The 110207-nt window shown below is 60.4% G+C and carries 111 protein-coding genes, 3 tRNA genes, 1 other RNA gene, 1 pseudogene and 1 riboswitch (1 of these 117 running past the window's edge); of the genes and pseudogenes, 54 read left to right on the forward strand and 62 right to left on the reverse strand.

Annotated features, from left to right (window positions below; genetic code table 11):
- The 11 genes from ACQ4MM_RS12680 to ACQ4MM_RS12730 all read right to left on the reverse strand — a co-directional run.
- On the reverse strand, positions 1 to 588 hold the 5' end (the start) of the coding sequence (locus ACQ4MM_RS12680) for a sigma-54-dependent transcriptional regulator (RefSeq protein ID WP_431477699.1). Its footprint begins 798 nt before the window's first position; the window shows 588 of its 1386 coding nt (coding positions 1-588); its start codon is at positions 586 to 588; the stop codon falls past the left edge of the window.
- A gap of 9 nt (positions 589 to 597) precedes the next feature.
- On the reverse strand, positions 598 to 1800 hold the full coding sequence (locus ACQ4MM_RS12685; RefSeq protein WP_431477700.1) for an ABC transporter permease: 1203 nt from the start codon (positions 1798 to 1800) through the stop codon (positions 598 to 600).
- Positions 1800 to 3056 (reverse strand): ABC transporter permease, encoded by a 1257-nt coding sequence (locus tag ACQ4MM_RS12690; RefSeq protein WP_431477701.1) that lies wholly within the window; start codon positions 3054 to 3056, stop codon positions 1800 to 1802. The genes ACQ4MM_RS12685 and ACQ4MM_RS12690 overlap by 1 nt, the downstream gene beginning before the upstream one ends.
- 9 nt (positions 3057 to 3065) lie before the next feature.
- Positions 3066 to 3728, reverse strand: coding sequence for an ABC transporter ATP-binding protein (locus tag ACQ4MM_RS12695; protein ID WP_431477702.1), 663 nt, complete (start codon positions 3726 to 3728; stop codon positions 3066 to 3068).
- On the reverse strand, positions 3725 to 4972 hold the full coding sequence (locus tag ACQ4MM_RS12700; RefSeq protein WP_431477703.1) for an efflux RND transporter periplasmic adaptor subunit: 1248 nt from the start codon (positions 4970 to 4972) through the stop codon (positions 3725 to 3727). Before ACQ4MM_RS12700 ends, ACQ4MM_RS12695 begins: the two co-directional genes overlap by 4 nt.
- 149 nt (positions 4973 to 5121) lie before the next feature.
- Positions 5122 to 5349: a cyclic-phosphate processing receiver domain-containing protein gene (locus ACQ4MM_RS12705; RefSeq protein WP_431477807.1), complete on the reverse strand. Its 228-nt coding sequence runs from the start codon at positions 5347 to 5349 to the stop codon at positions 5122 to 5124.
- A 74-nt stretch (positions 5350 to 5423) separates the two neighbouring features.
- The gene (locus tag ACQ4MM_RS12710; RefSeq protein ID WP_431477704.1) at positions 5424 to 5873 is read right to left on the reverse strand and encodes a hypothetical protein; all 450 of its coding nucleotides are present in this window, start codon (positions 5871 to 5873) and stop codon (positions 5424 to 5426) included.
- A 529-nt stretch (positions 5874 to 6402) separates the two neighbouring features.
- Complete coding sequence (locus tag ACQ4MM_RS12715) at positions 6403 to 6828, reverse strand: hypothetical protein (protein WP_431477705.1); 426 nt, start codon at positions 6826 to 6828, stop codon at positions 6403 to 6405.
- A gap of 446 nt (positions 6829 to 7274) precedes the next feature.
- The gene (locus ACQ4MM_RS12720; protein WP_431477706.1) at positions 7275 to 7661 is read right to left on the reverse strand and encodes a hypothetical protein; all 387 of its coding nucleotides are present in this window, start codon (positions 7659 to 7661) and stop codon (positions 7275 to 7277) included.
- 465 nt (positions 7662 to 8126) lie between these two features.
- Positions 8127 to 8579, reverse strand: a complete 453-nt coding sequence (locus ACQ4MM_RS12725; protein WP_431477707.1) for a type II toxin-antitoxin system RatA family toxin — start codon at positions 8577 to 8579, stop codon at positions 8127 to 8129.
- 3 nt (positions 8580 to 8582) lie between these two features.
- Positions 8583 to 9980: an L-cystine transporter gene (locus tag ACQ4MM_RS12730; protein ID WP_431477708.1), complete on the reverse strand. Its 1398-nt coding sequence runs from the start codon at positions 9978 to 9980 to the stop codon at positions 8583 to 8585.
- A gap of 107 nt (positions 9981 to 10087) precedes the next feature.
- On the opposite strand from ACQ4MM_RS12730, the gene ACQ4MM_RS12735 reads away from it, so the two are divergent.
- Positions 10088 to 11719, forward strand: a complete 1632-nt coding sequence (locus ACQ4MM_RS12735; RefSeq protein WP_431477709.1) for a methyl-accepting chemotaxis protein — start codon at positions 10088 to 10090, stop codon at positions 11717 to 11719.
- On the opposite strand, the gene ACQ4MM_RS12740 is transcribed toward ACQ4MM_RS12735, so the two are convergent.
- The 4 genes from ACQ4MM_RS12740 to ACQ4MM_RS12755 all read right to left on the reverse strand — a co-directional run bounded on the left by ACQ4MM_RS12740 (position 11638) and on the right by ACQ4MM_RS12755 (position 14307).
- On the reverse strand, positions 11638 to 11835 hold the full coding sequence (locus tag ACQ4MM_RS12740; RefSeq protein WP_431477710.1) for a DUF2970 domain-containing protein: 198 nt from the start codon (positions 11833 to 11835) through the stop codon (positions 11638 to 11640). The two genes, ACQ4MM_RS12735 and ACQ4MM_RS12740, sit on opposite strands and share 82 nt — an antisense overlap.
- An 82-nt stretch (positions 11836 to 11917) precedes the next feature.
- Complete coding sequence (locus tag ACQ4MM_RS12745) at positions 11918 to 12655, reverse strand: hypothetical protein (RefSeq protein WP_431477711.1); 738 nt, start codon at positions 12653 to 12655, stop codon at positions 11918 to 11920.
- 58 nt (positions 12656 to 12713) lie between these two features.
- Positions 12714 to 13589, reverse strand: coding sequence for a GGDEF domain-containing protein (locus ACQ4MM_RS12750; RefSeq protein ID WP_431477712.1), 876 nt, complete (start codon positions 13587 to 13589; stop codon positions 12714 to 12716).
- Positions 13590 to 13710: 121 nt separating this feature from the next.
- Positions 13711 to 14307, reverse strand: a complete 597-nt coding sequence (locus ACQ4MM_RS12755) for an IMPACT family protein (protein ID WP_431477713.1) — start codon at positions 14305 to 14307, stop codon at positions 13711 to 13713.
- A gap of 95 nt (positions 14308 to 14402) precedes the next feature.
- Here ACQ4MM_RS12755 and ACQ4MM_RS12760 point away from each other — a divergent pair, with 95 nt between their 5' ends.
- Together ACQ4MM_RS12760 and ACQ4MM_RS12765 are read left to right on the forward strand one after the other, a co-directional pair.
- Positions 14403 to 16016, forward strand: coding sequence for a hypothetical protein (locus tag ACQ4MM_RS12760; protein WP_431477714.1), 1614 nt, complete (start codon positions 14403 to 14405; stop codon positions 16014 to 16016).
- Complete coding sequence (locus ACQ4MM_RS12765) at positions 16006 to 17121, forward strand: sterol desaturase family protein (protein ID WP_431477715.1); 1116 nt, start codon at positions 16006 to 16008, stop codon at positions 17119 to 17121. Before ACQ4MM_RS12760 ends, ACQ4MM_RS12765 begins: the two co-directional genes overlap by 11 nt.
- Here the strand turns inward: ACQ4MM_RS12765 and ACQ4MM_RS12770 are convergent.
- Complete coding sequence (locus ACQ4MM_RS12770) at positions 17033 to 18367, reverse strand: APC family permease (protein WP_431477716.1); 1335 nt, start codon at positions 18365 to 18367, stop codon at positions 17033 to 17035. The two genes, ACQ4MM_RS12765 and ACQ4MM_RS12770, sit on opposite strands and share 89 nt — an antisense overlap.
- A complete protein-coding gene (locus ACQ4MM_RS12775; protein WP_431477717.1) occupies positions 18351 to 19415 on the reverse strand; it encodes an aromatic ring-hydroxylating oxygenase subunit alpha in 1065 nt (354 codons plus the stop codon). The genes ACQ4MM_RS12770 and ACQ4MM_RS12775 overlap by 17 nt, the downstream gene beginning before the upstream one ends.
- A 71-nt stretch (positions 19416 to 19486) precedes the next feature.
- Between ACQ4MM_RS12775 and ACQ4MM_RS12780 the strand changes: the two genes are divergently transcribed.
- From ACQ4MM_RS12780 to ACQ4MM_RS12790, 3 genes are read left to right on the forward strand one after another with little or no spacing between them, the layout of a single operon-like run.
- On the forward strand, positions 19487 to 19879 hold the full coding sequence (locus ACQ4MM_RS12780) for a hypothetical protein (RefSeq protein ID WP_431477718.1): 393 nt from the start codon (positions 19487 to 19489) through the stop codon (positions 19877 to 19879).
- 21 nt (positions 19880 to 19900) lie between these two features.
- Positions 19901 to 20359, forward strand: a complete 459-nt coding sequence (locus ACQ4MM_RS12785; RefSeq protein WP_431477719.1) for a MarR family winged helix-turn-helix transcriptional regulator — start codon at positions 19901 to 19903, stop codon at positions 20357 to 20359.
- Positions 20356 to 21810, forward strand: a complete 1455-nt coding sequence (locus tag ACQ4MM_RS12790; protein ID WP_431477720.1) for an MDR family MFS transporter — start codon at positions 20356 to 20358, stop codon at positions 21808 to 21810. The genes ACQ4MM_RS12785 and ACQ4MM_RS12790 overlap by 4 nt, the downstream gene beginning before the upstream one ends.
- On the opposite strand, the gene ACQ4MM_RS12795 is transcribed toward ACQ4MM_RS12790, so the two are convergent.
- Positions 21807 to 22382 (reverse strand): hypothetical protein, encoded by a 576-nt coding sequence (locus ACQ4MM_RS12795; RefSeq protein ID WP_431477721.1) that lies wholly within the window; start codon positions 22380 to 22382, stop codon positions 21807 to 21809. The genes ACQ4MM_RS12790 and ACQ4MM_RS12795 overlap by 4 nt on opposite strands.
- Before the next feature lie 23 nt (positions 22383 to 22405).
- Entirely contained in the window at positions 22406 to 22972 is a 567-nt protein-coding gene (locus ACQ4MM_RS12800; RefSeq protein WP_431477722.1) for a hypothetical protein, read from the reverse strand.
- A gap of 238 nt (positions 22973 to 23210) precedes the next feature.
- Here ACQ4MM_RS12800 and ACQ4MM_RS12805 point away from each other — a divergent pair, with 238 nt between their 5' ends.
- Positions 23211 to 25949, forward strand: a complete 2739-nt coding sequence (locus tag ACQ4MM_RS12805; protein WP_431477723.1) for a TonB-dependent receptor — start codon at positions 23211 to 23213, stop codon at positions 25947 to 25949.
- Here the strand turns inward: ACQ4MM_RS12805 and ACQ4MM_RS12810 are convergent.
- Positions 25946 to 26632 (reverse strand): YjjG family noncanonical pyrimidine nucleotidase, encoded by a 687-nt coding sequence (locus tag ACQ4MM_RS12810; protein WP_431477724.1) that lies wholly within the window; start codon positions 26630 to 26632, stop codon positions 25946 to 25948. The genes ACQ4MM_RS12805 and ACQ4MM_RS12810 overlap by 4 nt on opposite strands.
- A 51-nt stretch (positions 26633 to 26683) precedes the next feature.
- Positions 26684 to 26759: transfer RNA gene (locus tag ACQ4MM_RS12815), tRNA-Lys, on the reverse strand.
- Between the two features lie 83 nt (positions 26760 to 26842).
- On the opposite strand from ACQ4MM_RS12815, the gene ACQ4MM_RS12820 reads away from it, so the two are divergent.
- Both ACQ4MM_RS12820 and ACQ4MM_RS12825 read left to right on the forward strand, forming a co-directional pair.
- Positions 26843 to 27058: a hypothetical protein gene (locus ACQ4MM_RS12820; protein ID WP_431477725.1), complete on the forward strand. Its 216-nt coding sequence runs from the start codon at positions 26843 to 26845 to the stop codon at positions 27056 to 27058.
- 7 nt (positions 27059 to 27065) lie between these two features.
- Positions 27066 to 27713 (forward strand): pentapeptide repeat-containing protein, encoded by a 648-nt coding sequence (locus tag ACQ4MM_RS12825; protein ID WP_431477726.1) that lies wholly within the window; start codon positions 27066 to 27068, stop codon positions 27711 to 27713.
- Positions 27714 to 27718: 5 nt separating this feature from the next.
- Here ACQ4MM_RS12825 and ACQ4MM_RS12830 read toward each other — a convergent pair whose 3' ends face one another.
- The 4 genes from ACQ4MM_RS12830 to ACQ4MM_RS12845 are packed head-to-tail and all read right to left on the reverse strand — an operon-like array spanning position 27719 to position 31165.
- Positions 27719 to 29446, reverse strand: coding sequence for an FUSC family protein (locus ACQ4MM_RS12830; protein ID WP_431477727.1), 1728 nt, complete (start codon positions 29444 to 29446; stop codon positions 27719 to 27721).
- A complete protein-coding gene (mdtN, locus tag ACQ4MM_RS12835; RefSeq protein WP_431477728.1) occupies positions 29443 to 30468 on the reverse strand; it encodes a multidrug transporter subunit MdtN in 1026 nt (341 codons plus the stop codon). The genes ACQ4MM_RS12830 and mdtN overlap by 4 nt, the downstream gene beginning before the upstream one ends.
- 9 nt (positions 30469 to 30477) lie before the next feature.
- Positions 30478 to 30693, reverse strand: a complete 216-nt coding sequence (locus ACQ4MM_RS12840) for a YtcA family lipoprotein (protein ID WP_431477729.1) — start codon at positions 30691 to 30693, stop codon at positions 30478 to 30480.
- Between the two features lie 46 nt (positions 30694 to 30739).
- Complete coding sequence (locus ACQ4MM_RS12845) at positions 30740 to 31165, reverse strand: MarR family winged helix-turn-helix transcriptional regulator (RefSeq protein WP_431477730.1); 426 nt, start codon at positions 31163 to 31165, stop codon at positions 30740 to 30742.
- A gap of 125 nt (positions 31166 to 31290) precedes the next feature.
- Between ACQ4MM_RS12845 and ACQ4MM_RS12850 the strand changes: the two genes are divergently transcribed.
- Positions 31291 to 32436: a glycerophosphodiester phosphodiesterase gene (locus tag ACQ4MM_RS12850; protein ID WP_431477731.1), complete on the forward strand. Its 1146-nt coding sequence runs from the start codon at positions 31291 to 31293 to the stop codon at positions 32434 to 32436.
- 1 nt (position 32437) lies between these two features.
- On the opposite strand, the gene ACQ4MM_RS12855 is transcribed toward ACQ4MM_RS12850, so the two are convergent.
- The 4 genes from ACQ4MM_RS12855 to ACQ4MM_RS12870 all read right to left on the reverse strand — a co-directional run bounded on the left by ACQ4MM_RS12855 (position 32438) and on the right by ACQ4MM_RS12870 (position 40629).
- Positions 32438 to 35425: a TonB-dependent receptor gene (locus ACQ4MM_RS12855; protein WP_431477732.1), complete on the reverse strand. Its 2988-nt coding sequence runs from the start codon at positions 35423 to 35425 to the stop codon at positions 32438 to 32440.
- 121 nt (positions 35426 to 35546) lie between these two features.
- A complete protein-coding gene (locus tag ACQ4MM_RS12860) occupies positions 35547 to 37559 on the reverse strand; it encodes a hypothetical protein (protein WP_431477733.1) in 2013 nt (670 codons plus the stop codon).
- Between the two features lie 10 nt (positions 37560 to 37569).
- Positions 37570 to 39528, reverse strand: a complete 1959-nt coding sequence (locus tag ACQ4MM_RS12865) for a glycoside hydrolase family 97 protein (RefSeq protein ID WP_431477734.1) — start codon at positions 39526 to 39528, stop codon at positions 37570 to 37572.
- A gap of 69 nt (positions 39529 to 39597) precedes the next feature.
- Entirely contained in the window at positions 39598 to 40629 is a 1032-nt protein-coding gene (locus tag ACQ4MM_RS12870) for a LysR family transcriptional regulator (protein WP_431477735.1), read from the reverse strand.
- Between the two features lie 154 nt (positions 40630 to 40783).
- Here ACQ4MM_RS12870 and ACQ4MM_RS12875 point away from each other — a divergent pair, with 154 nt between their 5' ends.
- Both ACQ4MM_RS12875 and ACQ4MM_RS12880 read left to right on the forward strand, forming a co-directional pair.
- Positions 40784 to 42010, forward strand: coding sequence for a GNAT family N-acetyltransferase (locus tag ACQ4MM_RS12875; protein WP_431477736.1), 1227 nt, complete (start codon positions 40784 to 40786; stop codon positions 42008 to 42010).
- A 104-nt stretch (positions 42011 to 42114) separates the two neighbouring features.
- On the forward strand, positions 42115 to 43179 hold the full coding sequence (locus ACQ4MM_RS12880; protein ID WP_431477737.1) for an acyltransferase family protein: 1065 nt from the start codon (positions 42115 to 42117) through the stop codon (positions 43177 to 43179).
- A gap of 100 nt (positions 43180 to 43279) precedes the next feature.
- Here ACQ4MM_RS12880 and ACQ4MM_RS12885 read toward each other — a convergent pair whose 3' ends face one another.
- From ACQ4MM_RS12885 to ACQ4MM_RS12895, 3 genes are read right to left on the reverse strand one after another with little or no spacing between them, the layout of a single operon-like run.
- Positions 43280 to 43579, reverse strand: a complete 300-nt coding sequence (locus ACQ4MM_RS12885; protein ID WP_431477738.1) for a putative quinol monooxygenase — start codon at positions 43577 to 43579, stop codon at positions 43280 to 43282.
- Positions 43580 to 43610: 31 nt separating this feature from the next.
- Entirely contained in the window at positions 43611 to 44420 is an 810-nt protein-coding gene (locus ACQ4MM_RS12890) for a helix-turn-helix domain-containing protein (RefSeq protein ID WP_431477739.1), read from the reverse strand.
- Positions 44421 to 44444: 24 nt separating this feature from the next.
- Positions 44445 to 46394 carry a phosphatase PAP2 family protein gene (locus ACQ4MM_RS12895; RefSeq protein WP_431477740.1) on the reverse strand — a complete coding sequence of 650 codons (1950 nt, stop codon included), beginning with the start codon at positions 46392 to 46394 and terminating at the stop codon, positions 44445 to 44447.
- A 201-nt stretch (positions 46395 to 46595) separates the two neighbouring features.
- Between ACQ4MM_RS12895 and ACQ4MM_RS12900 the strand changes: the two genes are divergently transcribed.
- Positions 46596 to 47540 carry a hypothetical protein gene (locus ACQ4MM_RS12900; RefSeq protein WP_431477741.1) on the forward strand — a complete coding sequence of 315 codons (945 nt, stop codon included), beginning with the start codon at positions 46596 to 46598 and terminating at the stop codon, positions 47538 to 47540.
- Between the two features lie 23 nt (positions 47541 to 47563).
- On the opposite strand, the gene ACQ4MM_RS12905 is transcribed toward ACQ4MM_RS12900, so the two are convergent.
- Positions 47564 to 48457 (reverse strand): LysR substrate-binding domain-containing protein, encoded by an 894-nt coding sequence (locus tag ACQ4MM_RS12905; RefSeq protein ID WP_431477742.1) that lies wholly within the window; start codon positions 48455 to 48457, stop codon positions 47564 to 47566.
- A 116-nt stretch (positions 48458 to 48573) separates the two neighbouring features.
- Here ACQ4MM_RS12905 and ACQ4MM_RS12910 point away from each other — a divergent pair, with 116 nt between their 5' ends.
- On the forward strand, positions 48574 to 48966 hold the full coding sequence (locus ACQ4MM_RS12910) for a RidA family protein (RefSeq protein WP_431477743.1): 393 nt from the start codon (positions 48574 to 48576) through the stop codon (positions 48964 to 48966).
- A 148-nt stretch (positions 48967 to 49114) separates the two neighbouring features.
- Here ACQ4MM_RS12910 and ACQ4MM_RS12915 read toward each other — a convergent pair.
- The 11 genes and pseudogenes from ACQ4MM_RS12915 to ACQ4MM_RS12965 all read right to left on the reverse strand — a co-directional run.
- Positions 49115 to 49444: pseudogene (locus ACQ4MM_RS12915) on the reverse strand (helix-turn-helix domain-containing protein); the annotation flags it as partial.
- Positions 49445 to 49671: 227 nt separating this feature from the next.
- A tRNA-Lys gene (locus ACQ4MM_RS12920) sits at positions 49672 to 49747 on the reverse strand.
- Positions 49748 to 49764: 17 nt separating this feature from the next.
- Positions 49765 to 49840: transfer RNA gene (locus tag ACQ4MM_RS12925), tRNA-Lys, on the reverse strand.
- A gap of 64 nt (positions 49841 to 49904) precedes the next feature.
- The gene (gene ybgF / locus ACQ4MM_RS12930; RefSeq protein ID WP_431477744.1) at positions 49905 to 50657 is read right to left on the reverse strand and encodes a tol-pal system protein YbgF; all 753 of its coding nucleotides are present in this window, start codon (positions 50655 to 50657) and stop codon (positions 49905 to 49907) included.
- Between the two features lie 87 nt (positions 50658 to 50744).
- Complete coding sequence (pal, locus tag ACQ4MM_RS12935; protein WP_431477745.1) at positions 50745 to 51269, reverse strand: peptidoglycan-associated lipoprotein Pal; 525 nt, start codon at positions 51267 to 51269, stop codon at positions 50745 to 50747.
- A 55-nt stretch (positions 51270 to 51324) separates the two neighbouring features.
- Positions 51325 to 52590: a Tol-Pal system beta propeller repeat protein TolB gene (tolB, locus tag ACQ4MM_RS12940; RefSeq protein ID WP_431477746.1), complete on the reverse strand. Its 1266-nt coding sequence runs from the start codon at positions 52588 to 52590 to the stop codon at positions 51325 to 51327.
- Positions 52590 to 53447 carry an energy transducer TonB gene (locus ACQ4MM_RS12945; RefSeq protein WP_431477747.1) on the reverse strand — a complete coding sequence of 286 codons (858 nt, stop codon included), beginning with the start codon at positions 53445 to 53447 and terminating at the stop codon, positions 52590 to 52592. The genes tolB and ACQ4MM_RS12945 overlap by 1 nt, the downstream gene beginning before the upstream one ends.
- A gap of 3 nt (positions 53448 to 53450) precedes the next feature.
- On the reverse strand, positions 53451 to 53891 hold the full coding sequence (locus tag ACQ4MM_RS12950) for a biopolymer transporter ExbD (protein WP_431477748.1): 441 nt from the start codon (positions 53889 to 53891) through the stop codon (positions 53451 to 53453).
- A gap of 15 nt (positions 53892 to 53906) precedes the next feature.
- Complete coding sequence (gene tolQ, locus ACQ4MM_RS12955) at positions 53907 to 54596, reverse strand: protein TolQ (RefSeq protein WP_431477749.1); 690 nt, start codon at positions 54594 to 54596, stop codon at positions 53907 to 53909.
- Positions 54597 to 54614: 18 nt separating this feature from the next.
- The gene (gene ybgC, locus ACQ4MM_RS12960; protein ID WP_057263426.1) at positions 54615 to 55013 is read right to left on the reverse strand and encodes a tol-pal system-associated acyl-CoA thioesterase; all 399 of its coding nucleotides are present in this window, start codon (positions 55011 to 55013) and stop codon (positions 54615 to 54617) included.
- Positions 55014 to 55132: 119 nt separating this feature from the next.
- Entirely contained in the window at positions 55133 to 55876 is a 744-nt protein-coding gene (locus ACQ4MM_RS12965) for an SDR family NAD(P)-dependent oxidoreductase (RefSeq protein ID WP_431477750.1), read from the reverse strand.
- A gap of 231 nt (positions 55877 to 56107) precedes the next feature.
- A riboswitch (ZMP/ZTP riboswitch) is annotated at positions 56108 to 56220 on the forward strand.
- Between the two features lie 81 nt (positions 56221 to 56301).
- Between ACQ4MM_RS12965 and glyA the strand changes: the two genes are divergently transcribed.
- From glyA to ACQ4MM_RS13010, 9 genes are all read left to right on the forward strand, one after another.
- Positions 56302 to 57546 carry a serine hydroxymethyltransferase gene (gene glyA, locus ACQ4MM_RS12970; RefSeq protein WP_431477751.1) on the forward strand — a complete coding sequence of 415 codons (1245 nt, stop codon included), beginning with the start codon at positions 56302 to 56304 and terminating at the stop codon, positions 57544 to 57546.
- Between the two features lie 78 nt (positions 57547 to 57624).
- Entirely contained in the window at positions 57625 to 58098 is a 474-nt protein-coding gene (nrdR, locus tag ACQ4MM_RS12975; protein ID WP_431477752.1) for a transcriptional regulator NrdR, read from the forward strand.
- A gap of 61 nt (positions 58099 to 58159) precedes the next feature.
- Positions 58160 to 58741, forward strand: a complete 582-nt coding sequence (pilV, locus tag ACQ4MM_RS12980) for a type IV pilus modification protein PilV (protein ID WP_431477753.1) — start codon at positions 58160 to 58162, stop codon at positions 58739 to 58741.
- Positions 58738 to 59613 carry a PilW family protein gene (locus ACQ4MM_RS12985; protein ID WP_431477754.1) on the forward strand — a complete coding sequence of 292 codons (876 nt, stop codon included), beginning with the start codon at positions 58738 to 58740 and terminating at the stop codon, positions 59611 to 59613. The genes pilV and ACQ4MM_RS12985 overlap by 4 nt, the downstream gene beginning before the upstream one ends.
- A gap of 11 nt (positions 59614 to 59624) precedes the next feature.
- Positions 59625 to 60185 (forward strand): PilX N-terminal domain-containing pilus assembly protein, encoded by a 561-nt coding sequence (locus tag ACQ4MM_RS12990; RefSeq protein WP_431477755.1) that lies wholly within the window; start codon positions 59625 to 59627, stop codon positions 60183 to 60185.
- Positions 60182 to 60625: a type IV pilin protein gene (locus tag ACQ4MM_RS12995; protein ID WP_431477756.1), complete on the forward strand. Its 444-nt coding sequence runs from the start codon at positions 60182 to 60184 to the stop codon at positions 60623 to 60625. Before ACQ4MM_RS12990 ends, ACQ4MM_RS12995 begins: the two co-directional genes overlap by 4 nt.
- Positions 60553 to 61179: a GspH/FimT family pseudopilin gene (locus tag ACQ4MM_RS13000; protein ID WP_431477757.1), complete on the forward strand. Its 627-nt coding sequence runs from the start codon at positions 60553 to 60555 to the stop codon at positions 61177 to 61179. The genes ACQ4MM_RS12995 and ACQ4MM_RS13000 overlap by 73 nt, the downstream gene beginning before the upstream one ends.
- On the forward strand, positions 61176 to 62273 hold the full coding sequence (ribD, locus tag ACQ4MM_RS13005) for a bifunctional diaminohydroxyphosphoribosylaminopyrimidine deaminase/5-amino-6-(5-phosphoribosylamino)uracil reductase RibD (protein WP_431477758.1): 1098 nt from the start codon (positions 61176 to 61178) through the stop codon (positions 62271 to 62273). The genes ACQ4MM_RS13000 and ribD overlap by 4 nt, the downstream gene beginning before the upstream one ends.
- 8 nt (positions 62274 to 62281) lie before the next feature.
- The gene (locus ACQ4MM_RS13010) at positions 62282 to 62902 is read left to right on the forward strand and encodes a riboflavin synthase (RefSeq protein ID WP_431477759.1); all 621 of its coding nucleotides are present in this window, start codon (positions 62282 to 62284) and stop codon (positions 62900 to 62902) included.
- A 29-nt stretch (positions 62903 to 62931) separates the two neighbouring features.
- On the opposite strand, the gene ACQ4MM_RS13015 is transcribed toward ACQ4MM_RS13010, so the two are convergent.
- The 3 genes from ACQ4MM_RS13015 to ACQ4MM_RS13025 form a co-directional block, all read right to left on the reverse strand.
- The gene (locus ACQ4MM_RS13015) at positions 62932 to 63264 is read right to left on the reverse strand and encodes a helix-turn-helix domain-containing protein (protein ID WP_431477760.1); all 333 of its coding nucleotides are present in this window, start codon (positions 63262 to 63264) and stop codon (positions 62932 to 62934) included.
- 272 nt (positions 63265 to 63536) lie between these two features.
- Positions 63537 to 64250, reverse strand: coding sequence for an SDR family oxidoreductase (locus ACQ4MM_RS13020; RefSeq protein WP_431477761.1), 714 nt, complete (start codon positions 64248 to 64250; stop codon positions 63537 to 63539).
- A 120-nt stretch (positions 64251 to 64370) separates the two neighbouring features.
- Positions 64371 to 64793: an OsmC family protein gene (locus ACQ4MM_RS13025; protein ID WP_431477762.1), complete on the reverse strand. Its 423-nt coding sequence runs from the start codon at positions 64791 to 64793 to the stop codon at positions 64371 to 64373.
- A gap of 142 nt (positions 64794 to 64935) precedes the next feature.
- Between ACQ4MM_RS13025 and ribBA the strand changes: the two genes are divergently transcribed.
- From ribBA to nusB, 3 genes are read left to right on the forward strand one after another with little or no spacing between them, the layout of a single operon-like run.
- On the forward strand, positions 64936 to 66045 hold the full coding sequence (ribBA, locus tag ACQ4MM_RS13030) for a bifunctional 3,4-dihydroxy-2-butanone-4-phosphate synthase/GTP cyclohydrolase II (RefSeq protein WP_431477763.1): 1110 nt from the start codon (positions 64936 to 64938) through the stop codon (positions 66043 to 66045).
- A 36-nt stretch (positions 66046 to 66081) separates the two neighbouring features.
- Complete coding sequence (gene ribH, locus ACQ4MM_RS13035) at positions 66082 to 66570, forward strand: 6,7-dimethyl-8-ribityllumazine synthase (RefSeq protein ID WP_431477764.1); 489 nt, start codon at positions 66082 to 66084, stop codon at positions 66568 to 66570.
- 20 nt (positions 66571 to 66590) lie between these two features.
- Positions 66591 to 67061 (forward strand): transcription antitermination factor NusB, encoded by a 471-nt coding sequence (gene nusB / locus ACQ4MM_RS13040; RefSeq protein ID WP_431477765.1) that lies wholly within the window; start codon positions 66591 to 66593, stop codon positions 67059 to 67061.
- Here nusB and ACQ4MM_RS13045 read toward each other — a convergent pair.
- Both ACQ4MM_RS13045 and ACQ4MM_RS13050 read right to left on the reverse strand, forming a co-directional pair.
- On the reverse strand, positions 67058 to 67768 hold the full coding sequence (locus ACQ4MM_RS13045; protein ID WP_431477766.1) for a hypothetical protein: 711 nt from the start codon (positions 67766 to 67768) through the stop codon (positions 67058 to 67060). The genes nusB and ACQ4MM_RS13045 overlap by 4 nt on opposite strands.
- 68 nt (positions 67769 to 67836) lie before the next feature.
- The gene (locus ACQ4MM_RS13050) at positions 67837 to 68763 is read right to left on the reverse strand and encodes a transglycosylase SLT domain-containing protein (protein ID WP_431477767.1); all 927 of its coding nucleotides are present in this window, start codon (positions 68761 to 68763) and stop codon (positions 67837 to 67839) included.
- 477 nt (positions 68764 to 69240) lie between these two features.
- On the opposite strand from ACQ4MM_RS13050, the gene ubiD reads away from it, so the two are divergent.
- Both ubiD and ffs read left to right on the forward strand, forming a co-directional pair.
- Entirely contained in the window at positions 69241 to 70725 is a 1485-nt protein-coding gene (gene ubiD, locus ACQ4MM_RS13055) for a 4-hydroxy-3-polyprenylbenzoate decarboxylase (protein ID WP_431477768.1), read from the forward strand.
- A 16-nt stretch (positions 70726 to 70741) separates the two neighbouring features.
- An RNA gene (gene ffs, locus ACQ4MM_RS13060) (signal recognition particle sRNA small type) lies at positions 70742 to 70840 on the forward strand.
- A 44-nt stretch (positions 70841 to 70884) separates the two neighbouring features.
- On the opposite strand, the gene ACQ4MM_RS13065 is transcribed toward ffs, so the two are convergent.
- Positions 70885 to 71070 (reverse strand): hypothetical protein, encoded by a 186-nt coding sequence (locus ACQ4MM_RS13065; RefSeq protein WP_431477769.1) that lies wholly within the window; start codon positions 71068 to 71070, stop codon positions 70885 to 70887.
- Between the two features lie 80 nt (positions 71071 to 71150).
- Here ACQ4MM_RS13065 and dnaX point away from each other — a divergent pair, with 80 nt between their 5' ends.
- From dnaX to ACQ4MM_RS13100, 7 genes are all read left to right on the forward strand, one after another.
- Positions 71151 to 73601, forward strand: a complete 2451-nt coding sequence (dnaX, locus tag ACQ4MM_RS13070; protein ID WP_431477770.1) for a DNA polymerase III subunit gamma/tau — start codon at positions 71151 to 71153, stop codon at positions 73599 to 73601.
- A 37-nt stretch (positions 73602 to 73638) separates the two neighbouring features.
- Entirely contained in the window at positions 73639 to 73965 is a 327-nt protein-coding gene (locus tag ACQ4MM_RS13075; RefSeq protein WP_090436651.1) for a YbaB/EbfC family nucleoid-associated protein, read from the forward strand.
- A gap of 9 nt (positions 73966 to 73974) precedes the next feature.
- The gene (locus ACQ4MM_RS13080) at positions 73975 to 74265 is read left to right on the forward strand and encodes a YciI family protein (RefSeq protein WP_431477771.1); all 291 of its coding nucleotides are present in this window, start codon (positions 73975 to 73977) and stop codon (positions 74263 to 74265) included.
- 4 nt (positions 74266 to 74269) lie between these two features.
- The gene (gene recR, locus ACQ4MM_RS13085; RefSeq protein WP_431477772.1) at positions 74270 to 74860 is read left to right on the forward strand and encodes a recombination mediator RecR; all 591 of its coding nucleotides are present in this window, start codon (positions 74270 to 74272) and stop codon (positions 74858 to 74860) included.
- A gap of 304 nt (positions 74861 to 75164) precedes the next feature.
- Positions 75165 to 75467, forward strand: coding sequence for a DUF5076 domain-containing protein (locus tag ACQ4MM_RS13090; protein WP_431477773.1), 303 nt, complete (start codon positions 75165 to 75167; stop codon positions 75465 to 75467).
- A gap of 64 nt (positions 75468 to 75531) precedes the next feature.
- Positions 75532 to 76092: a hypothetical protein gene (locus tag ACQ4MM_RS13095; RefSeq protein WP_431477774.1), complete on the forward strand. Its 561-nt coding sequence runs from the start codon at positions 75532 to 75534 to the stop codon at positions 76090 to 76092.
- Positions 76093 to 76155: 63 nt separating this feature from the next.
- On the forward strand, positions 76156 to 76599 hold the full coding sequence (locus ACQ4MM_RS13100; protein ID WP_431477775.1) for a hypothetical protein: 444 nt from the start codon (positions 76156 to 76158) through the stop codon (positions 76597 to 76599).
- Positions 76600 to 76693: 94 nt separating this feature from the next.
- On the opposite strand, the gene ACQ4MM_RS13105 is transcribed toward ACQ4MM_RS13100, so the two are convergent.
- The 5 genes from ACQ4MM_RS13105 to ACQ4MM_RS13125 form a co-directional block, all read right to left on the reverse strand.
- A complete protein-coding gene (locus ACQ4MM_RS13105; RefSeq protein ID WP_431477776.1) occupies positions 76694 to 78781 on the reverse strand; it encodes a putative bifunctional diguanylate cyclase/phosphodiesterase in 2088 nt (695 codons plus the stop codon).
- Positions 78782 to 78785: 4 nt separating this feature from the next.
- Positions 78786 to 79691, reverse strand: a complete 906-nt coding sequence (locus tag ACQ4MM_RS13110) for a response regulator (RefSeq protein WP_431477777.1) — start codon at positions 79689 to 79691, stop codon at positions 78786 to 78788.
- Positions 79658 to 81586, reverse strand: coding sequence for an ATP-binding protein (locus tag ACQ4MM_RS13115; protein WP_431477778.1), 1929 nt, complete (start codon positions 81584 to 81586; stop codon positions 79658 to 79660). Before ACQ4MM_RS13115 ends, ACQ4MM_RS13110 begins: the two co-directional genes overlap by 34 nt.
- Positions 81587 to 81670: 84 nt before the next feature.
- Positions 81671 to 81871: a YbdD/YjiX family protein gene (locus tag ACQ4MM_RS13120; protein WP_130313223.1), complete on the reverse strand. Its 201-nt coding sequence runs from the start codon at positions 81869 to 81871 to the stop codon at positions 81671 to 81673.
- 4 nt (positions 81872 to 81875) lie between these two features.
- Positions 81876 to 83936, reverse strand: a complete 2061-nt coding sequence (locus ACQ4MM_RS13125; RefSeq protein ID WP_431477779.1) for a carbon starvation CstA family protein — start codon at positions 83934 to 83936, stop codon at positions 81876 to 81878.
- 129 nt (positions 83937 to 84065) lie between these two features.
- On the opposite strand from ACQ4MM_RS13125, the gene ACQ4MM_RS13130 reads away from it, so the two are divergent.
- From ACQ4MM_RS13130 to ACQ4MM_RS13160, 7 genes are all read left to right on the forward strand, one after another.
- Complete coding sequence (locus ACQ4MM_RS13130; protein WP_431477780.1) at positions 84066 to 85427, forward strand: cache domain-containing protein; 1362 nt, start codon at positions 84066 to 84068, stop codon at positions 85425 to 85427.
- On the forward strand, positions 85424 to 86053 hold the full coding sequence (locus ACQ4MM_RS13135) for a response regulator transcription factor (protein ID WP_431477781.1): 630 nt from the start codon (positions 85424 to 85426) through the stop codon (positions 86051 to 86053). Before ACQ4MM_RS13130 ends, ACQ4MM_RS13135 begins: the two co-directional genes overlap by 4 nt.
- Before the next feature lie 204 nt (positions 86054 to 86257).
- On the forward strand, positions 86258 to 87421 hold the full coding sequence (locus tag ACQ4MM_RS13140; RefSeq protein ID WP_431477782.1) for an HDOD domain-containing protein: 1164 nt from the start codon (positions 86258 to 86260) through the stop codon (positions 87419 to 87421).
- A 2-nt stretch (positions 87422 to 87423) separates the two neighbouring features.
- The gene (locus tag ACQ4MM_RS13145; protein WP_431477783.1) at positions 87424 to 89481 is read left to right on the forward strand and encodes a putative bifunctional diguanylate cyclase/phosphodiesterase; all 2058 of its coding nucleotides are present in this window, start codon (positions 87424 to 87426) and stop codon (positions 89479 to 89481) included.
- Between the two features lie 2 nt (positions 89482 to 89483).
- Entirely contained in the window at positions 89484 to 90281 is a 798-nt protein-coding gene (locus tag ACQ4MM_RS13150) for a substrate-binding periplasmic protein (protein WP_431477784.1), read from the forward strand.
- A gap of 159 nt (positions 90282 to 90440) precedes the next feature.
- On the forward strand, positions 90441 to 91835 hold the full coding sequence (locus ACQ4MM_RS13155; protein WP_431477785.1) for a DUF6861 domain-containing protein: 1395 nt from the start codon (positions 90441 to 90443) through the stop codon (positions 91833 to 91835).
- 11 nt (positions 91836 to 91846) lie between these two features.
- Positions 91847 to 92461, forward strand: coding sequence for a GAD-like domain-containing protein (locus ACQ4MM_RS13160; RefSeq protein WP_431477786.1), 615 nt, complete (start codon positions 91847 to 91849; stop codon positions 92459 to 92461).
- Positions 92462 to 92481: 20 nt separating this feature from the next.
- On the opposite strand, the gene ACQ4MM_RS13165 is transcribed toward ACQ4MM_RS13160, so the two are convergent.
- The 4 genes from ACQ4MM_RS13165 to ACQ4MM_RS13180 form a co-directional block, all read right to left on the reverse strand.
- Entirely contained in the window at positions 92482 to 93177 is a 696-nt protein-coding gene (locus ACQ4MM_RS13165) for an alpha/beta hydrolase (protein ID WP_431477787.1), read from the reverse strand.
- A 152-nt stretch (positions 93178 to 93329) separates the two neighbouring features.
- Positions 93330 to 94355 (reverse strand): alpha/beta hydrolase, encoded by a 1026-nt coding sequence (locus tag ACQ4MM_RS13170; protein WP_431477788.1) that lies wholly within the window; start codon positions 94353 to 94355, stop codon positions 93330 to 93332.
- A 101-nt stretch (positions 94356 to 94456) separates the two neighbouring features.
- On the reverse strand, positions 94457 to 94801 hold the full coding sequence (locus ACQ4MM_RS13175; protein WP_431477789.1) for a YggL family protein: 345 nt from the start codon (positions 94799 to 94801) through the stop codon (positions 94457 to 94459).
- Between the two features lie 74 nt (positions 94802 to 94875).
- Entirely contained in the window at positions 94876 to 95433 is a 558-nt protein-coding gene (locus tag ACQ4MM_RS13180; RefSeq protein ID WP_431477790.1) for a hypothetical protein, read from the reverse strand.
- Between the two features lie 503 nt (positions 95434 to 95936).
- On the opposite strand from ACQ4MM_RS13180, the gene ACQ4MM_RS13185 reads away from it, so the two are divergent.
- The 4 genes from ACQ4MM_RS13185 to ACQ4MM_RS13200 are packed head-to-tail and all read left to right on the forward strand — an operon-like array spanning position 95937 to position 100057.
- The gene (locus ACQ4MM_RS13185; RefSeq protein WP_431477791.1) at positions 95937 to 97169 is read left to right on the forward strand and encodes an SIR2 family protein; all 1233 of its coding nucleotides are present in this window, start codon (positions 95937 to 95939) and stop codon (positions 97167 to 97169) included.
- Positions 97162 to 99012 carry an ATP-binding protein gene (locus tag ACQ4MM_RS13190; protein ID WP_431477792.1) on the forward strand — a complete coding sequence of 617 codons (1851 nt, stop codon included), beginning with the start codon at positions 97162 to 97164 and terminating at the stop codon, positions 99010 to 99012. The genes ACQ4MM_RS13185 and ACQ4MM_RS13190 overlap by 8 nt, the downstream gene beginning before the upstream one ends.
- Positions 99005 to 99217 (forward strand): KTSC domain-containing protein, encoded by a 213-nt coding sequence (locus ACQ4MM_RS13195; RefSeq protein WP_431477793.1) that lies wholly within the window; start codon positions 99005 to 99007, stop codon positions 99215 to 99217. The genes ACQ4MM_RS13190 and ACQ4MM_RS13195 overlap by 8 nt, the downstream gene beginning before the upstream one ends.
- Before the next feature lie 24 nt (positions 99218 to 99241).
- A complete protein-coding gene (locus tag ACQ4MM_RS13200) occupies positions 99242 to 100057 on the forward strand; it encodes a HEPN domain-containing protein (protein WP_431477794.1) in 816 nt (271 codons plus the stop codon).
- 621 nt (positions 100058 to 100678) lie between these two features.
- Here ACQ4MM_RS13200 and ACQ4MM_RS13205 read toward each other — a convergent pair.
- The 3 genes from ACQ4MM_RS13205 to ACQ4MM_RS13215 form a co-directional block, all read right to left on the reverse strand.
- Positions 100679 to 101581, reverse strand: a complete 903-nt coding sequence (locus ACQ4MM_RS13205; protein WP_431477795.1) for an integrase — start codon at positions 101579 to 101581, stop codon at positions 100679 to 100681.
- A gap of 42 nt (positions 101582 to 101623) precedes the next feature.
- Positions 101624 to 101878 carry a DUF4224 domain-containing protein gene (locus ACQ4MM_RS13210; protein ID WP_431477796.1) on the reverse strand — a complete coding sequence of 85 codons (255 nt, stop codon included), beginning with the start codon at positions 101876 to 101878 and terminating at the stop codon, positions 101624 to 101626.
- Between the two features lie 942 nt (positions 101879 to 102820).
- Positions 102821 to 103540, reverse strand: coding sequence for an XRE family transcriptional regulator (locus ACQ4MM_RS13215; protein WP_431477797.1), 720 nt, complete (start codon positions 103538 to 103540; stop codon positions 102821 to 102823).
- 71 nt (positions 103541 to 103611) lie between these two features.
- On the opposite strand from ACQ4MM_RS13215, the gene ACQ4MM_RS13220 reads away from it, so the two are divergent.
- The 8 genes from ACQ4MM_RS13220 to ACQ4MM_RS13255 all read left to right on the forward strand — a co-directional run.
- Complete coding sequence (locus ACQ4MM_RS13220; RefSeq protein WP_431477798.1) at positions 103612 to 103839, forward strand: helix-turn-helix domain-containing protein; 228 nt, start codon at positions 103612 to 103614, stop codon at positions 103837 to 103839.
- 395 nt (positions 103840 to 104234) lie between these two features.
- Entirely contained in the window at positions 104235 to 104474 is a 240-nt protein-coding gene (locus ACQ4MM_RS13225; RefSeq protein ID WP_431477799.1) for a hypothetical protein, read from the forward strand.
- A 101-nt stretch (positions 104475 to 104575) separates the two neighbouring features.
- A complete protein-coding gene (locus ACQ4MM_RS13230; RefSeq protein ID WP_431477800.1) occupies positions 104576 to 105655 on the forward strand; it encodes a YdaU family protein in 1080 nt (359 codons plus the stop codon).
- Positions 105656 to 105731: 76 nt separating this feature from the next.
- Positions 105732 to 106304, forward strand: a complete 573-nt coding sequence (locus ACQ4MM_RS13235) for a hypothetical protein (RefSeq protein WP_431477801.1) — start codon at positions 105732 to 105734, stop codon at positions 106302 to 106304.
- A gap of 189 nt (positions 106305 to 106493) precedes the next feature.
- The gene (locus ACQ4MM_RS13240) at positions 106494 to 106835 is read left to right on the forward strand and encodes a hypothetical protein (protein WP_431477802.1); all 342 of its coding nucleotides are present in this window, start codon (positions 106494 to 106496) and stop codon (positions 106833 to 106835) included.
- Between the two features lie 91 nt (positions 106836 to 106926).
- Positions 106927 to 107529, forward strand: a complete 603-nt coding sequence (locus tag ACQ4MM_RS13245) for a hypothetical protein (RefSeq protein WP_431477803.1) — start codon at positions 106927 to 106929, stop codon at positions 107527 to 107529.
- A gap of 131 nt (positions 107530 to 107660) precedes the next feature.
- Entirely contained in the window at positions 107661 to 108194 is a 534-nt protein-coding gene (locus ACQ4MM_RS13250; protein ID WP_431477804.1) for a hypothetical protein, read from the forward strand.
- The coding region (locus ACQ4MM_RS13255) for a phage terminase large subunit family protein (protein ID WP_431477805.1) at positions 108191 to 110207 on the forward strand (2017 nt) is incomplete at its 3' end. The genes ACQ4MM_RS13250 and ACQ4MM_RS13255, both read left to right, overlap by 4 nt.

Consider the following 110207-nt stretch of genomic DNA (forward strand, 5'->3'; position numbering starts at 1 on the left):
CAGTGCAGCGCGCGGACTGTTGCGGTGGATGGCATCGGCCACCAGTTCCTTGCCGCAGCCGCTTTCACCCAGGATCAGAACCGGCGCTCGGGTGGCCGCCACCTGGCCGATGGTCGCCAGCACGCGCAGCAATTTGGGATGCTCGCCGATGATGTTGGCGAAGTCGAACTGGCGATCGAGCTCACCGCGTGTGGGTCCGTCGCCAGCCTGTTGCGGCATGGCCGCCAGCGTGGTGCGCACCAGTTCCAGCAACTGCGCATTGTCCCAGGGCTTGGTGAAAAAATTGGCGGCGCCGGCCTGCATGCCTTTCACCGCCAGCGTAATTGAACCCCAGGCTGTCATCAACAATACTGGCAGGGAGGGGTGGGTGGCGCGGATGCTGGAGAGCAGCGACAAGCCTTCCTCGCCGCTGGTTTGCAGCGAGAAGTTCATATCCTGCAGCACCAGGTCAAACTGACTTCCGGCAAGCGCCTGCATGGCCTGCTGCGGATCGTCGCAGCAGCGCGCTTCATACCCGGCCTGTTTCAGCAGCAGTTGCAGCGAAACCTGAACGGCGCTGTCGTCGTCAACAATCAAGATGCGGCGCATGTCTTCCTATTATTCGTGGTGCAGGGCTGCGGCAGGATGGAGCCGGCTGGCGCGCCAACCAGGATACAGGGCGCACAGCAAGGATAGCAGATAGATAACGCCCATTGAAAGGGCGGCCGCACCGGTGAACACCTGCCAGCTCAGTGCCTCGCCGAGGGCGCCGGTCAAGGGCAGTTGCACCAGCAGTGCCAGGCCGGCCGTCATCGCCACGCTGCTAAGGAGCCGTTGTTCGGCCACGATCTGGCGCGAGATGCCGGCCGCGGTGGCGCCCATGGCGCGGCGCAGGCCGATTTCCGGAATGCGGCGCGTGGTGTTTTGCCACAGCACGCCGAACAGTCCAAAGCCCACCATTGCCAGCAAAAAGGAGGCGATCACTGCCAGTACCTTGAGCGGCACCAGCTGCACTTCCAACTGCGAGGCACGCAATTCGGACAATGGATTGATGGTGTAGCTCCAGTCATTGCGTACCTGTTTGAGCTGGCGTTGCAGGTCCAGCTCGAAGGAGCGCGGCGTGCCGGGACGCATTTTGACCACGAGCGTCATCTGCAACTTGACGCCATTGAGTTCGGCGTGGCGGAACAGTATGACGGGACGGGGCGACATGAATTCCCCCTTGCCGCGGAAGTCCTCAATTACACCGACGATGCGAAAACGGCTCGCGTTCTTCGGATCGCTCGATTCGGCGACTACCACCTTGTCCAGCGGCGAAGTGCCGGGGAATAGCTCTTCGGCCAAGCGCCGGTTCACAACAGTCGCAATGGCGTCCGCACCGGCATCCTGCTGCGATGGCCAGCGGCCGTCATCAAGCTTCATGCCCATGGTCGTCCAGAATTGGTCACTGGCTTCCGTCAAGTCGGCGCGCACATTCCGGCTGCCGTCGGGCAGGGCAATTCGGCTGACCATACTGGCATCCTGAAACAAGGGAAAGGTCGTCAAAGCGGCGTTCTCCACCTGCGGCATGGCTGTCAGCGCGCGCAGGAAACGATCATGGACTCCCTCAGTGCGGCTGGCCTGGTTACCGTTCGGCGGCTGCAATTGCACCGCCCACACATCCGCATATTGGAAGCCGAGCGGCTGATGATACAGCTGCCAATAGCGCGTGCCGGTGGCGGCAATGGCGAACACGATCACGAATGCCAGCATGATCTCCAAACTGAGCAGCATATTGCGCGTCTTGCGCTTCCAGGTCAGTTTCAGTAAATGGCGCAGCATCAAGCAGCTCCCTTCAATGCATGGACAGGGTCAAGGCGGGACATCTTCAATGCCGGTACGAGGCCGGAGAGCACGCCAAAGACGACGGTGATCAAGAGTCCCCAGGCGAAGACTGCGAAGTTGATGCCGACTTTCAGGTAGGGGATGGGGCCGGATGCTTCCAGCCACCACAGGACACCTGCCGCAAGCACCAGCGCGATAGCGCCACCGGCCAGGCATAGCAGCACATTTTCCAATATCAGCTGCGCCGCAAGTTGGCGATTGCTGGCGCCAAAGGCCTTGCGCACGCCGATTTCGGTGCTGCGTTCCATGATGCGGCCGACATTCAGGTTCACCAGGTTCAGCGCGGGCAACAGCATGAACAGCAGCATCAGCAAGGTCACCCCGCCCAGAATCAGGCTGGCGCCGCCCACACCACCGGCGTCAGGATTAGTGTCTTTGCTGCTGGTGAGGGTGCGCGCAAACATATCGACTTTGCTGTCGGCCCAGATCTGGCCTGAGGAGAATTCCGGATCACCGGCGAAGTCCATGCGCGCGGCAATGCGCTGCACTTCTGCTCGGATGGCAGGCAGGTCGTCCGGGCTGCGCGCCAGCAGCAAGGCAAAGAAGCGGCCCGTCATCTGGTGTCGGTAAGTCGTATTCGGGTAAGTGGTGACTGGTACCCACAGGTCGGCATAGGCGTTCAGGTGCAGCGCATCCTGCACCACACCTATAACGGTAAAGGTTTGGCCACCAGTTTCCAGTTTGCGCCCCAGGGGGGCGGGATCGCCGAACAGCTTGAGCGCCATGGAGCGCGCCAGCACAGCCACCATGCGGCCTTGCGCCACATCGTCTTCGTTCGGCACGCGGCCGGCCAGCACCTTGAAATCCATTACCCGCCAGTACTCGGCATCGGCATGGCGCATATTCAGTTCTGTGCTGACGTCATTCATGATTACGGCTGTCGGCTCAACTCCCGTGACTGCAGCAACCATCTCCACGCCCGGCATCGGCTTCAGATACTTTTCGATCACGCGGTAGCCAAGTGGGCTGCGGCTGAGAGCCGTGTGTTTTTCGTTGGTGGCTTCGATCATGTGAACCTGCAGGAAGCGATTGCTGCGATGCTCGACACCGGAAGGGTAGAACGCCTCCTGTAGCATGGCGGTGACGACCAGCAGCACCACCAGCGTCAGTACAATGCAAGCCAGGTTGATGGCGGTGAACAGTTTGCGGCGCTGGAATACGTTCCACGCCGTGAGCAGGTAATTCTTCAGCATGTCCGCTCCTTATGCCACCAGTTGGCCGTCGAAGACGCGCACGATGCGGTGGGCGCGGCGGGCTTCTGCTTCGTCGTGGGTGACCATGACGACGGTGGTGCCTTCTTCGTTCAGCTTGAGAAGGATGTCCATCACTTCCGCGCCCATCTTGCTATCCAGGTTGCCGGTCGGTTCATCAGCCAGGAGGACGTCGGGCTGGCCGACCATGGCCCGCGCGATGGCGACGCGCTGCTGCTGGCCGCCGGAAAGCTGGTTCGGGTAATGCTCCATTCGCGCGCCGAGGCCGACCTTTTCCAGCGCCGCGCGTGCCCGTTCGCGGCGTTCGCTGCCGGGCATGCTGCGATAGAGCAGCGGCAGCTCCACGTTGTCGATCACACGCAGGTCGTTAATCAGGTGGAAGCTCTGGAAGATGAAGCCGAAGGTATCGTTGCGCAGGCGCGCCACATGTTTGTCCTTGTACGACTGAACCAGCTCGCCTCCGATACGGATGGCGCCGGCGCCGGGACGATCCAATAGGCCGATGATGTTCAGCAGGGTGCTCTTGCCGCACCCGCTAGGGCCCATGATGCAGACGAATTCGGACTTCTGGACGTGCAGGTCGATACCCTTCAAGGCCAGCGTTTGCACCTTGTCGGTATGGTAGGTCTTGCTGATTTGTTCGAGTTTGATCATTGGGCAATCCTGATGGTGTCGTAGTCTTTGAAGCGTGAAGTGTCGGAAATGATGATGCGCTCACCGGCGCGCGCACCGGCAAGGATTTCAACCTGTTTGCCGTCGCTGGCACCGATATTCACCGTCGCCTTGTGCGCCGTTGAGCCGTCGACAAGGAAGATGGCCTGTTGGCCGCGGCCGTTGAAGGCGGGGCCGCGTGCCACCACCAGTGCGGCATCCTTTCGAGCTGCGACAATATTCGCGTCTACGCGCAGCTTGTTGCGCAGTTGCGGGTGATTTGGCTGGTCGAGCGTGACCAGCAGCTTGACGGTGCCGTCCTGGATCTCGGGCAGGATGGTGTGCACCTTGCCGTGCAATTGAAGGGCGCCTTGTTCTACCAGCACTGGCTGGCCCGGTTCTACACGCCGGGCATGAAAGTCCGACAGCGTGGCCTCCACTCGGTAGTTGTGCAGGTCGGACACGCGCGCCACAAGTTGGCCAGTCGCCACAGCGGCGCCTTCATCCTGCAGCAACCAGGTCAGCATGCCGTCGAAAGGAGCTCGCACCTGGGTTCGGGCCAGCAGCTCTTCCTGCTGCGCGAACTGCTTGCGCAGGATGCTTTGCTGCAGCTGCGCGCCTTCGATATTGCTGGCGGTGGCGCGCCGTACGTCCTCCACTTGTTCCTGCTGCTGGCGCAACTGGATCTCGTTGCGCTTGACGTTCAATTCCGCCGCCAGCAGGTCTTCCGCAGACACACCGCCGTGCTGGCGCAGGGTTTGCGAACGCAGCAGTTTGGCTCGCGTGGATTGCAGGTCCAGTTGCAGCAGTTCGTTGCTGCTGGCCAGCTGCTTGCGCTTTTGCTCCTGCTCCAGGCGCAGGACCTGGATGCGGTTATCCTGCTGCGCCAATTGTTCTTTCAGCCGCTCCAGTTCCAGCTTCACGGACTGGTTGTCCAATTCCAACAGCAAGGTGCCGGCGCTGACTTGCTGGCCTGGGCGTGCGTGGACTTTAGCGATACGGGTCTGGATCGGGCTGGGCACCTGCTCCTCATGCACCGGCACCACGACACCCGCAGCTCCAATGGTGTCGGCGATGCTGCCCTGGCGTACTTCGGCGATATTCAGATCGCTGGCGGCCGCACTTGGCGCCACCGCACGACTAACTGCCCACACGGTGGCGCAAACCATCGCTAGGGCAGCACCTGTTGATAGAAGCGTGGCACGCCGGCGGCGCTTGATGATTGAGGGGTTGATTGCTTGGTCCATGACAGGGACATTGCAAACTCCGTGCCACCCTGGAAACCGCATGTTTTCGTGCTTGCGACCCGCCGCGCCGTGCGTTCCCGCACGAGGGTGTCCGATTTCGGACAGCCAGTGCAGCGGGCCGGCGGCATGCTACTAAAATAGGCTCATGGTCACTTGCTTTCTTTCGCCATGCGCTCAATGGATTGAATGCCCGCGATCATTTTGTCCCTGGCTGATGAATTTGCGGAATGCACGTAGATTTTTGGCGGCCTGAATCCGCGGAGAGCTACCGCTTCTTCAATCCAGAGCACGACGTCATAACCCGTGCCGCGTTCATCGTCGCCAAGGTCATGATCGAGGCTCAATTCGTCCACTGCTCCCGCCTCCAGAAGCTTGATTGCTTCTTCCGGTCAGTAGACGCGCACCCATCCTTCAGGAGTAGTGCGTTCGTCATCAAGATATACACGCATATTTAAGTTTGTCTAGAAAGCCGGTAATGACCTTCGTAATCAAAGAAGTACAGACCGTTGAATGAAGCGTTTTCTTCTATCTCCTGCAACGTCCAGGCATGAGAGTAGGAGAGAAAGTCATCGAAGGCATACCCGGAGTAGGACTGCAGCAGGCATCGTGCAATATCGCGAACTTCGGAATCACCTGGAATGTGCTGCGACACATCGACCAAAACGTATACCGATGGCTTAGCTCCTCCAATCGCAAGGACAAGTTCATCGTATTCTTCGTGTAGATCCAAGCGCTCCACCCATTGATAATCTTCGCATTGAATGAAAAGCCCAGGTTGGTCGAGATGCGGATACCGGAACACACCAACAATTTCCGGAAATGGATGGAATCCCGCCGACTCAAGAGTCGCGCACACTTCAGCGACAGAGGGATCAATTAGAGAAAACCAGATTGAGCGCATATCGGGAGGTGTAGTTGCAGGACGAGACAAAATGTCTAATATGTAGTGGCTCAAACTTGACCTGACAGGGCCTGTCAGACGGGGGGCGACTCACGCCCCTTTGCCGACTGTCAGGGTAAATCGGTTTGCAAATTGACCTCACCGGTTTTTACTTAAAGAGGAACGAGTGTGAAAACACCGACCCAAGAATAGCGCGGCGGGACGTTGGGCATGCGGTCGCCGGACGACCATAAACGTGCATTTGGATTCGAGAAAACTCGCCGATCAACGGAGTGCCCCGTTCGGACCAGCAGACGCGCCGCAGCCAAACGCCGCCAGCGCAGGCGTGGGGAAAGGCGCCTCACAAATTCGCCGCCGATGCACTTGCGCTCTGCCACGATGAGCCGACGGAGATACACGGCGAGCTCGGTTGTCCTATCAGCAAATGCCTCGACCCAGTTGAGTGCAGTATTGTCGTCAGCAGGGTCCCATCCCCGCTCTCGAATGCATATGTCCGCTGCTGACCGTAATAGGTAACTGCCATCGAATTCTACTTAAGATCCATTGCCCCGGAACCGGTTTCGAGCAGATGCAATGCATCGATACAAACTGCCTCACCTCCACTTTGCTGTCTTGCGAGAAAGTCTTTTCGGATGTCCGACTTTATATTTGATATTTTGGATTGGAAAGCCTCGACTTCTGCCGGTGTTACGTTTCCGCCTTTGAAAGATAGCTCACTTTCACAAGCGTTCTTGGCAAGCTTGGCTTTCGCAGTGTTACGGTTCCGCCATTTGCGCAAAGCCTCCGCAGCATCGACTGACAATGACGGATACGTGGCCGAACAGTCTGTAACCAAAGCCTGATTGATCTCGTCCGCATTGCATTCATAAACAGCCGCATAAATCAAAGCATCAGAAGCCCACGCGGCTACCGGAGCTAAGAAACAGCAAACGAACACAATTTTTCTGAAGTGCATGTAGCCTCTCAACTTAGTATCAGATGGAAATGCAACGGCGGCTCATGGCCGGAATCGGCCAATGGGACCGCTAACCTATATGACAGCAAGTGTCAGGTCAAGTCTGAGCCAATACATCTAGTACGATTGCACGAGATTTTTCGTCTCCAAACAGTCGAAACACACGAAAACATAAAGCATGCCGCAGTCGTCAAAGATGTACTTGTCGGCGATTGAATCGAGCTGCCCATATAAGGTCATCGTTTCGCCGCATGAGCATTTTGGCGTCTGGTCTCCTTGGATCCAGTCCGAGGCTTCGCCGAGGCGGTTCCGCTTTCCGATTTCATCGCCAGCCCACTTTCCATTGGGGGATGCTACGGCTAATATGAGGGGAAGGTTGGAGCGCAGCTATAGGCTCACTGTGACTTGCCATTGCAACCATCAGCAAATCCTGGCAGGGCCTGAAACTAATCACTTAACAGATTCTTTGCCGCTTGAACGTCGGGCGAGAAGCTCGCGAAATTGTTGGGCTGCGAGGTTTCAATGAGCACGCGGCCGCAGTTTGTGCACTCATACACATCGCGTTCGTACTCGAGGTATTTGGAATGAATGTGATCATGCAGGATATGGCCGTGGGTTAGGTTCAGCGCAACATAGCCCGGACCATATCCCTTTTCCAATAACCAGGCATCGACTGTTCCACGCTGAGCAGCGTCAACGAAGGATTGTGTTTCCTCGATCAGCCAATCGAAGAACGGATCACGGTCGACGTCGCGCAGGAGCGAAGCTTTGTATGGAAGTGAGTCTGTCTGGTCGCGGATTGTATGTCCGCAGGTACATCCTATTTTTGCCATGGCTATTGAATCGCGCCGTCGGATTTAGCTAATGAGATCTTCATGGTTGTCCACTCAAGGGCCAAAAGGTCAAGTGAGATGGCGACGCCATCGTTTGGGAGCATGCAATACTCCGTCCCGCCAGGGGCGTAACCAAGGGCGGTCCAGTTTAAGGATACTAGTTTCCCCCACTGGTAGTTTGTGACTGCAATCTGCTTTTCGATGTCTTCCCGCGTGCAATATTCGGTCAATGCAGACTGAATGAAATAGTCGACTATCTCGGATTCTGTTAGTGCAGCCGGTCGGAGAGGGCGGACTACGTTTCGCCTTTTTTCAGTCGGTCCACCATTCAGGCCTGTGACCGTTGCCCATCCGTCAGCCTGCTCGATCTTGATTAGATGAGGTACTTCGATCCAGTCATCGCACAGCCAGTCGTACTTGGAGCCGTCGCGAGGGACGGAAACCAGCGCTGGCTCAAATCTGACTTCAAATGGGCCGATAGTTATCGAGTGCATAATGCTGGAGTGCTGCGATGCGCTTCCGCGTCTCGCGTTTGAAAAAGAACACCACTACTGGCGTCAGAAGCCACGAAAGCCAACGCGGCTTGGTGGTGATGTTGTACGAGAAAAGAACCTTGGTCCTGTCCGGGCCGAGTTCTTTGAAATTCCATCCCCCGGCAAATTTATCGAAGATGTACGGTCCCTTGATCAACTTGACGGCGGCGACCTTGTTGGGCTGGTAGGACACGTAGACTGTGTCCATGCTAAGGCCGTTGGCCGCGGTGCAGCGCACCAATTCGCCTTGAGCAGCATCGGTTGCGTTGACCAGGAAGGCTTCGGTCGTCAGTGGGTCCCACTTTGCCCGAAGATCATAGTCCTGAGTAAGTTTGAACATGTATTCGGCGCTTGCGCCGACCTCGAATTCGTAACGAATCAACATATCTTATGCGGCGGATTGGGTATCGACCTGCAGCTCCTGGTCGTTGGCAAAGGCGGCCATATTGGTTTCGCCCATCACTCGGCTGGTGACGGTTCCGGCGGCGATCGAGCCGCTGACGTTGAGCGCAGTGCGGCCCATGTCGATCAGCGGTTCGATCGAAATCAGCAGGCCTGCCAGCGCCACCGGCAGGTTCATGGAAGACAGTACGATCAGCGCGGCAAAGGTGGCGCCGCCGCCCACTCCGGCCACGCCGACAGAGCCGATGGTGATGATCGCCAGCAGCGGTACCAGGAACGATGCGGTGAACGGGTCGATACCAACCGTTGGCGCGATCATCACGGCCAGCATGGCCGGGTAAATGCCTGCGCAGCCGTTCTGGCCGATGGTGGCGCCAAACGAGGCGGCAAAGTTGGCGATGCCTTCCGGCGTTCCCAGGCGCTGGGTCTGGGTCTGCACGCTCATTGGAATGGAGCCTGCGCTGGTGCGGGAGGTGAAAGCGAACGTCAGCACCGGCAGGATCTTCTTGGTGTAGCGCAGCGGATTGAGACCGCTGGCGCTGACCATCGCCAGGTGCACGCAGAACATCAGCAGCAGGGCGCAGTAGGAGGCCACCACAAAGCCGATCAGGTTCAGGATGTCGGCATAGCTGGAGCTCGATACCACCTGTGCCATCAAGGCAAACACGCCGTAAGGCGTCAAGCGCAGCACCAGGGTCACCATGCGCATCACGATGGTGTGCGCCACGTGCACGGCATGATCGAAAGAAGTGAAGTGTTCGGGCTTCTTCTCCGCGATGCCGATGGCGGCCACGCCGACAAACACCGCGAACACCACCACCGCAATGGTCGACGTCTTGCGCGCGCCCGTCATGTCGAGGAAGGGATTGCTCGGGATGAAGGACAGCAGCATGTTCGGCAGCGAAATCGATTGCGCGTCGGCCAGCTTGCCTTCCAGGTAGGCGCCGCGCGCCAATTCCGCTGCGTTCGAGGCCAGGCCTGCCGCACTCAGGCCGAACAGCTTGGCCATCAGGATGCCGATGGCAGCCGCCACGGTGGTGGTCAGCATCAGGGTGCCGATGGTGAGGGCGCTGATCTTGCCCAGCGAGCTGGCATTGCGCAGCTTGAGGATGGCCGAAACGATGGACACCATAATCAGCGGCATCACGATCATCTGCAACAGCTTGACGTAGCCGCTGCCGACGATGTCGAGATACTGGCCGGTCACCTTGACTACTTCGCTGCCGGCGCCATACAGCACCTGCAGTCCGGCGCCGAGCACCACGCCCAGCCCCAGTGCGCTGAACACCCGCACGGTAAAGCTGGCATGGCGTTTTTGCTGCACGACGAGGAAGGCCAGCACGATGGCCGCGACGGCCAGGTTGAGGATCACTTGCAGGTTCATGTAGGGGCAGCGGCTTATATTTTGGAATCGAGAGATTCTAATTGAATTGGTGTAGTCTTGCCTATTTGCAGTACCGAGGTTGCAGAGTCGCTACGAAAGGAATAGCTATGTCGAAGCAATCGATGACGGTGGGCACCCGGCTGGCGCTGGGCTTCGGCCTGGTACTGGCGCTGATGGCCGGCGTGTCGGGTCTCGGTATCTACAATATGCACCGCATCCATGCGCAGCTCGAGAAGATCGTGCAGCTCAATGTGGCGAAGCTGACCTACGTGCAGGATATGTCGGAAGCGGTGCATATCGTCGCCCGCGTCACGCGCACCCTGGTGCTATTGTCGGACGAGGCGGCCATGCGGCGCGAGCTGCCCAAGATCCAGGCCGCGCGGGCCCAGTACGACAAGGCGCAGGCGGCGCTGGAAGCCTTGCCGGGCTCGGGGGAGGGGAAGGCGATCCGGGCCCGCATCCGCGCATTGCAGCAGGAAGCCCGCCTGCTGACCGACCAGTTGCTGCAACTGTCGCTGCAGCACAAGGACGAGGAAGCGATGGCCCTGCTAATGCAGAAGGCCGGCCCGGCCACACAGCGCTGGCAGGACGTCATGGATGAAGACGTGCAGCTTCAGCGCCAACATAATGCCAGGGATGCCGCTGCGGCGACCGAGGCCTATGCCACTGCCCGCACCATGATGCTGGCCATGAGCGGCCTGGCGCTGGTGGCAGGTGTGCTTGCCGCTACACTGATTGCGCGCCGCCTGCTTGGCCAGTTGGGTGGCGAACCCGATGTGGCGGCCGAAATCGCCGGCCGCATTGCTGCAGGCGACCTGACCGTGCACGTGGAAACCCGTCACGACGATGAGGCCAGCATGATGAAGGCCATGAGCGTGATGCGCGACAGCCTGCTGCGCATCGTGTCCGAAGTGCGGCAGGGGACGGAAACCATCAATACCGCAGCCACCCAGATCGCGGCCGGCAACCTGGACCTTTCTTCGCGCACCGAGCAGCAAGCCAGTGCGCTGGAGGAAACCGCTTCTTCGATGGAGGAGTTGACCAGCGCGGTGCGCGAAAACGGCAGCAACGCGCGCCAGGCCAACGAGCTGGCCGCGGCGGCTACCGCGGTGGCGCAGCAGGGCGGCGCTGTGGTGGGGCAGGTGGTGCAGACCATGGGCTCGATCAGCGATTCTTCGCGCAAGATCTCGGACATCATCGGGGTGATCGACGGTATCGCATTCCAGACCAATATCCTGGCACTGAATGCGGCGGTGGAAGCCGCGCGCGCCGGCGAGCAGGGGCGCGGTTTTGCGGTCGTTGCCACCGAAGTGCGCCAGCTTGCGCAGCGATCGGCGGCTGCCGCCAAGGAAATCAAGGACCTGATCGTCAATTCGGTGGAGCAGGTGGACCAGGGCAGCGCCCTGGTGGCGCGCGCCGGCAGCACCATGGAGGAAGTGGTGGCTTCAGTGCAGCGGGTGTCGCAGATCATGCGGCAAATTACGGCTGCCGGCGACGAGCAAAGCGCTGGCATCGAGCAGATCAACCGGGCTGTGACGGAGATGGATACGGTGACGCAGCAGAATGCTGCGCTGGTGGAGGAAGCTGCGTCAGCGGCGGATGCGCTGAAGCAGCAGGCGGCCCACCTGGATACCCTGGTGGGCGTATTCAAGCTGCATCACGATGTGGCCATGCGAACCGCGAACAGCAGGATACCGACGAAGCAGCTCGCTGCAATCAGCCCGCCTGCGATCACGTAGCCGGGACGCAGGGCGCCGACGTCGCGTTCAAAGTCGCTGCGCCGGCGCAGTCCGATGAAGGACCAGGCGACGGCCAGCATGGTTTCGCCGAAGCTGCGGGGTTTGGTGTCGTCCATGTCGTTTCCTTTCGAGATTGGGCCTATTGTGCGCTGGCCCGGCCTCGAAAAACAGGTGCAGAAGCGCCCGGAAACGACCGTATCAGATGGACCGGAACCGGGCCAGTGCCTTGAGCAGCCTGCCACGCTGGCCGCCTGCCCAGTCCAGGCGCAGCAGGTCGGCATCGCCCAGGGATTCCAGGCTGGCTACCGCCTCGTCGCTGCCGCCATCCCCCTCGTCCTGCATTTCCTCGTACAGCTCGGGGTAGGCCTGGATGCGCAGCATGACTTCGTCTGCCACCTCGTCTTCCACCAGGGTGTCGCCCCAGGCGATCAAGCGCCCGGCCAGCTCACTGAGCGGGCCATGGCGTTCGGGGGATTTGGCTTGCTGCTGCAGCACATCGAAGCTGGCCAGCGCGTCTTGCAACTGGCGGGTGCAGGCTGACACGTGGCAGGCGTGGGTGGCGAATTCCCGCGCCAGAGGGCCGCCTTCGGCCATCTTGCGCCAGCTTGCCAGCATGCCGTCTCCGCCCAGTACCGGGCCGGCGCTGGGCACTTGCCAGGCTTGGGGCGCCGCCAACTGGCGCAACTGCACTTCAGCGCGCGCCACGCAGACTTGCAAGTCTTCCAGGCGGCGCATGTAGGCGCTATTGGCGCGCGATTCGCGCAACTTATCCAGCAGGTGAACGGGCAGGGTTTCGCGGCCACGCCATCGGCCAATGACGGGCGGGATCGCGGCACGCGGCGCGGAGGCCGGTGCCAGCAGGTGGTTCATGGCGCGTGTGCCGCGGCTGCGCAGCAGCCAGGCGTCGCCAGGTTTGAACTGTAATAAAGAGTCCATCGCAACCTCCCTCGGGCTTTGAAGGAATTCTGAACCTTTTATCAAGACCTAGCAAGCATCAGTCGGTGCAGACAATGCGGTTGCGGCCGGCGCGTTTGGCCTGGTACAGGGCGTCGTCTCCGCGTTTCAGCACGTCTTCGGAGCAGCCGTCCCCGGCGCGGAAGCCGGCCAGCCCCCCGCTGATGGTGACGGCGTCGCCAATATTTCCCAATGCGTGCAGTGTTTCCGCGATGCGCTGGCGCAGGCGTTCGGCGATCGGGGCTGCCTGTTCGCAGGTGGTGTGTGGCATCAGGACCACGAATTCGTCGCCGCCCAGGCGGGCCGGCGCATCGGTGGTGCGCAGCTCGCGCTGGCAAACGTCGGCGGTGGTCTTGATCACCATGTCGCCGGCCAGGTGGCCATGCTCGTCGTTGACGCGCTTGAAGTGGTCGATATCGAAGATCAGCATGGCCATTGGCGTGCCGTAGCGTTCGAAAGTATCGAAGTGCTCGGCCAGCACGCTCATGAGCTTGCGCCGGTTCAGCAGGCCGGACAGGGAGTCCACCTCGCTCAGCATGCGCAGCTGGTCTTCCATCTCCTTGCGCGCGGTGATGTTGCTGGCAACCCACAGCGCCGCATCTTCACCGTCGACCTGGAAGTCCAGCGCCTGGATGCGGCCTTCGAACCACAGGCGGTAGCTGGGGCCGCAGCTCGGCAGTCCTTTGATGTCGCCGGGCACAAGGCTGTATTCGACGATGTGCAGGGCGCGCCAGGCCAGCGCGGTTTCGATCTCCTTCAGGAACCAGCTTGCCTTGTCCACTGTCAGCACGTCATGCACCGTTTTGCCGATCAGGTTCGAGCCGTCATGGTAGTAGCGCACGTCGATGCCGCCGAAAATGGCAATGTAGCGGCCGCTGCGCGTCAGGATAAACGCAGGGTCGGGCAGGGCATTCAACAGCGCCGAGAGTTGATTGCCAGAAAATAGTGTTTCATCGCGCATGTTCGTGACAGTAGCCAGCCCAAGCCAATAACGCAAAAATTGTTAATAGAAAAATATTAACTTTTAACTATTTTGTTTATTCGTGTAGTGGTGACGGCCATTCAAGCTGGCCGCTGGCTGACTCGTTCAGTCGAGCAACCAGGGCTGGCGCGGCGCTGTCTGCGATGCGGAAGGCCAGCGTTACACGCTGGTCGTGCCCCACGTCCACCAAGGTGGCGCCGGCGGCCGCCAGTTCGCGGCGCAGCAAGCCTTCCAGCGAATAGGGCAGGATGCAGCGCAGTTCGGTGTAGCGCACGATCGCGACTTTTTCCACCGTCAGCAGGGCCTGGGCCACGGTATCCGTATAGGCCCGCACCAGGCCGCCGGCGCCCAGCTTGATGCCCCCGAAATAGCGCACCACGGCCGCCAGCACTCCTTCCAGGTCCTGGTGGCGCAACACGTCCAGCATCGGGCGGCCGGCAGTGCCGCCCGGCTCTCCATCATCGACCGCTGCCGATTGCCCGCCAGCCAGCAGGGCCCAGCACACGTGGGCCGCGTCGGGATGCTCGGCGCGCAGGCGGGCCACGATCGCTTGCGCCTCGGCGCGGTCGGCCACTGGCTGGACAAAGCCAAGAAAACGGCTTTTCTTTACAACTAAATCGCTAGTCGCGAGAGATATAATGGTTTGTGGCATGGGGCCAACATGATACAGGTTTGCTGCCTGTTAACGTCCGGCTTCCCTTACAATGCTGTTGCAATTTGTTCAACTCGGTCTTCGTGGCGAACCTCGTGGCGACTTTTCGGATCAAAACCCTTGGCGTACAGAACGGCTTCCTGCAGGAGCGGGTAGAGGCACGCCTGATGCTTTTGTTCCGCCGCCCGCTGGAAGCGGTGCGCCCGATCACCGTCGGCAATGGCGCGATCGTGAAAAAAGGTGTCGACTGGGCCATGGCAGAGCGCTTCCGCGACGCCTTGATGACCTGCGGCATCCGCTGCGAGGTCGAAGAGGAAAAAGCGCCGGCTGCGCGCGCTACGCTGGCTGAATATGCGCTGCAGTTGCAGGGGCACCTGGAGCTGTTGGATCCCGGCCGGCGCTGGACTTTCCTGGCCGACGAAGGCGAACTGTTTGGCGTGCCCGGTCCGGAGTCGCCCTATCCGCTGGAACTGCTGGTGCCGCTCGAGAACATGTACCGGGAATGGCTTGGCGCGTCGCTGGCCGCCAGCGAAGACCTGCTGCGCCATACCGCCGGCATGGTCTTGATGGGCAATACGCCGGGCATGGTGGAGGAGGCCAAGCGCCACCTGCTGCCGATCGTGCGCAACAGCGCGGAACGCGGGCAGGCCTTGCTGGCCGCCGCCCGCGGTTACTCGCCGCTGTTGTTCCGTCCTATCTGCGAAGGGCTGGAAATGGGGCTGGCTTTCCATCGCGGCACCGTGGTGCACCGCGTGGCGCGCGCCCATCTCGACGCTTGGGACCTGACGGAAGATCAGGCCTTCGAAGCGGCCTTTGCCAACCTGCGCGCGCGCTCCACCGCGCCGCTGCTGCCTTCGCCCCAGGGTGTATTGGGCGGCGGCTGGGACGATGGTTACGATTCGTCGCGCATGCTTTTGCCGGAACTGATTGAGGCTGCCGTCCCCGAGGGCCGTCCGGTGGTCATGGTGCCGACGCGCGGCATGCTGATGGTGTGCAGCGACAAGAACGAAGTGGCGATGGATGCGATGCTGAAGGCCGCGATTTCCGCCATGCGCGAGGAGAAGATGGTCATGCCGCGCTTGCTGCGCCTGGTGGATGGCCGCTGGCAGATCTTCGTGCCGCCAAGCCTGACGCGGCGCCTGAACAGCCTGGCCAAGTACGTGGAAGGCAACGATTACCGCCTGCAGAAGGAGCTGCTGAAAGCGCACGAATGGGCGAGCGGACGCAATCGCTGCGTGGTCACCTACCTGGTCGGCAAGCTCGGTCCGGAGCAGGTCCGCACCAGCGCCTGCACCTGGACGCGCGGCATGCCAAGCCTGCTGCCGAAGACCGACCTGCTGTACTTCGCCGATCCCGCCAGCATCGAACCGCCGATTACCGTGACCTGGGAAGCGGCGATGCCGGTGGTGGGCGCGCTGATGCAGCGCACCGACGATTACCCGCCGCGCTATTTCGTCGAAGGCTTCCCGAACGAGGTGCAGTTGGCGCAACTGGCCGATATTGCAGCCGCCGCCCGGCGTGAAGCGAAGGCCAAGGCCTTGGCAGTGGCACAGGCAGCGCAAGCCGCCCTGGCGGCGCAGAATTCGCGTCCGGTGCTGGACTCCAAGCGCATGCAGACCGTCGCCGCAGTGCTGAACCGCCCCGTCGGCGAAGTACTGCGCACCGCACTTGGCCGCAAGGCCGGCGCCAAGCCCGCGCATGCTCGATAACAATGCCCTGGTGGCCGCGGCCACACCCGTCTTCCTGGTTATGATCGCGGCCGAAGCCTGGCTGGCGCACCGCCGCCGGATCGAGGCATACTCGCTGGCTGACAGCCTGACCAGCATGGCTTGCGGCATCTGGACCGTGACGCTGGAAGTGTTTACCAAGTCCGCCATGCTGCTGGCCTATGGCTGGGTCTTCAGTCATTTATCGTTGTGGGAATCGGCGCCGGGGGCGGTGTGGACCTGGGCCTGGTCGTTTGTGGCCTTCGATTTTGTCTACTATTGGGCGCACCGCTGGTCGCACGAGATCAACTTTTTGTGGGCTGTGCATTCACCGCACCACCAGAGCGAAGAATTCAACCTCACCACCGCGTTGCGCCAGGGCGCCTTCCAGGACTTGTTTCATGCGCCGCTGTTCATGGTGCTGGCGCTGCTTGGCTGCCCGCCTGGCGTGTTCATCATCCAGCTCACGCTGAGCAAGTTCTACCAGTTCTGGATTCATACCCGCCTGATAGGCCGCGTGCCGCTGATCGAAGGCATCCTCAATACCCCCAGTGCCCATCGGGTGCACCATGCCGTCAACGATGTCTACCTGGATCGCAACTACGCCGGCACGCTGATGATCTGGGACCGCCTGTTCGGCACTTATATCGAAGAAGGCGAGCAATGCGTGTACGGCGTTCGCAAGGGCGGGCCGGGATGGAATGCGGTGTGGGCGCAATTCGCCTGGCCGGCTGTCATGTGGCGCGATGCCGTGCGTGCTACGCGCTGGAGCGACAAGCTTTCCCTGTGGTTCCGCCATACCGGCTGGCGTCCCGCCGATCTCGCCGCCGCCGACCCATGGCCGCCATTCACGCTGCCTGCGGGCCGCCTGTATACCGCTACCCGCGCGACTGCCGGCGGCCAGCGCTGGACCATCGCCGCGCTGCTGGCGTTTGCCGCGGCCGTAGTCATGCAGAACCAGTTGATCGCGCACGCCGCCTTGCTGTCGATGCCGGCCAGGCTGGCGCTGGTCGCGGCGGTTACTGCGGCGCTGCTGCTGGTGGCGTACTGCCTTCAGCCTGCTGCGCCTTCTGCCGCCAGCGCACCAGCCAGAACACCGGCAAGCTGACCGCGCCCAGCGCGATGCCCCACCAGAAGGCTTCCTTGCCCATGCCGTAAAAGGCCCAGAGGGAAAAGACGCAAGTCATCACAGCGCTGAACGCCAGCATGGCCCCGCGCTGGCGCAGCTTGAACACGGCAGCACCGCCGACCAGGTAGAGCGGCATGCTGGCAGCGGTCACCACCAGCGTCAGGAAGGTAAAGGCCTCCGTCATCGAGCGGCTGTAGTTCATCGCGATCATGGTGCTGGCCAGCAGGCCCACCAGCAGGAGCGACCAGGCCGGTGCGCCGTGGCGGTTGGCCGATTTCAGCGCAGCGGGGAAAATGCCGTGGCGGGCCATCGACGCCGTCACTTCGCCCGCCAGCATGGTCCAGCCATTCAGCGCGCCGAGACCGCTGAAGATCACGGCGATCGCCAGCCAATGCCCGCTGCCGGCATCCCAGTAGCGGCGGAACAGGTCGACGAAGGGCGCGTTGGACGCGGCCAGCTCCGCTTGCGGCAGGAGCAGCATGGGAATGGTGCAGACCAGCACATACACTACCGCAGCCACCAGCGTGCCGGCGATAGTGGCGCGCGGAATGGTGCGTTCAGGCTGGTGCACCTTGGTGGCGGGCAGCGCGGCGCATTCCACGCCCAGCATCGCGAACAGGGCGATAGTGCCTGCCGCGGCGGTGCCATCCAGCGTGAACGGGGTAGGCGGCAGGTGCGCCGCGTAAGCCGTGCTGTCGCTGCCGAAGATCCAGGCGCCGAGCAGCACGATGGCGCCCATGGGTAGCAGCTTGAGCGCCGCCGACACCAGTTGCACCCGGCCCGAAGCCAGCGCCCCGCGCAGGCTGACCAGGACAAAGAACCAGATGATGGCCATTGCCGTCAGCGGCGGCAGGGCCGGATGGGCGGACAGCGCAGGCACCAGGGTCGTCAGGTAGCCCACGATGCCGATTGCCAGCGCAGCGTTTGTGACCCAGATCGACACCCAGTAGCACCACATGGTGAAGAAGGCGACGCCGTTGCCGAAGGCACGCCGGCAGTAGCCGTACGGCCCGTCCTCGTCCGGCATGGCGCGCGCCAGGCGGGCGAAGACGTGGGCGATGAACAGGCAGCCGATCACGGTTATGGCCCATCCGGCGAAGGCGTTCTTGCCGAACGGCGCCAGTGCGGCGGGCAGCATGAAGATGCCCATGCCGATCATATTCCCCACGATCAGGGAGGTGCACATCCAGAAGCCGAGCGGCTTGCCCTTATTCGTGGCGTGCATAGGCGGCTCGCAGCAGGTTCTGGAAATGCCACACGCCGCTTTCGCGCTTTGGGTTCAGGCGCCCTGCGCTGTACGAGCCGGAAGCCAGGCCTTGCTGCACCCGCTCGCAGATGCTGATGTCTTCGGCCTGGATTTCGTCGCTGAAGGCTTGCTCGGCCTGCACGCGCGCCTGCACTTCCGGGTCGTCGGTGTAGTAATAGTCGAATTCCACGATGCATTGGCGGTGGCCGGCCGGCAGGATGCGGTTGGTCTGCAGCCGGCCGGGCGTGATGTTCAGCATGATGTTGGGGTAGATGAAGTAGTACCAGGCGTTGCCGTCGCCGTAGATGCCGTCGTTGTTGCGCAGCGGTGAGTGCTGCAGCGAATGCCATTGCGCCAGTTCGGTGTCGTAAGCGCGGTAATCGAGCACCTTCGACAGGCCGGGATGAACGAAGGGCAGGTGGTAGCCTTCGAGGAAGTTGTCGATATAGACCTTCCAGTTGCATTCGAGCTTGTAGGTATCGCGCTTGGCGAAGCGCATGTGCGACAAGTCGGTTGGCGCGATGCGCTCGCTGATGCCGTCGAACACCTGCTCGAACGGCGGCGTGTCTGTACCCAGGGCCACGAACACCAGGCCTTGCCACTCGCGCACCTGGACGCGGGGAAGGCGGATCTCCGACTGGTTGAAGTCGGCCGCGCCTTGCATTTCGGTGGCGGCACGCAAGGAGCCATCCAGTTCGTAGGTCCAGCCGTGGTATTTGCAGTGCAGCGCCCGCGCGCCCTTGCCGTTGCAGGTCGCAAGCGGCCCGGCGCGGTGGCGGCAGACGTTGAAGAAAGCCTGCAGCATGCCGTCGGGCTGGCGTATGATGATGATCGGTTTGCCGGCAATGTCGCCAACCACATGGTCGCCTGCCGCACTGAGTTCCCCGCTGTGCGCCGCCAATTGCCAGGTCGAACCGAAGACTTCCCGCTGTTCGAATTCCAGCCATTGCTGGTCGGTGTAGAAGCTGGCGTGCAGCGCATGTGCGCGCTCCAGCGGCTCGAATCGGCAATGCTCCTGCAGGGTCATTATTAGCTCCGCGGCGCGAAAGATTTACTGTCTCATAAATTGCGGCGCTCTGGAAGAAAGAGGTGGCAAAAATGGAGGAACGTCTTTTCTTTGAGGGCCTGAGAGCCTTGGCCGCTTCCGCCTTCCCCAAACATTGTGGCTATTGCGGGCGGGTCTTCGCCACGGCGCATGACTTCATGCAGCAAACCGAATCGGTGCGCAAGGACATCACTGGCCTCAAGCAAAGCGTCGATGACGACAGCGTTGCGATCGTCGAGGCCTACCGCAATTGCCTGTGCGGCTCCACGCTGATGGACTTCTTCAGCGACCGGCGCGACATCTCCGAAGTCGGAGCGCGGCGCCGCGATCTGTTCGAGAAACTGCTGCCGCACCTGCAGGAGAAGGGCATGACGCTGGCAGGGGCGCGCGAGCATTTGCTGGCGCTTTTGCGCGGCCAGGAGAAATCCGGTAATATAGGTAGGTAGCCTACCTAATTATTGAGATAAATGCCGAAAAAACATGAAGCAAGCCTGTCGCCGCGCGTGCTTGCCGCCAGCGAGGAGCTGCGTTTGACGCTGAAACGGCTGGTGCGCGAAATGCGCCGCGACGCCAGCGAAAACGGCGGCGATATCCCACTGGTGCAGTACATGCTGCTGGCCATCATTCAGGAGCAGCCGGGCATTGGCGTCGCCGAACTGGCGCGCATGGAAAACGTGCGCGCCGCCACCATGAGCGGCCATATCAAGGCGATGGAGGAGGCGGGGCTGGTGGAGCGCAGCGCGCCCGATCCGCAGGATCGTCGCCGCTCCGGCCTGCAGGCCACGGCGCTTGGCGCCGAACGCATCGAAGCCCTGCGCGACAAGCGCCGCGACTGGATGGCGCAGCGCATAGCGCGCCTGACGCCGGCCCAATTGTCGGCGCTGGAAGCCGCCATCGAACCCCTGAATCTCATCGGAACACCATGAAGGACACTCCTGTCACCGAGCGCGAAATCCGCGCCGTCTACCTGGCCATGATGGCCGTGCTGGGCCTGAGTGCGCTGGACCAGAGCATTGTCGCTACCGCCTTGCCCCGCATCGTGGCGGACCTGGGCGGCATGGCCCATCTGTCGTGGGTGGTCACGGCCTATGTGCTGGCTTCCACCGCCACCATGCCGCTGTACGGCAAGCTGGCCGACCAGTACGGCCGCCGGCCCATGATCTTTGCCGCCATGGGCGCCTTCCTGCTTGGTTCCGCGCTGTGCGGCCTGTCGCAGAACATGACGCAACTGATCGTGTTCCGCGCGCTGCAAGGCATTGGTGCGGGCGGCTTCCTGCCATTGGCGCAGATCATCATCGCCGACATCATTCCACCGGCGGAGCGGGGCAAGCGCATGGGCATGGTGCCGGTGGTGTATGCCGCTACCAGCCTGCTTGGCCCCGTGCTGGGCGGCCTGATTACCGATGCGCTGTCCTGGCACTGGACCTTCTACGTCAACTTGCCGGTCGGCGCCGTGGCCTTCTACGCTATCGCGCGGGCATTGCACAAGGAGAAGGTGCACCACGCCCACCGTGTCGATTACCTGGGTTCCGTGCTGATGACCGGCTCGATCACGTCGGCGCTGCTGGTGCTGGCGCTGGGCGGCACCGAATGGGCCTGGGATTCGTTGCAGGTGCTGGTGTGCAGTGCGCTGGCCGTGGTCCTCGGCGCCTGGCTGGCCGTGCACGTGCGCAAAGTGCCGGAACCGGTGCTGCCGCCGGATTTGTTCGGCAACCGCGTATTCAATATCGCCAGCGTGGTGATGGCGCTGACCTTCATGGGCCTGATGGGTGCCACTATCTTTTTCCCGTTGTTCTTCCAGGTGGTGATGGGCAGCAGCCCCGCCAGTTCGGGGCTGCTGACGGTGGCCATGATGATCGGCCTGGTCGGCTCCTCGATGCTGAGCGGGCGCCGGCTGGCACGTACCGGCAAGTACAAGGGCGTGCAATTGGGAGGGCTGGTTGCCGCGCTGGTGGCATTCACCACGCTGGCGCTGGGCATGGAAGCGGGGTGGGGCTATTGGGTTATCGAACCGGCGATCTTCCTGCTGGGCGCCGGCCTGGGATTGGTCATGCCGAACATGACCATCGCGGTGCAGAACGCACTGCCGCTGCCGCGCCGCGGCGTGGGAACGGCAATGCTGACTTTCTTCCGCTCGCTGGGCGGCTTGCTGGGCGTGACGGGATCGGGCGCACTGCTGGCGCGTTCGCTGCACATCCACGGCGTGAAAGCCGTGGCGGCAGTGGGGCCGGGCATCAGCGTGTTGCCATCGACGGTGGCTGTGTACCGCCACGCGATCGCCGGCATCTTCGGTGCCGGCGCGGTGCTGGTGCTGTCAGGCCTGATCGTTTTGCTGTTCCTGCCGGAGATTCCGCTGGCTGGCCACAAGGCCGATTAATCCGTATAGAAGATGCCGAGAATTGCCAGCGCCCAGTAGATGGCGCCCGCAACGCACCAGGCGATATTGGCCCCCGTGAACGAAGCGTTGCCGCTGCCGGCTGGATCGCCGCAGCGCGCATTGATTTCATCCTGCACCTTCTTCAGCAGCAGGCCGGTGGGCACCAGCATGGCGATGGAGGCGATATCGGTCATGGGTGATCCCAAGCCTTTGGACGCCATCCGCTCCAGGATATTTCCGCCGATGACCAGAAGCACCATGAAGGCGGCATTCGAACCGGCATTCCACTCGGCGCGTTCATGCGTTACGTCGTGTTGTGAGATGTCGCGGAATAGGCTGTGGGTGAAGAAGATGGAGAAAATTGCGCGCGGCACCGGCCATACGCCTTCACCGGTTGCCCGGTTATGCAGCGCCCAGTTCTTATAGTTCCAGTACAAGTGGTACAAGCCGATCGTGATGAAGTACAGGACCAGCAGTTTGCGGGTCGAGACGACATAGAAACGCGGCTCTGTACCGGCGTAAGTTTGCTGGTCCAGGTTGGATAGCGGGGCAGCGTAGACGTTGTCAGACATGATGGGGTGCTAAAGAAGAAGTATTAAGGGCCGAACAGGATGCCGATCGCAGCGAAGAACCAGATCGCTACGCCGATCGCGCACCAGACGATATTGGCGACGGTGAAGTTGTCGTTGCTGCTGCCTGCCGGATCGCCGCTGCGGGCATTGACTTCGACCTGGACCTGTTTCATCAGCAGGGCAATTGGAATGATCAGCAGGATCGAGATCACGTCGAAAAACTTCGAACTCTTGCCCGCCCACGAAAGCACATACTCAACGAGCATCAGGAATACCATGGCGCTGGAGTAGCTTCCACTATCCCAGGCGCCGCGTTTTCCGGTGGCATCGAAGCCGCCGATTTTCCGGTACAGACTGTGCGTGAAGAAGATGGCGAAGATGGCGCGCGGCAGCGGCCAGATGTTTTCACCGGTTGCGCGCTTGTGCAGCAACCAATTCTGGAAATTCCAATGGAGTTGGAACAGGCCGAAGGTCAAGAAGAACAGCGTCATCATTTTGCGCGTGGAAATCACATAAAAGTGGTCTTCCACGTTGGAGTGAAACTGTTCATCGAGGTTGGCGCGCGGCGCCGCGTAGACGTTGTCAGACATTGCAATTCCGGGATGGTTGGACTGCGAATTGTAACTATTGTTTCTGAAAGCAAACTATCGAATATTCACAAGTTGCATAAATTCCACATCTGGCCACGTAAATCGGACCCTGTTTCGTGCGGTTGCGAGGCCGGTTTGACTCATACGTTTTCGGAATATCAATACTGAAAGACGCAATACTTTGATATTGCAGGCCCTGCGTACCATTGGCTCACCAAATCAAAATAACGGAGACAATATGCGTAAGACTGTATTGGCGGCGCTGATCGCAGAAATGCTGCTGCCGCTGGGTGCCTATGCTCAAACGGCGGGCGAGCCGATCGATCCTTCGGCCAAGGTGGTGGTGAGCGGTGTCCGCGCTTCCCTGGCTTCCTCGCTGGCGACCAAGCGTTTGCAGGAAGGTGTAGTAGATGCGGTATCGGCCGAAGACGCAGGGAAATTCCCGGATACGAATATCGCGGAATCGCTGCAGCGCGTCACCGGCGTGCAAATCCAGCGCAATAACGGGGAAGGGCGCTACATCTCCGTGCGCGGCCTGGGTCCCGAGTTCAATAACGTGCTGGTCAACGGCCGCACCATGACCAGCGATACCGGCGGCCGCGATTTCTCGTTCGACCTGCTGTCGTCCGACCTGATCTCGAAAGCCATCGTCTACAAGACTTCCATGCCCTTCCTGCCGGAAGGCGGCATCGGCTCGACGGTCGATATCCAGACTGCCCGTCCACTGTCCGGCAAGGCCGGCCACTCGGGCGTGGTGAATGTGTTCGATTCCTATGATTCGAACTCGAAGAAGAATACGCCCAACGTCAGCGGCATGTACTCGTTCGCCAATGAGAACAAGACCTTTGGCGTGACCGGTTCGCTGTCCTATACCGACCGTGCCTCGAAGCAGAACAAGGCCATCAACGACGCCTGGAACCTGCGCGACGTGTACATGATCGACGGCGACCTGAATTCCAAGGGCCTGACCATGGCCAACGTCACCAGCAAGAAGCTGCTGATGCCGCAAAGCTTCGGCTACCAGCAGGAGAACGAAACCCGCAAGCGCCTGGTCAGCAACGTCACCATGCAGTACAACCCATCGCCTGATTGGAAGCTGACTGCCGATGCGCTCTATTCGCGCCTCAACCAGCGCAACGACGTGATCGCGATCAGCGACTGGAACAACCCGGTGCAGCTGGGTGTGAAATACGATTCGAACAACCAGGTCACCAGCTTCATGCGTCCCGGCGCGAACTTCTTCGCCAACAACCCGGCCCTGGTCGGCGACGGCACCGGTATCCTGACCGACGCCAACTCGAACGACATGATCGTCAAGGGTGGCGACCGGCTGTCGATCACCAAGGCTTTCGGCCTGAATGCGAAATGGAATGTGTCGCCGGAGTGGAAGCTGGAGGGCGATATCTCGAACTCGCGGACCACCACCAAGACCCCGGACCAGTGGATCGTGGCGGGCATGGTGCCGAACAATGGCGACACGCTGACCTTTGGCAGCATACCGAGCCTGTCATTCGGCGATGGCATTACCGACCCGAATGCGGTGCGGGCGCATGCCGTGTCGAACAAGGACGTTCGCTTCTCCGATGAATTGAGCGAAGGGCGCATGAACGCTTCCTGGGCGCATGAAATCGGCGCCTTCAAGGGGCTCGACACCGGTGTCGCGTATTCGCAGCGCAAGGTGGGGCGCAACCAATGGGAAAGCGACTCCTGGAATGCGTTCAGCGGCTACCATGTCGCGCTGCCGTCATCCTTGTTCACGGTGAAGTCGCTGGACAACGCTTTCCCTGGCGCTCCGGCGAGTTACCTGAGCTTCGACCCGTACGCTTACATGAACTACCTGAACCAGCCATCCACACTGGCGCTGTCGAACGATCCGGCGCTGTACCTGGACAAGACCAAGTTCCCGAACGGCCCGATGGCGATCGATTACACCAAGCCGAATTTCTGGAGCGTCAAGGAAAAGGTCTCGAGCATCTTCCTTGATTCGAAATGGGAAGGCGAGCGCTGGTCGGCCAACGCCGGCGTGCGCGTGGTGCACGTGAATTCGACCTCCACCGGGATCAGCCGCGTGCTGCTGTCGGCGACCAAGAGCCCGAACGACACCACTTACATCCTGAATTACGGCCCGGCGGTCGAAACTTCGGTGGATAACAGTTATAGCAGCGTGCTGCCATCCGGTAACCTGAAGTTCGACCTGACCGACGATATGGTGCTGCGCCTGGCCGCTTCCAAGACCGAGACCCGCCCGACCCTGAACCAGATGGGCGTGGACAATTGGTACGGCGGCCGCTTCGGCGACGTGCAGACCGGCGGCGGCAATCCTTACCTGAAGCCGATGGAGTCGAAGAACCTGGACCTGTCGTACGAATGGTACCTGTCCAAGACCAACTTCCTCGGTGCCGCGATCTTCCAGAAGAAGGTGTCTAACTTCCTCGAGAGGCGCCTGGAAGACATCACCATCCCGCAGTATTCGGAAGTGGTGCATGACACCCGTATCCGCAACGGCCAGAAGGGCAAGATCAAAGGCATCGAGCTGGCTGGCCAGTACGCCTTCGACAACGGCATCGCCTGGCTACGCGGTTTTGGTGTCGCCGCCAACTACACCTTTGTCGACGCCAGCGCCAGTCGCGACGATGCAGCGGCGCTCGATTGCGGCTATCCAGGACTGTCGAAGCAGTCGTACAACGCTTCGCTGTTCTACGAGAACGAGACCTTCTCGGCGCGTGTAAGCTACAACTGGCGCAACAAGTTCGCTGTCGATTGCGGTGGCGGCAGCACCCAGCCACGTACCCGCGCAGCCTACGGCCAGTACGACCTGAGCCTGCGCTACAACATCACGCCGAAGATCGCCCTGTACCTGGACGGCATCAACTTGAGCAATTCGCGCATGCACGAATATGCCAACAACGAGAGCCAGTTCCTGACGCTGGAAGATGTGGGGCGCCGGGTCAACGCCGGCTTGCGCTTCGCCTTCTAAGCCAGCAAAGGTGCGATATCGTTGAGGTGGACGGCTTCGAAAGTGGGCAATGCTTCGGTGTCGTTGGTTAAACGGCCCGGGTTGAACCAGCAGCTTTCGATGCCAAAGCGGTTGGCGCCGAGGATGTCGGCGTCCAGCCGGTCGCCCACGATGATGGTTTCGTGCTTGTTGAAGGTGCGCGCCATTTTCGTGGCGTATTCGAAGAAGCGGCTGTCAGGCTTGGCGAAGCCGCATGCTTCGGAAGTGGCGGTGAAGGAGATGTAGTCACCCAGGCCGGAGCTGGCGATGCGGCGGTCCTGGATGTGCGCCACACCGTTGGTGATGATGCCAACTTCGCCGACTTCAGCAAGCGTCCTGCACAAGCGCGTGGCGCCGTCGATCAGCACCACGGTTTCAGACAGCGATTCCAGGTAACGGTGGCTGGCTTGCAGCGGATCGATCTCCAGCCCATTCGCAGCAAAGGTCTTGCGGAACCTTTCTACTTTCAGGAATTCCTTCGAAACCGTGCCGGCTTCGAACGCCCGCCATAGCTCGATATTAATGCCCTGATATTGCTGGAACATTTCATCGATCCTGTCGCGGCAGCCCAGTTCCCGCAGCACTCGCTCAAAGGAGAGCTTCTCGGAAGCGCGGAAATCCAGCAGCGTGTCGTCGAGGTCGAACAGGAAGAGTGAATGTTTCATTGTGCGGAAAATAAAATAGCCAGCCCGAAGGCTGGCTATTCTATCTTTTTCTGGTAGGCCGTGCGGGGCTCGAACCTGCGACCAACGGATTAAAAGTCCGCTGCTCTACCAACTGAGCTAACGACCCGAAGGGCCCGAATTATATAGACCTGGATTCGTTTCTGCAAGTGGCGGCGGCGCGCGTATAATCGCCACCGGAAGGAAACGATCATGACTTACGAAGAATACCTCGACGAAGTGACCACGCTCATCTTCGAAAAATACAACCTGAAAGACGCGCTCGCGGTGAAGCTGGTGATGGATGCGCAGGACGCAGAGTTCTTCGTCCGCCATGACGACGACAAGAAGCTCCGCACCATCGACCAGGCCCACAAGGACGCCAAGGCGATCTACGAAGCGTACGCGGCCAAAAGCCAGCGCCGTTGAGATGGAAATGGATCGCGACTCGCTGGCGCAGCAGCTGGCAGCCGGCGTCCGCCAGTTCGTGCAGTGCAGCTTTGACGACGCCGACCTGTCCCGTCTCGACCTGCAGGACTGCGTGTTTGAACGTTGTACTTTCAACGAAACGATTCTGTACGCCTGCAAGCTGGCCCGCAGCAGTTGGCAGCGTTGCCGCGGCATGTCGGCGGACTTTGAATCGGCCGACCTGGTCGACGCGCAGTTCCAGGGCTGCGACCTGAATAACAGCAAATGGCGCCGTACCAAGCTGGCGTCGGCCAGCTTCCGTAGCTGCAAACTGACCGGCGCGGCGTTCGAAGAGGTTTCGCATCTCGGCGTCAATTTCGAAGAATGCCTGCTGGTGGGCGCGGACATGCGCGGATTCTCATTCCGCAAGGCGACCTTGAACCAGCTTGACTTCTCTGACGCAGACCTGTCCGGCAGCGACTTCCGCGAAGCCGTGCTGGAGGGCTGCAGCCTGCGCGAAGCTGTGCTCAAACTGACCCGTTTCGAAGGCGCGGACCTGCGCGGGGCCGACCTTGGCGGCCTCAAGCTGACCGACGTGCGCGCGTTCAAAGGCGCCGTGATCTCCCACACCCAGGCTGCAGCCATCCTGGGTGAGATGGGACTCGTGGTAGCCTGATCGCCTTAATGCCTGGCCTGCTGCATGGCCAGCTTTTCTTCCGCCTGCGCCAGCAGGTTCGCGATGCGGCGCGAATTGCGGCCGCGCCAGCCCGGCTCCAACGCTACCCGGGCGTGCAGTTCACGGCATTGGTTCAGCAGGGCCCACGCGTGCAGGCGCGCAGCACCAAGCTCATGGTGGTCGGCATGCGCGCACGCGGCGACAGCTTTCCGAAGGCGCGACAGCGTGGACTTGAGGGCCTGGCCTTCACGCTCGGGCCACACCAGGGTGTACACCGTGACCGAAACCGCCAACCCAAGCAGGATGCCGACCAGGCGGTCGCGGATTTCCGTCAGGTCGGTGACCGGTCCGAAACCGCCCAGTTGCGCAAGGGCGAAAGCAAACATCATCTGCACGCCGATGTAGTTCGAGCGCGGCGATCCAACCGCGATCCAGGCGCCAACAGCGATAATGGGCAAGGACATGGCCAGCAGGCCGACGACGCTGTCGAGGTGCGGCACGACGAATACGGTAGCCACCAGTGCCGCCAGGCTCCCAAGGCAGCATCCCAGCAAACGGTTGATGCCTTTGTGCGTAGTGGCGCCCAGGCTTGGCAGGGCCAGGATGATGCAAGTCTGCATTGCGGTGCCGATGCCGGGCCATTGCAAGCCGGTGTAGATGATGTAGGTGATCATTGCCGCTAGCACGGTCTTGAATGCGAACTGGGCGTAGACCAGGTGGCGGTGAGGGCTTGCCGCTGCCGCCGGTCCCGCCGCGACGCTGGTCGCGCCTGCGCCGTCCGTGTTGTCGGCATCGGCTGCCGCACGGAGCGCGCGCTCCATTTCGCGCAGGATGGCGCCGTGCGAACCCGCAACAGCGGGCGGCGTCATCATGGGAACGAAGGGGGCATCGTGGCCCAGGCATTCGCGCAGCGATGCGCACGCCTGGCGTATCGACAGCATCCGCGCGCGTTCTTCTTGCGACAGCGCGAACGGCGCCTGCCTGGCCAACTGCCCGGCCGCGGCATGCAGGCGGCTTACTGCCGCCGCGCGCGCCTTTGTGCGCTCCGTATTGCCCAAGGAGGCAAATGCCAACTGCCGTTGCAATGCCAATACACCGCGCCCGACCTGCCCATTGTGCAAAGGTGGTGGCGTGTCGCCCGCGATGCGTGCGGCAAGCTGGTTCTCGACCTCGTCCAGTTGCCGAGCATATTCCTGCACCAGCAGCTTGACCGGGAGCGCAGGCCGGAACACGCGCTGGATCGTCAGCGTGACCAGCACCGGATAAGTGGTTGCGACCCAAACCCAAAGCTGGTTGCGGATTAGGGTTTCGGGATCGGCGTAGATATCGGCCATGCCTTGGGCATTGACCACCAGCAGGGCCACCAGGAAGCCGATCGCGCCAAACTTGCTGATCCTGAAAAAATACATGCCGCAAAAAGCGATCAGCCCTGCGCCCAGGATGCGCAGCATCGGCACATCGATGGTGAACTTGAGCAGTACGATGGAGGCAATCACTGCCAGCGTGCTGCCAGCCAGCAGGGCTATCGCGCTCATGCGGGTGAGCACCGTGTTTTCCTGCGCGGTGAAGAACACCATGATCAACGACAGGGAAAGCAGCGGTAGCTGCAAGGTCATCGAACAGACGATTACCACTGTGCAGCTTGCGAGCAGGCGCCACACCGCATCCAGGCGGCCAGGGAAGGGCGCCAGTTCAGTGCGAATGCGCGCTATCATGGCTTTCATGATTTTCATTTCGCGTTCAACATGGCCACAGCGGAGGCTCCGATGCGGAAAGCAGCGTCAGGTTGTTCGATCAGGATGCGCACCGGGAAGCGCTGCGCCACCCGCACCCAGTTGATGGAACGCGGTACGCGCGGCAGGCCGGCCACTTCGCTGCCGCCGTCGTCGGGAAACACTCCGTAGCCGATGGATTCGACGGTGCCGCTGTAACGCCTGGAGGTGTCGCCAAGCAGGTAGACCTGGGCTTGGCGGCCGGCCTTGATGCCGGCAAGGTCGGTCTCGCGGAAATTGGCCACCACATACCAGCGGCTGGAACTGGCTAGCGTGAATACAGGGTGCCCGGCGGCGGTAAACTGGCCCGCCGAGGTTTTCAGGTTCAGCACGATGCCATCGCCGGGCGCGCGCACTTCGGTATAGGACAGGTTCAGGCGCGCCAGAGCTATCTCCGACTTCACTACTTCACGCTTGGCTACCAGGGCATCGACGCCGCTGACGGATGCTTCGGCGCGGCGCGCGTCCAGCAGTGCCGCGCTGAGCTGGGATTGCGCGCTGCGCTTGGCAGTGCGCGCCTGGTCGATACGCTCGGCTGAAACAAAGCCTTTGGTGAGCAGAGGTTCCAGCCGCGCCAGCGAGTCGCCCGCCTGTTCGGAGGCGGCCTTGGCGTGTTCGACGTTCGCCTGGGCCGCCGCTGCGGCAAATTTCTGGGCATCGACCGTGCGCTGGGTCAGCTTGATCTCGCTGTCGAGCGCTTTCAGGCTGGCTTCGGCCTTGGCCAGGGTTTCTTCAAACGGCTGTGGATCGATGCGGAACAACAAGTCGCCCTTCTTGACGCGCTGGTTGTCCGTCACCGGCAGTTCCACGATGCGTCCGTTCACTTCCGGCGCCACGTTGATCGTGTCGGCGTAGACGTAGGCATCATCGGTACGCGGCGCCTGGTCGATGGAGCGCACGACGTAAATGGCGAGGCCGATGGCTGCCAGTGTCAGCGCCAGAACGATAGCGCTCCAGCGGCGCGAGTTTTTGGTCTTCTTCATGACATCACCTCAGTGTTGGAAAAATGCGAGCCAGGCCGACAGGGAAAGCACGGTGGCGAACGCGGGATAGCCCAGTGCGAGCAGGTGTGAAGGCGCACCGGCGAGCCAGCCGCGCGCGGTCATCACGGCGTGGGTCAGGAAGGACAGCAGCGTCGCGCCGGCAATGCAGAAAAGCCAGTCGGGAAAGTAAGCACCCAGCACATTGATCGAAGGTTCCAAATTCATTCCTTAATGTACGATTGCCTAGGCAACCTTTTGCGCAAAAAAAAAGCTACTTCCCAGCCGACATTTTCAAGAGCAGGGACTCGAACGTTTGAAGTTCCTGCGCACTGAAAGCGCCGAAGTAGTGGTCGATCACGATGCCCGACGCTTCCAGCAAACTGGGGAAGATGTGGTGGCCTTCGTCGGTCAGCTCCAGTTGCACGGTGCGGCGGTTGTCGACGCTTGGCGCTTTCTGGATCATGCCCTTCTGCTCCAGGCGGTTCAGCATGCGCGTCATCGCGCCGGGGCTGTACGACAGCTCCTTGCAGATCTGCGCCGCGATGTTGGCGCGGCCGCTATGAAGGGTGGACAGCACCACGTACTGCGCCGCCGTGATGTCGAAAGGCGCGAGCCTGGTGTCCAGCTCTTGCTCCATTGCCTTCTGGGTCCGGCTGATCAGGCGGGCAACGCGGCGAGGGACCAAATGTTTATTCATAAATGAAATATACGTTGCCTAGGCAATGGTTGTCAAGTTTCTCGCGCACGCTTGCGCGATTCACAAGCTTGTCATCTTCACTACCTACAATCCGCCACGTTTTCAACTTACACAGCGGAGCAACGATGAAGAAGGCAGTCGTAGGAACGGTGACGGTAGCGGTGCTGGCGGCATGTGGCGGTAACTTGCCGGCGACACTGCCCACACTGGATGGCAAGCCAACCCTGGTGGTCGCGCACCGAGGCGCCAGCGGCTACCTGCCGGAAGAAACGGTGGAAGCCTATGCCAAGGCCATCGAGATGGGCGCCGATGCCATCGAGCCGGACGTGATCTCCACCAAGGACGGCGTGCTGATTGCCCGCCATGATCCGAATCTGGCCTTCAGCACCGACGTGGCGCAGCATCCCGAATTCGCGGCCCGCAAACGCAAGCTGAGCGTGGATGGCGAAGTGCAGGAAGGCTGGTTCGCCAGCGACTTCACGCTGGCGGAGATCAAGACGCTTGGCGGCATTTCGACCGATGCCGAACGCCCGCAGCAATTCAACGGCCAATACAAGATCGCGACCATCCAGGAAGTGATCGACATGATCAAGAAGAGCGGCCGCAATATCGCCATCTATCCGGAAACCAAGAACCCGACTTTCCACCGCCAGCAAGGCGTGCCGCTGGAAGACAAGCTGCTGGCAATGCTGGCTGCCGCCGGCTGGGCCGAACGCGACGCGCCGGTTTTCATCCAGTCCTTCGAGCCGGGCAGCCTGAAATACATGCGCAGCAAAGGCTCCAAGCTGAAGATGGTGCAATTGATCGATGCCGATGACGTGGACCTGAAAACCGGCGCGCTGACCTACGCGGCACCTTACGACAAGCCGTTCGACTGGGCCCAGGCCGGCGACAAGCGCCTGTTCAGCGACATGGTGACGCCGGCCGGACTGGCCGAAATCAAGACCTACGCCGACGGCATCGGCCCATGGAAGCGCTATATCGTCAGCGTGAAAGGTGCGGTGGACATCAACGGCGACGGCAAGGTGAACGACGCCGACACCACCACCATGGAGCCAGGCTCGCTGGTGGCGGATGCACACAAGGCCGGCCTGTTCGTGCACCCATACACCTTCCGCAACGAGAAGCGCCGCCTGGCCAGCAACTACAAGGGCGATCCTGCGCTGGAATACAAGCAGTTCTTCGCCCTTGGTGTTGACGGTGTATTCACCGACTTCGCCGACACGGCGCTGGCGGCGCGTGCGGAATACCTGAAGGAAGTTAAGCGCTGACTCAGAACTTGTGGTTGTACTCCGCGGCGAAGCGCACCTGGCGTTCAGGTGCGCGTCCCAGCACCTGTCCATAGTAAGGGCTGACAGTGTTGGCGCCCGCGTTGTAGACCGGCTGGGTAGCCAGCGTAGTCTGGCGGTTCAGCAGGTTGAACACGTCGGCCTTCAATGCCAGGCCTTTGAACATGCGCGGCATATAAGTGGCGTTGAGCGCGATGCGGACGTCGGTCGGCATCCTGCCTGCGGAGCCGCGTGGTGCAGGCTTGCCGTCGCAGTAGAACACGGCGGCGCCGTAACCGGCGGCAGGATTGGTGCCGTTTGGATTGAGCGCAGCGGGCAGGTTGCCGATGCAGGACTTCGGCGCGCCGGTGACGATATTGATATTGCCGCCCACCGTCCATTCCTGGCCGAGCTGGTAGTAGCCGTAGGCTTTCAGCACATGGGTATGGTCGTTCGGCAGCGGGCCGCTGGCGTAGTCCATCAGCTCAGGGAAGTCGAAGGAAGTGGTGGCGGCGATGTCGGCCTGGCCGATATCGGACATCACCTGGCCTTCCATATTGCCCCTGGTGCGCGACAGCGTGTAATTCAGCTTGCCGTACCAGCCGTTGCGCATCGGGTGCTCGATGAAGAAGTCCAGCGCGGTGTACACGCGGCGTACTTTCGGCAGCCCTATGTCTTCAGCCGTCAATGGGATCGAAACCAGCTTGCCGTCGCCGGCCAGGTCGAGCGTCAAGGTGTTGTCCCGGCCCGGATTGATCAACAGGCATGGCATATCGTATTTACTGGTGTCGACGTTATTGCGCTTGCCCCAGGCGCGCAGTGGGCGCGAATCGCACCAGTCTTCGATGGTGTTTCGCAGCGTGCGGTAAGTAACCTTGCTGCCGACGGTGTATTCCGGCGTCAGCGCAGCTTCGAAGCCAAGCGCCAGCTCGTCCTGGTAGGTGGCTCCCAGCTTGCTTGATGCGACCTGGCGCGGGTCTTTCGGCGTACCCCATTCGTTGCCGCTGGAAACAGGCGGCGAAATCTCAGTCAGGCCGGTTGGCACGCCGGTTTTCGGATCGACCCCGGTATAGGTGTAGTAGTGGTCGATGTGAACCGGGTTGCCCGCCAGGCGCAGCGCAACGCTGGTCGGGATCTGCAGGTGGTAGCGGCCAAGGTTGGCAAACGCCTTCAATGTGCTGTCGCCGCGCACGTCCCACGATGCACCCAGGCGCGGCGCCAGCATGTGGCGTTGCGCCGCATAGGCCTGGCCGAAGCTGTTCTTGTTGGTGAACTGTTCGTTGCGCAAGCCGAGGTCGAGCAGCACCGTATCGGTGACTTGCCAGCGGTCCTGGATGTATTGCGCCGACTGGTCAGTCTTGGGCGACGCCGAGTCGCTTTGGTGGTACTCGTTCACATAATAGCCCTGCAGGCCGTAGCCGCCGCCCGAGGCAGGCGTCCTGCCGCCAGGGACCGCCGTATTTGGATCGCCGCGGAAGTAGGTCCAGCTGCCGCCGCCGGCCATTTCCGAGCCATTGATCGAAGAAACGTTATTGCGGTCGATACCTGCGCGCAGGGCATGGTCGCCCAATTTGTACTCGACATCCAGGCGCAGCGTGGATTGCTTGTCTTCCGCATTCGGTACCTGGATGGTGCCGCCGATGGTCTGCGGGTTGGTATAGCCGAGGCCCGGCACCTGGGCATTGACCGGCGCGTTGATCTGGTAAACGCCTGGCACGTAGCCTTCGCGCGATTGCGGATAGGTTGATTTGAAACGGCCCGCCAAGGCCGTCACCGTCAGGTTATCGGTCAGGAAGCCGGTGTACTTCAGGATCGAGTCGTTGGTCTTGGCGCCATCGCCAGTGGTGCCGCCGGCGCGCACCTCGTTGCGCTGCAAGGTGGCGTAGTCGAAGCCATAGTTCTGCTGTGTCCTCTTGTTTTCATCGTGGATCTGGGTGAACTCGAGGCGATGATCGTCGTTGATGTTGTAATCGAGTTTGAGCAGGTAGCGAGGAGTGCGTTGTTCGCGTTCGGTCCAACCGTTGGTCTTGTTGAGCGAATCGGAATCCTTGCTGATGTAGCCGGTGCTGAAGCGGTCCTGTTCGATATTGGCAAACATGAACAGCTTGTCCTTGACCAGCGGGCCGCCGACGTAGGCGCTGCCGAAGACATCGGTGGCGTTGTTGCTGCGGCGGTAGGTGAGCAGCTTGCCATCGGTCTTCGGGTTTTTGCCGGTGTTCGGGTAGTCGGTGTTTTCCGGTTTGGCACGCAGCCAGTCCGGCGTGTATTGCAGCACGGCGCCGGCTTCCCAGTTGTTGGTGCCACTCTTGGTGGTGATGTTCACCACGCCGCCGGTGGAGCGGCCGAATTCCGCGCTGTAGCCGCCTTGCAGGATCTGCGCCTGCGCGATGGCGAAGAAGGGCAGGGTGGTCGAGCCGATCTGGCGATACACATTGGTGACCGGGAAGCCGTTGATGAAGTAGGCGTTCTCGGTCACGCCGGCGCCGCCGAAGCTGTCGCCGCCGATGCGGGTGTTGCCGCGCGCAGTGCCCGGCGCAAGCTGGATGATGCCGGACAGGCTTTGCGAGATCGGCAGTGCCGTCAGTTGACGCGCGGTGAATACCGCACCGTTGTTGGTGTTGCTGACGTCGATCGTCGGGCGGCGGCTGCTCACCGTTACTGCCTGGATGGTTTCGAAGGACGCTTCCACACCCTGACCAATCAGCGCTTCCACTTCCAGCACGCGTTCGACGACGCCGTTCCGCACCAGCATCACCTTGTAGACGCCCGGCGGCATCGAGCTGGCGTTATAGCGCCCGTTGGCATCCACTGTGATGGTGCGGCGTGCGCCGGTAGCGACGTTTTCCAGCACCACCACTGTGCCGCTTGCGTTGGCGACCTGGCCGAAAATGCTGCCAGTGGCATTCGATTGTGCAAGGACTGGCCCAGCGAAAGCCATTGCAAGGGCGTGTGCGACAAGCGTCATGCGCACACGGCGGGAAGTGTTCTTCATTGCGTCTCCTGTTGTGGTTATGATTCGGCCGCGCAAGCGCGGCCGATGGAGACATGCTAGGTAGGATGACGATGGCGAACAATTGAATGTTTACTCGCCATCTATGCCCAAAAGGTTATATCTAGTCGGGAAGCGTGACGAGCAGCGGCGCCTTGCCGTCCCACGCCTGGTCGAGCAAGGTTTTTCCATCCAGGCGCACCTGAACGCGCTGGCCGCGCGGCGCGCGCGTGGTGACGATGTCGATGCCGTCGCCATCTTCGCTTGCGCCGAACGCGCGCATATGCCGCAGTGCCATGCGCGGCCAGCCTTTCGGCAGGCGCGGTGCGATGGTGAAGCTGCGCAGGCTGGTCGCTTCAATGCCGAACAAGCCTTCCGTCACCACCCGCGCATACAGCCCGCTTTCCGCGGAGAGGTGGCGCTGCTGGCCTTCCGGCCAGGCTTCCACTGCATATGGCACATGATCGCCCAGCAGGCGACGGCCGGAGTAGTAGCGCAGGTAGGGCATGGTGCGTTCGAGCTCGCCCGCTTTCAGCAGGCCGCGCAGTGCATACAGCGTGGCGCGGTCCCAGAAGGTCTTGTCGCCGGCTTCGGTCAGCACGCCGTTCTCGCTCCAGAGCTGCGGCGACAACAGTGCATCGACGGTGCCGCGCTGGCGTTCATTGATGCCCAGCGCAAGCGGCAACGCGATCCAGGCGCGCAGCTTTTCGTTGCCGTCGTAGTAGCGGTAAGTGTCGAAGCCGCCCATGCGTGCACCGAAGTAGCGCTCGATCGCATTGCGCTGCGATTCCGCTTCCTGCCGCAGCGCTGTGGCGCGCTGTGCATCGCCCAGTGAGGCCGCCAGCCGCGCGGCACCTTGCAGGCCGCCATACGCCAGAACATTGGTCGACAGGTTGGCCTTGCCGGCCGGGAAGCGGCCTTCCAGTTCATCGCTGTCCGAATGCACGATGCCTTGTTCATCGCGCTTGCGGCGCGTGAACTCCAGGCACCAGTCGATCAGGGGCAGCAGCTGGCGTGCGGTACCGCTGTCGCCTTGCGCCAGTGCGAACTGGCTGGCGCCGTAGGAGATCATGGCGCAGTCGCCGCGGTCTCCGGCGCCGTTCCAGTAGCTGCGTCCTTCGGCGATGATGGAGGAGGGGATCGGTTTATAGTCCGCGTTCATGTAACGCGCGAACATGCCGAAGCTGGTAAGCGCGCTTTGCACGCCGGCGCTGTCGCCCAGGTAGGGGAAGAAGGGATTGACGTATTCCGCCTGGTCGTTGGCCCAGACGGCAGCGTAGTAGCGGGTGCCGCCTGGCCCGTGCAGCAAGCCGCCGCGCGTGGCGAAGATGCTCTCGGCGGCGCGCACCTTTGAGAATGCGAACATGGCGTCGAGTACCGGCTCTGGCGTTTCCAGCACCAGGTTGGCGCGCCATTGCGCGACCTTGCGGGCGCGCTCTTGCAATGCTTCGCTGCCGTCCACGTACACCATTTCGTTTTGCAGGCGGCCGCTGATGACCAGGCCCACATGCACGCTGGCACCGGGAGCCAGTTCGCCTTCCCGGGCAGGGGAGCGCGCCTCAATCACATAGGCGCCGTGCGTGCCGCGTTCCGGCGGGGTGGTCTCGCTGCGTTCCAGCGCTGCAAAACTGTAGCGCCGCGCGGCCGGGCCGGTGTTGAGCAGCTCCAGCCGCTCCACCAGCGCCGGCTCGCTGGGCGACGGCGTCAGGGTGCGCGTCAGCACCAGGCCGGGCGCCAGTTGCGAACGCAGGGCCAGGCGACCGTCGAAGCGTACTTGCTGCAGCCGTTCGGCGCCGACGGGCTGGCCGTCGATCGTGATGGCCGGCGACGCTTCCGCGCCGAACTTGCGAATCAGGCTGGCGTGCGTGTCGTCGGGAACGGTGCGCAGCATAGGCCACACCACGGTGCGCGCCAGCAGCAGCGAGCCGTCGGCCTGGCTGCCGTAGTCGATCACTGCCGACACCTGGCGGCCGCTCATTTCAAGCTGGTCGCGGTGGACGTCTTTCACCTGCCAGCGAATGGTGTCGCCGTCGAGCTGCCAGCGCGGCGTGAAAGCCGGCGGTGCGGCGTGCGCCATGCCGGCGGAAAGCAATGCTGCTGCGAGGATGGCCGCGCGTGGTCGGAACATGCGTTGCATCTGTATCTCCTTATTTCGTCTTGCGGATAATCGCCGCCCAGCCGCCGCCCGGCGCCAGCTGCATCGTCAAACGGCTGCCGCGCGTGACGCTGGCGCTGCCTTTTTGCACGTCGGTGGCGAACACCCCTGCGTTCGGGCCGTCTTCCATGCTGTCCATCTGGTAGTTGCCCTCGCCCAGGAAGGACAGGTCCAGTGCCAGGTCGCGGCCGTCGGCGCCGGTCATGGCGCCCACATACCAGGTATCCCCGCGGCGGCGTGCCATGGCCACGTAGCGGCCAAGCTGGGCGTGCAGCACGCGGCTCTCGTCCCATTCGACCGGCACCTGGCGGATGAATTCCAGCGAAGAAGGGTTGGCGCGGTATTGCGAAGGGCTGTCGGCCAGCATCTGCAGCGGACTTTCATAGATCATGTACATCGCCAGCTGGTGCGCGCGGGTGCCCTGGCTCATGGGACGGTCGAAGCTGGCGACGAAATCCTTGCGATGCGCATTGCTCATGGCGCCCGGGGTGTAGTCGATCGGGCCGGCGAACATGCGGATGAAGGGCAGGGTGACATCGTGTTCCGGCGTCTGCTTGTCGCTCCACTTGTTGTTCTCCAGCCCTTTCACGCCCTCGAAGGTGAGCACGTTGGGCCAGGTGCGCTGCAGGCCGCTGGGCTTGAAGCTGCCGTGGAAGTCCACCAGCAGGCGGCGCGCGGCAGCTTCGCGCGCAACGCGCTCGTAGTAGTTCACCATCCACTGGTCGGAGCGCTGCATGAAGTCGACCTTGATGCCGGCCGCGCCCCAGCGCGCGAACTGGTCGAGCGCCGCGATCATCTGGGTATCCAGGGTTTTCCACGACACCCACAGGATGATGCCGACGCCGCGCTGTTTGGCGTATGCCATCAGCTCCTGCATGTCGATTTCCGGCTTGACGGCCAGCAGGTCGCCCAGCTTGTACCAGCCCTCATCCATGATGATGTATTCGAGTCCGTTGTCGGCCGCGAAGTCGATGTAGTGGCGGTAAGTGCGGGTGTCGAGGCCAGACTTGAACGGCACGCCATACAGCTTGTTGCCGTTGTACCAGTCCCATGCGACTTTGCCTGGCTTGATCCAGCCGGTTTCCTTCAGCTGCTGCGGCTCAGCCAGCAGGTAGGGCATCTGGTTCAGCAGCAGGCCCCCGGCATTGGCGGAAATGCCCAGGATGCGCCATGGGAAGCTGCGCTTGCCTTCGGTGCGCGCGATGTAGTTCGCCTCCTGCGTGACCGGCACATTGCGGTCGTCGCGCGCGGTTTCGGCCAGCGCCACTTTCGGGAAGACGGCGCGCAGGCCGGTCTGTTCTCCATGCAGGTACAGGCCCGGATAATCGCGCAAGCCGGATTCGGTGAACACCAGGTGCACGCCGCTGTTCTGCACCAGGGCCGGCACGCCAACCAGCTTGCCGGCGGCTTCTGCCACGGTCAGCACCTGGTAATAGTGCTCGTTATGCGACTGCATCGACTTTTCCTGTGGCCAGTACAGGGTGTCCTGCGGCCGCAGGTTGACGCCTGCTAGCTCGTCCTCCACCGTGACCTGGCCAGGCAGCGAAGTGCGGAAGCGGTAGGCAATGCCATCATCATAGGCCCGCACTTCCAGCGCGTAGCCGCCGGCGAAGTCGAGCTGCAGTGCGTTGTAATGGTCGCGTACCTCCCGTGACTTCTGCGCCACCACCGGCCGCACGGTGTTGTCGATGCTGCGGCGCTGCTGGCCGGTCAGGCGCGGCTTCTCTCCGAGCCTGCCAATGCCTGCCAGGGTCATGCCGATCGGCGTGGGCAGCACCAGTTCGGTGCCGCGATGGCTGACGGCGAAAGACAGCCGCTCGCTGGTGTCGATCGTGACGCGCAACTGGCGGTCGGGGGAGCTGAGTTCGAGCGGGCGCGAAGCATGACCGGCCAGCGGCGCGATCAGCAGCAGCGCGCCGGCCAGGCGGCGCGCAAGGGACGTATGGTTCAAGGCAGGTCTCCGGATATGGGTGTGCCGCTCCATGCTATGCGCATGCACGGGGACCGATCCAATGACTTTTTACGCGAGAGCTATGTCGTAGAGGTTATATGCCGCCGCGGCCATCGGTTCCGGCTTGGGCTCCGGCTTGGGCTCCGGCAGCGGAGCCGGCGATGGCGGCGCCAGCGCCTCGCGCCGGATCGCCTGCAACAGCAGCTCCGCTCCCGGCGACATCACGCTGTCGCGCCTGCGGATGATGCCGAAAGGGTCCATCCGGCAGTCCAGTTCCAGCGGCAGGATCGCCAGCAGGCCCAGTTCCTGGTAGCGCCGCGCCACATCCTCCGACATGACATTCAGCGCATCGCTCATTTGCAGCATGCTGGTGATCAGCACAATCTCGCTGGTGTCGACGATATCGCCAGGCGGTTCCAGCCCGGCGTTATGGAACAACTGGTCGAAGCGCTGGCGCAGGATGCTGCCAGGTGGCGGCGTAATCCAGGGCGCAGGAACCAGGTCATGCAAGGTCAGCCCGCCGCGCCCGGTGAGCGGATGGCCGGCGCGCGCCACCACCACCACCGGTTCCGGCGCCAGCTCCTCGTATATCAGCTCCGTGCAATCGTGGAAGCCGGTAAGGCGCGCCAGCAGGAAATCGAGCGTGCCGCGCTGCAGGCGATCCAGCAGCTCGTTGCTGGACTCGATCTGCACGCCGATGCGCAATTGCGGCACCTGCTGCTTGATGCTGGTAATGGCGCGTGGCAGCAGGCTGAGTGCTGGCGTCATGATGCTGCCCACGTCGACCTGGCCCGCCAGGCCCGCTTTGAGCGCCACGATATCCTCGTGCGCGCGCGCCAGGCTGCTCAATGCCATGCGTGCATGCCGGATCATGCTTTCGCCATAAATCGTGGGCAGCATGCCTCGCGGATGGCGTTCGAACAAGGCGATGCCGAGCATGTCTTCCAATTCCTTGAGCTGCTTGGAGGCCGCCGGCTGCGTCATGCATAGCGCCTCGGCGGCGCGCAGGATATTGCCCGCATCGTCGATCGCGATCAACAGCAGGAGCTGGCGGGTCTTGAGCCGCGCACGCAGGTACCAGTTCGGATTTGGAGCAGTCATTGCATTGCCTTTCGGGTCGATTGGCATTTTTAACATGTTCAAAATGGTATCGGTGTTGCCATTTTGGCGATTGGATGCATATCGAGGCTTCCCTTAACTTAATCGGCACAATGCGGGTCGTGTTAGACTGCGCCGTCCAATTGCCAATTTTGTAATGATGAAGATCCAGCAAAAACTGCGCTCAGTCAAAACCGCCCTGTCCGAACGCCGCGAAGTGCGCAAGCGCCTGCGCGGCCCCGCCCAACTGCGTTACGCCATCGCCGACTCGATCGGCATGCTCGACGCCCAGGCATGGAAAGGGCTCACGGCCCAAGCGGGCTTCTTCCTGTCCTACGATTACCTGCGCTCGCTCGAGACCGTGCTGCCGACCAATCTGGATCCGCGCTACGCCCTGGTATACGAGGACGACCAGCCGGTTGCAGCGCTGTATATGCAGCTGGCCGACATCAAGCTGGCCCAGGCCAGCAAGACCTCCTTCGGTTCCCTGGGCGATAGCCTTGGGCAGCGCGTGCTCACCTGCGGCAACCTGCTGACCTTCGGCCAGCACGGCATTGCCATCGCGCCTGGCGTCGACCCGGAACTGGCGTGGCATGGCGTGGCGGAGGTGCTGTATCGCGTGCGCCAGGCGGAAAAGCTGGCCGGCTCGGCCAACTTCGTCATGATCAAGGACTTGCACGGACCGCAGGTGGACGATGCCTCCTTCCTCAAGAACCTCAGCTACCGCTTCGTGGAAACGGAGCCGAACATGGTGCTGGCCCTGGGTGAAGACTGGAAAAGCTACGACGACTACTTGGCCAGCCTGGCTTCGAAATACCGCGCCAACGTCCGCAACGGCATCCTGAAGCCGATCGAGGCGGCGCAATGCACGGTCGAGCATTTCAGCGATATGGCCGCCATGCAGGATGAAGTCCATGCCCTGTACAAGGCGGTGCAGGCGAACGCCGGCTTCCGTCCGTTCGAACTGCTGCCTGAATACTTCCCGGCCTTGCAAGAAGCGGCAGGGGAACGCTTCCGCTGCAGCGTGGTCAAACGCGAAGGCAAGATGCTTGGCTTCCTGGTCACGATCGCCGACGGCGAGACCGCGATCGCCTTCCACATCGGCTTTGACCGCGCCGCCGCGGCCGACCTGCCGATCTACTTGCGCCTGCTGCATGCCGGTATCGCCGACGCCATTGGCCTGGGCTGCAAGCGCGTGTCCTTCGGACGCACGGCGCTGGAGCCGAAAGCGGCGCTGGGCGCGCGTCCGGAAACGTACGGCGTGCTGATTCGCCACCGCCAGCCGTTCATGAACAAGATGATCAAGCACCTGTTGCTGAATATTGACCACGACGACGCCCCCGATCGCAGTCCGTTCAAGAAGGCGGAAGGCAAGGCCGCGTAACATCTAGTTACTTACGCGGTGCTAGGCGGGCGCCTCTAATCTGCTGAGCTCGGTTATCATGTCGACCTTTCGGATTGACGGCAGCAGATGTAATGAAGTATGGCGTGATCAATTTATTAAAGGCTGTTGCAGCGCAGTTAATTGTGTTGCACCACTTGGCGTTTTACGGCCCGATGGCCGACCACGTGCGTCTTATCCTGCCGGAGCTGATCGACTGGCTGGCGGGCAGCGCGCGCATTGCCGTGCAAGTGTTCCTGGTGGTCGGCGGCTTCCTGGCCGCCAAATCGCTGGCGCCTAGCGCGCAGCCGGTAATGCCCGACCCGCTGACTGCCGTCTGGCGCCGTTATGCCAAGCTGGCGCCGCCCTTCATCGCCGCGACCCTGATCGCAGCGGTGGCCTCCGTGCTGGCCAGCCATTGGATGGACCACGAATCCATTTCTGCACCGGCGACCGTGAGCCAGCTCGCGGCACATGCCGTGCTGGCGCACGGCGTACTCGGTTACCCATCGCTGTCGGCTGGCGCATGGTACGTCGCCATCGATTTCCAGTTGTACGCGATGGTCGTCGCTGTCCTGTGGCTGGCAGCCCGCATCAGCGGCCCGGTGCGGCGCGCGTGGCTGGTGCCTGGCCTGATCGCGATCGGCAGCGCGCTGTCGCTGCTGCATTTCAACCTGGACTCCGACTGGGATAACTGGGGACCGTATTTCTTCGGCAGCTACAGTCTTGGCCTGGCCGCATGGTGGGCCGGCGATCCGCGCCGCAAGACGCGCGGCGCGGTGCTGGTGCAGGCGGCGATTTTCCTGCCAGCCCTGGTGGCGCTGGCCGTGAACTTCCGCAGCCGCCTGGCGCTGGCCATGATGGTGGCGTGTGCGCTGGTGATCTTTGGCCGCATGCAGTTCAGCGGCGAAGGCCGCCTGCTGGCCGTCGTGAATTCGCTGGCCCGCACTTCATACTCGGTGTTCCTGATCCACTTCCCGGTCTGCCTGCTGGTGAACGCAGCCTTCACCCGCCTGGTTCCCGCCGATCCGGTGCTGCAAGGCGTCGGCATGCTGACCGCCTGGGGCGCCAGCTTGGCCGCCGGAGCCGCTTTCCATCGCTGGGTCGAAGTGCCGCTGGGACGCCTGCTGCAGTCCTCTTCGAACGCAGCAACCGCCGCCCAGCGCGCGTAGAGTTGCTTATTTGCGGGGCCCGACGTAACTCAGCACCAGCAAGTGCGCCCGGATCTCCACGGTCTGGTTGAGAAAGTCCAACTTCTGGACATATTCGGTTTTATTCGCGCAGGAATCCATTTCGGCGGGTCATGCGAACCAGCGTTGGCGGCGCGCTGAGGTCGCGCCCGAAATTGGCCACCAGGGCCTGCAAGGGCGCGCTATCCAGGTGCGCCTGCATGGCGGCGGCATCGGCATAGTGTTCGAACACGATGATCCGGTTTTCGTTTTCAAGATCCGTGAGCACTTCATATTGCAGTGTCCCGGGCTCGCTCCGTGAATATTCCACCAGTTGATCCAACGCGGCAAGCAGGCAGGGGCGGGAATGAGGGTTTGCGTCTAGCGTTGCAAGCAGGTACATGGCAGCTCCGTGAATGAAAGGAAACCGCAGCTTACCCAATCGGCCTCGATGGAGGATTGTAGAAATGGGACTTTTCGCGCATGCCAGCGATGATCGTCTGGGGCGTGTGTCCCGTCAGGGCACGCGTTTCGTGGATAAAGTGCGGCTGGTCGAAATAGCCCATACGCAAAGCGGCATTGAGTACCGGGGTGCCGGGGGATAGTGCCAGCATGCGCATGGTGTGGCCCAATCGGGCGATGCGGGCAAACTGCTTGGGGCCGAGGCCGAACGTGTCGGTGAACTTGCGCTGGAAGTGGCGGCGTGTCCAGCCCGATTCGTCGGCCAATGCGTCAATGGCGGTGCCCGGTGCGTAATATAGCTTGTCGAGCAGGGCGTCGAGCCCACGTCCGCTGCGATCTTCATATTGGCCCAACCGGGCCAGGAAGAATCGATCGAGTGCAGAGGCGCGCATGGACGGGCCGTCTGCCTGCGCTAGCTGGTCGGACAGGTGTTCAGCACTATCGCCCCACGCGGCTTGGGCGGACATATGCTGGTCGTGGAAGAGGGCCAGCGACGGGGCGCAGAAATGGCGCAGGCTTCCGCCGCGAAAGCGCACAGCGACGAATCCGAGCGATCCGTTATTCTCGATGGCGATGGCGCGCGTGCGCAGGCATAAGAGAACTGCACGCGGCGACTGCTTGCCATCCAGCAGATATGGCGAGCCGTAATGGAACACGCATTCCGAGCCGGTTCCGGGTGGTAGCTGTGGCGGGAGGGGATGATTTCCCTCCCAGCCCCAGTAACGGTCGATAAACGGGCGCAGTGGGGCGGTCGGTCGTATATGCCAGCGTTGCAGGTGCATGCTGGCGATCTTACTCGATTCCGATTAGCTGCCAACAGTCAGCGTCAAAGTCGTGGCGCTGTAGCTTGGCGTGACTTTGTCAAAGCCGTCCACCGTGATGGCGGTGAACTTGCCCTTCAGGCTAGCCGCGCTAATGACGGTCAGGACGTCGCCGGCTTTAGGCTTGTAGCCGTTGGCGAACTTCACGTGCAGCGCGCCGCCGGCAATGGTGGCGGTGGAGGCCACAGTCAGGCTGCCCGGGCTGCCGGCCGCGGCACCACCAAGGCCCAGCTCCAGCGTAGTGCTGCCGCTTAGCTGGGTATATTTGCCGGCCAGCTTCAGCGCGGCCGGGGCATTGGCCACCAGCGTGCCGCCGCTGACGTAGACGTCGCCCGTGCCGAAGGCTGCAACGGAATCGCCCTGCAGCGTGCCGGCGGCCAGTTCGGTGCCACCGCTCCAGGTGTTGGCGCCGGCCAGCTTCAGCGTACCTGAGCCCTGTTTGACCAGTTTGCCACTGCCGCTGATGTCATTGCGCCAGCGGTCTACCGCGTTGAAGCCGCCCTTGCCGGCGTCCATGACGATGGTGACATTGCCGCTGAACGCGCCGTAACCATCAGCCGCAGCGAACAAGTTCAGTCGGCCCCAGCCCTCCGCGTCGTCCATGACCGGATAGCCCGAGGGCAGGGCGGTCGTTTTCAGTACCACGCGGCGCTGAGCGTCGCTCAGGTAAGGCTGGCGGGTCTCCAGCAGCACTTCCGCGCCTTTTGGCACGGCAGCGGCGGCATTGATGGCGGCGACCGGCCCGAAGCCGTAGGTAAGGCGGCGCAGGTAGTTGGCCTTGTTGGTGGCGTAGTCGGCAAAACGGTCATTGGCGGTGGTGCCGGATTGGGCGTAGGCGGCAAAGGTGTCGGCAGTGGTGCCGGTGGCGGCCATCAGGGTAGCGTGTGCCTGGGTGACGGCAGCGGCCTTCTTGGCCGCGTTGGCCGGATCCGCCAGGTTAGCCGCGGCGCTGGCTTGGCCGAGGATACGGCCGCTCAATACGTCCAGCGGCGAATGCATGCCGGCCAGGATGCGCGATTCGCCCAGCTCGAGCCCGCGGCTAAGCATCTCCTGGAAGCGTTCCGGCACAGCGTATGCCATGGCCACCGCATCGCGTACCGCTTCGGCTGAGTGACCGCTGGTGAAGCCGCCGTCGGTGGCCGGAGTGCTGCTCTTGGCCGGCACCAGTGTCGGCAGCACCTGCACGCTGCTGCTCCAACGATAAGGGCGGGCGTACTTGTAGAAACGTTTGACAGGTTCGGTCGAGGCGTTATTGCCGACCAGGTTGACCAGGTCGACCACGCTGCCAAAGCCGGCGTTCGCGCTTCCCGCAACACCGGTGTTGTTGCCGCCATCGTTATACAGCTTGCTGGTGGCGTCGGCCGCGACCGAGGTGATGCTGGTGGTTTGCTGGGCGGCGGTGCGCCAGGCGTTTGTCAGTGGACCCATGCCGTCGGCGACGCTGTAGCCTTTGCCACGGCGGTCGTCCAGGTAGGCCTGAACGGACTGGTCCGCAGTACGGTTCGCGGTGGCTTTGACGACGTAATCGATATTGGCCTGATGGACGCTGGCATTCACGACTTTGCCGTCCGGCGTACCGTCGTTAGGTACGCCACTCCAGGACGAGGGGACCACGGCCGGGAAGCCGTCAACCGCGGGCGCACTGACGCCTGCGTCCACGATTTCGGTCAGCGGCTTCCAGACGTCGAGGAAGCCGCCCAGGAGGCGCACGCCGGCATTGGTGGACAGCGTCGCGTAGCGGGCGTCACCACGCTGGTTGGTGGCGATGGTGTCGACGAAGGCAGTGGCGGTGGGAAGCGGTACCACGTCGGCCGCGCCCTGGTCGGCTGGCGCGGCCGGAATCACCAGTGGATCTTCTGAAGAGCCGCCGCAGGCGCTCATGGCCAGCGCAATACTCAGGACCAGGATGTGGGGACGCGATGAAAGCAGTTGCATGTCAGTGATCGTGCGATGGTTGAAAACGCACAACGGTAAAGGGCGCTTGTGACATACCTGTTACGCAAAGCCGCCGGCAAGCCGGTTGATCGAAATGTCATCGCACGATATCAAAAACGGTATTGTTTAAACTTCTTTTCAAATCGACAAAGTGATATCCTGCGCGGCGTGATTGCGTCCCCCTTTGTTTCGACATAAAAGATGATCAGACATTTGCTGTTGCCCGTTGCCGCGCTGTGGACCAGCGCAGTTTTTGCCGCCGCCGGCGTGGACCCGCTCACGGTTGATATTGGCCTTGATGACGCTCGCCGCTTCGCGAGCCTGATGAGGGATAACGCCGTGCCGACGGCCGAAGTGCTGCAACGCGATTACCTGGATCGTGCGGGGGCCGGGGTAAAGGTTTTCACACCAATGCGTATTGTTGACGCTCACCGTTTGGCGCGAGTGGTCGCGTCAAAGCCTGAAGCCTACCGCTACGCCATCAAGGAATGCCTGCCTCGTTTGCCAGCCTTGCGAAGCGACCTCAAAGCGATCTACCTGGCCTATGCTGGTTTGCTGCCGGAACGTCCATTACCTGCCATTGAAGTTGTATTCGGCGCTTCGAATTCTGGAGGGACGGCCAATTCAGAAATGCAGGTAATAGGCCTGGAGGTCGCCTGCCCAACCGGTTCGACGCCCGAGCAGTTCCGCACCAATATGCGAGGCTATTTTGCGCATGAAACTGTCCACACCTGGCAGGGCGAAGAAACGCCGCAAGCCGCCGCAGATCCACTATTGAGCCAAGCCCTGAGGGAAGGTGTCGCCGACTACCTGACGAGCGTAGTTACTGGAGAAGTGCCGAATGCCGACCGTGATGCATGGGCGCGCCAGCGGGAATCGTGGTTGTGGGAAGAATTCAAGCGTGATCGCCAGGCTATGCAGTCCGACAGCGAAAGCCTGCGCAAACCCATGTCCAACCCACGCTTCAAGCGCTGGTTCGCGAATTGCGGAATCGCTCCGGAAGGCTGGCCATGCGAGGCTGGCTATTGGATCGGCATGCGCGTTGCCGAAGCCTACGTGAACCGCTCGTCAGACAAGCGTGCAGCGATCCGAAAGCTATTGGAGCTCAACGATCCTGCTGCTATCTTGAAGGATAGCGGCTTCTAAGGTGGGCATATCGATAGGAGCTGCTATCGCTGACGCTCCATCAGTTCGACGATCCAATCAATGAACACGCGAAGCTGCCTGCGAACATACCGGTTAGGTGGATAGGCCACGTGAAGTGGCATCGGCTCGATACTCCAGTCAGTAAACAGCTTCACAAGCGCACCGCTGGCGACGTATGGCTTGGCCATGTACTGCGGTAGCCATAACACACCCAGTCCGGCCAATCCGGCAGTCAGATATGCATTGCCGTCATCGATCGCCAGAAAATATCTGCCACCAATCTTGACTCGCTCCCCGGATTTCTCCATTGCGTATGGCAGGCCGCTGGCCCAGCGATAATTAACGATGCGGTGGCCTGTGCCATGCAAATCGTTAGGATGCATCGGGGTTCCTGCCTGGGCCAGGTAGGACGGCGCAGCAAAGACGCCCAATTGCAGGTCGGCGACACGCCGCGCGACCAGCGAACCGTCTTCGATTTCACCTCCGCGCACCACGCAATCGACATTGTCGCCAATCAGGTCGACCTTGCGGTCGCTGGCGCCGATATCAAGCTGGATTTCCGGGAAACGGGCGTGAAATTCAGGTAGCGCGGGCACGAGGATGATGTTCGCAAACGGACTCGGAACATCCACCCGCAGCAGCCCTCGGGGCGCAGTGGAATCGCCGAGGATATTGTCTTCAATGTCATCGAGATCGGCCAACAGGCGAACCACGCGTTCGTAATACGAGGCGCCAGCCGTTGTCATGTTAACTTTACGGGTCGTTCTGTTGAGGAGCTTGATGCGCAGGTTGGATTCCAGTTGCTGGACAAGTTGGGTGACCGTGGTTTTGCTGACGTTCAGCGTTTCGGCAGCCCTGGTGAAGCTGCCGGCCTCAACAACGCGAATGAATGCCCGCATGCCTTCCAGTTTGTCCATCGCAAATCATCCTCAATAGTTTGGTTTTTCCAAACAGTTTAGCAGGTGTTTTGCGGTTTATCCGAAAGATTGGCGCAGCTATAGTGCTCGCATTACCCACACAAGGAGCGGACACCATGACAACGCGCGAAACCATTTTTCCAGCCGGGCGGCACGAACTCTACGCAGTCCACAAATATTCGGCGGCGATCCGATCAGGGGATTTGCTCTTCGTATCCGGCCAGGTCGGTAGCCGCACGGACGGACTGCCAGAACCTGAATTCGAAGCTCAGCTACGGCTGGCGTTCGAGAATCTGAAGGCGACGCTGAAGGCGGGTGGGTGCGGGCTTGACGATATCGTTGACGTAACGACTTTTCACACGGACCCGGATAAGCAGTTCGAAACGGTTCTAGCGATCAAGAACGAAATCTTCCCGACCGCACCTTATCCTAACTGGACCGCCATAGGGGTCAACTGGTTGGCAGGGTTCGACTTCGAAATCAAAGTTATCGCCAGAATTCCTGACTGACTAACGCAGGCTCAAGTCGAAACAAAAAAGCCCACGAACCGAAATTCGCGGGCTTGCATATTCTCGCCTACAACCTGAAGCGAGCGATGAGCATTTTGGGAACCAACGGTGTTCGTTTGCTTGATGGATTGACCCGCTCAGTTTGACCCTCCCGCCATGTCCTCGCGAACGCCGCGACCCTGTCGTAAGACCCCTCAAATCCCATTTCTTTTAGGTCCTCATGGATCTGTTTTAACGTTCGTCGCTGTTTGCGAGAACGAGCAGCCTCTGTCTTGAGCATGGCTGAAAGTTGAAATGAGTATTTGTCGATCGCGCTGCGAGAGCGACGCTCAGCATAGGCCGGCTCTGTGATTTCCGCACGCAGATAGCGTCTGACGGTGTTTCTTGAGATGCCTAAGCGTCGGGCGATCTCTCGAAGGGGGACCTGGTCTCGAATGTGCCAGCGTCGAATAATGCTTAGTAGTGCCACGTCGATCACTCCAATTCCCCACTCAACTTGTTGAGCAGGATTGTGTCTTAAACGTGGGTCAGATTCAGTTGCAAATTACGGGGTGAAGTGGGTCAGATTTCAGTGCAAATCAACACTCATGTGCAGAGAGGAGGGGAGTCGATCATCACTGCGGCGTGGTAGCGAGTGAGGGACTGGATATGCACCAGAAACAAAAAAGCCCACGAACCGAAATTCGTGGGCTTCTCTGCGTATCTTGGTAGGCCGTGCGGGGCTCGAACCTGCGACCAACGGATTAAAAGTCCGCTGCTCTACCAACTGAGCTAACGACCCAAGGTTCTAATTTCGAATGGTAGGCCGTGCGGGGCTCGAACCTGCGACCAACGGATTAAAAGTCCGCTGCTCTACCAACTGAGCTAACGACCCGTCGAAAGAAGAAGCGAGATTATAGGCTGGACTATCCCAGCTGTCAAATGCCCGCCTGTACTTTTTACTTGATGGATTTCAGGCGGTCCTTGGCGGTAGCGGCCGCCGGGGTGCCTGGATAATTCTTGATCAGGTCTTGCAATGTCTTTTTGGCATTGTTCATTGCCTTCAATTCGGTCTGGCAGCTTGCGATGTTCAGCATGGCGTCTGCTGCTTTCTGGCTGTCCGGCCAGGTCTTCACGACTACTTGCTGGGCGGTGATGGCGTTCTTGCAGTCGCCCTGGGCATAGTAGGCGTTACCCAGCCAGTATTGCGCGTTGGAGGCGTAGGCCGAGGCGCTAAAGCGCTTCACGAAGTCGCCCAGCGCGCTGGCAGCGCCTTTGTAGTCGCCGCTCTTGAACTGCGCCATCGCGTTGTCGTAGGCGTTCTGTTCGTCCATATTGACCGAGGAGGTCTGGCCGTCGATGGTCACCTGGCGTGGCTCCAGCTTCTTCATGCGGGCGTCGAGGTCGGTGTAGAAGTCTTTCTGGCGCTTCTGGGCGACCTGGATTTCGTTCAGCAGGATTTCTGTCTGGCCGCGCAGGCGCGCAACTTCTTCGCGCAGCTGGTCCTGCTGCGAGATCATGTCGAGCGTGGTGTTCTTGTCTGTCTTGGTGTCGATCAGGTTCTTCAGGTCCGCTTCCAGCTTGGCGACCTTGGACTTCAAGTCCATGATGGCTTTGCGCGCTTCTTCATCGTCGAACAAGCCGGCGGAGGCGGTCAGGGGCAGGGTGGCAGCGAACAGGGCTGCCATCAGGGCAGACTTAGTGAATTTCATTTTTCTTCCTTGCACAAAAAAAGAAATGGGGCAGGGCGCAGTATAAACTGCGCGCTGCCCCTTGTGCGGCATTGTTAAGCTAGCGAATTACTTAGCTTTGTAAACGATGTCAGCACGGCGGTTCTGCGACCATGCTTCTTCGCTGTGGCCTTCAGCCTTAGGTTTTTCTTCGCCCAGGGATACGGCTTCCATGCGGCCTTCTGGCACGCCCAGGGCTGCCATCGACTTGCGCACAGCTTCAGCACGCTTCTGGCCCAGGGCCAGGTTGTACTCGGAGCCGCCGCGTTCGTCGGTGTTACCTTGGATCAGGATTGCGCGCTGGTTTTTGCCCAGGTATGCAGCGTGGTTCGACACCACTTCTTTGCCGTCTTCACGCACAACGTAGCTGTCGAAGTCGAAGTACACGGAACGGTTGGCCAGCTTGCCGCCTGGGATGTCCAGTTCGTCAACTTCTGCTTTGACTGGCTCAACAGCGCGGGTGTCGGCTTGCTTGACTGGCTCGGCTGGCTTCTCAATCACTTCCGGTGCTTTGGTTTCTGGTTGTGGGGTCGAGCAAGCTGCCAGCAGGGCGGCGGTGCTGAGGATGAAGGCTACGTGTTTTACGTTACGCATTTTTATTTCTCCTGGTCGTTAAAGGTGCTACTTCTCGTTTACTTCTTTTACTTCTTCACTTCATGAAAGGGCCCCAAGTGGGTTCCTTGATATTGCCCGCCTGAATACTCAGGCGCTGCTTAACCCGGCCGTCTGTCGATGCCACCGCCAGCGAGCGGCGGCCGCCGTTCTGAGTGGCGTACAGGATGTATTTGCCATTCGGAGCGAAACTTGGCGAATCGTCGCTGGTGGTATCGGACAGGCGTTGCTCTTGGCGGGATTCCAGGTCCAGTACGAACAACTGGAAGGCGCCGCCATCGCGCCGCGAAATATAAGCCAGCGTCTTGCCGTCAGCGGAAATGCGCGGGCTGATATTGTACGAGCTGCCGAACGTCACGCGCTGGGCTTCCCCGCCGTTGACGCTCATGCGATAAATCTGCGGACCGCCGCTGCGGTCGCTGGTGAAATAGACGTACTGGCCGTCGGCACTGAATTGCGGTTCGGTGTCGATGGTGCTGCCATTGGTCAGGCGGCGGATGCCGCTGCCGTCGGCATTGACGATAAAGATCTGGGTGTTGCCGGTCTTGGACAGGGCCACTGCCAGGCGCTTGCCGTCCGGCGACCAGGCCGGTGCGGAGTTGTTGCCTTTTTCATTGGCCACGACGGTGCGCTGGCGGGTCACCAGGTTCTGCACGTAAACCACTGGCTTGCGCTGTTCGAAGGAGACGTAGGCGACCTTGGTGCCGTCCGGCGACCACGATGGCGAGATGATCGGTTCGGTCGAGGTCAGGGCAGGGATCACGTTCTCGCCGTCGGCGTCCGCCACTTCCAGGCGGTACTGGCGGCCTTGCTGAACCACGTAGGCGATACGGGTCGAGAACACGCCTTTGATGCCGGTTAGCTTCTCATACACGTCGTCGGCGATCTTGTGTGCGGCCAGGCGGCCGTACTGGTTCGGCATCGGGGCGCGGAAGCCGGACAGGTCGTTGCCCTGTACCGTCGACATCAGGCGGTACTGCACTTCGAACTGGCCGTTGCCGAGCGTCTGCACGGAGCAGGCTACCAGTGCGTCGGCGCCGCGCGCCTTCCAGCTGGTTGCTTCAGTCTGCATCAGGTTGGTGGTCGGCGTGGCGTCGATGATCTTGAACATGCCGCTGCGCGTCAGGTCGGCTTTGACGATCTCCGAAATCTGGGCCGGGGCCGACGCTTCATTGGCACATGGGCCGATGGCGACCGGGATCTGGTTGCTGCCGACGCCGGAAATTTCCACGCGCAGTTGTGCCTGTGCCGACAGCGCAAATGCCGCGCCGGCCACTACGAACATCAATTTAGCTTTGTTCATCAAGGTACGTCCTTCAAATTGAACACGAGTTCAAGCTCGCGCGCCACCGTGCCGTCGTCACGCTTAGGCAGGGGCGAGGCCTTATAAATCGCATTCTCCACCGCAGTGTCATATGCAGCTACGCCGCTGCTCTTTGTTTTTTTAACCGACATGACTTCGCCGCTAGGAAGCTGGCTGACCATGAACCTTGCTTCTATATCCTGCTTGGCGCCAGGATAATCGATGCGGCCCATGATCTTGGTGCGCAGCTTTGAGACATAGCCTTTGTCCAGGTTAGGTGCGGTCGAACGTGCCGCCGTTCCGGTGGAGCCTGCAGCCGCCGAGCCCATAATGCGCTGCATTTCCGCAGCACGGGTTTTGGCAAGCTTTTCCTTCTCTTTCAGTTCCGCCTGTCGTTTGGCTTTTTCTTTTTCCAGCTTGTCCAGCTTATCCTGCTTATCGAGGTCGGCCAGACGCTTCTTCTCGTCGTCCAGTTTCTTCTTCAGCTCGGCAAGTTTCCTGTCGACGGCTTCTTGCTTTTCTTTCTCTTTCTTCTTCTGCAGCGCGATCTCAGGATCCGGTTGCGCCGGCTTCACCACTTCCGGTGGGGGAGGTGGTGGTTCTGGCGTGCGCGCAGGCGGCTCCGGTTCAGGCTCGGGCTGCGGTTCCGGTTCAGGCGCTTTCGGCGCGGCCATCTGCGTGGTCATGTCCCAGATCTCGGCATCAACGCCGACCGGGTCATTGTTCCAGCGAATGCCAACCCACAGGAATGCAAACAGCACGCCATGCATCACCGCCGCGAGCACAAACGCGCTGGTGCCGCCGTGCCGCTTCGGCACACGGTACGGTCCGCCTGCATTTGCCATCGTCATTGCCATGCCTTACTTCGTTGCCAAGCCAACGCGGTTAATCCCCATCTTCTTCGCTTCGGAAATCAATTGGATCACATCGTCGTACTTGCTTTCCTTGTCGCCGGCGATCAGCACCGGGTACTCAGGATATTTTTCATGCATGGTGCGCAGCTTGCGCACCAGGGCCTCGCGGTTCGGCTCGGTTTCCGGCGCTTCGGCCGATTTGCCGGCGATGCCGATCATCAGCGAGCCGTTCGGCTTCACCTGTACCTGGATATACGCATCCGGCGGGCGCGAAGCTTTTTCGGCGTGCGGCAGGTCGATCGACTGCGGGTTGTTCGAGGTCGGCATCACCATGAAGATGATCAGCAGGCAGAGCATCACGTCGATATACGGCACGACGTTGATCTCGGACTTCAGCTTGCGGCCGCCACGGCTGCCGCGCATGCTGCTGGAGAAGGAAGAGGCCATCTTCAGTTTCGCCTTTTAACGGGACTGGCGCTGCAGGATGTTCGAGAATTCTTCAACGAAGCTCTCGAAGCGGATCGCCAGGCGGTCAATGTCGTGCGAGAAGCGGTTGTACGCCACAACGGCCGGAATAGCGGCGAACAGGCCGATAGCAGTCGCGATCAGCGCTTCGGCAATGCCGGGCGCCACGGCCGACAGCGTTGCCTGCTGCACATTGGCCAGGCCGCGGAAGGCGTTCATGATGCCCCACACGGTACCGAGCAGGCCGATGTAAGGGGAGACGGAACCGACCGATGCCAGGAACGCCAGGTGCGCTTCCAGTGCATCCATCTCGCGCTGGAAGGCAGCGCGCATGGCGCGGCGGGCACCGTCCAGCACGTCGCCCATGTTCATGTCGCGGCTGCTGGCGGCGGCTTGCTTACCCTTGATGTACTCACCCATGCCGGCTTCGAAGATACGAGCCAGGGCGCCGCTGTTGGCGCGGTCGTTGCCCGCGCTGGCGTGCAGGGCGTGCAGGTTGCCGCCGGCCCAGAAGGTCTTTTCGAATTCGACGGTCTGCTTACGCGCGCCGCGCACATCAAACAGCTTCTTGAAAATATAGGTCCAGCTGATAACGGAAACAGCAAGCAGCAGCGCCATGATCAACTGAACGATCAGGTGTGCGTTGGTGATGAGGGCGATGAAGGAAAGGTCTTGGGTGACGTTCATTGTTTCTCAATCTAATTATTATGCGCGCATGCGGGCCGCAACGGCATCCGGCACGGCGCGAGGGCGCAGGGCCGAGTCGACACAGCCAACTTTAACGTGGGCAGTATTTAAGAGGCGGTCGCCGCACCACGCCTCCTGTACAAACTGGATCGAAGCGCGGCCCAGTTTATCAATACGAAGCGTCAATTTTATTACATCGTCTAGTCGCGCTGGCGCGTGGTAGTCCGCGCTGACATTTTTGACAACAAACATGGCGTCGTGTTCCCGCAGGAGGCTATCCTGGTTAACGTCGAGGGAGCGCAACCACTCGGTGCGCGCGCGCTCGAAGAACTTCAAATAGTTCGCGTAATAGACAATTCCGCCGGCGTCCGTGTCTTCGTAATAGACGCGGACCTCCCAGGTGAACTCAGACGACATAGATAGAAGAGCTACTAAGTGAGAATCGGCAACATTTTACGCCAAATGAATCGGCGGCATCGTATTTTGCACAATCTCGTAACAATTTCTTACGGTTTTCCCTTATATGCGGCGGCATTTTAGCCCCGTTTAATCGCGAATGGCGAGAATCCTTGGCAGGTTGGCATCAATTCTATGGAGTTTACATTAATGTGTTGCGGCAATGTTGCAATCCAGAAAGCTGTGTTGGCGATATCGTCGGCGGTCAGCGGGGTTGTGCCTTCGTAGACTTTGGCCGCGGCCGCGTCATCTTTCAAGCGCACGTTGGAGAATTCGGTACCGCCGCACAGGCCTGGCGCGATATTGGTAGCGCGCACACCGGTACCGATCAGGTCGGCACGCAGGTTGAGGGTGAACTGTTCGACGAAGGCCTTGGTAGCGCCGTAGACGTTGCCGCCTGGGTAAGGATAAGCACCGGCTACCGAGCCGAGGTTGATGATGGTGCCGCGGCCGCGTTCAACCATGCCTGGGAGCAGGGCCCGGGTGATGGTGACCAGGCCGGTACAGTTCGTGGCGATCATGGTTTCCCAGTCTTCCAGATCGGCTTCATGGGCACCTTTGATGCCGAGCGCCAGGCCGGCGTTATTGATCAGGACGTCGATTTCTTTCCACTCGGCGGGCAGGGAGGCCAGGGTGGCATGGATTGCGCCTTTGTCGGTGACGTCCAGCTTGACCGGCAACAAATTCGGGCCCAGCTCGGTGGCTAAGGCTTCCAGACGTTCGACGCGACGGCCGGCAGCGATTACTTTATGACCGTTCTTGACGAAAACACGCGCCATCGCGGCGCCAAAACCGGCGGTTGCGCCGGTAACTAACACGATCATGGTCGAACTCCTATTATTAACTTTGGCGATTCTAACGCCAAACCGGTAAACCGGGGTCAGACCCAAGGGTCTGACCCGAGATGCCGAAGCCGCTGACTGTTGATCACGCGGGTCTGACCCTTGGGTCAGACCCTGGTTTACCGGTTTTAGGCCGGAACCACGGCAAAACATAGCGAAAAAAGCCAAACGATTGCCGGATCTGGCCACTTAATCTACAATCTTGGCTCCATTACGGTCTCACGTAACTGGCGAAAAACTAGCTGGCGCTTGCGCTGCTGGTGAGAGGTGGGCAACCACCGGGGAACGTGAGATATATCAATCAGCCGTTCGCCTGGGCAGCCACGATGGAAACGTGCGTTTCGGCTGCCCTGTCACTTTTTGGCTCCCGATTCGATCCAATCTGCCTTAAAAACTGGAGTAATTTCATGTTCGCAAAAGATCACACCCTCGCCAACGTTGACGCGGAGCTGTTTGCCGCTATCCAGAACGAGAACAAGCGCCAGCACGACCACATCGAGCTGATCGCTTCTGAGAACTACACTTCGCCAGCCGTAATGGAAGCCCAGGGCTCCCAGCTCACCAACAAATACGCCGAAGGCTATCCAGGCAAGCGCTACTACGGTGGCTGCGAGTACGTGGACGTCGTCGAGCAACTGGCTATCGACCGTGTCAAGCAGCTGTTCGGCGCCGAAGCGGCTAACGTGCAGCCTAACTCCGGTTCCCAGGCTAACCAGGGCGTGTTCTTCGCTGTCCTGAAGCCAGGCGACACCATCATGGGCATGTCGCTGGCGGAAGGCGGTCACCTGACCCACGGCATGGCGCTGAACATGTCCGGCAAATGGTTCAACGTGGTTTCCTACGGTCTGACCCCGGAAGAAGACATCGACTACGACGCAATGGAAGCCCTGGCGAAAGAACACAAGCCTAAGCTGATCATCGCCGGCGCTTCGGCTTTCTCCAAGAAGATCGACTTCGAACGCTTCGCTAAAGTAGCCAAGGCCATTGGCGCCTACTTCATGGTCGACATGGCGCACTATGCCGGCCTGATCGCCGCTGGCCTGTACCCGAACCCGGTTCCGCACGCTGACTTCGTGACTTCCACCACCCACAAGTCCCTGCGCGGCCCACGTGGCGGCATCATCCTGATGAAAGCCGAACACGAAAAGATCATCAACTCCTCGATCTTCCCTGGCATCCAGGGCGGTCCGCTGATGCACGTGATCGCTGGCAAGGCAGTGGCCTTCAAGGAAGCGCTGACCCCGGAATTCAAGGCCTACCAGCAGCAAGTGGTGAAGAACGCCGACGTGCTGGCCAAGACCCTGATCAAGCGCGGCCTGCGCATCGTGTCCGGCGGCACCGAGTCGCATGTGTTCCTGGTCGACCTGCGCGCCAAGAACCTGACCGGCAAGGAAGCGGAAGCTATCCTGGGCCAGGCGCACATGACCTGCAATAAGAACGGCATCCCTAACGACCCACAGAAGCCATTCGTGACCTCCGGTATTCGTCTGGGTTCGCCAGCCTTCACCACCCGCGGTTTCAAGGAAGCGGAAGCGGAAGAAGTGGGCAACCTGATCGCCGACGTGCTGGATAACCCGCACGACGCAGCAACCATCGAGCGCGTGAAAGCCGCTGTGAAGGTGCTGGCTGATAAATTCCCTGTTTACGCCTAAGCACGCGGTTGGTACTATCGAGGCGCCGGATCGAAAGGTCCGGCGCTTTTTCATTCAATAATAAGAGACGCCACATCCATGAAATGCCCGTTCTGCCAGCACGATGATATCCAGGTCCTCGACACCCGCGTGTCGGAGGAAGGGGACGCCATCAAGCGGCGCCGGCGCTGCGTGAATTGCGATAAGCGCTTCACCACGTGGGAGCGGATCGAACTGACCATGCCTTACGTGGTTAAGAAAAACGGCAGCCGCACCGAGTATTCGGCCGACAAGCTGCGCGCCAGCCTGATGCTGGCCTTGCGCAAGCGCCCAGTTGCCGCCGAGTCTGTCGACAAGGCGGTGTCCTCCATTGAAGAAAAGCTGCTGACCAGCGGCCAGCGTGAAGTCGATTCCGTCTTCGTTGGCGAACTCGTCATGGCTGAACTCAAACGCCTCGACAAGGTGGCGTATATCCGCTTCGCTTCCGTCTACAAGAACTTCGAAGACCTGGCCGAATTCCAGGACGCGATCGAAGAAGTTGGTGACGGTCAAGAGCTCTCTTCCAAGGCTTGATATTTCTCAAACCCGCAAGTCCTCTGCTGACTAATTTGATCAGCAGGGGGAGGGCTGCGCTATGCGTCATCCATTTGCTGGGTTCACCATGGTGGAAGTGCTGGTTGCCGTGCTGCTGCTCGCCGTCGGCCTGGTCGGCGCGCTGGCGATGCAGGCGCACGCCATGCGCTCTCGGCAGGAATCGGCACTGCAGACCGAAGCCCTGCAGGCTGCCGCGACGCTGGCCGACCGCATTCGCGCCAACGCTGCGCAGTCTTCCGCTTACCTGGGTTTTGAGTTTGATGCGGAAACGGCCGCGGCGCTCGATGCGCCGGCCAATTGTGCTGCTGCCCCTTGCGACCCGGCCACCATTGCACGCCTGGAGCTCAGTGAATTTCGCCGGCATCTAGCGGCCACGCTGCCGCGCGCCCGTGCTGTAGTTTGCCGCGATTCCAGCGCCGCGCCCGGCGGGCAGTTGCAATGGCCGTGCTCCGGCGCTGCCGATGCTCCCGTTGTCATCAAAATAGGTTGGCATAGCCGTCGCCCGGATGGCTCCAGCACCAGCTTCACCGCCGCGCCTGGTATAGCTTTGCCCGTCGCGCTTGCCGGGCCGCCGCTGCTGCCGCCATCAGGTGCGCCACCTGGCGCGGGAGAAGGGCAATGAAGCCGCTCCAGCACGGATTGGCCATGCCGGAAGTCCTGATCGCCATGGCGCTTAGCCTGCTGGTCGCGCTGGCGGCTGCTTCGCTGCTGCACGCCTCCAATGGCGACTTCCTGCATAACGGCGCCAATACGCGCATTGACGATAGTGGCCGCTTCGCTCTGTCGATCATCGGTCAATCCCTGCGCCAGGCAGGCTATCCCGGTGAGCCGGGCGCTGATGCTGCCACCGGACCAGCACCACCTCTTGCCATTGAGGGCCGCGATGCAGCTGGCGTGGCTACCAATGCCGAAGGCCTCGGCGACCCACAAGCATCCGTCAACGGCAGCGATGCACTGGCCATTCGTTACGCTGCCACTGCGATCATCGGCGCAACGGCTGGCGGGGCTATGCTCAATTGCGCCGGTTTTCCCGCCGATTCTGGCGAATGGGCGTGGAGCATTTTCTATCTGGCCCGGGCCGGCGATGGCATCGCCGAACTTCGCTGCAAATACAAGGGCGAGAATGGCTGGGGTTCCGATGCCGTAGTGCGCGGAGTCGATGCCTTCCACCTTCTATATGGCATCGATACCGACAGCCCGCGCGACAACATCCCCAACCTTTACCTGACTGCCCGCGGAATTGACGCCCTCGATGACATGCTCCCTGCGGCGGAACGTGTGATGCGGCCTCATTGGCGCCGCATCACCAGCGTCCGCATTGTCTTGCTGCTGCACGGGGAAAGCGGCTCGCGCGGCGGCAACCGGTTAAGCAGCTACGAATTGCTGCCGGGCGCCGATCCGGGAGCACGCATCGACGAAGCCAGCTTGCCAGCGCCGATGCAGCACCGTGCGCGGCGCCTGTTCACGGCGACTGTCGCCTTGCGCAACCCTTGACGGAGGCCGCCATGCACTACTACGAGCGTGGCGTCACTCTTCCTGTAACGATGCTGTTGCTGCTCGCCGCGCTGACCATCGGCGCGTCGGCGGCTCAAATGGCCATGCTGGGCGAGAAGGCCGCCCGCGCTGAACGGGACCGCCTGATCGCCTTCCAGTCTGCGGAGGATGCACTGATGGATGCAGAACGCGATATCAACGCCGGCCTGGGCCAGCCACTCGACCCGGCGAACAATTCCGGGCCCGCCCCCGCGTGGCAAGCCGTTGACCTGGCTGGCAATGGCGGCACTGAATATGGCGCGATGACTGGCGCCTCGATGGAAAGCGGGCAGGGCGTGCTGCCATTCCGCCGTCCGCGCTACCTGGTGGAGCGCATCGCCTATACGCCGGCCGGTGCGCCGCCGGCCTACTACTACCGTGTGACAGTGATTGGCTTCGGCACGCGTCCCGGCTCCGAGACAGTGCTTCAGGCCAGCTACACGCCACCGGCACCGGTGCGCCGCCACAGTTGGCGCGAAATCATGGATTGGCCAGCGCTGCACGACGCCGCGCGCCGCGAGGGTGGTCAATGAGCGCGCGCGACTGCGCAGGTGGCAGCCTGCTCGGGATGCTGGCCGCCCTCGTCATCATCGGCATACTCGCAGGCGTGGCGATGCCCGTCTGGAGCGAAGCCGTCATCCGCATGCGTCGCAGCGAAGCGCAAGCCGCACTGCAGGAGCTGATGCAGCAGCAGGAACGCCATTTCACGCGCTTCAACAGCTACGTGGCGTTCTCGGCCAACACTGCCGGGGACTACCGCTGGTGGTCCGGCCGCACTGCCGGTTCCAGTGCCTATGAGCTGGAAGGCAAGGCTTGCGACGGCCAGCAGATCCGCGACTGCATCCAGCTGGTTGCCACGCCCGGTACGTCCAACGTCGATAACCGCTTCAGGGATCCGCAATGCGAACGCCTCATCCTCACCAGCAGCGGGCTTCACCTGGCCACCGGCCCCTCGCGCAGCTGCTGGCGCTGATGCACGCGGCGCGCCAGCCGGTAGAGAAACGCCCCGGCTTCACGCTGCTGGAGCTGATGATCGTCCTCGCCGTCCTGTCCATCCTGTTTGCCTCCGCGCTGCCCGACCTCAGCAATATGCTGGCCGGTCGCCAACTGCGCACCGCTTCCGCCGACCTTCTGGCGGCCATCAACGACACCCGTGCCCAGGCCATCGCCCGCCGCCGCGTGGTGACCCTGCTGGCTGAAAACGGCGATTGGCAGCAAGGCTGGATGATTGTTGTTGACGCTAACGCCAACCGCAGCCCCGACCCTGACGAGGCAATCCTGTACCGCCACAGGGCGGCGCCCGAACGCCTGCGGGTAAGGGCCAGGTTCACCGACAACACAACCCCCTCCTATATTTCATATAATGCAGCAGGAACAAGCTGCCGCTCCGCCCATCCGAATGCCGCCAATTTTGGCACCATCACCCTTGAACTGGCCGGGGCGCAGCGCAATATCAAGATCAATATGCAGGGCAGGGCGCGCTTATGCGATCCCGTCCTGGAACCGGCTACTTGCGCAAGCATATGAATATCAACAGTGACCTCGAAGGCATGCGGCTCGCCCTGCAATGGGCGGAAAAAGGGCTGTTCACCACCTCCCCGAATCCTCGTATCGGCTGCGTCATTGTGCGTGACGGCGTGGTGATCGGCGAAGGCGTGACGCAAGCCGCTGGCCAGGACCATGCCGAAGTCCAGGCGCTGAAAGACGCCAAGCGCCGCGGCCACGATGTACGCGGCGCCACTGCCTACGTCACACTGGAGCCATGCAGCCACCACGGCCGCACGCCGCCCTGCGCGGACGCGCTGGTGCGGGAAGGACTTGGACGCGTGGTGGCGGCGATGGAAGACCCCAATCCTCTGGTTGCCGGCAATGGCATGGCGCGCCTTTCTGCCGCCGGGATTGAAGTCGCCAGCGGCCTGCTGGCCGACCAGGCCTATGAAATGAATATCGGCTTCTTCCACCGTATGCGCCATGGCTTACCCTGGGTGCGCATGAAGACCGCTGCCAGCCTGGATGGCATGACTGCCCTGCACAATGGTCAAAGCCAGTGGATTACCGGTCCCGAGGCGCGCGCCGACGGCCACGCCTGGCGCGCGCGCGCCTGCGCCATCCTGAGCGGTATCGGCACGGTAAAAGCCGACGACCCGCAACTGAATGTGCGTGCCGTCGAAACGCCGCGCCAGCCACGCCGGATCGTGGTCGACAGCAAGCTGGAAATCAGTCCACAAGCGCGCGTGCTGGAAGGTGGCGGGACCTGGATCATCGCCGCCGCCCATCATCCGGAAAAGGAAGCAGTCCTGCGTGACAAGGGCGCCGAGATCATTGTGCTGCCGAACGCGCACGGCAAAGTCGATTTGCCGGAGCTGATGCGTGAGCTGGGACGTCGCCAGATCAACGAACTGCACGTCGAGGCGGGCGGCAAGCTGAATGGCTCGATGATCCGCGAAGGCTGCGTGGACGAACTGCTGGTCTACCTGGCACCAACCCTGCTGGGCGATGCGCAAGGGATGTTCGCCCTGCCTGCGCTGACAGAGCTCAGCGGCAAGCACAGCCTGAAATTCCACGAGGTTAAGCAAGTCGGTGCCGATTTGCGTATCCTTGCCCGATTCAACCCTCATTAAAGATCACTATGTTTACTGGAATCGTAGCCGCCGTCGGCAAAATCAACACCGTAACCCCGCTGGAAGGCGGCGCTGATGCGGGCGTGCGCCTGGACGTGAACGCGGGCGGCCTGCCGATGGCCGACGTCGGCCTGGGCGACTCGATCGCCCTGAACGGCGCCTGCATGACGGTGGTGGAGAAAACCGCCACCGGCTTCACCGTCGACGTTTCGCGCGAAAGCCTGAACAAGACTGTCGGCCTGGATACCACCACGGAAGTGAACCTGGAAAAGGCCCTGACCCTGGCCGAGCGCCTGGGCGGCCACCTGGTCTCCGGCCACGTTGACGGCCTGGGTGTGGTGCGCAAGTTCGAGCCGGTCGGCGAATCGCACGAGCTGGTGATCGAAGCCCCGCGCGACCTGGCGAAATACCTCGCCTACAAAGGTTCTGTGGTGGTGAACGGCGTTTCGCTGACCGTCAACCGTGTTGAAGACAGCGCCAGCGGCTGCTCGTTCTCGATCAACCTGATCCCGCACACGATCCAGGTCACCACGTTGAAGCACCTGAAGGCGGGGTCCAGAGTCAACCTCGAGATCGACTTGATCGCCCGCTACGTTGAGCGCATGCTGTCGCTTAGCTCAGCGGGTTGATTTGGGACGCCACGCGCGGGTGCTGTGGTTTAGGTAATCAGGGCTTCGATTCCTTTCATCTCGACCAATTGAAGCAATTTTGCGGCTGCACCGCTGGGGCGTTTCCCGGCGGTCGGAGACTCCCACTTCTGCACGGTTGAAACGCTGACGTTGAGGAAGGATGCAAAGACAGCTTGGCTCATCCTGGCTTTAGTCGTGCGAATCTCGATGACCCGGTCAGGCGTGTAGGCGGGGGGCTCGTGGCAAAGCGTTCGCACATGCGCTAAGTCCGTTTTTGACATGACTCCATAAGTGCTAAGACTTTCCGCAGTCTCCAACAACTCGCCGAGCATTCGGGCCTCTTCACTCGCTTTCTTGCTCACTGCAGATTTCCTTCAAATCGCGGCTCTCAGCGAGCTCTTCAAGCTGGACCAGAGTTAATGCCTGTAGGCTCTCCGCGATAGTTTTTGCTGCGGTTACGACGGCATCAGGAAAATCTTGGCCGGGTTGGCTTTTCTCACGGCCGACCAGGAACACAATTGCCGAACTGTGCCGTTTTGCGCCTTCCTGGCCCAGCGGTCGAAAGTCTTCGTTTTGAACACCTTCTTACGATCCATGGATAAGTGTAGCACTTGGTGCTACACATTGTGCGCGATCAGCCAGTAATGTGAGCGGCGGCGATGTAGGCCGGCACTTCGGCGTTGATGCCCAGTTTTACCTGGCGGGTGAGGTCATCTGCCAGCACTTCCTCTTTACCTTCCGCGAGCGCTACAACGATTTGTGCGGCGACATCTTCCGGCTTGATCTTGTCAATCTCGTAGCCGGCAGTCATGTCGGTATCCATATAGCCCATGTGGGCGCCCAACACTTGCGTGCCTTGTGCGGCCAGTTCAATGCGCAAGCCGTTGGTCAGCGCCCAGGCGGCTGACTTCGACATGCTGTAAGTATTGGTCGGGCCCTGGCTGTACCAGGCCAGCACGGACAGGATGTTGACGATCGCGCCGCCGCCGTTGGCTTTCAACGCCGGGGCGAAGCCTTTGCTCAGCAGCATAGGTCCGATCACATTGGTTTCCAGCTCGGCGCGCGCCTGTTCAAGCGCGTTGTCGGCCAGGATGCCGCCGGCGCGGACGATGCCGGCATTGTTGATCAGCACGGTCACATCTTTGTACTCACGGGTAACGGCGGCGATTTCGTCGTGCTTGGTCACGTCCAGTTGGACCGGGGTTACGCCGGGCAGGGTGACTGTTTTCGGATCACGGGCGGCGCCGTAGACTTTCTTCGCGCCGGCTGCCAGCGCTGCCTTTGCCAGTTGCAGGCCCAGGCCACGGTTTGCGCCAGTGATGAATACGACGGAATCTTTGAGGTTCATGATGGGTTTCCTTGAAGGGTTAATGATGACGGTCGTCATCGAATGACTTAATAATAGTGATCGCAATTAAAAAATTCAAGGAAAATTTTGAAGGGGCGCGCGAAGCGCCCCGGCTGCGGACTAAAGCAGGGTAGCGGTGAGGGTGATGTTGGTATTCAGGACTTTGGAGACCGGGCAGCCAACTTTTGCCTTATTGGCAAGCTCCTCGAACTTGGCCTGGTCGGCGCCAGGAATCTTGGCCTGCAGGTCGAGGTGGATGGCGCTGATGGCAAAGCCGTCCGCCACCTTGTCCAGCGTTACTTCGGCCTTGGTTTCCATCTTTTCGGCCGTGAATCCGGCTTCGCCCAGGATCAGCGACAGGGCCATGGTGAAGCAGCCGGCATGCGCCGCGCCGATCAACTCTTCCGGATTGGTGCCCGGTTTACCTTCGAAACGGCTGGAAAATCCATATGGCGCCGCCTGTAACGCGCCGCTTGCCGTACTGATCGCTCCACGTCCATCCTTGATGCCGCCAGTCCAGACGGCCGAACCGCTAGTCTTCATCGCTGCCTCCTTGGTTGAAAAAGCAATTCAGTCTAGGCCAAAACCCCTAATGGCGGCGCTCAAGGGGCGGAAGTGCGCCAAATCCTTTAAAATAGCGGGTTAACAAAGAAACGCTCTGTGCCTCACATCAAAGGAAAAAAATATGTCCATTTCCAGCACCGAAGAAATCGTCGCCGAACTGCGCGCCGGTCGCATGGTGATCCTGGTCGATGAAGAAGACCGTGAAAACGAAGGCGACCTGGTGCTGGCCGCCGAGCACGTCACGCCGGAAGCGATCAATTTCATGATCAAGCACGCGCGCGGCCTGGTGTGCCTGACCCTGACCGAAGAGCATTGCAACCAGCTCGACCTGACCATGATGACGGCCAAGAACGGCACTTCGTTCGGTACCAACTTCACGGTATCGATCGAAGCGGCGGAAGGCGTGACCACCGGTATTTCGGCTGCCGACCGCGCCAAGACCATCCAGGTCGCCGTGGCCAAGGGCGCCAAGCCAAGCGATATCGTACAGCCGGGCCACATCTTCCCGCTGCGCGCAGTACCGGGCGGCGTGCTGATGCGCGCCGGCCATACCGAAGCGGGCTGCGACCTGACCGCGATGGCTGGCCTGATGCCGGCTTCCGTGATCTGCGAGATCATCAAAGACGACGGCACCATGGCGCGCCTGCCGGAACTGCTGGAATTCGCCCAGGAACACGGCTTGAAAATCGGCACCATCGCCGACCTGATTCACTACCGCAGCCAGAACGAATGCATGGTGGAGCGCATTGGCGAACGTCCGCTGCGCACCGCGCACGGCGACTTCCGCATGATCGCTTTCCGCGACAAGCCAAGCGGCGCGGCCCACCTGGCGCTGGTGCATGGCGATATGGCTCCTGGCAAGGAATCGCTGGTGCGCGTGCACCAGCCGGTCTCGATCCTGGACCTGCTGGAAACCGAAGCCACCACCCACTCCTGGAACGTGTCGTCCTCGATGAAGGCGATCAAGGCGGCGGAGCAGGGCGTGATGGTGCTGCTGAACTGCGGCGAGACCGCGGAGCAGCTGTTCGGCCAACTGGATGCGCTTGGCAAGAACGTGCGTCCGACCGGCCGCGCCGCCAGCATGGACCTGCGCAGCTACGGCATTGGCGCGCAAATCCTGCGCGATGTGGGTGTCCACAAGATGCAATTGCTGGCCAGCCCGCGCAAGATGCCTTCGATGACCGGCTTTAACCTTGAAGTCACCGGCTACATGGCCAAACCTGCCGCCTAAGCGCGGCTTAACCCGAATCCAGAAAAGAGGACCACCATGACCGTAGCAACCTACGAAACCAACCTGTCCGGCGAAAACCTGCGCATCGGCGTCGTGCAAGCGCGCTTCAATGAAGACGTTTGCCATGGCCTGCTGTCGGCCTGCCTGCAGGAACTGAAGAACCTGGGCGTGGAAGATGAAGACGTCCTGCACGTGACCGTGCCGGGCGCGCTGGAAGTGCCGCTGGTGCTGCAGAAGATGGCCGAGTCCAACCAGTTCGACGCGCTGATCGCACTGGGCGCCGTGATCCGCGGCGAAACCTACCACTTCGAGCTGGTGTCCAATGAATCCGGCGCAGGCATCACCCGCGTGGGCCTGGACTACAGCATCCCTATCGCCAACGCCATCCTGACCACCGAGAACGACGAGCAGGCGGAAGTCCGCATGGCCGTCAAAGGCGCCGAAGCTGCGCGCTGCGCCGTCGAAATGGCCAACCTGTCGATCGCCTTGGAAGAGCTGCACCAGGACCTGGGCGACGACGAGTAATTCAACAAGAAGGTAAGAACATGACTGACAATATGACGCACGCTAACCCGAGCAAGAACCGCACGCCGCGCCACCGCGCACGTGAGTTCGCGCTGCAGGGCCTGTACCAATGGCTGCTGAACAATGAAGAAGCGGCCAAGGTCGTCAACAACATCCGCGGCGCGCATGGCTTCGACAAGGCGGACGGCGAGTACTTCGCCGACCTGCTGCGCGGCACCATCAAGCAATCGGTCGAGCTGCGCGAAATGTTCACGCCGCTGGTCGATCGCGGCATCGGCGAACTGTCCCCGATCGAGCACGCTGTGCTGCTGATCGGCGCGTACGAGCTGAAGAACAATGTCGAAATTCCATACCGCGTCGTGATCAACGAAGCAGTGGAGCTGACCAAGTCCTTCGGCGGTATCGATGGCCACAAATATGTGAACGGCGTGCTGGACAAGCTGGCTGCCCAACTGCGCGGCGACGAAGTCGCGGCAGACAAGAAGCGTTAATCCCTTCCTCCGGGGCCTGCGGCAATCGCCGTGGGCCCGTCTTTCAGCACCAGTTGTCCCTTCACCAGCCATGCGGCTGAAAAGGCCATGACCGCAAGGGTCTCCGGCCAGAAGATGGATTGCTGCTGCCCATTCAGTTCCAGGATCGCAATCCATATGAAGGCCAGCGCCATGATGGCGCCGCAGGCTACGTAGACCTTGTTGCGTTGGCATTTCTCCCGCGTCGGCATGGACGGCGTGTTGGCGCGGAAGCGGAAGGTCACCAGGTAGAACGTCATCACAAAGAAGGCGGCGACAAAGATGAAGTGGTAGCCCAGTGGCCCATGAGGCGCGTGCAACAGGGCTGCCACCAGCTTGGTTTCGTCATCCGGCAGGATGGTGCCCGGTGATCGCAGGACGCCCATCGATATTTTCATCGGGAACAGGGCGATGCCGATTGCCGACGCCCCGGCGACGATGGAAATCCAGCGGTCGTGCCGATGGCCGGTATGAAAGAACGCCATGACCACGCCACCCACGACCAGGGCGCCGACGAATACGTCACGCGCGCTGCTGTAGTAATAGGCGCTGATGGAATTGGTGGTCCAGACCTGGTCCGGCGAGAGGAAGGCGAGCAGGCGAACGCTGACCGGCATCAGGAATGCGATCCAGCCCACGGTTTGCTGCAAGGTCCGTTCGGAGATGAGCAGGTGGTTTGCGGTCGACATACCCCCATTCTGCGCCGCACAATATAAAAAAGCCACCCGTGGGTGGCTTCTTGCGCGCAGGGGGGCGATTACAGGCCGGCCAGCTGGTCTGCGCTGATTGGCTTGTCAGCCTGGGCCACAGTGGTTGGGGCTTCTTTTGCCTTGGCCGGAGCCGGAGCGGCAGCAACCTGCTGCGGTGGGGTGATGTAAGGCACCTTCTTGCCGGCGGAAACCTGCTTCAGGCGGGAGTATTCCGCCAGTACGCGCGAGCCATAGCCGTCATCGGTCTCGAAAGCGGCTGCGCCAACATAGAATTTCAGGCCGGCCTCAACGGAGCCGCCTTTGGCCACGTAATCCCTCAGGATGAGGGCGCCAACACGGATGTTGGCAACCGGGTTCAGCGCAGCCTGCACGCCGCCCATGTCCTGGAATTTGTCGGTGTGGACCTTGGACATCACCTGCATCAGGCCTTGCGCGCCCATCGGGCTTTCCGCGAACGGGTTCAGGCCCGACTCGATAGCCATCACGGCCAGGATCAGCAGCGGATCCAGCTTGATTTCACGAGCGGTCAGGTAGGCGGTGGAAACCAGCATATTGGTGGCGTCGCCCGCTACGCGGTACCGCTTGGAGAGCCAGTTGGTGACCGCGTCCTGCTGCTGCTTGGAGCCCACCAGGTCCTTGTCCTCGGCAGCAAGCTGCGCTTCGGTGGTTGCGATGACCAGGCCGGCCGGACGTACCGCAGGCGCTTCCATCAGTTCGGACAGCGGAGGTGCAACCACAATTTGCTTCGGCACAGGCTGCTCGTCGCGCAGGGCATGGGCCAGGTCGGTTGCCAGTTCAGGGCGGGCAACCATGGCGCAAGCCATAACCAGTGCAGCGATACCGAAGAGGCTCAGCATGGACTGAGCTGCGGTCATCAGGCCGCGTGCCGAAATGCTTTGCGTGGAAATCCACGAAGCGGGCTGGCGAGCCCATAGGCGGGCGCTATCGAGCACCCCATTGAATCGATTGTTCATTCAGAACTCCCCTGAAATGTAAGAGTCAAAACGCGTCCCTGCCGCGTTGAAACGCGGTCAATTCGACGTGCCATAGTCGTTACATCAGTGTTATCTTCGCCCACCGCCGCACAGGTTGCACGGGACTGGACGCCATCATTGTTTGCTAAAGCTGGCGGGTCTATGGGGCCAGTTGCAACACAACTTTTTCCGGGTGAGAGGCAGACGCCTCGTGAAAAACACTCCTTAAAATGTCTGTGGAGCCCGGATACTCCGTGAATGTAATGAGTGACAACTTAGTTGGCATATGTGCCATGTCCTCATCAGGTAGGTCAAATTGTAGGAGGGGTATTATATCCCGTCAATACTAACGAAGACGTTCTTTATTACTTTTGAGTATAGCTTTCTCGTGTACACATTGACAAAAACCAATAAAATCAACGGCTTGACTAAAAGTGCTCAGACGACTCGTCGGGAGCAAAATAATCGTAAAAAAGTATGAAATATCGCGATCTCCGAGATTTTATTTCTCAACTGCAAGCGATGGGCGAACTTAAGCGCACAAGTTTGCCTGTTTCACCACACCTCGAGATGACGGAAGTCTGCGACCGCACCCTGCGTGCCGGTGGTCCTGCCATCCTGTTCGAGAAACCGGCTGGTTTCGACATGCCGGTGCTGGGCAACCTGTTCGGCACCCCGCGCCGCGTGGCGCTGGGCATGGGCGCTGACGATGTCGGCGAGCTGCGCAAGATCGGCCACGTGCTGGCGCAGTTGAAAGAGCCCGAGCCGCCAAAAGGCTTCAAGGACTTGATGGGCCTGGGCTCCCTGGTAAGAGCGGTGTGGGATATGTCGCCTAAAGAGATGCGCGGCGCGCCCTGCCAGGAGATCGTGTGGGAAGGGAATGATGTGGACCTGGCCCGCCTGCCGATCCAGCATTGCTGGCCTGGCGACGTGGCACCCCTGATTACATGGGGCCTTGTCATTACCAAGGGCCCCAACAAGAAGCGCCAGAACCTGGGCATCTACCGCCAGCAGGTACTGGGGCGTAACAAGGTAATCATGCGCTGGCTGGCGCACCGTGGCGGCGCGCTGGATTTCCGTGAGCACTGCATCAGGAATCCTGGCCAGCCTTACCCGGTCTGCGTGGCGCTCGGCGCCGACCCGGCAACCATCCTCGGCGCCGTAACGCCGGTGCCGGACAGCCTGTCGGAATACCAGTTCGCAGGCCTGCTGCGCGGCAGCCGCACCGAGCTGGTAAAGGCGATCGGCAGCGAATTGCGGGTGCCGGCGTCGGCGGAAATTGTGCTGGAAGGGCATATCTACCCGGATGAAAACCATCCCTCCGGCTATGAGCATGGCCTGGAAGGTCCCTATGGCGACCACACCGGCTATTACAATGAGCAGGACTGGTTCCCGGTCTTCACCATTGACCGCATTACCATGCGGCGCGACCCGATCTACCATTCTACTTATACAGGCAAGCCGCCGGACGAACCGGCGGTGCTGGGTGTGGCGCTGAACGAGGTCTTTGTGCCGCTGCTGCAGAAGCAGTTCAGCGAGATCACCGACTTTTACTTGCCGCCGGAAGGCTGCAGTTACCGCATGGCGGTGGTGCAGATCCGCAAGCAGTACGCCGGCCATGCCAAGCGCGTGATGTTCGGGGTCTGGAGTTTCCTGCGCCAGTTCATGTATACCAAGTTCATCATCGTGGTGGACGAGGACGTGAACATCCGCGACTGGAAGGAAGTGATCTGGGCGATAACAACCCGTGTCGACCCGAGCCGCGACACCACGCTGGTCGACCATACGCCGATCGATTACCTGGATTTCGCTTCGCCGGTCAGTGGGCTGGGCAGCAAGATGGGCATCGACGCCACCAATAAATGGCCGGGTGAAACCAGCCGGGAGTGGGGCACGACCATCGCCATGACGCCCGACGTGAAAGCCCGTGTCGATGATATTTGGCAGCAGCTCGGTTTATAGCCTATAATTGCGCCCGGGCGGGCCCCTGCGCATTGTGGCACGGTTAACCTGGTCAGGTCGGGAACGAAGCAGCCAAAGCTGTTCACCGCAAGTGCCGCAGATCAGGCTCGCCTCTTTGAATTTGTTAAAAAGCTGCCATTGGCAGCTTTTTTTATTTTCTCACTCGGAATCCAGCTCGGCCTGCAGCGGGCGAGTGGAAATCTCCATCAGTGGATTTTCCTTCAGCAGCGCCGCGTCGGCCTGCAAGCGGATCTGGTGCTTGTCGTCGCTGAGGAAGCGCTTGGTGCCGTTCCTCTCTTCGGCCAGCCATTGCGGGTTGGGCGCCTCACGGTGATATGCTTGCAAAAATGGCAAAGTCTAGATGAGCTCTGGCCAAACGTCTAATGTTGTCCGCAGTGCCTGCTATCTACGGTAAAATTCCGATCATGTCCTATCAAGTCCTCGCTCGCAAATACCGTCCCCGGAACTTTGAAACGCTGGTCGGCCAGGAGCACGTGGTTCGTGCGCTGACTCACGCGTTGCATACCGGTCGCCTGCACCACGCCTACCTGTTTACCGGGACGCGCGGTGTCGGCAAGACGACGCTGTCCCGCATCCTGGCCAAGTCGCTCAATTGCGTCGGCCCGGACGGCAATGGCGGCATCACGGCTACCCCGTGCGGGGTGTGCGAGGCATGTACCGCGATTGACGGCGGCCGCTTTGTCGACTACATCGAGATGGACGCGGCCTCCAACCGCGGTGTCGATGAAATGGCACAGTTGCTGGAGCAGGCGGTGTACGCGCCGTCCAATGCGCGCTTCAAGGTCTACATGATCGACGAAGTGCACATGCTGACCAACCACGCTTTCAACTCGATGCTGAAGACGCTCGAGGAGCCGCCGGAGCATGTCAAGTTCATCCTGGCGACCACCGATCCGCAAAAAATTCCTGTCACCGTGCTGTCGCGCTGCTTGCAGTTCAACCTGAAGCAGATGCCGCCGGGACATATCGTCGGCCACCTGGAAAATATCCTGGGCCAGGAAAACGTGATGTTCGAGCAGCCTGCCTTGCGCTTGCTGGCGCAGGGCGCCCACGGTTCGATGCGCGATGCCTTGTCGCTGACCGACCAGGCGATTGCATACGCCGCCGGCGCTGTCACGCTGGATGCGGTGCAGGGCATGCTGGGTGCGCTGGACCAGTCTTACCTGGTACGGCTGCTCGACGCGCTGGCCAATAAGGATGGCGCGGACCTGATGGCGGTGGCCGATGAGATGGCGGCGCGCTCGCTGTCGTACAACGGCGCCTTGCAGGACCTGGGCACCTTGCTGCACCGGATCGCGCTGGCGCAGACCGTGCCTTCCGCCGTGCCTGTGGACCTGCCTGAATATAACGATGTTGTGCGGCTCGCTTCCTTGTTTGACGCTGAGGAAGTGCAGCTGTATTACCAGATCGCCGTGCACGGCCGCAATGAACTGGGGCTGGCGCCGGATGAATATGCCGGCTTCTCCATGACATTGTTACGCATGCTTGCCTTTCGGCCCGGCATCGGTGGGGCAGATGGCCAAGCGGCCAGCGCCCCGGTAGCTGCTCGTCCCGCCGGCGCGAATCCCGCCCGCGCGGCTGCCGCAGCTGCCATGGCGGCCAGCGCCGCAACGGCGGATCGCATGAGTGTTCCGGTCGGCCAGCCGGCGCCGGCATCCAGTGCCGCCGTTGCACCGGCGGTGCCGCCAGCGCCGCCCGTGCAACAAGTCGCACCAGCCGCCGCTGCAGCAGCAAACGCCCCCAGCGCCGCGCACCTGACCAGCGTCCCGACCGCCCCTGCGGCGGCCGCCGTGCCGCCAGCGCCAGCTGCTGCGCCGCAGGTTACATTGCCGCAGGCTACTGCGCCTGCCGCTGCGCCATCGCAGGCTGCCGCGCCAGCCGCTGCACCTGCACCGCAGCCCGCGCCCGCCGCCGGCAGCCGCCCGATGAGCCCCGCCAAGATGGCCATCACGGCCGCATTGGAAGCGGCCCGCGCCGCCGCCGCCGCCCGTACTGGCCAGCGAGCCCCGGCACCAGCACGCCCGACCGCACCACCGGACGACGCTTCGGCGCCGCCGGCCGCCGCAGCGCACGCCGCACCCGCTGCCGCACCGCGCGTCGCGATGCTGTCGGCGCCAGCTCAAGCCCAGCACTCCGCTCCGGCCGCGCCATCCGCACCGCGCGCACCAGCGCCGTGGGAAGACGCCCCGGCACCAGGCGCACCTTGGGATGAACAGGGCAGCGCCGCCAGCGTGATGGAAGCCCCGTCGCAAGTGCCCCAGCGCCAAGCAGCCCCCGTGCAGCAACAGGCCGAGGACGACGACCTGCCGCCCTGGGTCACCGACTTCTCTGAAGACTCCGCAATGCCGGCCGGCGCCGGTCACATTTCCGGCATGTCGCCGGCAGCGCCACAGCAGCGCGCCAGCGCGCCCGTCAAGGCGCCGTATGAATACGTCATTAGCCCAGTGCCTGAACTGGGCTGGGATGGCAACTGGCCAGCGCTGGCAGCGCACCTGCCGCTGCGCGGCGTGGCGCAGCAACTGGCCACCCAGGCCGAACTGCTAAGCTGTGGCTTCGACGGCGATATGGCGGTATTCCGCATCCGCTGCCCGATCGAAACCTGGGCCACTCCGGCCAACGTGGAAAAACTGACCTCCGCGCTGACCGAACGCTTCGGCCGCGCCGCTCGCGTTGAAACCGAAATCGGCAAGGCCTGGTACACCACCAGCGTCGAAGCCCAGGCGCACCGCGACAATTGCCAGCGCGCCGCTGAAGAAACAGTGGCCGCCGATCCATTTATCAAAGCAATGATGCGCGACTTCGGCGCCTTCATCGTGCCCGGCTCGATCGTGGCGCCGATGACGCCGGCGCATTAAACCCAATACTCAACACCGAAATACGGAGAACCACACCATGATGAAGAACCAACTGGCCGGCCTGATGAAACAAGCGCAAGCCATGCAGGACAACATGAAAAAGGCGCAGGATGCGCTGGCCCTGATCGAAGTTGAAGGCCAGGCCGGCGCCGGTATGGTGAAGGTCGTGATGACCTGCAAGAACGACGTGAAGCGCGTATCGATCGACCCTTCGCTGCTGGGTGACGACAAGGACATGCTGGAAGACCTGGTAGCCGCCGCCTTCAACGACGCCGTGCGCAAGGCCGAAACCACCGCCTCCGAAAAAATGAGCGGCCTGACCGCCGGCCTGCCGCTGCCACCTGGCTTCAAGATGCCGTTCTAAGCCAACATCATGTTCATCATCACGCTCACGTATCTCAAATCGGCCGAGGAGATCGACAAGCTCCTCGCCGCGCACAGCGAGTACCTGCGCGAGCAATATGCCAACGGCATGTTCCTGATGTCTGGACGCCTGGTGCCGCGCACGGGCGGCGTCATCCTTGCCACGGCCGACAGCCGGGCCGATATCGAAGCGGTGATTGAGCTGGACCCGTTCAACGAAGCGGGTGCCGCCAGCTACGCGATCACCGAATTCGTGCCAACCAAGACGGCCGATTTCCTGAGCGCCTTCAAGCAAGCCTGACCTCATGGCGAAGTCCTTTGAATTCCTGACGGAGGCGCTGCGTCGCCTGCCTGGTGTCGGTCCCAAGTCGGCCCAGCGCATGGCATTCCACCTCCTGCAGCACGACCGCGAAGGCGCCGCCATGCTGTCGCGCGCCTTGTACCAGGCGGTGGAGCAGGTGCACCACTGCGCGCTGTGCAACACCTTCACCGAAACCGAGATCTGCGACACTTGCGTCGACGAGTCGCGCGACAAGCGCCAGCTATGCGTGGTCGAAACGCCGGCCGATCAGGCGATGATCGAATCCACGCTGACCTACAAGGGCCTGTACTTCGTGCTGATGGGGCGCCTGTCGCCGCTGGATGGCATCGGCCCGAAAGACATCCACCTCGAAAAACTGCTGGCGCGTGCCGCGGACGGAGTAGTGGAAGAAGTGGTGTTGGCAACGAACTTCACCAACGAAGGCGAAGCGACCGCCCACTACATCAGCGAAATGTTGAAAGCGCGCGGCCTGGCCGTAACCCGCCTGGCACGCGGCGTGCCGGTCGGCGGAGAGCTCGAATACGTCGACGCCGGCACCATCGCCCGCGCCATGCTCGACCGCCGCAGCACCTGATCAGCAGGCGAGCACTGTCCTGTCACAGCCTCCGACGGCGCTGTCGTAGGCAATTTCAGCTTGATAAAGGCTTGCTTATTGCGGCTGCCGCGATTGCCTACACGGACATGGGTCGGTTGGCACGAGAATGGCTCGGGACGAAGGCAATCATTAATTGGATTGCTGCGACAAGCGAATAGTTGTTTGGGCTCTCCCAGCGGGTAAGGAGGCGGGTGATGGCGTACCGCCAGAGAGCCGTAGCACACAATGTAAGCTTGCCGCAGCCAGCCAACAGCTGCCATTGAATGTTTGAAGAGAGATTTATATGAACGAACGCCCGATACCTGCTGCCGCGCAAAGGGACGCTGCGTCGCTAGAAATGCTGCGTGTATGGATAGCCGAGAAGCAGTTGCATTGCTCGCTGAAGATTGGCATGTATAGGGACGGGTTGGGTATTGATGAGGAAGTGGCTTGGGGAACGATCCTTGCGGATTCGGCCCGACATATTGCCCGAGCACTCCATCCTGAAGATGCGAATGCGGAAGCCGCTGCACTGCAGAAAATCCTTCATGGATTAAATCAGGAGCTTGATGCGCCGACATCGGACATTAATGGTGGATTTGTGTAAGCGACCCAATCCAGCCAACAGCAGGCCTTGGATTATGCAGTAAGAACTTATGGGACTTAAATAAATGAGCGTTCCTCAAATTTCATCGGATCAGCTTCAACGAGCGTGGCAATGCGCAGCTATTTGCGATGCCTTAATAATCTCGGAGGATTGGCTAAGAACATTCTGCTATATGCCGAACTGGGTAGATGGGATCGCAATGGCCAAATATGATAACGGTGCTGGAGATAACGTTGTCGCATTCTTCAGCTTCGACGGGAAAACTGTAATCAAGGGCTTTGACCACGAATCCAAAGTAAGCCCACATGCGCGTGAAGAATACGGAGTCTGGCCAGGCCTATACGACGGTTTGCCCTCCGATCTTTTGGGCTTGCTAAGCGACGAAGCAGCCGAATATCAAGACGTTACGTTTTGCTGCTGGAGCGTAGACGGTAAATCATGGAAGACCGGAAGCGCGGTAATTCCTGATGACATAGATGATGGTTCCGCATGGCTACTTCGCATGATTCAGATGAATGCAGAGCAGTTCATTAAGTGGGCAAAATCCTACTATGAAAAAGATTTTGACCGGATCGGAGAAAGCGGAATCCTCTCAGTGTTCAAGAATGGGGCGCCTAACTGCTGACGAAGTGAGCATTGAAGGTCGGAATTCGGCTGCGGACGCCAGTTCAAATATGAGAGAGTTGAAGTGACATCTGAAAGCGAAAAGGAATTTCAAGAGTTACTCGCTTATGTGGGGTTTTTCGCCACCGAAATTTGGGGAGTAGACCCTGAGTCGGACACCCACCCTGCGAGATCAATAGAAGCAACCCTCCGACAATTTGGCGAACCCATGGCGCTTATTGGCCTACGCCAAGCAGCCAACGATACTCTTGAAGAAACACTGCGTTGGAACGTTGATGCGAGAGCTTTCGTTGACGAGGCATTCAGGGCGGGAGGTGTGGTTACGGTGTCTGAGATTGCTCGTCGCTATTCTGCAAGTTATAAGCGCGTATTGAAGCGTGGCCAAATCCGCGACGAGACGGAATACTATGTCATTAATGCCGTCCTGATTGATCAAGGGAATGGAATTTCGGCCGGGGAACGGACTCAGCTGCAAAGCTTAATTGATATGTATGATGCCCATCTCTGACTTCCGAAGTCGGCGACAGCGGACTCTGACGACTGCTTGAATGTACGCGAGCGCCTTCTTCGCGGCGCGAGCTATTCCAGTACAGTGAGTGCCGTCAGGCCGGTGCAATACCGATCGTACTCGCCGTCAAAATTTGGCTAATGGCTTCTCGCGGGGCGGGGCGGCCGAGGAGGTAGCCTTGGGCCACGTTGCAGCCGTATTGCTTCAAGAGTTCGAGCTGCTCGCTGGTTTCAACGCCTTCCGCCACTACGATCATTTTCAGACCGTGCGCCATGGCGATGATGGCGCGTGTGATGGCGGCGTTTTCGCTGTCCTGCGGCAGGCCGCTGATAAAACTTTTATCGATCTTCAGCGCGCGCACATCGAAGCGTTTCAGGTAGCTCATCGACGAGTAGCCGGTGCCGAAATCATCGATCGACAAGAACACGCCGATGCCGCGCAACTGCTCCAGCGTGGCCAGCGTGGCCAGGGCGTTGTCCATCAAGGTGCCTTCGGTCAGCTCCAGTTCCAGCAGGTAGGGATCGAGGCCCGTGTCCTGCAGCACGGCCAGTACGGTCTGCGCCAGGTTTTCATCCTTGAATTGGCGCGCAGAGAGGTTGACGGCCATGCGCACCGGCCGCTCGCATTCGCGCTGCCAGTCGCGCGCCTGGTTGCAGGCGGTACGCAGTACCCATTCCCCGATCGGAACGATCAAGCCGGTTTCCTCGGCCAGCGGGATGAATTCCGTTGGCGGGATGATGCCGTGCTCGGGATGGCGCCAGCGTATCAGCGCTTCCACCCCGACGATGCGGGTGGTGGCTACGTCTACCTGCGGTTGGTACAGAAGGTATAGCTCGTTGTTCTGTAGCGCCTTGCGCAATCCCACCTCCAACTTTACGTGGCTCATGATCTGCATCGTCAGGGAGGAGCTGTACAACTTGGCGTTGTTCTTGCCGCAGTTCTTGGCGTGGTACATGGCGGTGTCGGCGTACTTGAGCAGCGAAGTGCAGTCTTCGCCGTCCTCCGGGTAAAGTGAGATGCCGATGCTGGCGGTGACGAAGATTTCGTGGCCGTCCAGGTTGAATGGCCGGCGCATGGCGTCCTTTACCCGATGCGCGACGGTGAGCGCATCGTCCACCCGCTCGATGTCGGGCAGCAGGATGGTGAACTCATCGCCGCCCAGGCGCGCAAGGCTGCACAGGTGGTCGCTGGGACGGATGGTCTCGCGCAGGCGCTCGGTAACGATTTGCAGCAGCAGGTCGCCGACGTTGTGGCCCAGCGTGTCGTTGATGCGCTTGAACGAGTCGAGGTCCATGAACAGGATCGCGAACTTGCGCTGTTCGCGCTGCGAGCGCTCCAATTCATGCTCCAGCGTTTCCAGGAAGGCCTGGCGGTTGGGGATGCCGGTCAGGCTGTCGCAATAGGCCAGCTTGCGAATCTGTTCCTCGGTGCGTTTGCGTTCGCTGATGTCGCGCACCAGGCCGAGGACTTCACCGGATGCGGTGCCGACCAGCCGCGCTTCGAAGTGGTGACTGATGGCGTCGCGCGTCAACTCGTAATCGACCGAATGCACGGAGCTGGAATGCAGCACGGCCGATAGCTGATCCAGCATGCGGTTTGCGATAGGGGCGGGCAGCACGTCGCGGATGTGGCGGCCCACGCATTCGCGGCTGGCGAAATCGGCGCCAGGCTCGTGGCCTTGTTCGTAATCGAGATAGTACCCGTCTGCGCTGAGACGGAAGAAGGTGTCCGGAATGGCTGCCAGCACGGCGCGGTTATGCGCATCGGCGATGCGCAGGCGGGCGATGGCGTCGCTGGCACGCAGCACGTACAGCACGCGGTGACCGAGGATCGGCCAGTTGATCGGCTTGGAGACGAAATCGGTGGCGCCGGCTTCATACGCTTGGGTGACGGCTTCCAGGTCGTCGCTGCCGGTGACCATGATGACGGGCACGTGGGACGAGCTTTCCAGCTTGCGGATGGCGCGGCAGACGGAGAAGCCGTCGAGCAGCGGCATGTCGACGTCGAGCAACACCAGGTCGGGCGCGTTGTCGCGGAAGCTGGTCACGGCGGCGCGGCCATCGCTCGCTTCCACGGCGTCGAGCCCGACCTGGGCCAGCATTTCAAGCATCAACAGGCGCATGACGGGATCGTCATCGGCCACCAGCACGGTGCCGCGTTTGGGGGAATAGAGCGCTGCCATGATGTCATGCTCCCTTCGGCAGGATGAGGCTGAGCGAATGCCGCACTGACTGGAATTCGCGCTCCAGCTGCGCTATCTGGCCTGCCGCGCCGCCGGTCTGGCCGGCGCGAGCCATTTGTTCCAGGTCCTTGAACAGCTTTGCCAGCATGTCGGCGCCGACGTTGGCGCTGCTGGATTTCAGGCTGTGGGCGGTCTTTCGGATGGTGGCCGGGTCGTTTTCCGCGACCGCTTCGTGCAGTGCTGCGAGCTGGCGGGGCGTGTCTTGCAGGAAGGTGGCCAGCACGCGGTGCAGCAATAGTTCGCCTTGGTCCGTGCTGAGTGCGCGGATGGCATCAAGCGCGAGCGGATTGATGGCGGCGGCCGGGGATGCGGCGGGGACGGCCGGCGAGTCGGGCGCGCGCGTTGGACGTGGCAGGGCGATCCAGCGCCCAAGCGTGTCGGCCAGCGCCTGTTGCGAGAACGGCTTGCTGATGTAATCGTCCATGCCTGCCGCCAGGCAGCGCTCGCGGTCGCCCTGCAGGGCGTTGGCGGTGATGGCGACGATCGGTGTGGTCCGTGTTCGGCCGCGCTGCTGCTCCAGCCGGCGGATTTCGGCAGTGGCGGCCATGCCGTCCATGACCGGCATCATGCAGTCCATCAGCACCAGGTCGTAATCGCCAGCGCGCACGGCGGCAAGCGCTTCTTCGCCATTGGCGGCGCATGCCACTTCCACGCCCAATCCGCGCAGCATGGCCGATGCCACCTCTACGTTCACCGGATTATCCTCCGCCAGCAAGGCGCGCGGCCGCTGGCCATGCCGCGGCCTCAGCGACGCCTGCGACGGCGGTGCGCCGGCCAGTGACGTCACGCCCACTCCTTCATTGGCGCGCACCGGCGTCACGATGCAGTCATACAGGTCGGGCTCGCGCACGGGTTTAATGAGCTTGGAAGGCCACGCCTGCGGCGCGGCGCTGCACCTGGTCCGCCGCATTGCGCTCGGAAGCCAGCATGATCAGCCGCACTGGCGAAATATCGGGATCGGATTTGATCTCGGCCGCCAATGCCAGCCCGCCGATATCGTCCAGGCCCATGTCGAGCAGCGCCACGTCGTAAGGAGTTCCGCGCGCTGCGGCCGCGTGTAGTTCGCGCAAGGCATCCGCCGCACTGGGCGCGCAACTGCCCTTCAGATGCCAGCGTGCCAGCAGGCGTTGCAGTGCCAGCGCACTCTCGGCATGCCGGTCGACCCACCAGCGCGCGCAAGCCCTTGGTCGGCTTCTGCTGGAAGCCCGCGTCGTCCGCATCGACGCGCCGCTTGTCGAACTGCACCGTGAACCAGAACACCGAGCCGCGCCCCAGCGCATTGTCGACGCCGATGGTGCCGCCCATCAGTTCCACCAGCTGCTTGGAAATCGCCAGCCCCAGGCCGGTGCCGCCATGCTTGCGGGTGGTCGAGCCATCGCCCTGCGAGAAGGAATCGAAGATATGTGTCCGAGCCTCGCGCGACACGCCGATGCCGGTGTCGTGCACCTCGATCCTGAGCCGGGCCGACTGCGCGTCCTCTTGCGCCACGCGCACCGCCACCTTGATCAGGCCCTGGTCGGTGAACTTGACGGCGTTGCCCAGCAAGTTGACGATCACCTGCCGCAGCCGGTTCGGATCGCCGCAGATCGCCAGCGGAATATTGTTCGCTACCGCAAACTCCATTTCGATGCCCTTGGCCTGGGCCTGCGGCGCAAACACGTTTTCGATATCGTCCAGCAGCTCGCGCAGGTTGAAGTTGATGTATTCAACGGTCAGCTTGCCCGCTTCAACCTTGGAAAAGTCGAGGATGTCGTTGATGATCACCAGCAGGTGCTCGCCCGAGCGCCTTACCATGCTGGTGTAATGACGCTGGGTTTCGGTCAGCTCAGTGGCCGCCAGCAGCTCCGCCATGCCCAGCACGCCGTTCATCGGCGTGCGGATTTCATGCGACATATTGGCCAGGAAGGCGCTCTTGGCCTGGCTGGCCGCTTCCGCCGAGTCCTTGGCCTTTTCCAGTTGCGCCGTGCGGATGCTGACCTGCCGTTCCAGCTCTCCACGGTATTGCGCCAGCTTGGTGTCGCGGCTCTCGATCTGCGCCAGCATGCCGTTGAAGCTATCGATCAGCGTGCCCAGTTCATCGCTGCGCTGGTGTTGCACCTGGGCGTAGGTCTGGCTGCTGCTTACCCTGTCGGCCGCCGCGATCAGCTGCGCGATAGGCGCCGCAATGCCCTCGCGGAAGCGGGCCGACAGCACCAGCGCCAGCCCGAACGAGGACGCGGTGGCCGCCGCCGTAATGCCAAGGTTGCGCAGGATGCCAAGCCACAGCGAGGCTTGCCCCGCCTCGATCATGACTGCACCGATCACATGCTGGCGCACCCGCACCGGCCGGTAAAGCCGCAGCAGCGGCGCCCAGGGTGGCCCATCACGCTCGGCCAGTTCGCCGGAAGCCAGTTGCTTGAGGCGCGGCGCGTCCAGCGCATCGGGCGCCAGTTCGGGCCGGACCGGATAAGAGGCGAACAGCTTGCCATCCCGGTCGAACAGCGCGGCGCGCGTGATGTCGCTCTTGACTGCCAATGTGGCCAGGGCTTGTTCGGCCGTAGGCCGGTCGGCATAAAGCAGGGAAGCGACGCTGTTGGCGCCGATGACGTCAGCCAGCGAGGTAAGCTGCTTGCGTTCCTCGCTGGTGTGGGAAAGGATGGACGCGACGGCGAATGCCACGAACACCAGCAGCAGGGCGCTGCCGGTGGTGAGCACCGAGATGATGGTCAGTTTCTGGCTTAGGCCGGACCGTTCGAAGTTGAGCATTTTCGCCGCCGAAGGACGATTCCATCGGGCAAAGAATAAATGCTAAGAAATTCGACACTTTGATCTGGCTCTAACTTCCAGTCGCTAGCAGCAACCACCTCGCTTGCCGGCGCCGCCGTAGCGTGCCTCTTGACGCTCGCGGAAGAATTCCTCGTAGCTCATCACGGGCTCACCCGGGTGGGTGGTCTCGCGATGGGCGACGTAGGTATCGTATTCCGGCAGGCCGCACATCAGCCGCATGCTCTGTCCGAGGTAGCGGCCCGCCTTGACGATTTCGCCCAGCATGGCGTCACTTGGCCGCAGCGGCGTATTGGGCCGGGGCTTCGTTGTGGGTTGGGCGGCCGGCGTTCCAGGCCGCCAGCGCAGTGCGCACGCCGAACACCAGCACGCTGACCACGACGATCATGAAGAAGGCTGCCAGGCCTGCATCCAGGTAGTCGTTGAAGATCACCTGCTGCATCTGTTCCATCGACTTGGCCGGTGCCAGCAACTTGCCTTCGGCCAGGGAGGCCTGGTACTTCGCGGCGTGGGCCATGAAGCCGATCTTCGGATTGGCGTCGAAGATCTTCTGCCAGCCGGCGGTCAGGGTGCACAGCAGCAGCCAGATGGTCGGCAGGATGGTGACCCAGGCGTACTTGGCGCGCTTCATCTTGAACAGCACGCAGGTCGCCAGGATCAGCGCAATCGCAGCCAGCATCTGGTTGGCGATGCCGAACAGCGGCCACAAGGTGTTGATGCCGCCCAGCGGATCGACCACGCCCTGGTACAGGAAGTAGCCCCAGGCCGCCACGCACAGGCCGGTGGCCAGCAGGCTGGCGAGCACGGAATCGGTGCGCTTCAGCGACGGTGCGAAGGAGCCCAGCAAGTCCTGCAGCATGAAGCGGCCGGCGCGGGTGCCCGCATCGACAGCGGTCAGGATGAACAATGCTTCGAACAGGATGGCGAAGTGGTACCAGAACGCCATCATGGCTTTGCCGCCGACCACGTTCGACAGGATGTGCGCCATGCCCACCGCCAGGGTAGGTGCGCCGCCGGCACGCGAGATGATGGTGGATTCGCCCACGTCTTTGGCGGTCTGCGTCAGCATTTCTGGCGTGACGTAGAAGCCCCACTGGGAGATTGCCTGCGCCGCCGATTCCGCGGTGGTGCCAAGCAGCGCGACCGGGCTGTTCATCGCGAAGTACACGCCTGGCTCGATGGTCGAAGCGGCGATCAGCGCCATGATGGCGACAAAGGATTCCATCAGCATTGCACCGTAGCCGATGAAACGGGCATGGGTTTCGTTCTCGATCATCTTCGGCGTGGTACCGGAGGAAATCAGCGCGTGGAAGCCGGAAACGGCGCCGCAGGCGATGGTGATGAACAGGAAGGGGAACAGGTTGCCGGACCATACCGGGCCGGTGCCGTCGATGAATTTGGTCAGCGAAGGCATTTGCAGCATCGGCGACACGATCAGGATGCCCAGTGCCAGGCCGACGATGGTGCCGATCTTCAGGAAGGTGGACAGGTAGTCGCGCGGCGCCAGCAGCAGCCATACCGGCAGCACGGAAGCGATGAAGCCGTAGCCGATCAGCATCCAGGTCAGTTCAGTGCCGGAGAAGGTGAACATCGGCGCCAGGGCAGGGTTTTCCTGCACCCACTGGCCGCCGAAGATCGCCAGCATCAGCAGCACGAAGCCGATCAGCGACACCTCGCCGACGCGGCCCACCCGGATATAGCGGGAGTAGACGCCCATGAACAAGGCGATCGGGATGGTGGCCATCACGGTGAACGAGCCCCACGGCGAATGCGCCAGTGCTTTCACCACGATCAGCGCCAGTACGGCCAGGATGATCACCATGATCATGAAGGTGCCCAGCAGCGCGATATTGCCCGGTACCGGGCCCAGTTCGGACTTGATCAGGTCACCGAGCGAACGGCCGTCGCGGCGGGTGGAAATGAACAGCACCATGAAGTCCTGCACGGCGCCGGCGAAAACCACGCCAGCCAGGATCCACAGCATGCCGGGCAGGTAGCCCATTTGCGCCGCCAGCACGGGGCCGACCAGCGGGCCGGCGCCGGCGATTGCGGCGAAGTGGTGCCCGAACAGGACGTTCTTATTGGTCGGCACATAGTCCAGGCCATCGTTGTACTTGTAGGCCGGGGTCAGGCGGTCAGCCTCCAGGCCCATGACGTTCTTGGCAATAAACAGGCTGTAGAAGCGGTACGCGATCAGGTACACGCAAACGGCCGCAATCACCAGCCAGATGGCGCTGACAGGTTCGCCGCGCTTGAGTGCAATCACGCCCAAGGCGCTGGCGCCCAGCACGGACATCGCTGCCCAGCCAAATTTCTTCATAACGGGATTCATCGGGGTCTCCTCCAAGGATGAATGGCCAGTATTCAGGAATTGAATATCTGTCACAAGCGCACCACTACGCAAACGCCGTCCGTATAACTACGTAGGACAGGTGCACGGCAGCGGGCTTACAATCGCCGCATGAAGCTGCGGCAAAAGTTCCTGTTCCTGGCCATTGCGCCCCTGATCCTGGCCCTGTGCGCGATCTCCATCGCGGTGCGCTACCAGGCGACCACGCTCGCCCGCCAGCAGCGCGACACCATCCAGCAGGCCTACCTGGCCAGCAAGGAAGCGGAGCTCAAACACTACGTGACGCTGGCCAATCACTCGATTGCCCACCTGGTCAAATCGGGCCGCAACGACCCGGCCACGCTCGACGAAGCGAAACGCATCCTGTCCACGCTGAGTTTCGGCGACGACGGCTATTTCTTCGTCTACGACATGCAGGGCAATTCGCTGATGCACCCACGCCAGCCGGAACTGGTGGGCCAGAACCTGTTCATGCTGAAGGACCAGGAAGGCAATCCGACCATCCAGCGCCTGCTGGCCCGCGCCCGTGAAGGAGGAGGGCTGGAGCGCTACAACTGGGTCAAGCCGTCCACCCATAAGTCCGCGCCCAAGCTGGGCTACGTGATCCCGCTGCCGGAATGGGGCTGGATGCTGGGTACCGGCATCTACCTCGATGACGTCGATGCGGCGCTGGCCAAGGTCGACGCCCAGCAGCGCGGCAATATCCGCAACACCTTGCTGTGGATGGCGGCGATTGCGGCCATGGCGCTGGTGGCGGTCGGCGTTTCCGGCCTGGCGCTGAATATCCGCGAATACCGCGTGGCCGATGCCAAGCTCAAAGTGCTGGCGCAGCGCGTGGTCGAATCGCAGGAAGAGGAGAGGGCGCGGCTGTCGCGCGACCTGCACGACGGCATCAGCCAGTGGCTGGTGTCGATCAAGCTGCAGATCGAAGCGGGCATCATCCGTCTTGGCAATCCGGCGCAGCAAGACAAGGCCAAGGCGGCTTTCGAGCACACGGCGGAGCAGTTGAACAATGTGCTGGGCGAGGTGCGCCGCATCTCGCACAACCTGCGCCCGGCCATCCTGGACGACCTGGGCCTGGCTGCCGCGCTGGACCACCTGGCCGCCGAATTCCGCGTGCACATCGGTGTCGACGTGGCCTTCAGCGCCACCGGCTGCACCGACGGCCTGCCGGACGTGGCCAACACGGTGCTGTTCCGCATTGCGCAGGAAGCGCTGACCAATATCGAGCGCCACGCCGCGGCCACCAGCGTCAATATCGGCCTCGAGGGCGATGCTGAAGGCGTCACGCTGCGCATCGCCGACAACGGCAGCGGCTTCGATGCCGAGGGCATTGCCGGCCATCCGAAACGCGGCATCGGATTACGGAATATGATGGAGCGCATGGATGCGATCGGCGGCCAGTTCCGCATCGAATCCTCGCCCGCCGGCACCACGGTGCTGGCGCGAGTAGACAACAAAGGCAAAAAATGAGTGAGCTGCGGACAAGGATCCTGCTGGTAGACGATCACCCCCTCGTGCGCGACGGTTTGCGCGCAAGGCTGGAAGCGATGGCGCAGTTCGAAGTGGTAGCCGAGGCAGGCAGCGCGGCCGAAGCGCTGGACGCTGCGCAACTGCACAGTCCCGAGCTGGTCCTGATGGACATCAATATGCGCGGCACCAACGGCATCGAAGCCACCGCCTTGTTCAAGCGCCAATTCCCATCGATTGCGGTGCTGATCCTGTCGATGCACGACAAGCTGGAATACGTGACCCAGGCCATCCAGGCCGGCGCCCGCGGGTATGTGCTGAAAGATGCGCCGGGCAAGGATATTGTGGTCGCCATTGAAACCGTGATGGCGGGCGGTATCTACTACAGCGCCAACCTGGCGCAGCAGCTGGCCAAGCCCATGGCTCAGGATAACCAGCTCACCACGCGTGAAGCGGAGGTGCTGCGCCATCTCGCGAATGGTGAATCGAACAAGCATATTGCGCGCGAGCTGGACCTCAGCGTGCGCACGGTGGAAACTCACCGCCTTAACATAAAACGCAAGCTTGGCATCGAAGGTCAGGCAGAACTGATCAAGTTTGCCGTCCAACACGCACAATTCGACAAGTAGAAATTAGTAAAATAATCAGTAATGTATCGTTACCGATACAAAACTGGCAATTCGATTGTCTCCTCTACCACTCAAAAGCTGACTTTTGGGCAATTTCTGTTAGACTCCCCGAGTCTTGTAACACAGGGTGTCCGCGTGCGCTCAATGGTTGCTTTACATCAATAGACCATTTACCATTGTTAGTGTTACCACACCGAGATTCCGATGTTTGCGTTAAACCCGAAATCGTTACCGCTGGTGGGAATCAAGCCTGTCCTGGATACCCAAAACCACTGGGTAGGACTGGCTTTTCAACTGCCGGAAGCGGCTTCGCTGTCGACGCTGCAATCGCTCCTGGGCTGCCCTGAATCCGAAGCACTGGGTTCGCTCGATTACTTCATTCCCCTCGCCGATCCGTTCGCACTCGATGCCAGCCAGCTTGATGGCCTGCCGCTTGAGCGCATCGTATTCACGGTTCCTGCAGCATTGCTGGCCGACGAGGCGGTGCAGAAGCATTGCAAGCGGCTGGCCGAGCGCGGCCTGCGCTTGCTGGCCGACGGCGAAGCAGGCGTCGCCGCGGCCCAAGCCGGCATCCGCGGCCTCGATGTCGATTGCGCCGATGCGCTGCCCGGTACGCTGGCGATGATGTCGCTGCCTGGCCCGCACCTGGCCCGCAATGCCGTCGCCATCCGCGCCGATGAATGCCGCAAAGCCGGTTTCACCCTGTTCCGTGGCGAGTTGCCGCGCGCGCAGGCGCATGATGCGGGGCAGGGCGATGGCAGCACCCGCAAACGCCTGCTTGCCCTGCTTGGCCTGTTGGCGCAAGACGCAGATTCACGCGAACTGGAAGCACTGCTGAAGCAAGACCCGGCGCTGTCCTTCCAGTTGCTCAAGCTGGTGAATTCAGCGGCCTTCGCTCCGAACAGCAACCCAATCCACAATTTCGGCCAGGCCATCAACCTGCTGGGCCGCCGCCAACTGCAACGCTGGCTGCAGCTGCTGCTGTACGCGCGCCAGCAAGCCGACGGCCCGGCCAATGTCTTGCTGCCACTGGCTGCCCTGCGCGCCGCGCAGATGGAAGCCCTGTGCAAGCTGCGCGAATGCGAACGCGATGAACAGGACCAGGCCTTCCTGGTGGGCGTGTTCTCCCTGCTCGACGTGCTGCTGGCGATGCCGATGACCGACATCGTTTCGGCCCTGAACCTTGACCTGGACGTGGTCGCGGCGCTGCTGGACCGCAGTGGTCCGCTGGGCGAAATGCTGGCGCTGGTGGAAATGCACGAGCCTCAGGCGAGCGCGCTGCGCGACGTCGGCATCGACAACGAAACCTACTGGCGAAGTCTATTGCAGGCCTACCATTGGGCGTTGCAGGTCAGCAGGAACGTATAGGCATGCTCCAGCAACCGGTTGCCAACTTCCTCGCCAGCAGCGCCGCTGTGTGCGATGCGGTGCTGCGCCTGCGTGGCCGCGCGCTGGTTGAAGAGCTGGGCCGCATTGCGCGCGAGGTCACCGGCAGCCCGCACGGCCGCTACGTGCCGAGCGAGATGACGCCTGCCACCGGTTTGCCGGGATGGGAAAGCGGCCTGTCGCAACTGATCCAGTACGAGCACCAGTATTTCGGCCGCTTTGAAGTTTCCGGCCTCGACAACTACACTGAAACCAGCCGGCAGAACCTGGCCAGCCTGGCCAGCCTCGCCGGCAGCGTACTGCAGGTGCATTCAATAGCGCAGCGCACCACCCACGCTTATGTGCAAGTGGAAGCGCGCTTGCAGCACCAGACGCAAATACTGGACCAGATCCACGAATCGGTGCTGACCATGGACCTGAACGGCTTCATCACAAGCTGGAACAAGGGCGCCGAGCGCCTGTTCGGCTATTCGGCGGTGGAAGCGGTCGGCCGCAACATCATCTTCCTCTACGACGACGAAGACGAAGACCTGGGCGATGAATTCCTGGAGCAGGGCGGCCGCCTGATGGAAGTGCGACGCAAGAAGAAGAACGGCGATGTGTTCTGGGCCAGCCTGTCGCTGTCGCAGTTATGCGATATGGAAGACCGCTCGATCGGCCTGGTCGCCTACCTGACCGACATCACGGAGCGCAAGGAGGCGGAAGAGCGCATCCACCACTTGGCTTACTACGACGCGCTGACCAGCCTGCCGAATCGTTCGCTGCTGACCAAGCTGGTCGACCAGGCCATGACCGTGGCCCAGCGCAGCAAGGCGGATGGCTGCGTCATGTTCATCGACCTGAATCGCTTCAAGCTGATTAACGACACGCTGGGCCGAGCGGTCGGCGACGCGCTGCTGCGCGAAGTGTCGCAGCGCTTCCGCCTTGCGCTGCGCGACCAGGACGTGGTGGCACGCCTGTCCGGCGACGAATTCGCAGTCGGCCTGTTCGACATCCACCAGCATTACGAAGCCAGCATGGTGGCCAACAAGCTGCTGTCGGCGCTGAACGAACCGTTCCTGATCGATGGCCACGACCTGCGCGTCAGCGCCTCGATCGGCATCAGTGTCTATCCGCAGGACGGCAATGACGCCGAGACCCTGCTGCGCCTGGCCGATATCGCCATGTACCGCGCCAAGCAGAACGCATCGACGGATGGCGAACATATCGCCTTCTACAGCCAGGATATGAACAAGGGCATGCAGGAGCGCATGCGCATCGAATCCGGCCTGCGCCAGGCGCTTGGCAATGGACAGCTGCTACTGCACTACCAGCCCAAGTTTGAAATCAGCACCGGCAGGATCATCGGCGCCGAAGCGCTGGTGCGCTGGAAGCACCCCGAACGCGGCCTGGTGCCGCCGGCCGAATTCATCCCGTTGGCCGAAGCAACCGGCCTGGTGGTACAGGTTGGCGAATGGGTGCTGGAAGCAGCCTGCGCGCAGGCGCAGGCCTGGAAGGAAAAAGGCTTGCCGCCGGTACGGCTGGCGGTCAATGTATCGGCGCGCGAGTTCACCTCCGCGCTGCCGGGCCGCGTGATGGAAACGCTGCGCCGTTACGGCCTCGAACCATCGTGGCTGGAACTGGAAATCACCGAATCCACCCTGATGCACAATATCGAACGCGTGATCGGCATCATGGACCGCCTGACTGCGGCCGGCATCACACTGTCGCTGGACGATTTCGGCACCGGGTATTCCAGCCTGTCCTACCTCAAGCGATTCCCGATCGACACGCTGAAGATCGACCGCTCCTTCACCACCGGCATTCCGGTCGACAGCAACGACTGCGCGATTGCCAGCACCATCATCAGCATCGCCCAGCAACTGAATCACAGGGTGATCGCCGAAGGTGTGGAAACCCCGGAACAACTGGCCTTCCTGAAGGATTCCGGCTGCGACGAAGTGCAGGGCTATCTTTTCTCGCGTCCCTTGCCCGCGCTTGAATTCGAGAATGCGCTGCTGCAGAACTGGGCGCCGCCGGAACCCATCGCCGCCGCAGGCTGACCATGTTCCGCGCCACCGCCCTGGCACTGCTGATTTCTTGCTCCACGCAGGCAGCAGAACCGGCGCGCATCAAGTTTGGGCTGCAAGATGACATCGCCCCCTTCGTCATGCCCGACCGCCAAAGCGGCCTGCTGGTTGACGTCCTGCGCGAGGCAATGGCAACCCAGGCCATTACCGCCGAATTCTTTTATTTGCCGATGAAGCGCACCGACGATGCGCTGCGCAGCGGCCTGGTCGACGTCGCGACAAGTGGCAAGCCATCGATGACGCCAATTGGCGTGATCAGCCGCTGGCCCGTGACCAGCTTCCACAATATGGCGATCACGCGCCGCGCGGACTTGCCGCGCCTCGATTCGGTCGCCGACCTGTCCCGTTACCGTGTGACCGCCTTCAACGGCGCCAGCCGAATGCTGGGCGGCGGCTATCGCGAGGCCGTGCAAGGCAATCCGCGCTACTCGGAGCCGCTGACGCTGCCGTCCCCGCTGCTTGTCCTGAGGCAGGTGGATGTGGTGATCTCGCAGCGCGATATTTTCAACTACTACCTGAGCCGCCAGTCCTACCTGCGCGACGGCGACTTCGACCTGGTGTACCACGATATCCTCGGCAAGCCGAACGAATACTGGTTCATATTCCGCACCGCAGAACAGCGCGACAGCTTCGAGCGCGGCGTCGCTGCGCTGTACAAATCCGGTGAGATCGACCGCATCTTCGACCGCTACAACAAGTCCTACGGCACCTCGCGCGAATTTTTCCGTCCGATCGACTGCCAGTTCGCCGCCGTCAAGCCCAAGCCCTGCTAGCGTAGCGCGGCACTACTCGTTCACCTCGTGGCGCAGCGGCGCGCCGCCACTCCACGACCATTGTGCACTGTTGAACTTATCGAAAGTTTAATTATTTTGCTATTCTAGCGGCTTCGCCACTTTGGTAATTGCAGTCCGATTCGCAAGAGAGGTAACGATTTGCTTAACAATTCGTCGCGCATATGGAGTGAGCTCGATAAGAAAGAACGCCATCTCAGCATCGGGCATGACGGACGTCCAACATTCGACAGCATGGGGCGGGAGTTGGGGCAGGTTCCCAACTTTGGATTCGGGAGCGTTGACAGCCAGTCGTCGCGTGTAAGGCGCGTACGGCACGCGCTGGAGCAGTCGGGCGATATGGCTCGCCGCATAATCGCGGACAGACTCGCTGGCATCGACATGTCGTCCATCTGGGGCATCCTCGTCGAGGTTTGCAAAGACATTGCTCTTTACTACGGTGGTTCGGTAGTTGCTGGTGCCGCAGTTGGCGCCACAGGTGGTGCATTCTTTGGCGGAGTGGGCGCTTTGCCCGGCGCCGCTGCCGGCGCAGCAGCGGGTTCCCAGATTGGTGCCTGGGTGATGGCGTTGCTGGGACTGAAGTCGCTGGTGGAAGGTATGGTGACAGCGATTCCGGAAGCGTTGGAGTATTACGAACGCGGCTTTCGCGAAGCATGGGGACCGGCGCCGCGCAGCCCGCGTACTTGTAGCTATGCGCTTGAAGACCCACAGCGTGGTGATGTAAGGCATGCCGCCTATGAATTCGCCAATGGCCACGTGATGATGATTGTGGCTATCCTTATGGCACTGATGGCCTACTTTTCACGCGGCGGAGGCAATAAGGCTGTGGCGCTGCAGGAGATTCGGGGAAGCTCCCGTTTGGGCCCACGTGTGGCCCGCTGGATTGAAGAAAACGAACAGAGACTAAGCCGTCACCCGGCCCTGCAGGCCCGCCGCAAAAATGTCGTGAGCGAGCAAGGCGAACCGGCTTCCTTACCGCCGAAACGTAGGCGGAAGGTTGAGGAACCGGAGCAGCCTCGTCCTGCAGGCATACCGCAAAAGAAGGTGCCATGTTTTAAACCCAATGATCTACCAAGTAGCAAGATTCCCGAGTTTGATCGCCAATTGGCGGGACAGGAAGCCGGCTTAAACGACATGACCGTTGAGGAGTACCTTGGCGGACGCGAAGCGTTTACATCGAAAGATGTGACCCGTGACCCAAGTGTGGCGAAACAGGCACGGGCAAGCCACGAATTCCAACTCAAGAAGAATCTGGAAAGGCAATTCTTGCGGGAGGGCTTATCGCCCAAAGCGGCAGCGGCCAAGGCATTAGACGAAGCTGCAAGGAAAATGAAGACTTTGGCAGCCTTGCACAATCCCGACATGGTTGCGGCCGGGCGGGACGCCATTGGCGACTTTGGTGACAGAAATGTTAATTCGCGAATCGGTTCTCAATGGCGAAGTCGCGTCGGCGCGCTAGACGAGGCCGTAAAAAAGGTGCCAGTATCACAGAGGGCATCTGCGAAAATGAACGTAAAACTTGAGCGATGTAAGTAGGACGGATGACTATGGATGAATACTTCGAATATTTCCTTGAAAAGATGGGCCCCCCTGTTCATAGGCGTCACGTGCCATCTTCGAGCATAGAGCGCTTCCGCGGAAAGCTTCCAGACCAACTTCTGAAATATTGGGAAGAGCATGGTTGGTGCGGTTATGCAGACGGGCTATTCTGGACGGTCGATCCCCATGAGTACGAGCCTGTGCTGGAAGCCTGGATAGGTGAAACGTCGTTCATGGAAAAGGACGCTTATCACATCATCGCGCGGAGTGCGTTCGGTGAGCTTTATTTTTGGGGTGAACGCACGGGCGAATCACTCAGAATATTCGCTCCAGGCTCCTATTGCCTTCCTAACGAAGCTATTTTCATCGAGAACGAGCTGGAGCTTGGTTTGCGGGCATTTTTTAGCGTGCGAGATCGCGAAGAAAACGACTTCGCTGAGATGTTCTCTCCGGCATTAGGAAAGCTTGGCCGACTAACGCACGATGAAATGTACGGCTTCTTCCCGGCACTGGCATTGGGTGGACCTGCAAACCTATCGCACCTGAAAAAAGTTAAGGCTGTCGAGCACTTGGTATTCCTCGCACAACTCAGCCCACTGGACGTGATGGCGCCCCCTGCCTGACAAAGGTGGCCGAAAGCAGGTTAGCGCGCCACTTCCATCATCCAGCGCGAGATTTCATCGCGCGAGGCGTTTGGCGCGCCTGTGTGCGTGGCGTCAGGTTCAAATAATCTGGTCTGCGGATTGCGTGGCAGTGCATCGACAAGGCTTTGCTTTTGCTTGATCAGGGAGGGGTAGTCGCCTTTGGGTACAATGAGTAACACAGGCATTTCCGGCTTCAAGGCGCGAATCGATTTCATCAGGTTCATGGCGCCATCGGGATCAAACCAAAGAACATAGTTGTCGGGCTTGCAGACAACGGCATAGGTTCCTTTCGCACCTTCAAAATCTTGCAACCGCGCCGTCTCGCCGCCTTTGCCCTCCGCAACCAGTTTGCGCGCCTCCTCCAGTGTTCCGCCCAGCTTTTCTCGAACCACTTGGCTGGCGGTGCTGGCACCCGGCGCAATGGAGATGATGCCATCCACGGCGTGCTTGCTGCCGTAGTAGAACGCGAACGTGCCACCCAGGCTATGTCCCGCCACGAACAGGCGGCTCGCGCCCTTTGCGCGCAAGCGGGCCAACGCCGCATCGACTTCCGCTTCGGCCGCCGCCGGGTTGACGTCGTAATTCCGGTTGCCGGACCAGGGCATTTCAATATTCGCGACCAAGTGTCCCTTGGCTTCCAGTCCTGACGCCAGTTCTGCCACAAACTTTGTCGGCGAACCGCCTTTGCCATGCATGACAACTACGCCTACAGCTTGCGGCGTAGTCTGCGCCACTACCGCACCAGTGAATAGGAACATTGCTGCAAGCTTGCTGAAAAATCGAAGCATGACGTCTCCCGCGTAAAAGTTTACAAGCAGAGTAGCACTTATGCCGCAGCGCTCAAGGCCTATCGCGGCACGAAGTTGTCGACTTCATCGATGAGTTGCGCGCGTCCTCGCGCTGGGCGTTCCAGGTGCAGGAAGTGCGTGCCGTTCGTAATGCGCACCATGCGTACGGCGGCAGAATGAACCAGGTCCGCCTGCAGATTCTGCATGTCTTCCGGCCGCGACCAGAAATCCTTCTCGCCGGCGATCGCGAGTACAGGCGCAGTGATCAGCGAAGCATCCCACAGTTGGCGGCCAGTCGCGAGGTAGAAGCTGTCTTCCATCGCACCACACGGCGCACGGAAGCTGCGCGGCTCGCGCTGGCCGCTGGTGCTGTCGCTATCCAGCGCGGCCTCCACGTAGGCCTTCGCCACTGCCGGATCGCGCGCGTCGTCCTTATCCTCGCCCAGGGTGCGGTCCCACGCGCCCAAAGTGGATGCCGCATCGGACACACGATAATTGCCGCAAGCGGCACGGTTGAAGGTGCCAGGCCGTTCTTTGTCCTCCAGCCCGGTGCCTCGCCCAATCAGCGGATGTGCTGAGGTGCCGCGATAAAGGCTATTCAACATGACGACCGCACTGAGTTTCGGCGAATGCAAGGTCGCATAATGCCCCGCCCACTGGCCGCCAGTTGCCCATCCAAACAACGCCACCTTGGCGCCAGCACTGCGCTGGCGCACGAAATCCACCGCCGCATCGATATCTTCAATCGCGGTATTAGTGCGCACCAGAGCCGCGCCGATCGTTGGTGGCGACTCCATTGCGACCAATCGCGTCGAGGCGCCATAGCCACGTACATCGAGGGTGTAGACATCGAACCCGCGTGTCGCCAAGTCGGCTGCCAACGAACCTCCCGCCACCGGCAGGTCGAACGACGCCTTCGAGCTGACCCGTGCCCCATGCACCAGCAGGATAGGGCGCTTGCCGCGATGCTGCCCGATCTCCGTGACCGCCAGAGTAACGCCCGGCGTCGATGGCACCTTGAATTGTTGCGAAGCCTGGGCCGGCAAAGCCAGCATGGCGGCTGCGACGAGAAGCAGTGAATTCACAGTTGCCCTTCCTTGGTTGGTGGAATGGCAAGATTATCATAATAAAAAGGGCGACCACATGGGCCGCCCTTTCCTGGTCGTTGGGAGCGCTCGACGCGCGATTAACCCCAACCGTACCAAGCGTCGCGCAGTTCGCCGACTTTGACGTTGGTCAGTTTGCTATGTTTGGACATCCAATCCTGTACCAGGGCACGATGGCTTTCTTCGACTTTGCCATATGGCTTGTTCGACACCACGATGCCGCCGAAGTCGTCGCTGTAGCCACCGCCAAACGCGAGGCCATTGGCTTCGATGGCTTCTTCTAGGAATTGGTGGATCAGGGCGTTGTGCTCGGCCAGGGTCAGGGTGCCGACCAGTTGGGCTTCGACGAGGAAGCCCAGTTCCTGGAATTCACCGAGGTGCTTTTTCTTGAGTTGACGTTTGTTATAGCGGCGGGATGCGGTCATGATTCGGAAAGGTTGGAATACTTCAAAGATAACAAACAGGGCTGGTGGCGATATTGTGCCACCAACCCCTTTGCTTAAGCTTCCCTCGTAATGCCAAAGTCGGCGGCCTTTATCTTCACCATGCGACCATCGGGGTGGTACCAGACCACGCCTTCCATCAGGTTTCTGGTTAAGTAAGACCTCAGTCCTTCGAAATCACGAGGGCAATCGTCCAGTACATCTTTACCGTGAGGTACCAGCAGGTGTTCAGTTAACCGTTCGGGATTCGCTCCGTGGCGAGTTCCTACCGATGGTCCGCAAAACTCATACGTCCCATCGGGCAGGTCTTTTTGGGCAGCCGCCGCGATTCGCTTCAAGTTCTTACCTTCAACTGTCACCCAGCCAGGCCAGTGGCCGGATTCAGGGTCGGGCTGTGGTTGAGCGGGTTCGAAACCAGGCGGAGGAGTGCGTCCGGTTTTCGCGTCGTAGCGAACATGGAACACGCCATCTCTCAAACGTACGGCCAAGCCATCCCACTTTCGGGTAGCGTAGCCGATACCTTCGGTGACCCATTCGGATCCGGGGACGATTTCGTCACGAACTTGACGATTTCCGTCGTAGTTACGCTGAAACAACGATTTGATCTTGATCATTTACTGCTCCTAGGTAGTTGGATGGTTTCGATCCCGTCACCTCCTACACTAGGTACTTCTACAACTGGCGGAGCGGTGAGATTCGAACTCACGAACGGGATTAACCGTCGGCAGTTTTCAAGTCTCCACTCTATTCCTTAAAAATCAAAATCTTAATCTAAAAAGCATTCCGCAAGTCATAGCAAGATTTCAGTTGTAAGTTGTTGATTGTACGTTATGTTCAAAAGAGTTGCGGAAATGTTTTTTATTGCCAAATTTGAACTTTGTGTTGTAATCTAGACTCGTTACATTGATGGGGGTGTGGCAGCATCTTCGGAATGTGCAAACGCCAGAAGAAGTCAACTTTTCTCCTGCGAACACCAAGGTGACGCGACGAAAACGTGCAGGGTGAAAGTGACAATTGGTTAGAATTTATTGCCTGGCGAGGCATATACTTTTACGAAGGAAACGCTCCCCTTCGGTCTGGCCTATGCCAGTTAAGCACGCACACTTCGAGGCACGATTTGGATACATTTCACAACCCAGACCGTTTCATGTCGGACCTGAGGCAAATACTGTCGCAGGGGAGAAAAAGAATCGGACTTTTGATTGGTGCGGGCGCCCCTCTTGCGGTTAGGGTTGGTGACGATGGTCAACTTTCTGCCAAGGGAAAGGCGCTTATCCCTGGAGTTGAGGAGCTTACGCGTCTTGCGTTAGATGGACTTGAAGATAAGCAAGCCGCTGCCGCGAAATCGATTCGGGATGATCTAGGGGCAAACGCAAACATCGAGACGATTCTTTCAAAAGTGCGTTTACTCCAGCAAGCGTTGGGCAAAACGGAAATTGCAGGATTGGACAGCGAAGGTTATCGGCAACTAGGGCAAGCGATTTGCGAGAAGATTGGTAGTTTGGTAGCGGCAACTTTGCCAGCTCAGCGAAACGCATATACAGAGCTTGTATCTTGGGTCTCGGGAACCCAGCGACCTCATGCAATTGAGATTTTTACCACCAATTACGACCTTCTATTCGAAGAGGCATTTGAGCGCGCGCGCGCCCCTTACTTTGATGGCTTCTCGGGTGGTAGCGCCCCGTTCTTTGATCCAGTAACAATCGCAGGAGATGATCTGCCTGCCCGATGGTCGCGCCTGTGGAAATTGCACGGTTCGCTGGGGTGGGCCTTGGAGCCGGGTGGAGTCGTGCGCGGAGGGGGGAGGAAGGCGGCTCAGCTCGTGTATCCCGATCACCTGAAGTATGACTTAACGCAAAAGCAGCCATATTCAGCCTTGTTTGAAAGGCTGAAACAGTTTTTGTTAACGCCGGATACATTGCTGTTGACTTCAGGATTCTCTTTCCGGGATGCGCATATTTGTGCCGTGCTGGATGAAGCGCTCGCGATGAACGCCAATGCTGCAGTGCTCGCTTTTCAGTTTCAAGCACTTAAGAATGAAGAGCCTGCGTGCAGAATAGCTTTTGACCGTCCAAACCTTAGTGTCTATGCTTCCGACGGCGCGGTAATTGGCGGCGTTCGAGGTCTTTGGCGACCAGGGGAGCTGCCGAAAAACTGGGCGGAGATTCGCTCTACTTTTTGGGGCAAGCGCTGGGATAGCGAATCGGATGTTTTCCTTCTTGGTGATTTTGCAGCGTTTACGCGTTTCTGTGCGCTGTCTCAGGCAACCGACTTAGCGTCTGCAAAGCCCGCAAGTGAAGGACTCGTTGAGGCCATTGGTGCGCCTGTGGAGTCAGCAAAAAATGAGTGAGCATGATCCGACATTCCTTGGCACGATAAGCGCGGTGTCGGGGGCCTCTCTGACAGTTAGATTGGCAAGTTCCCTTGCGTCAGGGCTGGCCATAATTCAGGGGCATACCTATCGAGTCGCACATGTGGGTAGTTTTGTTCGCATACCGCTAGGTTATCAAGACCTGTATGGAGTTGTTTGTGAGGTCGGGGCTACAGCAGCGCCCCCAAGTGCCGACGTGACAAATGTTGATGCAGGTCGTTGGATGCGTGTTGAGCTCGCAGGTGAGGCTATTGGGGATACGTTTGAGCGGGGGTTAAGTCAACATCCGAATATTAGCGATAGTGTGCACATCGTCACCGAAAACGATCTCAAGCGAATATATGGCGGTGGTGAAAATCAAGTCAAAATCGGCACGCTTTCAAGTGCCGAAAACATCGATGTTCGATTAACCCTTGACACGCTGGTGTCTCGGCACTCGGCGATTTTGGGGTCAACTGGTGCGGGAAAATCAACTACCGTTGCGAGTCTCTTGCGTTCCATTGTTTGCCCCTCTGATCCACGTAATATCGGGGCTGCGGCCGCGCGCGTTATCCTTCTGGATATACATGGTGAGTACACATCTGCATTAGGAGACATAGCTAAGGTCTTCAGTGCCACGCCTCAGCCAGGCGAGGCAGCTCTTTACGTTCCCTACTGGGCGCTTGAAGCAAATGAGTTACTGGATTTTTTGGTCGGAGGAGTAACAGAAAATCAGGAGATCGCGTTCACCGACAAGATCCAGGAATTGAAGACTGCTATTGTGGAAAGCAAGGGATTTGCAGGTCTCGACCCAACCTCTCTCACGGTGGATAGCCCAATTCCATTTAGCCTCAAGAAGTTATGGTACGAGCTAATCGACTTTGAAATAGCGACCTTTTCCGGCCCTCAGCGTGACCAGCGAGCGAAAGAGAGAGATGGTGATGCGTCGACCTTAACGGCACCAAAATATACCCCACACGCTATGGGCAACACCGGGCCGTTCTTGAATCAGGCAGCCCGAGGTATCAGGCGTCAACTAAATACGCTCCGATCACGGTTACTTGATCGTCGATTTGACTTCATTCTACATCCGGGGCCGTGGGAGCCTGACCTTGATGGTAATCCCGCTGAGGACTTGGATACTCTGTTTCAAGGTTGGCTTGGGCATGAGAAGCCTCTGACCATTATTGATTTGTCTGGTGTGCCGAGCAGTGTGTTGGTGCGGCTAATTGGATCGATTTTGCGGATAACTTACGAAGCGTTGTATTGGAGCAGAGAAAAGTCTGAAGGTGGAGTGGAGCGTCCGCTACTGGTGGTAATGGAAGAGGCACACAGGTACCTTAGCGCCGACAATGACGGAGAGGCTGGGATTATGGCGAGGCGAATCGTCAAGGAAGGGAGGAAGTACGGCATAGGGGCGATGGTTGTGTCGCAACGACCGGCAGAAGTTGATGAAACTGTGTTGTCCCAATGCGGAACAATAATTGCGTTGAGGCTTTCTAACCCTGCAGACCGTTCGCGTGTTAAAGGATCCTTGCCGGACAACTTGGCCGGGCTCATGGACCTTCTTCCTGTATTGAGGACCGGGGAAGCAATCATTGCAGGGGAGGCGGCAAGGCTGCCTGTTCGATGCAGGATTACCCTTCCGGCATCGGAGCATCAGCCGAGAAGTTCCGATCCTAAAGTTTCGCAAGCATGGGCTACGCGTCGCGTTGCAGAGGGGTACGACAGAGTAATGGCATCTTGGCGTGCTCAAAGCACACGAGCGGTTGTAAACGAGGTCACTATCCAGCGAATCGCGGTAGAAGAGAACGCACTGAAAATTGAGGGCCAAAATGAATAGAGATCCTGTCGCTTCTTCGAACGTAATATCTATTGGCTTCGATGAGCCAAGTCAAACACTTGAGATTGAATTTGCCAACGGCAGTGTTTATCAATATTTCAATGTTGGCCAAGTAACCTACGACGAATTAATGCGCGCACCTTCGAAGGGGCAGTACATGCACACTTATATTCGTAACGCTTTTCCCTTCTCACGCGTGGCGTGATGGTTTCTTTCGCGATTTGGCATTGTGTCTAGCCTGATCAATAACTTTGCGATAAGAAGCTTTCGTGAGACAGCCGACAAGGACTACATCGCTGCACGGATGGCTTATCGAGCGAGGCTGATTCAGCCGTTTCTGTGGTCTGCCTTGCACTGCCTGGAGAAGTATGTCAAAGGCATTCTTGTCCTCAATCGAGTGAAGGCTCATCATGGGCATAGCGTAATGCCCGGCATTAACCTGATGAAGCAGCACGGTAAGTTCGAACTCGATCTTAGCGCCACTACAGTCGAGTTCATCAAGAAACTCGAAGACTATGGTGCAGAATATCGCTACTACGAGGTTTCATACGAAGTCGAGCCATTCGACATTGTTCGGTTCGACCATGCAGTTTGGGAGCTTAGAAGGTACTGTCAGCCGCTGGACTATGACACAGTTGATGCGAACGGCAGCAAAGTGAACTCGCTGTCTCGTGAGCTTGATCGCATTCATCGAGCGAAGGCGAGGGAAGAAAAGGGGACATGCGTCATGGGAGGCGTGCTGGAAAGGATCATCGAAAAGAAAGATCACCCAGCGCGTGATGCATTGATTTGGAATAACCTTTACTTTGGGTCTTCACGACGCAAGCGTGTAAAGATGCGACCCGACTTTGAAGCTGGTAACTCGCCGTTCTTTTTGCACCCCGAGATCATCGACGAGGTTCTCAAGTACGTTTTCATTCCCAAGAAGATCGCCGAAGGCGTTCGCCAGTTTGCGAAGCAGAAAGAGGCCGAGAAGGCCAAGGCAGAGCGGGATGCAAAGAAGGCTGCGAAAGCAGCGGCTAAACAGTTGGGGAAGAAAAACTAGAGGGAGCCTAAACTGCATTTTCGATGGCAGCAGTGTTACGAGCGACCGTAGACTCGGGCACTGAACGCGCCGTCACAGCGACCCGATAGAGCTTGACGACTTTAGACGCGATGTGTCGGATCGAGCCCAGTGTCGATACATTCTCGGTCGCCGGCAGGTTGTTATCTTGTTGGCCTGACTGCTTGGCCGACCCGTCGATATACACGATCTGTAATGTCACCTTCTGTATGTCCCAGCAATTCGCTAGCTGCTTTGATGTCGGCAATTTCGCTGGCAGATTTAGCGCGGATGTCACGGAATTGGAATTTCTTAATGCGCGCTGCTAGTGATTTTTTCCTGATTCGGTTGGCCGAAGCGACCGCCGCGAAGGTTGCGTAGATAGCCCTTCAAGTAAGGGGGCCGTTTAGCCGAATCTGTATTGGCTCAGACTTCACCAGACGCAGACTGTCAGATCAAGGGCGGCTTTGCGACCTGGACCTGTCGAAAAACTTTGGCATCGTGGGCTATCTTGTTGGGTTGACCGCTTGCCCAACTCGGCGATATACACGATCTGTAATTTCACCTTCTGTATGCCCAAGCAATTCGCTGGCTGCTTTGATGTCGGCAATCTCGCTGGCGGACTTAGCGCGGATGTCGCGAAATTGAAATTTTCTTAATGCGTGCTGCCAGCGATTTCTTGCCTGATTCAGTTGCGTGATCGGCTGCCACGCTTCGCGCCGTGTCGAACCGCAAGCGGAGATTCCATTGTTTTAACGGATCGCCAGAAGGAAGTGTGACCAAGTAGGAATCTGGCTTTCTGCCTGGCCGCGCTTGGATGCGATCGAGCACTTTAGCCAACTGCGACTGGGTGCCGTTTGGGTGCAGCAGAATGCGAAGAAATTTGTTGGTCTTTCCCTGACGTACATAGAGCGCGCCGTCGCGCACGTCCGCATCTTTCATGCGGAGCACATCACCTGGCCGCTGGCCCGTTAGGTAGTTTAGGTCCATTGCGTCTTTCAATTCGGCTGCGGCGGCTGCATACACTGCATCCCATACTTCGGTGTCAGCATAGAAATCACGAGGCTGCTCTTTGTTTTTGCGCACGCCCCGGCATGGATTTTCACCTTTCAAATGCCCCCATTCACGCGCCATGTTGAGCACGTGTGATAGCAGTGCAATTTCTCGGTTGGCCCGAACAGGTGCCGACCGTGCGTCACGGTATCGGGCAATGTCCTGCGGCCGAATTTCATTGATTGGCGCTGCATCGAATATCGGTCGCAATTGTGACAAGCAAAGCATGTTTTCGCGTTGAGTGGATGGTTTTTTCTTGGGCAGTATGTCGCGAACATACTGGTCAAATGTGTGCTTCATCATCGATGCATCTGCAGGAACATCTGCGCATTCAAGTTCGGCCCATTTTCGTTTGGCGGCTGCAAGATCGGTGCCGAGAGGGAGCTCTTGGCGCTTTCCTTCATCTGAACGTCCATTGTAGTAATAGCCCACCCACACCTTACCGGAGGCTAAGCGGCGGCGTCGTGCAATCATGCGAGGTGGGAGCTTATTGCCTGTAGTTTTCGGGCGCATGATTTATCGGACCTTTGCCGTATCAAGCTGCCAGCCGCGATCATTCATTGCCATCGCGGCAGGATTGATTCCGGCGAGCTTCATGCGAGCGTACAGGCGGCCGATGACAGGCATGCCAGCTTTGTTCTGATGGAATATCCAACCATTGCGTTTCAGCCAATCGATCTGGTCGTTCTTGCGGCTGCTGCCAGAAATTTCGACGAGCTCTTCAGCGGAAAGTGTTTCTGAATGCAGTGGGAGTTCAAACATGGCGCTCATATTTGCGCTCCCGTGTTTTGAATTATCTGATGCATGTATATCCTATTAGTTAGTCGATATCGTTTGCTTGAATTTTTTTGGCGTCGAACCGATTCCATCTACGCATTCGGGCCTGCGCGCGATTTAGGAGGATGCGCCTGAGCACGGGGTCGTCCATTACCTCTCGGATGGTCTTTTTGGTGTGAAGGGACCTATATGCGAAGTCAAGTGCGAGAGCATTTGGAGATAAGGCAGGCATCACCTAGAACCCGTTTCGATGAACATGTAGCGCGCGCCGTACAGCGTTAAGGCGAGTGCACCCCTGCGTGCGGAAATGCGCGAACATTCCCCATATAGCGCGTAGCTGAGTCATAGTTTCGAGCCCGCCATAACCGTGACGCCACAGGCCCCAAAGTGTTCAAGCATCGACATGTGAAGGGAAATGCTATCTGTGCCAATTGCGGCGAAGGTGAAAGAGCTGGCGACAGTTCTGATCACAACAGTAAAGATCCGCATCTGTTTTCCTCAAAGGTTGGGATTCGAAGTGTGTTGAATTATTACATACGTATTTGAGTATTGCAATACAAATGTAATCAATGAGGGCGAATGGAGACGGTGCGCTAGAAATTACGTTTGGACTTGGGGAGGCTTGGTTGCATTAGTTGCAACCTAGAATGGAAGTGGGTCTTCCTTTTGGGGTTGTGGAGGAAGTGGGCTCCAAGTAACGTTTGGGGCCAAAAAAAGTTGGATAAGAATACCTTCGTGCTCGAATGTTGCGAATGAGCGCAGCCCAATTGGTGAACTTGCAGATGCCCAGACCAGCATGATCGGGAGGCAAGGGAAGTGGGGTTGTAACTGCGTCAGAAGGTCGGAGCGGACATCATCTCCGGGGCGACTTGGTAGCTCCACGACGGCAACAGTCGCACCAGAGGCTGAAAATAACGAACAACGCACAGCGTAGGGTCAGATGTGATCTGTTTCTCTTTTGACGACGCGGCCAACAACAATGCATTCGCCGTTGCGAGCGCTCTTGCGGTGATACTTCCTCTGGTCTGGGTTGTCTGATGTCAGCCACCACTGACCTTGGTCGCGTTGCAGTCGTTTGATAACCGCCTCGCCTTCATAGTTGAAGGCATAAACAGCGCCATCGGTCATCGAAAGGTCGGCGGTATTGATGATAACAAGATCACCAGCGTATAAGTTCGGCTCCATACTTTCGCCCTTAACGGTGAGAGCGATGAGCTTGTTAGGAGCGTACTTATTACGCTGAACCCAGTTCTTACGAAGGGCGAGTGTGCCGCCGTCATAAATTTCTGGAACTGTCTGAAAACCTGTGACTCCTGCTCGCAACTGTAACTCCACCTTCGGTATGTGATAGAACTCTGGATCGCCTGGGTCTGCGACGGTGACGGGAATTGCTTCATCCGGAACTGCGGAAGTGCCAAGCGCATTTTCAGGGTAGGGTGATCCTTTACCGTCAGCCAGCCAAGCAGGATCAACATCAAGCGCCTTTGCGATAGCAATGATGCTGCGTGACGTATTCGTTCGACCCGATTCAAGGTGTCCAATGGCACCCTGTGAGACTCCGGCTCGGTTGGCTAGGTCGGCCTGAGTGAAATCGTCCCCTTCCTTGAGGGATTTCTGGGCGCGCGCCCAGGCTAGGCGCTCGGCTAAAGTTTTCATACTACGATTGTAATAAAAAGATCAAATACATTGGTATTGATAAATTAAAATACATATGTAATACTTGATGCATGAACATCCAGCAAATTACACGCGAGCTACTCGACAAGAGACTGACCCAGCAAGACCTGGCAAGCAGGGCGGGGTGCAGTCAATCCACGATCAGCGCCTTCCTCTCCGGAAAGCGTGGGGCAAGACCTACGCTGGCCATCGGGATGCGGCTACTTGACCTGCATCGTGAGCTTTGCAGACCTGAGTATGTTCGAGATTGTGGGCTTGATGGCGACCACATTGACTGAACTTGGTTGCAGCGAACCAGTCACGGTGCCGGCTTGGCTGTTAGTAAGAGTGATTGAACGGGTCATATGGAAATGAACGGCATTGTGTGTGGGTGTTGCAACTTTAAAACCATTTTGCGAACAGCAAAACCAAAATTCTTTGAGGAATTGTATGAATTTACGTAGAGCGGTGCTAGACATGATCAATGCAGTCAACGGGAAATGGATCGTGGCGGCAGCACACTTGGGCTGGAGCGAAAGTGCGCTAAAGAATCGCGTCTACGAGACAAGGGGTCAGTCGCTCTCGATTAGCGATGCACTGGCACTTCAGCAACTGAGTGGGACTTCGCACTTTGCTGAAGCCATCGCGTGCGCAAGCGGCGGGACCTTTGTGTTGATTCCATCGCTTGGCGAGATTGAGAAACGATTCTATCCATGCAGCGATTAACGCGACCTATCGTGAGATCGGGCACCTTTACGACGTGTTTTCTGAAGCGACGAAGGACGGGGTCATTGATCGGGCCGAACGCGTAAGCCTCGAAGAGATTGGCGCCACGTTGCACAAGCGGACGGAAACTCTTCTGGCGCTGATGTTTGCGGTGTATTGCCCGCGCAAGGGCGCACTGGTGACTCAGGATGTGCGCCTGACGCGATGAGCGAGGTCTATCACCCGACGAGTTAACTCTCGCAATCTTACGGCCCCATGGGGCTTTTTCCATATGTACTTTCAGGTCGTTGGCCTAACTGAACTTTCACGATGAACTATTACCCGCATCATATTGGCGACTTCAATAGCGCCACGCGTCACTTGACGCGCCTGGAGCGCGGAATCTACCGCGACATGCTTGATATGTATTACGAGAAGGAGCTGCCACTGCCAGCTGATCAGCGCACGCTGTTCCGTCGGCTGTTGATCGTTTCATCGGAAGAAGTGACTGCAGCACAGCAGGTATTAGAAGACTTTTTCACGCTGACGGACGAAGGCTGGATCAACAAACGATGCGATCACGAAATCGAAGAATACCGAGCGAACCTGCGAAATGGGAACGCCGGCGCACGCGCTCGCGCATGGGGAGCTGCTGAAAAGGCTTTTAAAGCCTGCATCGAGGTCGGTGACGTTGTGTCTGCGGAAGCCAAGGTGGCTGAATTCGTGCGCAAGTGGGGTGATACGCCCGAGAGCGCCGCGTGCGCTGAATTGATTGCCAGTCTCAAGCGGCCGCTTCCCCAAGCTGGATTTGATTTCGGAGGCATGCGTTCGGAGCGCACGGCGCAGGCGGAAGATAGTGCGGATGGTATGGGCAGTGGTCTCGAACAAACCGTGGATACTCCGCGGATCAATCGCGGAGTATCCGCGGATAGTTCGCGGATACCTTTCGCTGAAACCAACCAGAACCAGAACCAGAACCAAAACCAGAACCAAGTAAACCCCCAGCAACAGCCAACACTAAGCGAAGACAGCGCGCGCGGGGCCGTGGCGCTCAGCGTTGAGTTTCGCAAGCACGGTGTGCAAACGCAGCCGGCAGACCCGCGTCTGATGCAGATGGCTGCGCAAGGCGTAGCCGTGGCCACGATTGCTGCGGCATGCGTGGAAGCGCGCCGCACCAAAGGCGATGCACTGAGCTTGGGATACGTCAAGGGCATTCTGGAACGCTGGTCGCGTGAGGCTGCAGCGATGAAATTGAGCGGGGCGAAGGTGCCCAAGCAAGGGCAGTCGACCGGCTTCACGGCAAGTCGCGTGGCGACGATTGCAGGATTAACCGGAGAGGAAGCGAACAATGCAGCACGTGACAACGTCATCGACATCACCCCATCAGCCACTGCCCATCAGCTGGGTTGAGTCGCTGTTCAAGCGAATGTCCTTTGCGTACGGTGCTAGGTTCGCTGACATGTGGGCCGGGGTGAATGCGACTGAGATGAAGGAATACTGGGCGGAGCGGCTGGGGACGCTATCGAGATCGGAACTGGCGACCGGGTATCGGCTGCTGGAATCGAGGGACAGGCCACCAACGCTGCCCGAATTTATCAAGCTGTGCAGGCCAAACCTCGATCCAGAGCTCGCATTCCATGAGGCGTTGGAGCAGGGCGTGAAACGGGAGCGATTCAATCCGAACGATCCCGATGTCTGGTCCCACCCGGCGATCTATTGGGCATGGGTGAAGGTCGGGGCATTCGCAATGACGCATCAGGGGTACGAAGTATTGCGGCCACGCTGGGTCGATGCGTTGCGACATTACGCGGAGCAGCCGGAACTGGCGGCGGTGCCAGTGAAGCGGCATGAGCTTCCAGCTCCAGGCAAAGCAAGGCTGCAGCCGGAGCGGGCAAGAAAGCTGCTGTCGCAATTGAGATTGAAGGGAATGCCGCAGCGCGCCGGCATCAGCGGGCAAACCGATTGGGCACGCGCAATTTTGGAAAAGCATGAGCGAGGGGAGTCCGTCTACATCGCTTCGATTGAGATGGCGGAGCAGGCGCTGGGCTTGCGTGAATAGCTGGGAAACGTTTGAACCTGGGCAGAAAGGGAGTAGCAATGGGTGGAGTTCTTGTGGTGGACGGAGTGTTCTTCGTCGAAGAGTCGAACCGGGGGCGGGGCGACATCGTGAAAGTGGTGGCACCTGCAATGTGTTCGGCAAAAACCCGTCAACGTCATTCCGGTTGCAGTGCGGCCAGAGGCGAAGGCGTTGGACTACTGCCTTGACGTATGGACACGCTGGCAGCGACGTGACGATACGCGCATCGGTTGGCGCGGACGCAGCGCAATGCTGCAAAGTGATTATGCCGACGACGTTGAGGGTGACTCGGACGAATTGTATGAAGACATGGACACGCGCGTCGCCGAAGGTGTTGAAGCGATGATGCAAAGCTTGCCGCGCCATCTTGACTGGGCGATTCGTCGCCGCTGCAACATCGCGACCGTCTGGCGCTTTCCATCCCTGGATTTCACGAATGTACTGGGCGAGGCTGAACAGGCATTGGAGGCGCTGTTGCGAAAGAATATTGCAACTCGGATTTTCTTCGATTAGAATGCGCCTCAGGGCAAGTCACGCCCCTACAAAATGAAACCTCGCTTAGGCGGGGTTTTTTTTCGTCCAACGTCTTTGCAGCGCTGCGCTCATGCTCTCCATTTCCGTCCAAACGAATGTCGATGCGGTTCGGAAGAACCTGACCGACATCGCAAAGAAGCAATTGCCATTCGCCGTCGCGAAGGGGCTGACTGCAACTGCCAAAGATGTGCAGGGCAAGCTCGCCCAGGCGTTGACTCAGCACATTGACCGCCCGACGCCATTTACCTTGCGGGCATTCGCCGTAACGCCGGCAACGAAATCGAAGCCATATGCCAGCGTGTTTGTGCGGCCGGATCAATGGAAGTACCTGACGTACCAATTCGACGGGGGCGACCGACGACCAACTGGCCGGGCACTCGTCCTGCCGAAGAGCGTGAAGCTGAACCAGTTTGGCAACATGCAACGGCGCGCGATCAAACAACTCCTCGCGAAGAAGAACGTGTTTAGCGGCGTGGTCAGCGGCGTGCCAGGCATCTACCTGCGCAAGAGGTCACCAGCAGGCAACGGCCTCAAGTTGCTGATCGGGTATGCGCAGCAGGCACGGTATCGCAGTCGCTATCCGTTCAAGGAACTTGCCGAGCGTTCCGTTGCAAAGGCATTCGACCGCAATCTCCAGCGCGCCATTGACGACGCGCTGGCCACGGCCCGTTAGCGGCGGCAAGGTTCAAGGTACTTCCAGGACTCGACCTATCGAGGGTAATTCGCGCCGCGATCATTCGCTAGTGACAGATTTATTCCGGAGTTAAAGAACCGGTTAATAGGTTAAAGAAACAGGTTAACGACATGGCTGAACTGATCACCAAAGCCGAGTATGCGAGGCGTCGCGGCGTCTCGCCGGCGGCCGTGACCAAGGCGGTCCAGGCCGGGCGCATCACCGAGATCGACGGCAAGATCGATCCAGATGTCGCCGACATCCAGTGGGCGCGCAATACAGACCTCACGCAGTCGGTTCGAACCAACCAGGCAATCCTCAAGCCGCCGCCTTCAGCGAAAGACTCTAGGCCTGAGGCACACGACGGAAGGGAAGACAGCGCGATCATGGTCGCGCGCACCCGGACCGAGACGGCCAGGGCGGAACTGTTCGAGATTGAGATTGCGGAAAAGCGCGGCACCCTGGTGGCGGCGGAAGGCGTCAGGAAGGCGGCGTTCGAAAAGGCGCGGATCGTGCGCTCCGCGCTGGAAGGCCTGCCGGATCGGCTGGCGCCGGTGCTGGCAGCTGAAGCCGATCCCGCCCGTTGTCACCAACTGATGATGGCAGAAATCAAACGCGTCCTTCGCGAGCTGGCAGCAGGGGAGGGCGAACAAACGAGGCAATGATGGGCGCAAGGGACGACTTTCTGGATGGTGAGCAGATCTACTGCGAGGCTTTCGAAGCGGGGCTGATGCCGGATCTGGACCTAAAGGTTTCCGAATGGGCCGAGCAGCATCGCCAACTGCCGCAGAAGGCGTCGCCCGAGCCCGGCCCTTGGCGTAACGACCGCACGCCCTACCTGGTCGACATCATGGATTGCCTGTCACCGGATTCACCGACTGAAGAAGTCGCCTTCATGAAGGGCACGCAGGTCGGCGGCACCGAAAGCGGCAACAATTGGTTCGGCTATGTCGTGCATCACTCGCCGGGCCCGATGATGATCGTTCAGCCGACGCTGAACCTGGCCAAGCGCTTTTCCAAGCAGCGTGTCGCGGCGATGATCGACGAAATGCCGATCCTGCAGGAGCGCATCAAGGATTCGCGCTCGCGCGATTCGGGCAACACCACGCTCATGAAGGATTTTACTGGCGGCGTCCTGGTGATCGCCGGCGCCAACAGCGCTGCGGACCTGCGCTCGATGCCTTGTAAGTATTTGTTCTTTGACGAGGTCGATGCGTACCCGCACGATCTGGACGGCGAGGGCGACCCGATTGATTTGGCGGAGAAGCGGGCGACGAACTTTGCCCGCCGCAAAAATCTGAAAGTCAGCACGCCGACCACGAAGGGCTTTAGCCGCATCGAATCGTCGTATGACATCGGTTCGCGAGAGCACTACCAGGTGGCTTGCCCGCACTGCGGCGAGTATCAGTGGCTGAAGTGGGCTGGCATCAAGTGGGATAAAGCCGACGACGGCGCGCACCTGCCGGACACTGCCCACTATGTGTGCGAGCACAACGGCTGTGTGATCCACGAGCATCACAAGACGGTGATGCTGGCTGGCGGAAAGTGGATTGCCGACAACCCGGCAGCAGGGCCGCGGCGTCGCAGCTTCCACTTGAGCGCGCTGTACTCGCCGCTTGGCTGGGCCAGCTGGGCCAGCATCGTCGAGCGCTACCTGAAAGCGAAGAACGCGCTGGCCGCGGGCGACGACACGAAGATGAAAGTGTTCGTCAACACCGACCTGGCCGAGACTTGGGAGGAGCAGGGCGACCAGGTGCAGACCAGCGACCTGCAGGCGCGTGCCGAGCCGTATCGCTTGCGCACGGTGCCGATGGCGGCGCTCTTGCTTACCGCAGGCGTGGACGTGCAGGGCAACCGACTCGAAGTCAAAGTCAAAGCGTGGGGGCCGGGGGAGGAAAGCTGGACGGTGGACTGGGTGACCTTGTACGGCGATCCTGCAGAAGATGATGTCTGGAACCAGCTCGATGCATACCTCGCGCGTCCGCTGTCGCATCAAAGCGGCAGCGCCATGTCGATCTCCGCGACGGGCATCGACACCGGTGGCCATCACACCCATCGGGTCTACACGTACTGCCGGAACCGCGCTTACCGCAATGTGATTGCAGTCAAGGGCATGTCCCAGGCAGGTAAGCCGATCATCGGCAAGCCTACCGACGTCGAGGTGAACCATCACGGCGTGAAGATCAAGAAAGGCGTCAAGCTGTGGCCGGTCGGAACCGACACGGCCAAGGCGCTGATCTACGGTCGCATGCGGCTGCCCCAGGCCGGCCCGGGTTACATGCACCACTCGGTCGACCTGCCGGCGGACTACTACGATCAGCTCACGGCTGAACGCCTGGTGACCCGCTACAGCAAGGGCCACGCGCTGATGTCCTGGGTCAAACCGAACGGCAAGCGCAACGAGGCACTGGATTGCGAAGTCTACGCCTTGGCTGCGGCGTACTACCTCGGCGTGCAGCGTTACAAGGAACAGGACTGGGCCAAGCTGCAAAACCGCGTCAATCCGGCGGTGCGCGACATGTTCGCGCACCAACCTGAACCGGAACCAGAGATCGAATCGCAGGATGTGCAGACGTCTGCACATTCCCCTCAACCTGAAATTCAACCCGCACCAGACCGGGCGCAGCAAGTCGGCGAAAGTGCGACTGCCATGTTCGGCTTGCCGGCAGCGGCGCCGA

Source organism: Massilia eburnea, assembly GCF_050709955.1.
GTDB classification, from domain to species: Bacteria; Pseudomonadota; Gammaproteobacteria; order Burkholderiales; family Burkholderiaceae_D; genus Rugamonas; species Rugamonas eburnea_A.

Coding starts and splice junctions, on each gene's coding strand:
- ACQ4MM_RS13235 (WP_431477801.1), top strand. CDS start 105,732: ATGAAGGAATACTGGGCGGAGCGGCTGGGGACGCTATCGAGATCGGAA.
- ACQ4MM_RS13230 (WP_431477800.1), top strand. CDS start 104,576: ATGAACTATTACCCGCATCATATTGGCGACTTCAATAGCGCCACGCGT.
- dnaX (WP_431477770.1), top strand. CDS start 71,151: ATGTCCTATCAAGTCCTCGCTCGCAAATACCGTCCCCGGAACTTTGAA.
- ACQ4MM_RS12985 (WP_431477754.1), top strand. CDS start 58,738: ATGAAGCCGCTCCAGCACGGATTGGCCATGCCGGAAGTCCTGATCGCC.
- ACQ4MM_RS12790 (WP_431477720.1), top strand. CDS start 20,356: ATGAAGGACACTCCTGTCACCGAGCGCGAAATCCGCGCCGTCTACCTG.
- ACQ4MM_RS12885 (WP_431477738.1), bottom strand. CDS start 43,579: ATGTACCTGCTTGCAACGCTAGACGCAAACCCTCATTCCCGCCCCTGC.
- ACQ4MM_RS13080 (WP_431477771.1), top strand. CDS start 73,975: ATGTTCATCATCACGCTCACGTATCTCAAATCGGCCGAGGAGATCGAC.
- ACQ4MM_RS13135 (WP_431477781.1), top strand. CDS start 85,424: ATGAGTGAGCTGCGGACAAGGATCCTGCTGGTAGACGATCACCCCCTC.
- ACQ4MM_RS12995 (WP_431477756.1), top strand. CDS start 60,182: ATGAGCGCGCGCGACTGCGCAGGTGGCAGCCTGCTCGGGATGCTGGCC.
- ACQ4MM_RS12825 (WP_431477726.1), top strand. CDS start 27,066: ATGGATCGCGACTCGCTGGCGCAGCAGCTGGCAGCCGGCGTCCGCCAG.
- ACQ4MM_RS12895 (WP_431477740.1), bottom strand. CDS start 46,394: ATGCAACTGCTTTCATCGCGTCCCCACATCCTGGTCCTGAGTATTGCG.
- nusB (WP_431477765.1), top strand. CDS start 66,591: ATGACTGACAATATGACGCACGCTAACCCGAGCAAGAACCGCACGCCG.
- ACQ4MM_RS12770 (WP_431477716.1), bottom strand. CDS start 18,367: ATGCACGCCACGAATAAGGGCAAGCCGCTCGGCTTCTGGATGTGCACC.
- ACQ4MM_RS12740 (WP_431477710.1), bottom strand. CDS start 11,835: ATGGACGACACCAAACCCCGCAGCTTCGGCGAAACCATGCTGGCCGTC.
- ACQ4MM_RS13140 (WP_431477782.1), top strand. CDS start 86,258: ATGTTTGCGTTAAACCCGAAATCGTTACCGCTGGTGGGAATCAAGCCT.
- ACQ4MM_RS12950 (WP_431477748.1), bottom strand. CDS start 53,891: ATGGCCTCTTCCTTCTCCAGCAGCATGCGCGGCAGCCGTGGCGGCCGC.
- ACQ4MM_RS12900 (WP_431477741.1), top strand. CDS start 46,596: ATGATCAGACATTTGCTGTTGCCCGTTGCCGCGCTGTGGACCAGCGCA.
- ACQ4MM_RS12875 (WP_431477736.1), top strand. CDS start 40,784: ATGATGAAGATCCAGCAAAAACTGCGCTCAGTCAAAACCGCCCTGTCC.
- ACQ4MM_RS13130 (WP_431477780.1), top strand. CDS start 84,066: ATGAAGCTGCGGCAAAAGTTCCTGTTCCTGGCCATTGCGCCCCTGATC.
- ACQ4MM_RS13175 (WP_431477789.1), bottom strand. CDS start 94,801: ATGACCGCATCCCGCCGCTATAACAAACGTCAACTCAAGAAAAAGCAC.
- ACQ4MM_RS13145 (WP_431477783.1), top strand. CDS start 87,424: ATGCTCCAGCAACCGGTTGCCAACTTCCTCGCCAGCAGCGCCGCTGTG.
- ybgF (WP_431477744.1), bottom strand. CDS start 50,657: ATGAAATTCACTAAGTCTGCCCTGATGGCAGCCCTGTTCGCTGCCACC.
- ACQ4MM_RS12840 (WP_431477729.1), bottom strand. CDS start 30,693: ATGAATTTGGAACCTTCGATCAATGTGCTGGGTGCTTACTTTCCCGAC.
- ACQ4MM_RS12910 (WP_431477743.1), top strand. CDS start 48,574: ATGACAACGCGCGAAACCATTTTTCCAGCCGGGCGGCACGAACTCTAC.
- pilV (WP_431477753.1), top strand. CDS start 58,160: ATGCGTCATCCATTTGCTGGGTTCACCATGGTGGAAGTGCTGGTTGCC.
- ACQ4MM_RS12810 (WP_431477724.1), bottom strand. CDS start 26,632: ATGAAACATTCACTCTTCCTGTTCGACCTCGACGACACGCTGCTGGAT.
- ACQ4MM_RS12685 (WP_431477700.1), bottom strand. CDS start 1,800: ATGCTGCGCCATTTACTGAAACTGACCTGGAAGCGCAAGACGCGCAAT.
- ACQ4MM_RS12805 (WP_431477723.1), top strand. CDS start 23,211: ATGCGTAAGACTGTATTGGCGGCGCTGATCGCAGAAATGCTGCTGCCG.
- ACQ4MM_RS13150 (WP_431477784.1), top strand. CDS start 89,484: ATGTTCCGCGCCACCGCCCTGGCACTGCTGATTTCTTGCTCCACGCAG.
- ACQ4MM_RS13020 (WP_431477761.1), bottom strand. CDS start 64,250: ATGAACCTCAAAGATTCCGTCGTATTCATCACTGGCGCAAACCGTGGC.
- ACQ4MM_RS12860 (WP_431477733.1), bottom strand. CDS start 37,559: ATGCAACGCATGTTCCGACCACGCGCGGCCATCCTCGCAGCAGCATTG.
- ACQ4MM_RS13025 (WP_431477762.1), bottom strand. CDS start 64,793: ATGAAGACTAGCGGTTCGGCCGTCTGGACTGGCGGCATCAAGGATGGA.
- ACQ4MM_RS13220 (WP_431477798.1), top strand. CDS start 103,612: ATGAACATCCAGCAAATTACACGCGAGCTACTCGACAAGAGACTGACC.
- ACQ4MM_RS13215 (WP_431477797.1), bottom strand. CDS start 103,540: ATGAAAACTTTAGCCGAGCGCCTAGCCTGGGCGCGCGCCCAGAAATCC.
- ubiD (WP_431477768.1), top strand. CDS start 69,241: ATGAAATATCGCGATCTCCGAGATTTTATTTCTCAACTGCAAGCGATG.
- ACQ4MM_RS13210 (WP_431477796.1), bottom strand. CDS start 101,878: ATGAGCGCCATGTTTGAACTCCCACTGCATTCAGAAACACTTTCCGCT.
- ACQ4MM_RS12700 (WP_431477703.1), bottom strand. CDS start 4,972: ATGGACCAAGCAATCAACCCCTCAATCATCAAGCGCCGCCGGCGTGCC.
- ACQ4MM_RS12730 (WP_431477708.1), bottom strand. CDS start 9,980: ATGAACCTGCAAGTGATCCTCAACCTGGCCGTCGCGGCCATCGTGCTG.
- ACQ4MM_RS12690 (WP_431477701.1), bottom strand. CDS start 3,056: ATGCTGAAGAATTACCTGCTCACGGCGTGGAACGTATTCCAGCGCCGC.
- mdtN (WP_431477728.1), bottom strand. CDS start 30,468: ATGAAGAAGACCAAAAACTCGCGCCGCTGGAGCGCTATCGTTCTGGCG.
- ACQ4MM_RS13245 (WP_431477803.1), top strand. CDS start 106,927: ATGCTCTCCATTTCCGTCCAAACGAATGTCGATGCGGTTCGGAAGAAC.
- ACQ4MM_RS13250 (WP_431477804.1), top strand. CDS start 107,661: ATGGCTGAACTGATCACCAAAGCCGAGTATGCGAGGCGTCGCGGCGTC.
- ribD (WP_431477758.1), top strand. CDS start 61,176: ATGAATATCAACAGTGACCTCGAAGGCATGCGGCTCGCCCTGCAATGG.
- ACQ4MM_RS12830 (WP_431477727.1), bottom strand. CDS start 29,446: ATGAAAATCATGAAAGCCATGATAGCGCGCATTCGCACTGAACTGGCG.
- ACQ4MM_RS12850 (WP_431477731.1), top strand. CDS start 31,291: ATGAAGAAGGCAGTCGTAGGAACGGTGACGGTAGCGGTGCTGGCGGCA.
- ACQ4MM_RS12755 (WP_431477713.1), bottom strand. CDS start 14,307: ATGCCACAAACCATTATATCTCTCGCGACTAGCGATTTAGTTGTAAAG.
- ACQ4MM_RS13105 (WP_431477776.1), bottom strand. CDS start 78,781: ATGGCAGCGCTCTATTCCCCCAAACGCGGCACCGTGCTGGTGGCCGAT.
- ACQ4MM_RS12855 (WP_431477732.1), bottom strand. CDS start 35,425: ATGAAGAACACTTCCCGCCGTGTGCGCATGACGCTTGTCGCACACGCC.
- ACQ4MM_RS12905 (WP_431477742.1), bottom strand. CDS start 48,457: ATGGACAAACTGGAAGGCATGCGGGCATTCATTCGCGTTGTTGAGGCC.
- ACQ4MM_RS12845 (WP_431477730.1), bottom strand. CDS start 31,165: ATGAATAAACATTTGGTCCCTCGCCGCGTTGCCCGCCTGATCAGCCGG.
- ACQ4MM_RS12990 (WP_431477755.1), top strand. CDS start 59,625: ATGCACTACTACGAGCGTGGCGTCACTCTTCCTGTAACGATGCTGTTG.
- ACQ4MM_RS13205 (WP_431477795.1), bottom strand. CDS start 101,581: ATGATTGCACGACGCCGCCGCTTAGCCTCCGGTAAGGTGTGGGTGGGC.
- glyA (WP_431477751.1), top strand. CDS start 56,302: ATGTTCGCAAAAGATCACACCCTCGCCAACGTTGACGCGGAGCTGTTT.
- ACQ4MM_RS12710 (WP_431477704.1), bottom strand. CDS start 5,873: ATGCGCTCAATCTGGTTTTCTCTAATTGATCCCTCTGTCGCTGAAGTG.
- ACQ4MM_RS12870 (WP_431477735.1), bottom strand. CDS start 40,629: ATGACTGCTCCAAATCCGAACTGGTACCTGCGTGCGCGGCTCAAGACC.
- ACQ4MM_RS13115 (WP_431477778.1), bottom strand. CDS start 81,586: ATGCTCAACTTCGAACGGTCCGGCCTAAGCCAGAAACTGACCATCATC.
- ACQ4MM_RS12725 (WP_431477707.1), bottom strand. CDS start 8,579: ATGTTGATTCGTTACGAATTCGAGGTCGGCGCAAGCGCCGAATACATG.
- ribBA (WP_431477763.1), top strand. CDS start 64,936: ATGTCCATTTCCAGCACCGAAGAAATCGTCGCCGAACTGCGCGCCGGT.
- ACQ4MM_RS13050 (WP_431477767.1), bottom strand. CDS start 68,763: ATGAACAATCGATTCAATGGGGTGCTCGATAGCGCCCGCCTATGGGCT.
- ACQ4MM_RS13120 (WP_130313223.1), bottom strand. CDS start 81,871: ATGCTGGGCGAAATCGTCAAGGCGGGCCGCTACCTCGGACAGAGCATG.
- ACQ4MM_RS12715 (WP_431477705.1), bottom strand. CDS start 6,828: ATGCACTTCAGAAAAATTGTGTTCGTTTGCTGTTTCTTAGCTCCGGTA.
- tolQ (WP_431477749.1), bottom strand. CDS start 54,596: ATGAACGTCACCCAAGACCTTTCCTTCATCGCCCTCATCACCAACGCA.
- ACQ4MM_RS12795 (WP_431477721.1), bottom strand. CDS start 22,382: ATGTCTGACAACGTCTACGCTGCCCCGCTATCCAACCTGGACCAGCAA.
- ACQ4MM_RS13010 (WP_431477759.1), top strand. CDS start 62,282: ATGTTTACTGGAATCGTAGCCGCCGTCGGCAAAATCAACACCGTAACC.
- ACQ4MM_RS12745 (WP_431477711.1), bottom strand. CDS start 12,655: ATGGACTCTTTATTACAGTTCAAACCTGGCGACGCCTGGCTGCTGCGC.
- ACQ4MM_RS13190 (WP_431477792.1), top strand. CDS start 97,162: ATGAGTGAGCATGATCCGACATTCCTTGGCACGATAAGCGCGGTGTCG.
- pal (WP_431477745.1), bottom strand. CDS start 51,269: ATGCGTAACGTAAAACACGTAGCCTTCATCCTCAGCACCGCCGCCCTG.
- ACQ4MM_RS12765 (WP_431477715.1), top strand. CDS start 16,006: ATGCTCGATAACAATGCCCTGGTGGCCGCGGCCACACCCGTCTTCCTG.
- ACQ4MM_RS12945 (WP_431477747.1), bottom strand. CDS start 53,447: ATGGCAATGACGATGGCAAATGCAGGCGGACCGTACCGTGTGCCGAAG.
- ACQ4MM_RS13160 (WP_431477786.1), top strand. CDS start 91,847: ATGGATGAATACTTCGAATATTTCCTTGAAAAGATGGGCCCCCCTGTT.
- ACQ4MM_RS12775 (WP_431477717.1), bottom strand. CDS start 19,415: ATGACCCTGCAGGAGCATTGCCGATTCGAGCCGCTGGAGCGCGCACAT.
- recR (WP_431477772.1), top strand. CDS start 74,270: ATGGCGAAGTCCTTTGAATTCCTGACGGAGGCGCTGCGTCGCCTGCCT.
- ACQ4MM_RS12780 (WP_431477718.1), top strand. CDS start 19,487: ATGGAGGAACGTCTTTTCTTTGAGGGCCTGAGAGCCTTGGCCGCTTCC.
- tolB (WP_431477746.1), bottom strand. CDS start 52,590: ATGAACAAAGCTAAATTGATGTTCGTAGTGGCCGGCGCGGCATTTGCG.
- ACQ4MM_RS13195 (WP_431477793.1), top strand. CDS start 99,005: ATGAATAGAGATCCTGTCGCTTCTTCGAACGTAATATCTATTGGCTTC.
- ACQ4MM_RS12800 (WP_431477722.1), bottom strand. CDS start 22,972: ATGTCTGACAACGTCTACGCGGCGCCGCGCGCCAACCTCGATGAACAG.
- ACQ4MM_RS13045 (WP_431477766.1), bottom strand. CDS start 67,768: ATGTCGACCGCAAACCACCTGCTCATCTCCGAACGGACCTTGCAGCAA.
- ACQ4MM_RS12965 (WP_431477750.1), bottom strand. CDS start 55,876: ATGATCGTGTTAGTTACCGGCGCAACCGCCGGTTTTGGCGCCGCGATG.
- ACQ4MM_RS13125 (WP_431477779.1), bottom strand. CDS start 83,936: ATGAATCCCGTTATGAAGAAATTTGGCTGGGCAGCGATGTCCGTGCTG.
- ACQ4MM_RS13090 (WP_431477773.1), top strand. CDS start 75,165: ATGAACGAACGCCCGATACCTGCTGCCGCGCAAAGGGACGCTGCGTCG.
- ACQ4MM_RS13180 (WP_431477790.1), bottom strand. CDS start 95,433: ATGATCAAGATCAAATCGTTGTTTCAGCGTAACTACGACGGAAATCGT.
- ACQ4MM_RS12785 (WP_431477719.1), top strand. CDS start 19,901: ATGCCGAAAAAACATGAAGCAAGCCTGTCGCCGCGCGTGCTTGCCGCC.
- ACQ4MM_RS13095 (WP_431477774.1), top strand. CDS start 75,532: ATGAGCGTTCCTCAAATTTCATCGGATCAGCTTCAACGAGCGTGGCAA.
- ACQ4MM_RS13000 (WP_431477757.1), top strand. CDS start 60,553: ATGCGAACGCCTCATCCTCACCAGCAGCGGGCTTCACCTGGCCACCGG.
- ACQ4MM_RS13165 (WP_431477787.1), bottom strand. CDS start 93,177: ATGCATGGCAAAGGCGGTTCGCCGACAAAGTTTGTGGCAGAACTGGCG.
- ACQ4MM_RS12695 (WP_431477702.1), bottom strand. CDS start 3,728: ATGATCAAACTCGAACAAATCAGCAAGACCTACCATACCGACAAGGTG.
- ybgC (WP_057263426.1), bottom strand. CDS start 55,013: ATGTCGTCTGAGTTCACCTGGGAGGTCCGCGTCTATTACGAAGACACG.
- ACQ4MM_RS12720 (WP_431477706.1), bottom strand. CDS start 7,661: ATGGCAAAAATAGGATGTACCTGCGGACATACAATCCGCGACCAGACA.
- ACQ4MM_RS13075 (WP_090436651.1), top strand. CDS start 73,639: ATGATGAAGAACCAACTGGCCGGCCTGATGAAACAAGCGCAAGCCATG.
- ACQ4MM_RS12735 (WP_431477709.1), top strand. CDS start 10,088: ATGTCGAAGCAATCGATGACGGTGGGCACCCGGCTGGCGCTGGGCTTC.
- nrdR (WP_431477752.1), top strand. CDS start 57,625: ATGAAATGCCCGTTCTGCCAGCACGATGATATCCAGGTCCTCGACACC.
- ACQ4MM_RS12820 (WP_431477725.1), top strand. CDS start 26,843: ATGACTTACGAAGAATACCTCGACGAAGTGACCACGCTCATCTTCGAA.
- ribH (WP_431477764.1), top strand. CDS start 66,082: ATGACCGTAGCAACCTACGAAACCAACCTGTCCGGCGAAAACCTGCGC.
- ACQ4MM_RS12890 (WP_431477739.1), bottom strand. CDS start 44,420: ATGCACCTGCAACGCTGGCATATACGACCGACCGCCCCACTGCGCCCG.